This window comes from Thioalkalivibrio sp. ALJ7, from assembly GCF_000376865.1.
Taxonomy (GTDB): domain Bacteria; phylum Pseudomonadota; class Gammaproteobacteria; order Ectothiorhodospirales; family Ectothiorhodospiraceae; genus Thioalkalivibrio.
The window spans coordinates 56,113-170,010 of record NZ_AQXQ01000011.1 but is presented as its reverse complement, the minus strand read 5'-3'; the positions used below and the strand labels follow the sequence as shown (position 1 = coordinate 170,010).

Below are 113,898 nucleotides of genomic sequence, written 5' to 3'. Positions count from 1 at the left end.
ACGCGAAACGGTGGGTGCCTCGCGCTGAACCGGACGTCTCGCGAGCGACACCGCAATCAACGGCACCACGATGGCGTTGACCAGGCCTCGGGACTGCCAGGCGGGTCCCTCCATTGCCTGGAAGAGGACGAGGTCGGCAAAAAGGAACAAATCGAAGGCGAAGACTGAACCCAGCCCAAGGGTCAGGAACTTGATCTCCCAACGCTGTTGCGGGGGCGTATTGCGGTACACCTGTTCGACCAGGACCAACCCCAGCACCGCCATGGTCAGCACCGCAACCGCCGGCCATGGGCCAAGGATTGCGAACGCGGGCAGCACCAGCAACAGCAGGGCGACCAGCAGGAACATCAACAGCGCAAGAGTAATCAGACCCAGGGCACCGAACAGACGGAACGGCTGATCGGACCGCCCACCTAAGAGCGCCAGCAAGAGCGCAAACCACCCCGCGTTACGCAGCACCTCGAACGCACCACCGGCCAAGGGCGTCGCGCCGACATCCAGCGACAGCATGCCCATATGCCCCGCCCAGGCCACGGACAGGGCGGCTCCCGCTGCGACCCACAGACTACCGGGTCGCTTTCGCCAAGGACCCAGTGCGAGCGCTGCAAGCACCCCGAAGGCCACTGCGGCGGTGAAATAACTGATAGCCGCCAGATCCACGATGTCGGTCTAGCGAGCGCCGCGCCCGAACAGGACGACCTTGACCGTTTCGAGCAGGATCAATAGATCGAGAAACAGCGTGTGGTTCTTCACGTAGTACAGGTCGTACTGCAGCTTCTGCCGTGCATCCTCAACCGATGCACCGTAGGGATAGCGCACCTGGGCCCAACCGGTAATGCCCGGCCGAATCGAGTGGCGAGCGGGGAAATACGGAATCTTCTCGGTCAGCTGCTCGACGAACACAGGACGCTCAGGCCGAGGGCCAACGAACGACATATGCCCCTGGAAAACGTTGATGATCTGTGGCAACTCGTCGATCCGCAGCTTTCGGATAATCCGTCCGACACGAGTCACCCGATCGTCATCACGAACCGCCCATCGGGCCACGCCGTCGAACTCGGCATCCTCGCGCATGCTGCGGAACTTGCACACGTCGAACGGCTCGTTGCCACGCCCCACCCGTGTCTGCCAGTAGAACACCGGACCGGGACTCTCCAACTTGATGGCCGCGGCCGTAACCAGAATGATCGGGAACGTAACCAGCAGCAGCAAAGAACTGGCCGTGACATCAAAGCAGCGCTTGACCGCGAGCCGCGACCAGTGCTGGCGGAAGCCCTCGCCAAACACTAGCCAGCTAGCATTCAGCGAGTCGAGCTGAACCTTCTGTTCCTCGCGTTCGAAGAAACTCGAGATTTCCGTGACCGCCACGCCATGCAGCTTGCAATCCAGCAACTGCTGGATTGGGAGATTGCCCCGACGATCGCGAATCGCCACCACCACTTCGTGGGCACGATGTTCTCGCACCATGTCCAGCAGACTGGCATCACAACCCAGTCGCAGCCGGCGAACCGGCTCGTCCGGACAATCCTTCTCGCCGTCGGTCGCGATGTACCCCAAGACCCTGTAGGGCAGCTCGTCAGGGCCCTTATCGCTGTGGATCGACTCGATGGCGCATGCGCGCCGTCCCGTTCCCAACACCAAAATCCGGCGTTTGAACGCATCCGCTTCGGAGAAATTGCTCCAGAGACTCCGCTGCGCCACCAAGCCCGTAAGCAGCAACAGGAAGCCACCACCTATGGCAGGCGCGGAAAACAGGGAAGCGGGCACCAGAATGTTGTAGAGGAACAGCACGCCGGCCACGAATAACAGCGCCGGAATCAGGCGGAGCAAGGAATGCCGCGCACTTCGGGTCGCCAGATAGTCAGGCTCGTACAGACCCGCCAACATCAACGCAAGAAGGACTGCTGCTGTCGCCAGTACCAGCTCGGGGTCAAGGGCGTTCAGCACCTCAGGCTGGAATGGGGGCAGGGTCAACACCAAGTACAGACAGAGGTAGGCCACCGCCAGCTCGGCCAGCACCAGCATCAGCACCCGCCGCCGTACATAGTGTCCGAAGATACGCATGGTTAAAGCCCTTGGTCGGACAACCCCGCCGACCGCTTATCCATCCGCAAAGGTCGGGCGGCCCCATAATTCCCAGGGCCCCCAGGGCTGATCGACCCTTCAAAGCCAACGCCTACCGGAGACCCGCCAATCCTGTTCAATGTGGATGACGGGCTCATCAGGAGCGCTTTAGAAACGCCTTTCGGGAATAATAAGCGTGTCACCCGGCACCATGTCGATATTGGCGGAGATATCGCCGCCATTGACAAGGTCGTCGAGTCGCACCCGATACTGCTTGCGCTCACCATTTTCGTTGCGAACGATGACGGCACGGTTACCCGCGGCGAAATCAGTAATCCCGCCCACCGCAATCATCACGTCCATCACGCTCATATCTTCGCGGTATTGCAGAGCCTGCGGCTCGGCAGCCTGCCCAATGACTCGGATCTGACGATCATAGGGTCCGGCAAAACCGGTAACCATCACGGTCACAATGGGATCGCGTAGAAAGCGAGAGAGATGCTCTTCCATCTCCCGCGCCAATTGGGTCGGGGTCTGGCCGCTAGCCTGGACATCCTCGACCAGGGGCGTGGTGATCTGCCCATCAGGGCGGACCGCCACCCCGGTGGAGAGATCCGGGTTGCCACGTACCGATATTTGCAGGGAATCGCCCGGACCGATGATGTACTGCTCGATCACCGTACGCTCTACCGAGGTCGGCGCATCCGGGTGATCCGTCGTGGCACAGCCAGCGAGGAACAGAAACGGTGCAAGAATGGCAAAACCAAAACCGATCTTCGGCCCGACCTTTGGAGCGTGCATCAGGGACATCGCGATTCCCCCTTGGAGATTCTGGCGTTGAACTGGAGGCTTCACCCGACCGGACCACGACGCCCCAACCAACGCCTAGAGGTCGGCAGATGGGCTACGCTTCACCGGAAACAACCGGATTCCACAATCAAACTGATGGTAGGCCCGGCACGCGAAAGGAATCCACGCAAGTCTCACTTTCGACCTTGCAACGGACTAACGCTGGCGTTACGCACAACGGCAATGGTAACCGGCTTCCACCACGGTGAACGCATTGGAAATCTTCTCGCTTCGCGCCCTCGCCGACTGGCTTCTACCGCCGAGTGGCCCGTTACTGCTGGCCCTGCTCGGGCTGATGCTCCATCGCACCCTCGTTGGGAAAGTGCTTCTGGTGGCGGGGTTGCTGGTGCTGTATGCCCTGAGCCTGCCCCCGGTCAGCTACGCACTGATGGCGCCCCTGCAAGGCCCCTACCAGCCCCCGGATAGCGAGGCATTGGAACGCGCCGAGGCCATCGTCGTACTCGGTGCCGGCTACCGTAGCGGGGCGGTGGAATTCTCCGGCGAGACCGTCAACGATCTCGCACTGGTTCGCCTGCGCTACGCGGCGGCGTTGCATCAACAAACAGGACTCCCAGTGCTGGCCACTGGCGGTGCCGCCAAAAACCGTGAACCGGAGGCCCGATGGATGGCTGAGGTGCTGGAGCAATTCGGGGTCAACTCGATCTGGCAGGAGCCACTCGCGCGAGACACGGAGGGCAATGCCCGTCACTCGGCCGCAATGCTGCAGGAACACGGACTGCAACGCGTTCTCCTGGTCACCCATGCGCACCACCTGCCACGCGCCAGTGCAGCATTCGAACGCACGGGCCTTGAGGTGATACCCGCCCCGACGGGTGCCTTTGTGGCCCATGACGCGACACTCTCGTTAGGCGCCCTCAAACCCCAGGCTAACGCCATGCGCACCAGCTGGCTCGCCATGCACGAGTACCTCGGTATTCTGTGGTATCGCTGGCAGTATGGGGGTCACCCGTCGACACGGGACTGACGCAGTCCGCCAGCATCCACCCAAACCGCCCGGGGGCGACGGATGAAACTGCTGGTAACAGGCGGCGCCGGCTATATCGGTAGCCACGTGGTGCAACAATTACGTGGCGCAGGACATGCCGTCACGGTGTACGACAATCTCTCCACCGGGCACCGTTGGGCCATTGGCGATGCCGAATTGGTAGTCGCCGACCTGGCCGACACAACCCGCCTGCGCGAAGTCCTTGAGCGCGGATTCGACGGCGTGCTCCACTTCGCCGCGCATATCGTCGTGCCCGAGTCGGTCACCGACCCGCTCAAGTACTACGGCAACAACACCCGCAATACCTTCAACCTGTTGCAGGCTTGCGCCGACACCGGCGTGCGCTACTTTGTGTTCTCTTCCACCGCTGCGGTCTACGGCATCCCCGACACGGCTGCGGTCGCGGAAGACGCACCGCTACAGCCGATCAACCCCTACGGCGCGTCCAAAATGATGTCCGAGCGCATGCTGATGGACCTGGGCGCCGCCTCTGACCTGCGCTACGTCAGCCTGCGCTACTTCAACGTTGCCGGCGCCGATCCTGAAGGCCGCATCGGACAGTCCTTCCCCGACGCCACCCACCTGATCAAGGTCGCCTGCCAGGCCGCCACCGGCCAGCGCGACGGCATCACCGTATTCGGGACCGACTACGACACCCGCGACGGCACCTGCGAGCGCGACTATATCCACGTCGAAGATCTCGCCTCCGCTCATATCCGCGCACTCGACTACCTCGAACGCGGCGGCACTTCGGAGGTACTCAACTGCGGCTACGGCCACGCCTACAGCGTGCGCGAAGCCCTGGATGCCGTGAAGCGCGCCAGCGGCGTCGACTTCCCCGTGGACTACGGCGATCGCCGCGCGGGCGATCCCCCGGCGCTGATGGCCAACGCCGACCGCATCCGCCAGATCCTCGACTGGCACCCGCAATACGACGACCTCGACCTCATCGTCCGCCACGCCCTCGCCTGGGAACAGAAGACCGCAAGGAGCCGAGCTACAGCATCGGCTTAGACGATGTTTGCAGAGGTCCCTGCGCCGAGATTCGGCCTGTGGCGGGAGTTACGCATGAATTCTATGCCCGCTCCAAGAAGCACTCGAAGCGATACTTCAGGCGGTCCCGATCCGGTGCATCACGGGCGTCATCAGGCTGCGTCAGGCGGGCTCCTTCAAGCTGCTTGAGTGCTTCCAACGCTGGGCCATCGTTTTTCATTTTCAAGACACTAGAAATATGCACTCGAAGGTCTTGGTCGATCCCGATTAGATAGGCATCAAAGGCTGCGTGGTGAAGCTTTGTCAGGGCCAAACCATTTTCGACTTCTGGTTGGCCATGGACCTGATCCTTATCGGGCACGATGTGGGCCGCATCTAGCAGTCTCGGGACAGGCAAACCTGTCAAAGCACACTTTCCTTTGTATGCTCCGAGTACCGCCTCCCGGAAGCGAGTTTGGTGGAGTCTTACCTGTACTTCTTGAAGGCCATACCGCCTTTCGACTTCAATATCGCGCACGCCCGGTGTTCCCTGATCCTCCGGCAGAAAGGCGATCCGCACCTCTTTGTGGTATGAGTCCCAATCAACCACGTACGCTGGAAAGATCGGTTGATATCTAGCGGGTGCAACCCCAAGGAAATAAGTAATGGGAAGTTGCAACTCCATCACCTCACGGAGGCCTTGGTTTGGCTTCGCATTCGGGTCTTCACCCTTAAAGGCGTATCGGACAGTCTCGCTGCTGGTTAAGACCTCTTGGTGAGCCGATAGCTGATCTCGATACCAAACATCCCGCCCCTTCTTAGGTACCACCGTCTTCACCGACAATGGCCAGCGCATTTCTTTGGGCTTGAAGATCCCCTCCGCTTGGGATAGGAAGCGGATCACCGCTCCCTCAAAGGGAAAACCTTGTGCTAGTGCGTAGTGATCCACGACCTGGTCCGTGACGAGAAGAGTCTTCAGGTGCTGGAACGCTGCATTCCGAATTCGAGCGTCACGCTCAAGTGCATCTTCCATCACAAGCAAAGGGTCCTGTTCTTTCCGACCAGGCTAGCAAGTCCGATCGCACAGCTGCATAGACTGCGGGCATTGAGCAACGCCCTTCTAAGAGCAGGCCGGCGAACGGGCAAAAGGCAAGGTCTGACCCCATGATCCCCGCAGACCCCATGATCCCCTACGGAAACACTGGGTAGTTCAGGAGCGAAGCGGTTTCCCACGCGGGAAGTCGACACCCTCTTTTAACCACCCGCAATGCCGGCCGGAAACCATTCGTCTGGTCGAAGACCGCCGATGAGATCTTTGCCAGCATCCAGAGTTTTGTGAACGAATCTCCGACTTTCGACGCTAGACGCCCGAAACCACCACCCGAAACTGTGCCTGCGTCGTCTTGGTCAGGAACAGCTCCGTCGTGGCCAGCAGCCGCAATATGTCCGGGGTCACCGTATCGACAGTCGCCCCTGGCTGGACAAGCACGACCTCGAAATCCACCTGTGAACGACGGGCTTTTTCCTTGAAGTAGGACAGCAGCTTCATGTCGCCTTTTAGGAAGCGCGACGCACCCTGCTGCGACCATGTCTCATGGCGCCGCTTTAGATCGACATAAAGCCGGGGCAAGCCTCCGTGCTTGACCGCCATGCTCTTCTGAGCTTGGCCGCACAGCGTGTAGAAATTGCGGATGTCCGCGGAAATCCGGCCGCCATGCGCGTTCTTGCAGTGGATAAGACATAGTCTGATGCGGTCCCCAGTGTCCTTCAAGGCCACAAGGTCGGCGGCTTCTCCATGCCCGTCATCGTTAAAGATCAGATCGAACTCGTCCTCGATGTGCTGGAAGGCGCGATACTGGATCGTATCTTGGTCGCCGGTCCTGTTCATCGATTCCCTATTTAGGGGAATGCCTGCCCAGTCCCAGGCCTCCAGCGACTCTTTCGGATACGTTCCGGCTTCAAGCAGTATGGGTATGTGGTAGCAGTTATAAGAATGCGTGCCGTCGGCATAGCGGACGATGAAGGGATCAGTGACGAGATATTCTTCCAGCGGCACGGCTTCTGCATTGGCCTTCGCGAATTTCAGCCGGGGACCGGAGACCCACTCGTGGCTGTATCCGCCAGGCAGGTCCTCCGAAATACGAAGTCGGTAAGTCGACTGGAGTCCGTCTGTTGTGATGTCGATATCGATCGAGCCGTCCTCACGCACAGAACCGATGCCAAGATCGACCAGGAAAACCGGGACTTCCGTGTCCTCAAACAGCATGAACTGCCTGTCACTGAACCTCATCTGCGCCTGCTCGCCCCACTGAACCGCGACCGGATATTCCTCGTAGGACGCGGCAAGCTTTTGAGGCCGCAGGAAATCCCGGGTGATGTTTGAGTCCAGCTCAACGTCCGAAGCAACCTTCGCCCAGGTGCGCCCGCACCATTCCATCCATGTGGAGATCGTCCCTGCTTTCTGTTGCCAGATTTTCCCTTTGCGCTGCGTCCCGCCCCACAGGACGCGTTCGCCATCCTCGTAGCCAAGACAGGCGATATTGTTCAGCTGCGCTTCCCGCTTCTCGATATCCGCCAGCCCCTCGGTCACGTTTGGCCCGAAATAAGATGTGAAGCTTATTGCTCCGATGCGCGACGATCCCATGCTTTTGACGAGCGGCATCTCGACATTGTTGAGAATGCGAAATACCGCCGGGCCGCTGAGGATTTCCGTCTCATCGGAGGTGATCGCACGAGCCATCCGCTCCGTGCGCAGACCCTGATAATCGCTCGCATAGATGAAGAGCGCGCCGGCGGCCTTATCCCATCGGGCAAGAAGGAGTTCGTAAACGGAGTTCTCCAGATTCTGGTAGTTGCCCCAATCCACGGTCGAGGTGCGATGAATGACCGCGACGAGCAGGTTGTTCTCCTCGTCGAGGGCATACCAGCTCTCGGCGCCGCCTGGTAGAACCTCGGCGTAGTTGAGCGGCGACCATCCCGTGCACTTTGTGCGGAATATCTGTGTCGACAACGCCGGTCGGAGATTCCAGAGCGACAGTTGGTCATGGAGATTGCCCCGCTCCTTCAGGCCCATCACGACATCCTGAAGGCGCAGCTCCTCGTGAATGCGCTCTTCGCTGAGCCGCTTGATGAGCACGTCCCAGTCCGCACCCTCGGCATACAGAGCGGCCAGTTTGGCTTCCGCTTCGGGGTCCGCGATATTGGCCACGACGGTCGCTTCACCGATCGCGCCGGTGGCCCCCTTGCGCGTGAACCGCCCGATGAACTGGAGCGTGACCGCCAGCGACTTGTGCGTATCGTGCAGGGCGGCGATCTTTAGGTTGGGAAGATCGAACCCTTCTCCGAGCATGTCGACGCAGACAACGATGCGGGCGCCGGCCGCGCTGCGGTCCAGTACTTTCTCCAGCGCTGCCGCATTGGTCTTCCGCCGCCCGGGGCCGGAATAGACGATGACAGGGTGAAGCTCCGCGGCCAGCTCTTGGTACAAGGCCCACACGACATCAGCCCGATCCCTGTTCCGGGTGCGGGCCATAAGCAAGTGATCAAAGCCCAGCTCGTCGCGGTCTTTTCTCAGGACGGCGACGGCTTGCTCGGCGATGGCGCGATCCCGGGCCGATTCATAGCCATACTCTTCGACCGTTCGGAGGTTGATGCGCCGGTAATAGCCCGCCTTCTGGGCGTCACCGAGCTTGTAGTTGAAGACGATCTTGCCATCGACGCGCTTGCGGTCCCGGCGAAACGGTGTCGCGGTGAATTGCAGAATCCGCTTATCGATGAACCTGTCCCGCACCGCCGCCCATGTCGAGGCCGTGACGTGGTGGGCCTCGTCGACGATGATGTCGCTGCACTGGTCGAGCAGGTAGGCGAGAGCTTCGGGCTCAAAGCTGTGCAGGCTATCCGGCAGCGCCACAATCACGTTGACCTTTTCGACGAGCGAGCGGCACTCCTCGATCGATCGCAGGCCCGTAGTGATCTTTGCGACATGCGGACCGGCGAGTTCCCGGGGGACAACGCCCGCATCGGGCAGCACGCCGAGTGTCACGAACTTGTCGAATATCTGGGTCCTGAGGGCGTCTGACGGCACAAGCACAAGGGTACGACGCAATTGCCGATAGACCTGCGTGGCGAGCATGGTTTCTGTCTTGCCGGTCCCGGTCGGCAGGACGACTGTGGCGGGTTCAAACTGCTCGCCAACGGCAAAATGCGCTGAAATCGCGTGTAGCGCGCCGACCTGCGGCATGCGCAGCCCCGGTTCCTGCTCTTCCTCATTTTCGACGCGGAACGTGAATTTGTGGCGCCATAGCGCAAGAACCCGTTCAGGGGTCACGGCGTAGGCCTCAAGGTCGCCCAGACTGTCCCAGAAAAGCACCGTCCTGTCCGTCAGATTGTCGAGGCTAGACAGCTGCCCGGCATTCAGCACCGGCAGTGTCGAAGCGACCCGGCGGGCGCCTTTCTGACGCATGAGAATCTGGTCGTAAGGAGCGGGCAGGCCAGTCCTAATCAGATAGTGGCCCTTATATTGCGAAGACTCAATTTTCGCGCGACACCGGGCGCCACGAAACGGGCGTTGGCAAATCAGGTTGCCGCCGATTCTGGTCTTCCGCTCAGGTAATGGCGGCAGCACCAAGTCCCCTTGCCAGTACGGAAACAGTGTCATGCGCCCCCCTAGCGGATGGTTCACTGTAGCTGTTCTGTTCCGGGAGTGGCAACGACCGAGGGTCGGGCGTGCCCTTACGAATCACCGTATCGACGCCGCATCCGCCGGATGATGGAATTCATACCTATGTCCGGCATACGACCCTCAGGCTTGGAGTACTCACCGCTCCCGCACAAAATCCCTGCCGTCATCACCACCCTTTTGCCCGCAGGCGGAACGCGCGCGCCTGATCCGCCGTCCGCCGAAACCACCATAGCGGTACCCCGCCCCGCCCTGGAATTTGGCGTCCAGCGGCAGCTCGGTACGGTGAGGCCTCCGCCGCGCTCGCCTTGATCTCGCCACCGCGCCGCTCCTCCTCACCGCCGAACGAACCCAACTGGCAAAGGCCCCACGCAGGGCGCGCCCACCGGACAACAGGGAGCAGGTGTTGCCCATTAACCCTTCCCTGCAGGCTTATATCGTCGTATCGATCACATCCGGACATACCTGTAGTTCCCGGCCGGTTAACGCCTGCCATCAGCCGCGCGAGGTACGAGCGTCGGCTGCATGGCCTGGTTAAATCTTATGGGTGTTTCACGAAAGAACCTCTTGCTCCCACTCGGCTATGTCGTCTTTTGCCTTTGAGTAGAGATCCCTATAACTTTTGTCTTGAGGTCTATACGTTTCGATAACGAACTTCCGGAAACTACCATCCGGAAACGAATCTAGGACATATAAGATAGCCTGGCATGTCAGGTGAAGTGCCCAAATAGCCATTGCGCTAGTTGATATTCTTAGCGCCCACTCGTCGTCTTTTCTTGGCGCAACGACAGGTTTTCCCGATACTCTCTTATTTTTAAGTGCATGGAGGACGGCTGGGGGATTCTGTGCATATCGGATGACCCCGTCATTTCCTTGCGTGATCGGAACATCACACGACCGAAAATGGACCAGCGAGTCTCTGAGATCTCGCAGATGAACCAAGTTATCCATGAATCCGGGGTTATTCTCACCCAGTAGCCGGATGACTTGTTTATAACGGTCATAAAATGAACCTTTAGAGTCCTGACTCACAGCACACAGCTTGTTCAACTTCTCCTGTGTGATGCCTGCGCGCTCCTCCTCTGACAGCTTGGGTTCTCTTTCTTGGTCAAAGCAAAACGCACGAGATAAAGAAGATATCTCATTACAGAATTCTTCTATTGAAATACAACAAAGAACAATCGAGGACGGCGATTCCGAGTTCAGATCTAACTTGCCATTTGCATCGCCAGCTACCTTCGCCCTTCCAAAAGACGAGAGGAGGAAGTTCCACGACATAATGGTTGTCGTGTATGCCAATGGCTCTTTCATATCCTTTGCCCCCCCCCGGAAGCTGTCTTCGATTTAACAGTGTATTAGACAGGACCTGGAATATTGGTGGTATACAGATTCTGTATAGCACAGGACGTGTTTTGCGTCGCGTGGACTGGGTCTGGCCGTGTACGTGGCCCCGCCGGTTGTCTAAGTAAACACTGATTAATGGCCTCGCAGCCGGCTCCATGTCCCACCGAAGCGTTTTGGGAAGGACAATGGGGCCACGGCGGCCTGTGTTACTCCCTGTAACCGCCGTTTTGGGGACCGAGGACCACGGGGTCAGACCTTGCCTTTTGCCCCGCGATAGGCGTGCCTGAAGTATTCCACCATGCCGTTGATGAGCGGCCGCACAGCTCCTTCCCCAACGCCACCGGGGTAACCTTTGACCGCTGCAAGGACGGGGTCTAGCGTCCAAAGGACGGGGCAGTAAACGGCCCGGCGAAATGCGTTGCAACCTCGCGGAATCGCGAAGGAGGCACATCATGCGCAGCGTAGACAACATGCCGGTGCTCGACTGGCAGGACGGCAAGAACGCCATGCGGGCGAAGTTCCAGGTGATGCACGAGGAGCCGGTGGTGCTGAAGATGCCGGCCGACATGGACTGGTCAGTGAACGAGGGTGAATTCGGCTGCACGCTGGACGACAACGGTGTCCCGGGCGATTGTGAAGGCGGCAGCCTGCTGCATCGTCTGGCGGAGCTCAATGAGATGCCAGAGCTGGAGGACATCGCGAAGGCCTGCGCCTATTCCAGCTCCCGCGTGGATATCGACGCCGCGGGTTCCCGCATTATCGTGCACGATTGATCGGGGCTAGTCCGCCGGTCCGCCCGGCGGCGACTCTGCAACCTGGAGCGGCGGGCGATGTCGGTGATCCACCACGAGATGGAGATCGACGCCGCTCCGGAGGCGGTGTTCGAGTTGATGGCCTGGGTGGAGGCGTTCGCCGCCTACAGCGAGGCCATCGAGTCCATCACCCATGTTGGACCCGAGCGCTACCGCTGGTGTGTGCGGGTGGCGGGGGTGCCGCTGACGTTCGACGTGGAGGTGCTGGTCGCGGTCCCGCCGCGCCTGCTCGGCTGGCGCGCGCTGGCCGGGTTGTCCTGCGAGGGCTGCTACCGGCTGACGCCGAGCGCGCGCGGCACGCATCTGGAACTGGCCGTGCGCTGCGGCGAGGAGAATCCCCTGACCGATGGCCTGCTCGGTCTGGCGGCCCACCCTTTGCTGGATGCGCTGGGTGCGGAGGTAGTGCGGAACGCCTGGCCGCGCCTCCACGGGGCGTGAGCCCTATGCCTCTACGTGAAACTCGCGGTATTCGTCGAGGAAGGCGAGGCGGGTGGTGTCGGTGACGCGGTCGATGAAGAGGGTGCCGTCGAGGTGGTCGATCTCGTGCTGGAACACGGTGGCGAGGAGGCCTTCGGGTTCCAGGTGGCGGGGCGTGCCGTCGGGCTCGTGGTAATCCACGGCGATGTGGCGCGGCCGGGCGACTTCGCCGCGCAGGCCGGGTACGGAGAGGCAGCCTTCCCAGTAGCGTTGCGGGGTTGGGTCCAGCACGGTGACGACGGGGTTCACGAGGACCAGGCGGCCGGTCGGCACGGCGCCGGGGTAGCGGGTATTGCCCGGCTGGATCTCGATCACAGCCACGCGTTGCGGAACGCCAATCTGGGCAGCAGCCAGGCCGAGGCCTTCGCTGGCGTGCATGGTATCGACGAGGTCGTCCACCAGGGCATAGAGCCCGGGGCTGTCAAAGTCCGAGTCGGGTACCGGGTCGCAGACGCGACGCAGGTCGGGGTGCCCCATGCGCAAAATACGACGAACGCTCATGGGAAGGATGATGCCACGGGAAAGATAATGGTGGCCGGGGACGGAATCGAACCGCCGACACGGGGATTTTCAATCCCCTGCTCTACCGACTGAGCTACCCGGCCATGCTTCGGAGGGATTCGTCCTGCGGACGAAGGGCGGTATTAAAGCGGCCCGGCGCCGCCACGTCAAGCATGCCGGGCCGGTCGCGGCAGAAAAGCCTGGATCAGGAGGCGTTCGGGTCGACGAAGCCTTCCGGCTTCTCGGAACCGTCGCCGAACAGGAACTTTTCCATTTCCTCTTCGAGGAACTTGCGCGCCTTGGGATCGACCGGGGTCAGGCGGTATTCGTTGATCAACATGGTCTGGTGTCCCAGCCAGGCCTGCCAGGCCTCCTTGGAGACATTCAAGTAGATCTTCTTGCCCATCTCGCCGGGATAGGGCGGGAAGTCCAGGCCATCGGCCTCTTTGCCAAGCTTCACGCAGTTAACGGTTCGTGCCATTGCCGGGATCCTTGTCGTCGTGCAGATAACGCTGGATGGGGGCCGGGATACCGACCGCCCGTGATGTGCCGGGTTTATACCAAATCAACCTGTCGCCTTCCATGATCCCACACGCGCCCGCAGGGAGGTCGAAGGGGCGAATGCGCAGGTCCAGGCGGTAGTGACTGAAGCTGTGTTGCAGGCCGTCGTCATTCGCCGACGGCGTCGCGCCGGGCCACTGAGCGAACACCCAGTCCTCCAGCGCCTCGGGTGTCTCGGCCTCGGGAAGACTGTAGAGCCCACCCCAGATGCCATCCTGTTCGCGCTGCACAAGGGCGACTCCCTCCGCTGTGCGCAGGCAGGCCGCCCAGCGCGTGCGGGTGGGCAGTTCGCGGCGTGGTCGTGGCGAGGGCAGCGTATCGGTCAGACCCTGCCTGACGGCGGCGCAGTCCTCACGCACCGGGCAATCGCCGCAGGCGGGGCGGCTGCGCGTGCAGCACAAGGCGCCCAGGTCCATGATCGCCTGGGTGTAGTCTGCGCAACGCGTCGCGGGGGTGCGTGCCTCGGCCTCGGCCCACAGCGCACGCTGGACGGCGGGGCTGCCCGGCCAGCCGGAGATCGCCGCGTGGCGTGCGAGCACACGCTTGGCGTTACCGTCGAGAATGGCCTCGGGTGCATCGTGGGCCTGGGCGATGATCGCAGCGGCGGTGGAGCGGCCAATGCCGGGTAACTGCTCCAAGGCGCCGCGCTCGTCCGGAAACATGCCCGCATGTTCCGCAACAATCACTTGAGCGGCGCGGTGCAGGTTGCGAGCCCGGGCGTAATAGCCAAGCCCGGACCACTGGTGCAGCACCGCATCCTGCGGCGCGGCAGCCAGAGTGGCGACATCCGGAAACTGCTCCATAAAGCGGAGAAAATAAGGGACGACCGTCTCCACCCGGGTCTGCTGAAGCATGATCTCGGACACCCATACCCGATACGGGGTACGGGGGTGCTGCCACGGGAGATCGTTGCGGCCGTGGTCGTCAAACCAGGCCAGTAGACGCTTGGCGAACGGGCTCATGGTCGGCATGGGCCGAAGCCCCATGCGCTACACGGGACCCGCACGGATCAGCGGCTACGCAGACGATCCAGGATCCGGTCGGACTCCTGCTCGATACGGTCACGGGCCCGCTGTTCTTCCTCGTCCAGTCGCTCCCGGGCACGTTCCTGTTCTTCACGCACGCGTTCGCGCGCCTCGCCCTCATAGCGCTCGCGCAGGGCGTCCTCCAGGTCGAGGCGGAAACTCGGGTCGGCAAACGTACCGGTAATGCGGATCGGCAGTGTCACCCCCCGCAGATCATCCAACTCGCGCCCACCCTGGCCCTCCAGCGTGCCCACCACTGTGGTGTTCACGCGGTAGTCCATGGAGTCGTCGTTCAGGTCGGCCCGGCCCTCACCGCGAACCCGCAGCAATGGGGAGTTGGCCCGGAGGTCATCGTTGCGGACCACGCCATCACGAATAGTGAAGCTGCCGGTCAGTTCGCTGAAATCGGTCTGGTTGGGTTCGTCCTCTTCCAGCGACTCGCCGCGCAAGCGCGCCTCGGCTCGGCGGATGACCTGCGCGACATTAATGCCGCGCACCGCACCATCCTCGAAGCTCATATTGCCGGAGCCGTTCAGGGCACTCTTGAGGTCGCTCAAGAGCTCACCCCGGGTGGCAATATCAAGCTCCAGGTTGCCAATGCCCATCAGCCGCGCGTCATCGCCCTGAAAGTCTTCCAGCAGGGCGCCAATATCCAGGCTCTGCAGGTCGGCAGCCAGTTCGTAGCGTGGGACGTCGTGGCGGGCATCCAGGCGTATGCGGCTAGTCAGCTCGCCTTCGTAGGCCTCGGCGTTCAGGGGCTCGATGTTCCAATCGCCCGCCTCGGCCTTGATCTGCAGCTCAATATTGCGCAGGACCATGCCCATCACGTCGAGTCGGCCCAGCGCAGCGCTACCGTCCACATCAATACTGCGCAGCGCCTCCAACGGCAGTTCGATAGCGATGTCCTCGTCGGCATCGCGCTCACCATTGCCGTTGTCCGTACGCGCCTCTTCCACTTCCGGTGGCAGGTAGTGATCGAGGTTCAGGCTCTCGCCGGATACATCGAAGCGAATCAGCGGGCGTTCGCCTCGACCATCCCACCCCGCGGAACCGCCAAGCATCGCTTCGTCCACGGTAATAAGGAACGGGTCCATAGTCAGATTCTGGAAACCGCCGTTGGCGGAGAAGTCCAGCGCAACCCGCGAAAGGGCATCCGGGTTGTTGGTTTCCGGCGGCTCCATGCCCAGCTCGGCGACCAACTCCTTCAGGTTGAAGGTATTGGTGCGCATTTCACTGCGAATCTGCGGCGCTTCACTATCCAGATCCGAGAGCTCGGCAAAACCGGTCAACCGCACATTGGCGACCCCCAGCGTCAGCCGCTCGAAGCGCAGAGCCATCGCATCGGCCATCTCCAATGCCACATCGGTCTCTAGCGTCATGCCCACAGCCCGGGGCAAGCCCCCACCGTCCAGCCCCAGAGTCGCATTCAGCCGTCGCACGGAATAGCGCTCGTTGAGCAAGTCCACGTTGAGCAGCCCACCCAGGTCGAGGGCAACCTCCATGGGTTCGTCCAGATCATCGCCCTCGACCCGCAGCAGGGCCTCCAGGTCCAGGCGAGTCTCCATGCCCGGCCGGAAGCGGCCCACTTGCAGGTTGAACGGCTCCAGGGTGGCTTGCATGCCGGATTCACGATCATCCCAACGCACCCGGGTGTTGGACAGGGAGATGCCCGCCACGTCGATGCGCTGCAATGCCAGACGCGTCTCGGTTTCGGTGCGCTCGTCGTCATCCGCGCCCACGGCATCATCCCGCGCGGCACCCGCCTGATCCAACAGGTCGTCCCAGTTGTTGCGGCCCTCTTCGTCGCGCGCCAGGTTCAGACGCACGCCATCAGCCTCCACCCGCTGGACCTCCAGCTCACGGCGCAGCAACGGCATCACCGCCACAGCCACATCCACCACATCGATCTCGGCAAAAGGCTCGTCTCCAAAGCCTTCGGCGTTACCGAAACGCACCTCCTCCAGACGCAGCCCAAGACTGGGGAACAGGGTCAGACCGATCGGGCCGGAGAGGGTCAGTTCGCGGCCGGTGGCCTCCTGCACCTCGGCCTCGATCCGCTCCTTGTAGTCGTTGGCATCGAAGGTGATCAGCAGATAGGCGGCCACAATGATGACCAGCAGAATCAGTACGGCGATCAGGCCCAGCAGGCGCTTGATCCATTTCATTCGGAATCTCCTTTGGGTTCGGCCCGCCAGGCGCCGCTACGGCCCCCGCGCTTCTCCAGCAGACGGACTCCATCAATCCGCATGCCGCGATCCACGGCCTTACACATGTCATAGACCGTCAGCAGGGCGGTGGAAACGGCGGTCAGCGCCTCCATCTCCACCCCGGTTTGTGCGTGCACCTCGCAGGTGGCCTGCGCACGCACGGCCGTGTCCTCGGTCTCCAGTTCCAGCGCCACCCGCGTCAGGCCGATCGGGTGGCAAAGCGGGATCAGGTCCCCGGTCTTTTTCGCCCCCATGATGCCAGCCACACGGGCGATACCCAGTACATCCCCTTTCGCATGACGGCCTTCGCGGATCCGCTGCAGGGTGTCCGGCTGCATGTGGATGCGGCCCTCGGCGATCGCCACCCGATGGGTGACCGACTTTTCGCCGACGTCGACCATGTGTGCATGGCCTTCGGCATCGAAGTGAGTGAATTCGTTCATGGTGGCTATAATGCTTGACTCGCAGCGATGTTTACAGGGGCCGGCATGACCGTACACGTTCACTATTTCGCGCGGCTGCGCGAAGAATTGGGCCGACCGGGCGAAGAGGCAGAACTGCCCGCTGACGACCTGACGGTCGGCGGGCTATGGCAACACCTGCATCATGAGGCCCCACCGGCCCGCCTGATGGCTGCGGTCAACCAGGAGCAGGCAACACTGGAGACGCCTGTCCACGATGGCGACGAGGTCGCCTACTTCCCGCCGGTCACCGGGGGCTAGCATGACGGTGGAGCTCCATTCCGGCGACTTCGATCCCTGGGAGGTCGTCCGCCAGGCCGAACAGTCCATCCCCGCAAATGCCCGCGGCGCCGCCAGCGTGTTTGTCGGCCGCATGCGGGATTTCAACGAAGACGTGGACGTGACCGGCCTGTTCCTGGAGCACTACCCGGGGATGACCGAGCGCGAACTGGAACGCATCGTGGCCGAGGCCGAGGCCCGCTGGCCGCTGCTGGGTTGCCATGTGGCCCACCGCGTGGGCGACGTACGCCCCGGCGATGCGCTGGTCCTGGTGGCCACCTGGTCCGCCCACCGCGTGGCCGCCCGCGACGCCTGCAGCGACATCCTGGAACGCCTCAAGCACGAGGCCCCGTTCTGGAAACGCGAGACCCTCACCGACGGCACCCAGCGCTGGGTGGAGAAGAACACTCCGGGCTTCTGAACGCCCCCCTGTAGGAGCCTGCTTGCAGGCGAATGCTCCTGCCAGAGTCGGACACGGGCAGGGGCTTCGCCTGCAAGCAGGCTCCTACAAGGGTTGGATCAGGGCACCGGTATTCCCGCCCGCATACGCCCCTACACCCTCGTCATCCCGGCCGCAGCGAAGCGGAGAGCCGGGGTGACGAGACATGGGGGTTGCGCGATGGAAGCATTCTTGTGGGAGCGGGCTTGCCCGCGAAGCCCCTGCCCGCGTCCGGCTTTGCCAGGAGCATTCGCGGGCGAGCCCGCTCCCACCAAACCCCTTCCCGGTAGTGATCTCGCCTACCTAAGGGTGAGGTAGAGGGTCTGGTTGCCACGGCGTAGTTGCAGCTCCAGGGTCTGGTGCGCGCCCAGTTGCTGCGGCAGGTCCGACAGGCGTTCGATGCGCTGGCGATTGATGGCCAACAACACGTCGCCTGGGCGCAGACCGACGCGCGCGCCAGCCGATTGCGGCTCCACCGCCACCACGGTGACTCGGGCGCCACCATCGCGGTCAGTGCTCTCCGACAGGCGCACGCCCTCCAGGCGCGGATGGATCGCGGCACCCTCGGCACGGCGCTCCTCCGGCCGATCCAGGCGCGCAACAATGCGCTGCTCCTCTCCGTCACGCAGCACATCCAGACGAACCTCGGATCCAACCCGCAGCAGGCCGAGCCGGTTGCGCAGGTCGCCGGCGCTGCGCACAGGCTGGTCATCGACCTTTAGCACCACATCACCGTGTGCGAGTCCGGCGCGTTCCGCGGCCGAGCCGCGTACCACACGCGTGATCACGGCCCCCTGCGACACGTCCAGATCAAAGGCCTGTGCCAGCGCCGGAGTCAGGTCCTGCATCTCCACGCCCAGGGCGCCGCGCTCGACCCGACCCTCCGCCAACAGGTGATCGCGGATCTGGCTGGCCATGTTGGCGGGGATCGCGAAGCCGATGCCGATGTTGCCCCCGCCGCGGGCGAGAATTGCGGTGTTGATGCCGACCAGCTCGCCCCGCAGGTTGACCAGGGCCCCGCCCGAGTTGCCGGGGTTGATGGAGGCGTCGGTCTGGATGAAGTCCTCAAAGCCATCGCCGCCGAGGCCGCTGCGGCCCAGGGCGCTGACGATGCCGCTGGTCACGGTCTGGCCCAGCCCGAAGGGGTTGCCGATGGCGACCACGAAGTCGCCCACGCGGAGGGCATCGGAGTCCGCCAGTGGGATTGCCTGCAAGCCCTCCGCGTCGATGCGGATCACCGCCACATCGGTGGCCGGATCGGTGCCTACCACCTCGGCTTCGTACTGACGGCCGTCATAGAGGGTGACCAGGATGGCGTCGGCACGGGCAATCACATGGCTGTTGGTCAGGATGGTGCCGGCCTCGGCGTCCACGATTACGCCGGAGCCCAGGCCCTGGCGTTCCCGCTCGCGCGAACGTTCGGGGACATCGAAGAAACGGCGGAAGAAGGGATCGTCGAACAGCGGGCTGACCGACTCCACCACCCGCGCCCGGGTGGCAATGTTCACCACCCCGGGGATGGTGCTTTCGAGCATGGGTGCCAGCGAGGGCAGGGGCTGGCCATCCACGGCAGCCGGCAGCTGGGCCGAGGCTGGCGAGGCCAGGGCCACAACCAGGATCAGGAACGTAATCAGCCGACGCATGGGCGCTCCTTAAATGGTGTGCGGACGATCAGGGCACGAGCCCTGCGCGCGGGGCGAACGACGACTCCGCGGCCATCTTGCGGTACCAGTCACCGGCCTCGTCCTCCGACGGCACCTGCACCATCAGCTTCAGGTAGAGATCGCCCGGCGGCTTGCCCGGCAGACCCTTGCCCTTAAGCCGCATCTGTTTGCCGGACTGCGAACCGGCCGGGACCTTCAGATTCACCCAGCCATGTGGCGTGGGCACCTCGATGGTCGCACCCAACGCGGCCTCCCAAGGCGTAATCGGGATCTCGCGATAGAGGTTGCGCCCGTCCAGGGTATAGCGGCTGTCCGGCTTGACCCGGATCTCCAGCAGCAGGTCCCCGGCCCCGCCACTGCCAACCCCCGGGTCGCCCTGCCCGCGCACGCGCAGGCGCGAGCCATCACGGGCCCCCGCCGGGATGCGCACACGCTGCACGCGACCCTCGGCATCGTTGACCGAGACCTCGGTGCCCTTGAGCGCCTGATCCAGGGTGATGTCGACACGCCCCTCGCGATCGGCGCCGCGCATGTTGAAGCCACCGCCGCCCCGGCGACGCCCGCCGCCCATGCCGCCACCACCGAAGATCGAGTCGAAAAAGTCCGAGAAGCCCGCGCCGCCACCGGCAGCCCCACGGGCGCCACCGGCCTGCGCCCAGCCATCCCATCCGGGGGGTGGGCGGAAATCCTGACCCTGGCGCCAGTTGGCACCCAGCTGATCGTAGGCCTTGCGCTTTTCCGGATCGCCCAGGGCCTCGTAGGCCTCGTTGACCTCCTTGATGCGGGTCTCGGCGTTCGGATCCTTGCTGACATCCGGGTGATACTTGCGCGCCAGCTTGCGATAGGCCTTCTTGATGTCGTCCTGGCTGGCGTCGCGGCTCACACCGAGGATCTTGTAGTAATCCTTGTATTCCATTGCGTTCCTCGAACGATTGCGTCCTCGGGTGACACCCGGATCCCGCCTGCGGTCATAGCGATCATGATAGCCGGGATGCGGCTGTAACCCAGGGGGACACGAAACCGTGCCTCCTCGGGGCCTAAAAAACCGGGCGCCACCACGGGAACCCCCGGGGCAGCGCCCATGTTGCGCCCGGTCAGGGAGATCCCGCCGGGCTGGGGGAGCCGGATCAGCTCTCGATCTGGATCCGGCGCGGCTGCACGCGGGCCTGCTTCGGGATGCGGACCTCCAGCACACCATTCTCGCTGCGTGCGGAGATGTTGTCGGCATCCGCGGTATCCGGCAGCGAGAAGCGACGGAAGAAGCTGCCGCGCACGCGCTCGATACGCTTGTAGCCGTCCTTCTCTTCCTCGCTTTCGTGTCGGCGCTCGCCGCGCAGGGTTAGCACGCCGTTCTCCATGTGCAGCTCGATATCCTTCGGGTCCACCCCAGGGATGTCGGCGTGCAGCACGTAGGCGTCCGTCTCTTCGCGGATATCCACCGCAGGGGCCCAGTCGGAGGTCGCGGCGGAGTCCTCGGTACCGGGCATATCCGGCATGCGACCGAGTTCGCGCGACAACTGACCAAGCAGGCTGAACGGTTCGTAACGGGTCATAGTCATGGCTTTCCCTCCTTTTGCGGGCGTCATCTGACTCACCAAGAGAGATAGGGACATATCCCGCGTTTTCAAGGGCCTGAAGGAAACACGGATCAATGTACACGCTCGCGTTGGCACCCCAGGTTTGCCGAGACAAGGCGCGTCGTGCAGCGGGTAGTGGTTCTACCCACAGGCGACGCAACGCAGGGTCGGGGAACCTGGAGTGCCAACCCCGAAGGGGCTCGGCCTCTTTTACGTGGGAACGGCGTCGCGGTTCCCTTGTGCAGAATGACTGCACGGCAGTCACCGCGCCTTGTTCGCACGCAAAAGTGACTCGAGCGCGAGTGCGTACATTAATCCGTGTTTCCTTAAGGAAACACGGATCAGTCGAGACGACGAAACTCCTGCAGCTTGTAAGCGTCGTCGGTGATCAGCTCGAATATGCCGTGCACGCCGCGCTGGTCCAGGTGGTTACGCAGCAGCCGCGCGGGGAATTGCACACTCTCGCCGCTTTCGGCCTGCGCGAACACCACCGCCGCGCGCCCGGTGTAATAGTCCTCCATCTCCTGGTGCGTGATCGCCAGGCGCAAGCGAAACCGGCGCATCGACTATTCCAGGTTCTGCACCTGCTCGCGCAGCTGCTCGATCAAGACTTTCATTTCCACCGTCGCCCGCGTGACCTCCAGGTCGTGCGACTTGGAAGAGATGGTGTTGGCCTCGCGGTTGAACTCCTGCATCAGGAAGTCCAGCCGACGACCGCTGGGTCCGCCCTGATCCAAGATCTCGCGCACGGCCGCCACATGGCCATCGATGCGATCCAGTTCCTCGGCAATGTCCATGCGCTGCGCCAGCAACGCGACCTCCTGCTCGAGGCGCTTGGGGTCCAGGTTCAGGTCCAGCTCGCCGATGCGCGCAAGGAGGCGGCTACGTTGCTCGTCTAGCATCGGCTGCCGGCGCGCGGCAATCGACCGGGCGTGATCCGCCAGCGCATCCAGCCGTGCCCGCATCCCGTCCGCCAGTGACCGGCCCTCGGCCGCTCGCATCGCTTCCAGTGCGCCCAGGGCCTGGTCGAAGCCCGCCAACAGCGGTTCGGAAAGCTGGTCGTCGGCGGCCGAGCAGTCCTGCAGCACGCCCGGCCAGCGCAACAGGTCCAGGGGCGAAACGGGGGCCGCTCTCGGCATCATCCGCTCGATCGCCGTGCAGGCATCGACAAGGGCCTGCACCCGGTCATGGTCGAAGGCGTTGGGCGTGCTGTCGGCCTGCCCTCGATCGCGCAGGACCGCGTCCACCTTGCCTCGCGCCAGGCGCCCCTTGAGGCGGTTGCGCACCTCGGCCTCCAGCGATCGAAGATGATCGGGGAGATGGATCCGCAGCTCCAGGTAGCGGTGATTGACGCTCTTCAACTCCCAGTCAAACACGCCTGCGTCCAGCGTCACGGCGTGCCGGGAAAATCCAGTCATGCTGGCGATCATCATTGCCCCCGTTGCGATCCCTGCTGCGTAACGTGAGTGTAGTGCCTCGCCTGTGAGGGCGACGCACTACACCGATGGCCCGTATACTGCGCGCTCATTAAATCTAGCAAGGATCACAGCATGCGACCCAGTGGCCGAACAGCCGACGCGATGCGCCCCGTGCGTTTTACCCGCAATTTCACCCGGCACGCGGAGGGTTCCGTACTGGTGGAGTTCGGCGACACGCGCGTGCTGTGCAACGCGACGGTGGAGTCGCGCGTGCCGCCGTGGCTAAAGAACAAAGGGCGCGGCTGGGTAACTGCCGAGTACAGCATGCTGCCCCGCTCCACCCATGACCGCATGGTACGCGAGGCCGCCCGCGGCAAGCTGGGCGGACGCACCATGGAGATCCAGCGTCTGATCGGCCGCTCGCTGCGCGCCGTGGTGGACCTGGAGGCCATGGGCGAACGCCAGATCATTGTCGACTGCGACGTGATCCAGGCCGACGGCGGCACCCGCACCGCCTCCATCAGCGGCGCCTATGTCGCCCTGCACGATGCGATCCGCAAAGCTCGCGAACAGGGCCTGATCCGCAAGAACCCGCTGCACGGCCAGGTCGCCGCGATCTCGGTGGGCATCTCCGGCGGCGAGCCGGTGCTGGACCTGGACTACGACGAGGACTCCCAGGCCGAGACCGACCTGAACCTGGTGATGAACGAGGCCGGCGGCGTGATCGAGATCCAGGGGACAGCCGAGGGCCACGCCTTCCGCCGCGACGAGCTGGATCAGATGCTGGACCTGGGCGAGAAGGGGATCCAGGAGATCTGCGAGGCCCAGCGCGCCATCCTGGCCGAGGGCTGATCATGGGCGAGCCGCGCCGCGTCGTCCTTGCCACCGGCAACCCCGGCAAGCTGCGCGAGATCCACGCCCTGCTGGAACCGCTGGGGCTGACGGTCGAGGCGCAATCCGAGCACGCCGTGCCCGAGGCCGACGAGACCGGCCTGACGTTCGTGGAAAACGCGATCCTCAAGGCGCGCAACGCCGCCCGCCACACCGGGCTGCCGGCGATCGCCGACGACTCCGGGCTGGAGGTCGATGCGCTGCACGGCCAGCCGGGGATCTACTCCGCGCGCTATGCCGGCCCCGATGGCGACGACGCGGCCAACAACGCCAAGCTGCTGGAGGCACTGGCCGGTGTACCGCCAGAACGGCGCGCCGCGCGGTTCCGTGCGGTGGTGGTGTACCTGGAGCATGCCGAGGATCCGGCGCCGATCATCGCCCAGGGGGTGTGGCCCGGTCGCATCGCTGAGCAGGCCAGCGGCGCCGAGGGCTTTGGCTACGACCCGCTGTTCTTCGTACCACAGGAGGGCTGCACCTCGGCCGAGCTGCCCCCGGAGACCAAGAACCGCCTGAGCCATCGCGGTCAGGCCTTGCAGCAGCTCGGTGCCGCACTGCGCGAGCGCATGGGCAACCCACCGGCCTGACATCCCGCACCGTCCGGCACCGGGGCCACCCGGAGAGATCGCCACGGCGCTGCGCGCCTCGCGATGACGGGGCCTTTACGCCCGTCGTTGCGAGGCCCCGCAGGGGCCGTGGCAACCTCCCGACGACACCCCGGCGCATGTTCGGACCCGCGTGGGGACCCGGCCGCGGAGATCGCCACGCGCCTGCGGCGCTCGCGATGACTGTGCTTCCTGTCCCCGTCATCGCGAGGCGCGCAGCGCCGTGGCGATCGGCAGGGAAGCCCCCGGCGTGAGGCTGCAATAGGGGGACTGGGCCCTTTCGACGCCACCCGAAGCCTCGCCTATGCTTCGCACATGACTGCCACGCTGACCCATCCGCCACCGCTGGCGCTGTACGTGCACCTGCCCTGGTGCGTGCGCAAGTGCCCGTACTGCGACTTCAACTCGCACGAGCCGCGTGGCGAGCCCCCCTTCGATGACTACGTGGACGCGCTGCTGCGGGACCTGGAAGGCCAGCTGCCCGATGTCTGGGGTCGGCGCCTGGAGAGCGTGTTCATCGGCGGCGGGACCCCCAGCCTGTTCCCGCCGGAGGCACTGGACGAACTCCTCTCCGGCCTGCGTGCCCGGCTGCCACTGCGGCCGGACTGCGAGGTGACGCTGGAGGCCAACCCCGGCACAGCCGACCGCGCCTACTTTCGCGGCTACCGCGAGGCGGGAGTCAACCGGCTGTCACTGGGTATCCAGAGCTTCGACGACACGATGCTCACGCGTTTAGGGCGCATCCACGGCGCCGCCGAAGCCCTGAGCGCAGTGGAACACGCCCGCGCAGCCGGATTCGAAGCGATCAACCTGGACCTGATGTTTGGCCTGCCGGGGCAGTCGGTGGAGGCGGGATTAGCGGATCTGCAGGCGGCGATCGAACTGGATCCCGGTCACATCTCCTGGTACCAGCTGACCCTGGAGCCGAACACCTATTTCGCCGTGCGCCCGCCCGAACTGCCGGGAGATGCCACGATCGAGGAATTATTCAGTCAGGGGCAGTTGCATCTGGCGGCGGCTGGCTATACTCGATACGAGGTATCCGCCTATGCACGCGCGGGGCAGGAATGTCGGCACAACCGCAACTACTGGACCTTCGGCGACTATCTGGGCATTGGCGCCGGGGCCCACGGCAAACTGACGCAGGTGCACGACGGCACGATCCTGCGCCGGATCAAGCCGCGCCAGCCCGAGGCCTACCTGTCCGGGCCACAACAGCACAGAGACCAGGTGGTACCGGCGGCGGAACGGCCCTTCGAATTCATGCTGAACGCGCTGCGACTGGTGGAGGGGGTGCCGACGACCCACTTCGAGACGCACTGCGGCTTGCCGCTCGCGACACTCGAACCGGCACTGTCCGAATTACGCGCGACAGGCCTGCTGGTGGCGGACCCGGAGCGCCTGCAGGCCACGGAACAAGGCCTGGCGTTTCTCAATGACGTGCTGGAACGGTTTCTTCCGGAAGGGACTCCGCAGGACTCGGTCGCCACGCCGATAACCTGGCCCGTAGGCCAGGAGGAGAGTCGATGATGCGTCCCGTCGAGTTTATCGGTTTTGCCTGCCCCTGGTGCGGCGAGCACGGCGAGACCACGGTGGACATGATCAGCAACGACCGCGAATGGATCGAGGACTGCGCGGTGTGCTGTGCGCCCATTGTGTTCCGCCGCGAGGATGCCGGCGACGAGGAGATCCCACGCATCGCGGCCCAGCGGGAGGGCGAGTGATCGCCGCACCCCCGTATACGCCCATTGCCTGTGAGCGCTATTCCGAGCTGGAGCTCGCCATCCTGCGCGGCCAGTTTCTGCGCACGCACTGGCGTCGCGGCGAGATGGATCGCATCGCGGTCGTACGACCGCTGGACCTGCGCACCCGGCGCGGTGCCGAGTATCTGATCCTCCGCGACACCGAAGGCCGCCGCCAGTGGTGGCGCCTGGACCGCCTGATCAGCTTCGAACCCGTCCCCGGCTGATCATTCACCACAGAGAGCACAGAGAACACAGAGGACTTCAATGCGATCTGCCGTCGACGACCGCAGGGCTTGGCGGGGAGACTCTGGCATAGGACCGGCTCAGGGGATTACCCACTGAGCCCGCCCACAATTCACCACGCATGACGTCCTGGTTTGCCGCACTCTGCTATCGGTGCGCCTTCCTTTCTCCGTGTTCTCCGTGCCCTCTGTGGTGCAATCAACCAATGGGGACGACGGGTCAGCTGCGTTTCATCTGATCGAAGAACTCGGAGTTGGTCTTGGAGGACTGCATGCGGCCGAGGAGGAATTCCATGGCCTCGATATCGTCCATGCCGTGCAGGAACTTGCGCAGGATCCAGAGCTTTTGCAGCTCGTCCGGTGCAGTGAGTAGTTCCTCGCGACGAGTACCGGAGCGGTTCACGTTGATCGCCGGGTAGATACGCTTCTCGGCGATCCGACGTTCGAGGTGCAGCTCCATGTTACCGGTACCCTTGAACTCCTCGTAGATGACTTCGTCCATCTTGGAGCCCGTCTCGACCAGGGCGGTGGCGATGATCGTCAGGCTGCCACCTTCCTCCACGTTGCGCGCGGCGCCGAAGAAGCGCTTCGGGCGGTGCAGGGCGTTGGCATCCACACCGCCAGTCAGCACCTTGCCCGAGCTGGGGGCGACGGTGTTGTAGGCACGCGCCAGGCGGGTGATGGAATCCAGCAGGATCACCACGTCGCGCTTGTGCTCGACCAGGCGCTTGGCCTTCTCGATCACCATCTCGGCGACCTGCACATGGCGCTGGGCCGGCTCGTCGAAGGTGGAGGAGACCACCTCGCCCTGGACCATGCGGTCCATCTCGGTGACTTCCTCCGGACGCTCGTCGATCAGCAGGACGATCAGGTAGCACTCGGGGTAATTGCCGGCGATGCTCTGGGCGATGTTCTGCAGCATCAGCGTCTTGCCCGCCTTGGGCGGGGAGACGATCAGGCCGCGCTGGCCCTTGCCGAACGGCGAGACGATGTCGATCACGCGGGCGGTGATGTCCTCGGTGGAACCGTTGCCGCGCTCCATGCGCATGCGCTCGTTGGCATGCAGCGGCGTCAGGTTCTCGAACAGCACCTTGTGCTTGGCATTCTCCGGCGGCTCGAAGTTGATCTCCGAGACCTTCAGCAGCGCGAAGTAACGCTCATTGTCCTTGGGCGGACGGATCTTGCCGGCGATGGTGTCGCCGGTGCGTAGCCCAAAGCGACGGATCTGGCTGGGGGAGACGTATACATCGTCCGGCCCGGCCTGGTACGAGCTATCGGCGCTACGGAGGAAACCAAAGCCGTCGGAAAGGATCTCGAGAACGCCGTCGCCATAGATGGCCTCGCCGCTCTTCGCGTGGGCCTTGAGCAGGGCGAAGATAATCTCCTGCTTGCGTGCGCGGGACATGTTCTCGATGCCCTTCTCTTCGGCGAAGGCCACGAGATCGGCAGCGGACATCCGCTTCAATTCGGTCAGATTCATGCGTGGGGTGCTGTGTTCAACGTGGATGAACGGCAACCGGGGGTGGTCGCTCGGATGACTGGAAGGAGGATAGAGTGGCCTGGCGGCCTCTCGAATGCTGCTGATGGTAAGCGAGGTGGCGGCCCGGGGCAAGCCCGAAAAAGCAACTAGGGAAACACTGATTAATGTACGCGCTCGCGCTCGAGTCGCTTTTGCGTGCGAACAAGGCGCGGTGACTGCCGTGCAGTCATTCTGCACAAGGGAGCCGCAACGCCGTGCGCGCGCAAAAGCGGCCGAGCCCCTGCTTCCAATGGCTTGAGGGGTTGGCACCCCAGGTTCCCCGATCCTGCGTTGCGCCGCTTACGGGTAGAGCCACTACCCGCTACGCGACGCGCCTTGTCTCGGAAAACCTGGGGTGCCAACGCGAGTGTGTACATTAATCAGTGTTTCCCTAGGGCCTGCAAGGCCCGGCGGTCGCCCACCAGGCCCCTGCAATTTACAGGTGCTGGTCCAGGAACGCGGTCAGCTGCGATTTGGACAGGGCACCCACCTTGGTGGCCTCGACATCGCCGTTCTTGAACAGCATGAGCGTCGGGATCCCACGAATGCCGTACTTCGGCGGGGTGGATGGATTCTCGTCGATGTTCAGCTTGGCGACCTTGACCTTGCCCGCGTATTCTTCAGCGATTTCGTCCAGAATGGGCGCGATCATCTTGCAGGGGCCACACCATTCGGCCCAGTAGTCCACCAGGACCGGCTGATCGGCCTTCAGGACGTCCTCGTCGAAACCGGCGTCCGATGTATAAACAATTTTGTCGCTCACTCCGAGCCCTCATGACTTGGGTTGGGGGAACAGCCCGCAACGCCGGCTGCACGGCCTTACTATCGACGATGAACGCCGGACAGTTCAAGTAACAGGCAGCATCCGAGGAACCCGATGACCGAAACCGCGCAGGACTCGCCCCGCTTCGACCAGCTCGATCTGCCCGAACCCGTCCAGGCGGGCATCCGCGCCACCGGCTTCGAGCACTGCACCCCGATCCAGGCCCAGACGTTGCCAATCGCCCTGTCCGGGCGGGATGTGGCAGGTCAGGCGCAGACCGGAACGGGCAAGACCGCGGCCTTCCTGATCGCGACCTTCAACCGCCTGCTGCGCCAGCAACCGTCACCGAACCGCAAGCCGACCGACGTGCGCGCCCTGATCCTGGCCCCGACCCGCGAACTGGCGATCCAGATCCACCGCGATGCCGAATCGCTGGGGGCGCAAACCGGGCTGAAGCTTGCGCTCGCCTACGGCGGTACCGGCTACGACACCCAGCGTGAACAGCTGGAGGCCGGGGCGGACATCCTGATCGGCACGCCCGGACGGATCATCGACTACTTCAAGCAGAAAGTCTTTGGCCTCAAGCACACCGAGGTCGTGGTGCTGGACGAGGCCGACCGTATGTTCGATCTCGGCTTCATCAAGGACGTACGCTTCCTGATGAACCGTTGCTCGCCCGCCAGCGAGCGCCTGTCCATGCTGTTCTCGGCCACGCTGTCCCTGCGGGTGATGGAGCTGGCCTTCGAGCACATGAACAACCCGGAGAAGGTCCAGATCGAGAGCGAGACCCTGACGGCCGACCGCGTGCGCCAGGTGATCTACTACCCAGCCAATGACGAGAAGATCCCGTTGCTGCTGGGTCTGGCGCGCGACCTTCAGCCGGAACGCGCGATCGTGTTCGTCAACACCAAGCACGGAGCCGAAAAGGTCTGCGACTGGCTCAATGTCAACGAGCAGAAGGCCGAACTGCTCTCCGGCGATGTGCCGCAGAACAAGCGCTCGAAGCTGCTGGAACAGTTCGCCGCCAGTGAATTCACCTACCTGGTCGCCACCGACGTGGCGGCCCGCGGCCTGCACATCCCGGCCGTCACCCATGTCTTCAATTTCGACCTGCCGCAGTCCGGCGAGGACTACGTGCATCGCATCGGGCGCACCGCCCGCGCCGGGGCCGAGGGCGACGCGATCAGCTTCGGCTGCGAGGATTCGGCCTTCTACCTGCCGGATATCGAGACCTACCTGGGCGAGCGCATTCCCACCGCGAGCGTGGACCCGGAGCGACTGTTTCAGGGAGCGGTCAAGCCAAAGCCACGCCCCCGCAAGCCGCGGGACGATCGCCGTGGCGGCGGCCGGGGCCCCGGTCGACCCGGCGGCGGACGTCATCCACGCGGCGGGCGCAACTGAACGGGCATTGCGTCAAGGAGACGCCGACGAGCCCAGGGAAACACTGATTAATGTACACACTCGCGTTGGTACCCCAGGTTTTCCGAGACAAGGCGCGTCGCGTAGCGGGTAGTGGTTCTACCCGCCCGTTTTTGATGGATTCGGGGCGCAACGCAGGATCGGGGAACCTGGGGTGCCAACCCCACAAGCCATTAAAAGCAGGGGCTCGGCCGCTTTTGCATGCGCACGGCGTTGCGGCTCCTTTGTGCAGAATGACTGCACGGCAGTCACCGCGCCTTGTTCGCACGCAAAAGCAACTCGAGCGCGAGCGTGTACATTAATCAGTGTTTCCCTACGCAATGCTGCTGGATCCGCTCGATAAGTGCCGCGACAGAATCGCATGCCCCAATGCCTTCGGCGTCGAGGCAGATCGATAGCCCCGACGGGCCCTCCATGAACACTACGGGCAGCACTACGTCCATGTCCGGGTACTCGCGTTGAAACTCGTCGCGGTGGATGAACCTGCAGTCCACCGATAACCCGTCGACGAACTGCTTCCATTCCTTTCGCATCGAAAAGGGGTTGTGCGTGACGGCACACAGCTGGCACGAGTAAGTGCCGGGCGAGACAATCTTGTGCGCCGCATCGAACCAGGCATTGAGCCGTCCGCTGTCGGCGGCATAGACAAAGACAAGACGTTCAGTCATGCACCATCCCTCGCAGTGGGCAACCAGTCGACGGGGAGCGACTCCAGGTCTTCCGGTCGATCGATGTCATCTCTTGGTTCCAGCTCCAGCCAGCGCAGGCCGAGCGACTCCAGTCGCGCGCGTGTCTCGGCGAGGACGCTGCCCGTCCCCCAGGTGACCGCGTGAAAGAGGCTCGCATCCGCCTTGCGCAGACCCAGCAGATAGTAGCCGCCGTCGGTCGCAGGGCCGACCACCGCGTCGAACGACTCGAGGACGGCGAACGCCTTCGCGAGGTCGCTGGGTTCCAGCGACGGGCAATCCGTGCCAATCACAACCGCCGGCGCCCCCTCCGGGTCGAACGCAAAAGCGTTATACATACGTTCGCCCAGGTCCGCGCCTGCCTGCGTTCTCAGCGTGACGCCGAACGACGCCTCACAGTCCGTGAACAGGGGGTTCTCCGAATCCAGGTGGCACCACAGTTCCACATCCGCATCGATCCGCCGCGCCTTCTCACAGGTATGACGGACCATCCGCGCGTGCAACTCCGCGGCACCCGCAGGACCCAGCGCGGGGATCAGGCGGCTCTTGGCTTGACCCTCCACCGGGGCCTTGGCAAACACCAGCAAGCGGCGGCGGCTCATCGATACCACCGCGCTAGCCGTTCCGGCGCAACACCCAGGGCGTAGGCCAGCCGCAGCCACCACATCAGCAGTATGACCCGCACAGCCCCCCGCTCCTCCCATCGCCGGCTGGATGTGATCAACCGGGAGGGAAGACAAACCCGGCGCTCGGCCGCGCGTTTGAGCCGAACACTCAGGGCAACATCCTCCATGAGTGGCTGCTCCGGAAACCCGCCCACCTGCTCGAAAAGGGCACGTCGGACGAAAATGCCCTGGTCACCCGTCGCGATGCCGGTCATGCGGGACCGGGCCGTCATCATCCGCTCCACCATCCGGAACAATCGGCGCTCGCCCGAGAGGCGTACCGAAAAATAGCCCCAGTCCGCGCCATCCTCGATCGCACCTCGGATCGCCTGATCGGCCTCCGGCGAGGGCTCGGTATCGGCATGCAGGAACCAGAGGATCTCGCCCTGCGCATGGGCGGCACCCGCATTCATCTGCGAGGCCCGACCGGGCGCGGCGGTCAGCACCCGGTCGACCAGCGGATGCGCCCGCTCCGGCGTCCCATCGCGGCTTCCACCATCGACCAGCAGGACTTCGGTTCCGCGATCACGCATGGGCTGAAGGAGCCCAAGTGTCGCAAGAATCGATGGCGCCTCGTTCAACGCCGGTATGACACAGGAGACCCGACATCCACCTTGCAAGTCAGTGCCGTCGGTCACCATTGGACACAGGTCACGGCATCGTGGCCCCAGCCGCCACGGCCCGCGACTCCACAAAGCGGCGGCCATGCGATAGGCGCACTACAACGCACCGGAACAACTGGACCCGGCGCCCGCCGTGCAACCATAGCAATGCTCGCCGACCGCAATGCTGCCCTGGTCCAGCGCCTGGGCCGTAATGTTCTGGACGTGAACGCGCTGCCCTTTGGCGCCCAGCGGAAGCCCCAGCATCTGGTTGAAGTCGCAATCAAAGAGATAGCCCTCCCAATCCACGCTGACCAGATCACGGCACATCACCTTTGCGAGGTTTTCGGTGCGATGGGCGGCGCGCAAGCGATCCATGTATTCCTGGTAGCGACCTTCCCGCCGCAACTGTCCTGCAAACCGGTTGATCGGCATGTTCGTGATCGTGAGCAGGCGATTGAAGTGGATGCTCCAATCCCGCAGTAGCGATTCCCGGTAGGCGGCTTCCAGCTCACCCTGCGGAGGCGGAAGCTCGGCCCCCTGGGGGTTGTACACAAGGTCCAGGGGCAGCCCGGAGTCCGGCTGCCCGTAGCCCAGGGCATTCAGCATCCGGATGCCCTGCAAACTGCGCTGGAAAACGCCTTCGCCTCTTTGCTGGTCAACGTTGGCTTCTTCATAGCAGGGCAGTGACGCGACGATCTGGACCTGGTGATCTGCCAGAAACTCCGCAAGGCTGTCCTGCCCGGGCTCGGTCAGCACCGTCAGGTTGCAGCGGTCGATGACGGTCCAGCCCCGTTCCCGCGCCTGGGTCACCAGCCACCGGAAATGGGGGTTCAGCTCCGGGGCGCCGCCGGTCAGATCCAGCGTGGTGGCGCCGACACGATCCGCGAAGGCCAAGACCGCTTCCAGCGTGGCCGCATCCATGGACTCACGGCGATTGGGGCCGGCATTCACATGGCAGTGGAAACAGGTCTGATTGCACACATAGCCAAGATTGACCTGAACGGTGCTGACCTGGCGAGCCCGCCGGATTGAGGGGAAATCCGTAGGGTTCGACCACATCACGGGTGCTTCCATATGCCAACTCCTCAAAGCCTGCAGGGACCACGGCGGATACGCCCGATCAGTCAGGAACCCCGCCCCAGCGCCACCAATGCCGACACCATAATGGAACCCGGATTCGGTCTCCCGGATGGGAGCGTTTTCATTGGGGGCTCCTCCTGATAGGAACACGGTTCGAGACGTCCGTTCCCAACGGCCGCTCAGTGCGATGGCTCAATCCCGTGGCGAATGTTCGGCCCAGGCGGTCATGCCCTTGCGCACCACGGCCACATCCTCGAAGCCATGGGCCCGAAGCAGGCGCGCCGCGTTCTTCGAGCGCTTGTCGGTGCGGCAGACCAGGGCCAGGGGCCGATCCTTCGGGAGCTGTTCCAGGTTCGATTCCAGTTGGTCGAGCGGGATATTGGCGGCGCCTTCGATATGGCCCAGCTCGCCCGTAAACTCCTCGGGCGTGCGCACGTCAACCACCTGCGGCGGGTTTGCCCCGTGTAGCCGCTCGGCCAGTTGGGTCGTCGTGATCCACTCGGAGGGGCCGCGCAGGCGCTTGACCAGCCGCGGCAGGAAGGCGACCAGCGCCAGCAGGCCAAGGGCGATCAGAGCGGTCTGGATCGCGGCCTCGCCCCCGGTGATCGCCTGGCGCCCGGCATAGCCCACGTAAGTATAGGCCAGCGCCCCCGGGGCCATGCAGATGAACGTGGCCAGCACATAGGCCAGCAGGCGGATGCGCGTCAGGCCGAGCGCGTAGTTGAGAAGGTTGTACGGAAACAGTGGGACCAGGCGCACGAACGCGACGAAGCGCCAGCCCTCGGCTTCGACGCCGGCCACGACCTGCTTCAGGCGCCCGCCGAGCTTGCGTTCCACCCAGTCGGCGCCCAGGTAGCGTGCGATCAAGAACGCCAGGGTGGCCCCCAGGGTGGCCCCGACCAGGTTGATCAGGGTCCCCCAGATCGGGCCGAACAGGGCACCGCCGGCCAGGGTCATCACCATACCGGGGAGGAACAGCACCGAGGCGATGGCGTAGACCCCGATGAACACCAGTGAGGCGGTCACGCCAAAGTCCCCGATCCAGGCCTCCAGCGCGGCGGGGTCCAGATGATCGCGATACTGCACCGCGATCAGGATGCCGGCCATAAGGACCAGGCCCGCGCCGATCCGCAACCAGGTCGTGCGGCTCATTTGGAACCTGCCCGCCGGGCACCGGCACTGGCCTTGCGCACGACCTGCTCACTCTCGTCCTCGGTCTCCGGACGGCGGTTCAGCGGGTAGCTGTCCGCCGGGCCAATGAAGGGCTGGATCAGCATCTTGTCCAGTCGCTCCCAGCTGGGGTCGCGGAACTGGTTGAGGCCGATGGTCATGCCCTCGTGGCCGTCCTGCGGCTGAGCATGGTAGGTGCCGAGCATGCGGTCCCACAGCGAAAGGTTGAACCCGAAGTTCGAGTTGGTCTCGTGCGGGTACCAGGAGTGGTGCACGCGGTGGAAGTCCGGCGTCACGATGAACAGGCGCAGGAAACGGTCGATCGCCGTGGGGATACGGACGTTCGAGTGATTGAACAGAGCCAGCGAGCTGAGGATGATCTCGAAGAACAGGACGGCCAGCGCGGGTGCGCCGATCGCCACAATCACCATGGCCTTGATCCCGAACGACAAGAGGATCTCCAGCGGATGGAAACGCAGGCCGGTGGTCAGATCGAAGTCCAGGTCCGCGTGGTGCATGCGATGCAATCGCCACAGCGCGGGGATCGCATGGAACATCACGTGCTGGGCCCAGACCGCAAAATCCAGCACGACGATCGCGATCAGGACCGCCAGCCAGAAGGGCATGTCCAGCACCTGCAACAGCCCCCAGCCCTGGCTTTCGACAAAGAAGGCCAACCCGACGGCGCCGGCCGGGAAGACCACTCGGGTCAGCAGAGTGCCCGTGATCACGATGCCCCAGTTGTTGACCCACCGGTAGGCCTTGCCCACGGTCAGTGCCCGCCGCGGGGCGAAGGCCTCCCAGAGCGCCATGATGGCCACCATACTCAGCAGGAACCCGATCCGGATGATCGGCTGCTGCTCCATGAACCAGTCCACCATGATGTGTTGCCTCTTGTTCGTGCCGTTCAACCGGGCACTTCGTTTAGGGAAACACTGATTAATGCACGCGCTCGCGCTCGAGTCGCTTTTGCGTGCGAACAAGGCGCGGCGACTGCCGTGCAGTCATTCTGCACAAGGGAACCGCAACGCCGTGCGCGCGCCCGTTTCTGATAACAACGGGCGGCCGAGCCCCGTCTTTCAATAGCTTGTGGGGGTTGGCACCCCAGGTTCCCCGATCCTGCGTTGCGCCCCGAATCCATCAGAAACGGGCGGGTAGAACCACTACCCGCTGCACGACGCGCCTTGTCTCGGAAAACCTGGGGTGCCAACGCGAGCGCGTGCATTAATCAGTGTTTCCCTAGGTTAGATGTTCAGACCGGCAATCCCATGAATCATCGCGCCGGGTGCATGCGGAAGGCCCATATTTCAGGCCCATCTAATATTCAACCGATTAATTGAATATCGACATTAGTCGGGACGGATGGGGCTGTCAAGCCAGGCGACAAGAGGCCATACCATTAAGGAAACACTGATTGACTTGAGAGGCTCATCGTCTTCGTGACTGCATGTATGCTGAGGGCCTGTTTCCTGACACTTTTACCGGAATCACATGGGTTTCAAACAGGACCTGTTCAGCCAGTTCGCCCGCATCGGAAAGGCATTCGCCAGTGGCCGGCGCCTGGAGTTGATCGAACTGCTTGCCCAGGGCGAGCGCAGTGTCGAGCTGCTGGCCGAGTCCAGTGGTCTCTCGGTCGCCAATACCTCCCAGCACCTGCAGATTCTGAAGCAGGCGGGCCTGGTCAAGACGCGGCGCGAGGGGCAGCGGATTTTCTATCGCCTGTCGGACGCTGACGCCGTAGTCCAGCTCTTCGACGCGATCCAGGTACTCGCGGTGGATCAGGTCGCGGAGGCCCAGCAACTGGTCAACGAAAACCTGCAAAGCAAGGATCCGCTGGAGGCCGTATCGGCGATGGACCTGGTTGAACGTATCCGCAATGGGGATACGCTCCTGCTGGACGTACGCCCACCGGAAGAGTTCTCGGCAGGACATCTGGCGGGGGCGGTCAATGTGCCGCTTCCCGAACTGAACGCCTTCCTCGAAGACCTTCCGACCGACCGCGAGGTCGTCACCTACTGTCGCGGCCCATACTGCGTACTGGCCTATGACGCCGTCGCCCGGATGCGCGACGCGGGTTATCAGGCGCGCCGCCTTGAAGGTGGATATCCGGAATGGGCGGCCGCCGGCTTGCCGGTGGAGCCCTGATCCGCAGGGTTGCGCATTTACGCGACGAACGTTTGTCGGTGCCGCGAAACCTTCTCCCTCCCGCGCCAGGCCGAGAGGGGCTTTCTTCGGCAGCCGGCCAACGGCTTTTTGAGGAACCTGGGCGAGGGACCGGACCACTCCCCGACTCGGGACAGTCAGCGCTGCCTGGAGCCGAGGAGGTCGGAAGATTGGTGCCGGCGAGAGGAGTCGAACCTCCGACCTATCGATTACGAATCGATTGCTCTACCAACTGAGCTACACCGGCGAAGCGCGACATGATAGCGGGGGCCGGGAGCGACCACAATCCGGGCAGCCCCGGGCGAGGGTCGTCCCTCTCAGGAACGGCGGCGACCAACCCGGATGACGACATCCACGCCTTCCAGCACCTTGCCCTCGGGTAAGGCCGGCAGGTCGGAGATATCGATCCGTGCCGGATCCACGTCCTCCAACTCACCGGTATCGGTGTGGAACAGGTGGTGGTGGGGATTCATGTTCGAGTCGTAGAACAGTTTGGCGGGATCGATCAGGACCTCACGCACCAGCCCCTTCTCGGCAAACAGGTTCAGGGTGTTGTACACCGTGGCCTTGGAGACGCGCGAGTCGTGGCGCACCAGCTGCGCAAGAATTTGCTCGGCGCTAAGGTGCTGATGACGGGCAAACATCACGCGCGCGATCTCGACCCGCTGCTCGGTCGGGGAGATCGCGTGGTCACGCAGGAGCCCGCGGGCGGCAGCGACCGGCAGCAGTTCCGTATGGTTGGGCGTGGTGTTCATGTTTCTGACGATATAACAAGGCTCTGGAGCAAGTCCATAACCCGCTCGCAAGACAGGTTGGCGGGAACCGAAAGGGCCAGGAAGCCTGATAGAATGGAGCGGGTGATGGGAATCGAACCCACATTAAGAGCTTGGGAAGCTCCCGTTCTACCATTGAACTACACCCGCTTGAGCCAGCGATTGTAGGCCTTGTCGGCCCCCGGCTCAACGGTAAACTGAAGAGTTGAAGAACCATGCAGATTCAGCTGAACGGCGAACCCTTTGAACTCCCCGACGATCGCGAGGCCACCCTGGCCGCGCTGATCGAGGCACGCGGCCTTGGCGGCCGGCGCCTGGCCGTGGAGATCAACGAGGAGCTGGTGCCGCGCAGCGAACATGCCGTGCATCCGCTGCACCCAGGCGATCGCGTGGAAATCGTACAGGCGATCGGGGGCGGCTAGTCGAAGGGCTGCCGCACTGCATCGACAAGAATCGCGCCGCCCGCGACCGCCTCGTCCCACAACCACTTTCAACGAAGGAAGCACCATGACCGAATCGGCCGCCGCAACCGCCGACGATCTCTTCCGCGTGGGCTCACGCGAGTTCACCTCCCGTCTCCTGGTGGGCACCGGCAAGTATCGCGACCTGGATCAGACCCGCGATGCCATCGAGACCAGCGGCGCAGAGATCGTCACCGTCGCGATCCGCCGCACCAACATTGGCCAGAACCCGGACGAACCCAACCTGCTGGACGTGATCTCGCCGGAGCGCTATACCCTGTTGCCGAACACCGCAGGCTGCTTCAACGCTGAGGACGCCATCCGCACCTGCCGCCTGGCGCGCGAGCTTCTGGACGGCCACAACCTGGTGAAGCTGGAAGTCCTGGGCGACGAGAAGACCCTCTACCCGGACGTCTTCGAAACGGTAAAGGCCGCCGAGACGCTGGTGGCCGAAGGCTTCGACGTGATGGTCTACACCACCGACGACCCGCTGCTGGCCAAGCGCCTGGAGGACATCGGTTGCCTGGCGATCATGCCGCTGGCCGCGCCGATCGGTTCGGGACTGGGCATCCAGAACCGCTACAACATCCGCGAGATCGTGGAGAACGCCACGGTTCCGGTGCTGGTGGATGCCGGCGTCGGCACCGCCTCGGATGCCGCGATCGCCATGGAACTGGGCTGTGACGGCGTACTCATGAACACGGCCATCGCCGCCGCCAATGACCCGGTGATGATGGCCTCGGCCATGCGCCACGCGATCATCGGCGGTCGCCAGGCCTTCCTCGCCGGGCGCATGGCGCCGCGGCGCTACGCCTCGGCTTCCTCGCCACAGACCGGCCTGTTCTTCAGCTAGCATGAAGGAGCCTGCCAACGCTGGGGCGGAAGACAAACCGTTCTACCGCCGCATCCGCAGCTTCGTCCGGCGCGAGGGCCGGCTGACCCCCGGTCAGCAACGGGCCCTGGACGACCTGTTCCCACGCTTCGGCCTGCGGCTGCCGGAACCCGCCGCCCCCCTCGACCTGGCGGCGATCTTCGGGCGCACGGCACCCGTGACCCTCGAGATTGGCTTTGGCGATGGCGAGAGCCTTGCCGAACAGGCGGCCAACCACCCGGAGCGTGACTTCATCGGGACCGAGGTGCATCGCCCCGGGGTGGGGCACCTGCTGCGCGAAGTGGAACAACGCGGCCTGGCCAATGTGCGGGTGAGTGACGTCGATGCGGTGGAGCTGCTGGAACACTACCTGACCCCCGGCAGCCTGGACTGCGTGCAGGTGTTCTTCCCGGACCCCTGGCACAAGAAGCGCCACCACAAACGCCGGCTGATCCAGCCCACGTTCGTGCGCCACCTGGCGACACGCCTCCGGCCGGGCGGGCGCCTGCACCTGGCGACCGACTGGTCCGACTATGCGGAACACATGATCGCGGTGATGCAGGAATGCGCCGTCTGGTTCGAGCCCGATGGTCCAGTCCCGGCCCCTGGACGCCCCCCGGATCGCCCGGTCACCAAGTTCGAGCGCCGCGGGGAACGGCTTGGCCACCAGGTGGCCGATCTCCTCTATCGGCGCACTGACACACCGGCCTGACGCGGGACCGCGTCAGACGTTCTTGACCACCAGCACCGGGCACTCAGCACCGCCGACCACGCGCTCGGAGACGCTGCCCATCAGCAGGCGCTTGATCCCGGTACGGCCGTGGCTTCCGACCACGATCAGGTCGCGCTGATCGCGCCGGGCGATGTCCACCAGTGCGATCTCGGGCCGCCCCTCCTCGGTGGTGGCATCGGCCTGACGCCCCTGCTCCCGGGCTTCGCCCTGCAGACGCTGCACCGCCTCCACGCCCTCCTGACGCCGCTCGTCGCTCTGGCCGGGAACCGCCACCGAGGCAATGGTCAGCGGCAAGTCACAGTATCCCGCCAGTTCGATGGCCGCGCGCACGGCCTTGTCACCCAACTCGGAACCATCGGTGCCCACCAGCAGCCCGCGATGCGGCGCCTGGGCCCCGCGCGGCACCACCATCACGTTACAGGGGGCCAGTCCGATTACCTTGCGTGTGGCGTCACCAACCATCAGGCGTGCGATGTCGCCACGGTCACGCCGGCCAATCACGATCAGACCCGCCTTGAACTCCTCGGCAATCGCAACGATCTCCTGGTGCCGATCCACCCCGTGGCGCAGGATCATGGAGGCATCGATCCCCGCCTCACGGGCCCGCTTTTCCAGCACGTCCAGATCGGCCTGGCCGGCCACACTCGCCTCGTGGCTGCGCGGCGGGGACAGGGCATCGTGCTGGGTATCCGTCAGGATGATGCGGGCGACGATCAGGCGCGCACCACAGCGCTGCGCCAGATCCAGCGCTACGCTCTCGGCGGATTCGCTGAATTCGGAACCATCCGTCGCCAGGATGATGGTCTCGAAACGGCACAGCGGGGCTTCGGAATCGGACATGCGGGAGGTCTCCACCTGGACATTTTTTCCAGCATAACCGACACGTTCACAAACGCCAGCACCGACGAGCCCAGGTGTCGCATGCCGGGACCGGGACACACCCCATCCGGCGACCCACGACGGGATGCCCGGCATCCAAGGCCGGGGCTGGCGGCGGCCACGCTTTTTGCGTCCGGGCGCGCGGAATGAAATAATCCCGCGCTTTCAAGGGAAAGGCGGAGCCCGATTCCTCCGACCCGCCCCCGGCGTTTGCGCTTGGCGCACGCCTCCTTCGGCTTCCGGCCACGCGCCGTCCGGCGCGGGTCTTCAGGACACGACTGGAACATGGAAAACCTTACGCTGACCACCGAGATGATCGTGGTGCTCGCGCTGCTCGCGTTCACGATCTTCCTGTTTGTATCCGAGATCATCCGCGTGGACCTCGCGGCCATCTCGGTGATGGTGTTGCTGGGCTTGCTGACGCTGGTCCCCGGCCTGGGCATGCTGGTGGGCCAGGAAGAGCTGTTCAGCGGCTTCGCATCGAATGCGGTGATCTCCATCATCGCGGTCATGATCATCGGTGCGGGGCTGGACAAGACCGGGGTGATGCACAAGGTGGCCGCCTTCATCATGCGCGTGGGCGGGACCACCGAGAAGAGCATCATCCCCACCGTGTCCGGCACGGTGGGCGTGATCTCGAGCTTCATGCAGAACATCGGCGCGGCCGCCCTGTTCCTGCCGGTGATGAGCCGGATCTCCAACCGCCTGAACATCCCGCTTTCGCGCCTGCTGATGCCGATGGGCTTCGCCGCCATCGTCGGCGGCACCATCACCCTGGTGGGCTCCAGCCCGCTGATCCTGCTGAACGACCTGCTGCCCTCTGACATGGAGCCGTTCCAGCTGTTCGACGTGACGCCGATCGGCCTCGCCCTGCTGGCCACCGCCATCGTCTACTTTGTCGTCCTGGGGCGCTTCGTGCTGCCTTCGGTCAAGAGCAAGTCAGCCCAGCGCGAGAGCGCCCAGGACTACTTCCAGCGCGTGTACGGGCTGTCGTACGAAGTGCACGAACTGTTCGTGCCGGAGAACGACCCCCTGGTCGGGCGCACGGTGGCCGAGATCGAACGCGACACTGGCATTGCAATCGTCGGGACCTACGTACGCGACGAGTTGCGCATGGCGCCCTGGACCGGCTACGAGATCCAGGCGAACTCGCACCTCGCGGTGCTCGCCAGCCCCAAGCGCATGGAAAAGCTGTGCGAGGGCACGCGCAAACGCCCGACCACGAACCTCGACGTGTTCGCCAACGCCCTGGACAGCGGGCGTTCCGGTGTCGCCGAGGTCGCGATCGCGCCGGGGTCCAACCTGGCGGGCAAGACCGTCACCGAACTGGCGATGCGCCAGACCTACGGCCTCTCGGTGATGCGTATCCAGCGCGGTAGCGAGACCTACGGCGAAGGCCTGCGCGACATCCCGCTGGAGACCGGCGACATCCTGGTGGTGCACTGCACCTGGGAATCGCTGGCGCGTCTGGAGCAGGACCGCGACTTCGTGGTGATCACCTCGGACTATCCGCACGAGGAACTGAGCCCGTCCAAGGTCCCGCACGCCCTGTTCTTCCTGGCGCTGACCGTGGGCCTGATCGTGTTCACGGATTTGATGCTCTCGGTGGCGCTGCTGACCGGTGCCCTGGGCATGATCCTGACCGGCGTGATCAGCCTCGACAATGCCTATCGCTCGGTCAGCTGGAAGACCGTCTTCCTGCTCGCCTCGTTGATCCCGCTGGGTATGGCGGTGGAGAACACTGGCACTGCCGCCTGGATCGCACAAAACACCCTCGACATGCTGGGTACCGTACCGCCCTGGGTGCTGCAGGCGACGATCTTCGCCCTGGCCACGTTCTTCACCCTGGTGATGTCCAACGTCGGCGCGACCGTGCTGCTGGTACCCTTGGCGATCAATTTCGCGATCGCCGCGCAGGCCGCGGGGATGGACGCCGACCCGCGCGTATTCGCGCTGACCGTGGCCATTGCCACCTCGAATTCCTTCCTGATCCCGACCCACCAGGTGAACGCCCTGATCATGGGCCCCGGCGGCTACCGGGTGAAGGACTTCATGAAGGCCGGCGGCATCATGACCATCCTGTTCGGCGTGGTCGCGATGTTCATGCTCAATCTGATTTTCTAGTCTTTTAAACGCAACCTTCCGCAACCCGTTTGCAAGGAGAACTCCCATGTCCCAGAAGCATCCCGTGATTGCAGTGACCGGTTCCTCGGGTGCCGGCACCTCCACCGTCAAGCGCTCCTTCGAGTCCATCTTCCGCCGCGAGCAGATCAACCCGGTGGTGATCGAGGGCGACAGCTTCCACCGCTATGACCGCAAGGCGATGAAGGAAGCCATGCAAAAGGCGGCCACCGACGGCAACCACCACTTCTCGCACTTCGGCCCCGACGCCAACCTGTTCGACCGAGTCGAGGGTCTGTTCAAGACCTACGGCGAGACTGGCCAGGGCGAGAAGCGCTACTACCTGCACTCCGACGAAGAGGCCGCCGAGCACAACGCGCGCCTGGGCACCAACCTCGGCCCGGGCGAGTTCACTCCCTGGGAAGAGATCCAGCCGGGCAGCGACCTGATGTTCTACGAGGGCCTGCACGGCTTGGTCGTGGACGGCGAGGTGAACGCCGCACAGCACGTGGACCTCGGCATCGGCGTGGTGCCGATCGTGAACCTCGAGTGGATCCAGAAGATCTTCCGCGACAACGCCGAGCGTGGTTATTCCGCCGAGGCCATCGTCGACACCATCCTGCGGCGCATGCCGGACTACGTGAACTACATCACCCCGCAGTTCGGCTACACGGACATCAACTTCCAGCGCGTGCCGACGGTGGACACCTCCAACCCGTTCATTGCCCGTGCGGTGCCAACCCCGGACGAATCGATGGTTGTGATCAGCTTCAAGGATCCGGCGAAGTTCGGCATCGACTTCCCCTACCTGCTGAACATGATCCCGGATTCCTTCATGTCCGATCCCAAGACCCTGGTGGTGCCGGGCGGCAAGATGAGCTTCGCGATGGAGGTCATCCTCGCGCCGATCATCCACGAGATGCTGTCGCGCCGCGGCTAATCCGGCCCATCCGGAGAAGTTCCTAGCCCCGCTCCGGCGGGGCTTTTTTCGTTTGGGTCCGGGCATTCCGTTACGATCCAGACTTTCACCAACAGGACGGAGTTGGCGTGTTCGGACTCTTCGGGCCACGACCGGCCCAGCAGATGGAACGCTTTCGCAGCCGCTACACCGCGCGCTCGCTGATCGTGCACCAGGGCTTTGCCGGAGACTGGCTGGAGGAACTCCTGAAGCAGCCCGGGGGCGGGGGCCATTTCCGGATCGACAGCCGGCCCCTGCCACGGCGGCGCCCGACCCCGGTGGAATGGATGGTGCAGACCCACATCCTGCCGCTGGAACTGCCGCAACCGCTGTTTCTGGACGTGCGCGAGGACGCGATCCTCGCGCGTCACCTGACCCGGGGGGGACACCCGGTGCACCCGTCCGAAATCGCCTGGTTCCTGGAGGAGCTGGACCGCCGTCACCATGCCCGCCTCGCGTTCACCGGAGACGGCGAGCTGCAGGTGCAGCGGGGCCTGCCCGAACAAGATAACGAGGCACTCAGCATGCTGGAGCAGCTCGGTCTATGAACGCAGCCTTTCGCAGCGCATCCGCCACCGGCGAAGATCCCAAGGCCCTAGCCGACGCCCTGATCGCCCAACTCGGCGAACAGCCGCCACGCGCCGAGGACCAGGTACGGGTGGGCTTCATCTACCTCTCCGACCCGCTGACCCGACATGCCCGCGCCCTGCTAAAGCACCTGCGCGAGGGCCTGGGCGTCGATCACTTCGTGGGCGGCATGGCCATGGCGATCATCGGGCCCCAGGAGGAGTTCTACGAGCAGACGGGCGCCGCGCTGATGGTGGGTGAATTCCCCGCGGCCAGTGTCCGCGTGATCCACCGCCCCGTGCGCCGTCTGGACGACCTGATCCAGGATCTGGACGGGTTCCTGGACCCGCAGACCCCGGGGCGTCTGATCCTGAACGCGGACCCGCGCATGGAGGGCCTGGAAGACCTGCTGACCGAGATCGGCGAACAAACCGCCTGGTTCGCCACGGGCGGAGTCAATTCGGGCGAGGATGGCGTAGTCCAGATTGCCGATGGCGTGGCCGCCTCGGGCCTCACCGGGCTGGCGCTGCGTGAGGACGTCGCGATCGCTGCGCGCCACACCCAGGGCTGTACCCCACTGCCAGGCCAGCACGAGCTGACCGAGACCTGGCGCAACATCATCGTGCGCCTGGATGGCCAGCAGGCGTTGCCGGCCTTCAAGGGCATCATCGGCGATGTGCTGGCGCGCGACCTGGAGCGCGCACTGGGCTACATCCTGGTCGGCTTCCCCATTGCCGGATCCGATACCGGCGACTACCGCGTGCGCAACATCATCGGCGTGGACCTCGACCAGGAAGTTCTGGCCGTAGGCGAAATGCTGGAACCGGGTACCAAGATCCTGTTCGTGCGCCGCGACGGCCAGGCCGCGACGGAGGACCTGGAGCGCATGCTGGAACAGATCCGCGCCCAGACCCCTAACGGCATCCGGGGGGCGATCTACGTCTCCTGTGTTGGCCGCGGTCGCCACCAGTTCGGCCAGGCCGGCACGGAACTGGCGATGGTGCAAAAGGGTCTTGGAGGGGTGCCGCTGGTCGGTTTCTTCGCCAACGGCGAGATCTTCTCCAACCGCCTGTATGGCTACACCGGGGTCCTGACCCTGTTCACCTGAACTGCCCAAGCGGCAAGGGATTGGCATGCAATACCGCAGACTGGGACGTACCGAGATCGAGGTCAGCCTGATCGGCCTGGGCACCATGACCTGGGGCGAGCAGAACACCGAGGCCGAGGCGCACGAACAGCTCGACTACGCCCTGGCTCAGGGCGTGAACCTGATCGATGCCGCCGAGATGTACCCGGTGCCGCCGCGCGAGGAGACCCAGGGGCTGACCGAGACCTATATCGGCAACTGGCTGACCAAGCGGGGCAATCGCGACCAGGTGGTACTGGCCAGCAAGGTGGCCGGCCCCGGCATGATCGACTACCTGCGCGGCGGCCCACAGCTGAACCGCGAGCATATTGAACAGGCCCTGACGGACAGCCTCGCGCGCCTGCAGACCGACTACCTGGATCTCTACCAGGTACACTGGCCCGCGCGCGCCACCAACTTCTTCGGCCAGCTCGGCTACACCCACCAGCCGGAAGACGACGCGACCCCGATCGAGGAGACGGCAGCGGCGCTGAAGGCCGTGGTGGAGAGCGGCCGCGTGCGCACCATCGGCATCTCCAACGAGACCCCGTGGGGATTCATGGAGTGGATCCGCGCCCATGACCGCGGCCTGGCGGAGCGCATCGTCTCCATCCAGAATCCCTACAACCTGCTCAACCGCAGCTTCGAGGCCGGCCTGGCCGAGATGGCCATCCGCGAGGACGCGGGCCTGCTGGCCTACTCCCCGCTGGCCTTTGGGATGCTTTCCGGCAAGTATCTGGATGGGGCCAAACCCGAAGGGGCCCGACTGACCCTGTTCGAGCGCTTCCAGCGCTACAGCAACGAATCCGGTCTGGCCGCCACCGCCGAATACGCGAAGCTGGCGGCCGAGCACGGGCTGACCCCGACCCAGCTGGCACTGGCCTTCGTCAATCAGCAGCCGTTCGTGACCAGCAACCTGGTCGGCGCGACGACCATGGAACAGCTGCGCGAGAATATCGCCACCGTGGACGTCACCCTGTCCGCTGCCGTGCTGGAGGCCATCGAGGCGATCCACGCCCGCTATACCTACCCCTGCCCGTAGATCCAGTACGCCAGTGCATCTGATCGACACGCATGTCCATCTGGACCTCGACGCGTTCGATCCCGACCGCCCGGCGGTGCTGGACCGCGCCCGTGCCGCCGGCGTACACGAGCTGGTCCTGCCGGGGGTCACCCGCGCCCGCTGGCCCGACATCGACGTCCTGCACCGAGAGCACGAAGGCCTGCACGTGGCCTACGGCCTGCATCCGATCTTCCTCTGCGACCATGCGGATGAGGACCTCGACGCGCTGGAGACCTGGCTGGACACGCACCCGGAGACCGTTGCCGTCGGCGAGATCGGGCTCGATGGATTCCGGAAGGATCTCGACTGGGAGCGCCAGTGGCGCTACTACACGCGGCAACTGGCCATCGCCCGGGAACGCGACCTTCCGGTGATCATCCACAGCCGGCGCGCACTCGACGAGGTGCTCAAGGGACTGCGTCAGCACCCGGGCCTCACCGGCATCCTGCATGCCTTTATCGGGAGCCCGCAGCAGGCCCGACAGGCCGCGGATATGGGTCTTTGCCTCGGGATCGGCGGCCCCGTGACCTACGAACGCGCCAAGAAACTGCACAGGGTGGTCCGCGAGGCACCGCTAGAGGCACTGGTGGTGGAGACCGACGCGCCGGACCAGCCGCTGGCCGGGCACCAGGGCGAGCGCAACGAGCCGGCCATGACCGCCGAGGTCAATCGCCAGTTGGCAAACCTGCGGGACATGGACCCGGCGGACATGGCTATAATCACGTCACAAAACGCACGCCGGGCTCTCCGGCTTCCGACCGGTCCCGACGCATGAGCACGCCCGCCGACGCCCCGCAAAACCCCTACACCGAACGCACCGATCTATTGCTGGGCCACGACGTCACCGCCCGTCTGCGCGACCGGCATGTGTTCATCGCCGGGCTGGGCGGCGTGGGCAGCTATGCGGCCGAGGCGATCGCGCGCGCGGGCATCGGCCGCATGACACTGGCCGACCACGACGTGGTGGGCGCCTCCAATCTGAACCGCCAGCTGGTCGCCTTGCGCTCGACCGTGGACCGGCCCAAGACCGAGATCATGGCGAACCGCATCCACGACATCGATCCCGACATCGAACTCACCATCCGCCACGACTTCCTGCAGCCCGACACCATCGGTGACCTGGTCCCGGAGGATGCCGATTTCGTGCTGGACGCGATCGATTCCATCGTCTGCAAGGCCGCACTGGTCGCGACCGCTCAAGGGCGCGGGCAGGGAGTGATCTCCAGCATGGGTGCGGGCGGGCGCATCGATCCAACAGCCGTACGCGTGGGCCCGCTGGGCGACACCCGCGTATGCCCTCTTGCACGCCAGATGCGCAAGCGACTGCGCCGCCTGGGAGCACATCTGAACTATCCGGTCGTGTTCTCGATTGAACAGCCGCGCAAGGGAACGGAGCACCGTCCGGTCGGCGATGGTGGCCGCCCGCGCTCGGTCAACGGCACGATCTCCTACCTGCCCGCGATCTTCGGCCTGACCGCCGCCGGGCACGTGATCCAGCAGCTAATCGCCCGCACCTGACGCACCGAGCCCCGTCATTGCGAGGCGCAAAGCGCCGCGGCAATCGCCGGGGGTTCCCCAGCGGTACTGCTATTCGTCGAACACGGCCTCGATGCGGGCCTGGATATGCTGATCGGCATCCGGGCCGAACTGCGTACTGACCGGGTCGAAGCGGTCGCAGAAGGCATAGGCGAACTTCAGATCCTTCACCCCCAGCGCCCCGAACAGGCGCGCCTCGAAGGAGTGATCCTCCGGCGTCTGGATCAGCGTGGGCCAGCCATCCGCGCCCGGGGCCAGGGCCGGACCGAAGAACACCACACCGGGCAGGTTCTTGAGGCGCAGTGCACAGGAACCCTCGGTCACGCCGGCCATCGGCAGGAAGTCGATGGTGCGCGACAGCCGCTGCTTGCGGTTGAAGGCGATGTCGATCTCGCCACCGGCCGCGCGGATCGCCGGGGCCTCGGCCTCGAAGGCCAGGGTCTCGATGCCCGCTGCACGCCAGGCATCCAGGTCCTGCGCCCCATACCGGCTGGGCAGGAACAGGTAGGCCGGCTTGGTGATGGCCCGAATGGCCTCCAGTAGCGGCCCGGAGTAGGCCGGCGCATTCACGAGGATGCCGCCCAGCTCAAGATCGTCGATCAGCCAGACGGCCGGTTCCGAATCGCCGACCCGATAGATCGTCCGGTCGCGCAGCTCGACCAGCGGGGCGCTAATAACGGGTTCATTGGCCATGCGCATTCTCCGATAACGTCTTCGCCGGGCGCGGCTCGATCCCAGCCATGGTGGTCTCGATCCAGTCTTCGGCCTCGCCCAGCACCTCGACCGGCTTGCGCCCAGCGGTCTCGATCGGGGGACCGACCACCACCTCGATGGTGCCCGGATAGCGCCGAAGCCCCTTCTTCGGCCAGAAGCTCCCGCTGTTCAGCGCCACCGGCAGGACCGGATAGCCGGTGCGTGCCGCGAGCATCGCACCGCCCTGGCGATAGCGGCCGTGCTCGCCCGGTGCCACGCGCGTGCCCTCGGGGAACACGATCACCCAGCGGCCCTCGTCCAGGCGCTTCTGGCCTTCGGTCACCAGGTTCTCCAGCGCCTGACGACCGGCATCGCGGTCAATGGGTACCGGGTCGATCATCGCCAGCGTCCAGCCAAAGACCGGAATGCGCATCAGCTCGCGCTTGAGCACCCAGGTCTGCATCGGAAAGATCGCCACGAAAGCGACCGTCTCCCAGGCCGACTGGTGTTTGGACAACACCACGTGCGGGCGCGACGGGTCGATGTGCTCGGCCCCCTGCACCCGAAACTCCGTGCCGCAGGTGATGCGCAGCCACCAGATGTTGAAGCGCCCCCATTGCGTCAGTACGCGGTAACGGGCGCGGCGGGATAATGGCCAGATCAGCGGCGGCACCAGCACGCCGAACACCAGCATCGAGCCGATGAACCCGACCTGGAACAGCAGACCGCGGATCAGGGGCAGCATCGGAAGGACCTACCCTGTGGCCAGCCGACCGATATCGGCCACGGTCTCGAAGGCGCGGCGCAGTTCACGCAGCAGGGCCAGGCGATTGCGCCGCTCGGCCGGGTCCTCGGCCATGACCATCACCTGGTCGAAGAAGGTATCCACCCGGTCACGCAGACCCGCCAGCTCGCCCAGGGCGTGCAGATAGTCACCGTCGGCCACCGCCTGCTCCACCCCTGGACGCACCGCCTGCAGGCCCTGGTAGAGGCTCCGCTCCTCGTCCAGCACCAGCGCCTCGGGGTCCAGTTCGGCCTCGGCCTCCTCGCCCGCCTTGCGCAGCAGGTTATGGATGCGCTTGTTCGCGGCGGCCAGGGCCTCGGCCTCCGGGCGCTCGCGGAACAGGCTAACCGCACGCACGCGGCGGACGAAATCCAGCGGGGCGTCGGGGGCGATCGCGGCCACCGCCTCGATGGTCTCGTGGGCCTGCCCCTGCTCCAGCAGGTAGCCGCGCAGGCGCTCCAGAATGTATTGGCGCACCGGCTCCACGGCCTGGTCGGCCTCCGGCACCCGTTCGCGGATCGGCTCGGCCGCCGCCTGTAGCAGCGGGGTCAGGGCCAGCGGCAGTTCGCGCTCGACCAGGATGCGCACCAGCCCGAGGGCCGCGCGGCGCAGGGCAAACGGGTCCTTGGTGCCGGTGGGCTGCTTGCCAATGGCGAAGATACCGACCAGGGTATCCAGGCGATCCGCCAGCGCCAGCGCCTGGGCCAGCGCGGCGTCCGGCAGCTCGGAACCGGACTGGCGCGGCCAGTAGTGCTGTTCGATCGCGGCGGCGACGGTCTCGTCTTCGCGGTCGTGCAGAGCGTAGTAGCGGCCCATCGTGCCCTGCAATTCGGTGAACTCGAACACCATCTGGGTCACTAGGTCACACTTGGCCAAACGCGCGGCGCGTGCGGCCAGGTTCGCGTCCAGGCCCATCAAACCGGCCAGCCGCTGCATCAGGGCCTCCAGCCGAGCGGACTTGTCGCGTAGCGTGCCCAGGCGCTTCTCGAACACAACCGAATCCAGCGCCTCCAGGCGTTCCTCCAGGCGCTTCTTGCGGTCCTGCTGCCAGAAGAATTCGGCATCGGCGAAACGCGGGCGCAGCACCCGTTCGTTACCATCGCGTACCGCATGGGGGTCGCGCGACTCGATATTGCTGATGACGATGAAATGCGGCTGCATGCGGCCGGCCTCGTCGACCACCGGGAAGTATTTCTGGTTGTCCTGCATGGTGGAGATCAGCGCCTCCTGCGGGACCTCCAGAAAACGCGGGTCGAAGCCGCCGGTCAGGGCCACCGGCCACTCGACCAGGGCGGTGACCTCGTCCAGCAAATCCGCGTCCACCAGGGCGCGGCCGCCTAAGGCCCTGGCCTGCTCGTGGACCTGTTCAAGGATGCTCTCGCGACGCGCCTCGAAGGACGGCTCGACAAAGCCCGGAGTGCGCAGGCGTTCCGCGTAGTCGCTGGCGCGCGTGAGCTTCAAAGCCTCGGGCTGGTGGAAGCGGTGGCCGTGGGTCGCCCGACCCGCGCTCTGTTCCAGCACCGTCATCTCCAGCACCTCGGTGCCGTGCAGGACGACCAGCCAGTGGGCTGGGCGCACAAACTCGGTGCGGCTGCTGCCCCAACGCATGCGTTTCGGGGTCGGCAGGGCGTCCAGCGCAGCCTCCAGCATCTCCGGCAGCAATTCTCCCAGCGCGCGTCCCGGCTGTAACTGGCGAAACACCAGGTACTCGCCCTTGTCGGTGGTCTCGCGCTCCAGGCGCTCGACCTCCACGCCGCAGGAACGGGCAAAGCCCATAACCGCCTTGGTCGGTTCGCCCGCCTCATCGAAGGCGGCGGCCACGGCCGGGCCGCGACGCTCCTGCAACTGGTCCGGCTGCTGCCCCGGGACGTCCGGGAACAGCACCGCCAGCCGGCGCGGGGTGGCGAAGGTCTCGGGCGCGCCCGGCTCCAGCCCGGCCTCGCTCAGCCGGTTGGCCAGACCCTCGGCCAGGGCATCACGCAGGCGCGGCAGGGCGGCGGGGGGCAACTCCTCGGTGCCCAGTTCGATCAGCAGTTCACGGGCTTCAGCCATGTCGGGTCCAGTTCGGGTCCATCACGACCGCGCGCAAGGGCACGCGGTCCGGAAAATAGGTTCAGGCGGCGTTGGGCTTGTTCGTGTCGTCGTCCGCGCACAGCGGAAAGCCCAGTGCCTCGCGCGATTCGTAGTACTTCTGCGCGACGTTTCTTGAGAGCTCGCGCACGCGCAGGATGTAGCGCTGGCGCTCGGTGACGGAGATCGCCCCGCGCGCATCCAGCAGGTTGAAACTGTGTGAGGCGCGCAACATCTGCTCGTAGGCCGGCAGCGGCAGACCCAGTTCGATCATGCGGTCACTCTCGGTAGCGTGCTGGTCAAACGCGGCGAACAGGGCATCGCGGTCGGCATGCTCGAAGTTGTAGGTGGACTGCTCCACCTCGTTCTGGTGGTAGACATCGCCGTAGGTGATCGCACGGCCATCGGGACCGATGGTCCAGACCAGATCAAAGACACTCTCGACGCCCTGCAGGTACATCGCCAGGCGTTCGAGGCCGTAGGTGATCTCGCCGGAGACCGGGTGGCAGTCCAGCCCGCCGACCTGCTGGAAGTAGGTGAACTGGGTGACCTCCATGCCGTTGAGCCAGACCTCCCAGCCCAGCCCCCAGGCGCCGAGGGTCGGGGATTCCCAGTTGTCCTCGACGAACCGCACATCGTGGGTGAGCGTGTCGAAGCCCAGCGCCTCCAGGGAGCCGAGGTAGAGGTCCTGGATGTCCGGCGGCGACGGCTTCAGCAGCACCTGGAACTGGTAGTAGTGCTGCAGGCGGTTGGGGTTGTCGCCATAGCGCCCATCGGTCGGACGCCGGCTCGGCTGCACGTAGGCCGCGCGCCACGGCTCGGGACCGATGGAGCGCAGGAAGGTCGCCGGGTGGAAGGTCCCCGCGCCCATCTCCATGTCGTATGGCTGCAGGACCACGCAGCCATGATCGTTCCAGTAATCCTGTAGGCGGCGGATCAGATCCTGGAAGGTCGGGCTGCTGGACGGCGTGCGTTCTTGCGACATGCGGGATCCCGGGTCAGGGCAAAGCCGACAGTATATCGGCCCGGCTTCGGCCGCGGCCACCGCCAACGCGGGGGCAACCGGTTTTGCTCACGCCAAGGACACGCTCATACTGGGGAATGCCCGCCCTCATGGGAGAGCCGAACTGAGCGAGCCGACGCCCCAACCCCATCCGCAGACGACCGCCGAGAACGGCGCGCGTTACCGCGACACGCGCCGGGTCACGCTGGTGGGTGCGGTCGTGAACGCGTTCCTGGCACTCGCACAGCTGCTAAGCGGCTGGCTGCTGAACTCCCAAGCCCTGGTCGCGGACGGGGTCCATACGCTCTCGGACCTGATCACCGACGGGGTCGTACTGTTCGCCGCGCGGAAGGCCGCCGCCTCCCCCGATCAGGACCATCCCTATGGGCACGCCCGCATCGAGACCCTGGCGACCGTGATCGTCGGCGTCTTTCTGGCGTTCGCCGGCCTGGCGATTGCCTGGGCCGCCGGTAGCCGCCTGGTAACCCCCGAGGCAATGACCGGGCCGGCGACCGCCGCGATCGGCTTCGCGGCACTCACCCTTGTAGCCAAGGAAGGGCTCTACCAGTACACCCACCGGGTCGCCAAGCGCCTGAACTCGCGGATGCTGGAAGCCAACGCCTGGCACCACCGCACGGACGCGATCTCGTCGCTATTCGTGCTGGTCGGGGTGGGCGCGGCCGTGGCCGGCTTCCCGTGGGCAGATGCCCTGGCCGCGCTGATCGTGGCGTTGTTCATCCTGCACATCGCCGGGCGGCTGATCGTGCGCAGCGCGGCGGAGTTGATTGACACCGCGCTGGAACCGGAGAAGGTCGAACGCATCCACCGAACCATCATGGAGGTGCCGGGGGTCAAGGACGCACACATGCTGCGCACCCGCCGCCATGGGAGCGATGTGGTCGCGGATGTGCACATCCAGGTCGCCCCGATGATCTCGGTCTCCGAGGGCCATCGAATTGCCGATGCCGTCTTCCAGGCGGTCACCGCTCAACACACCCGGATCAACGACATCACCGTGCATGTGGACCCGGAGAACGATGCCGAACAAGCGCGCAGCTCGGAACTTCCGCTACGCCCCACCCTGGTCGAGGCACTGCGCGAGGCATGGGGGGAGGCCCCCGAGCTGGAGGCGGTCGAGCACGTATCTCTGCATTACCTGGGCGGGCGGGTGCACGTCGCTGTTACGCTGCGCCTTGACGGGGCAACCGCCTCCGGGGACCTGGAGGGGCGCGCCCAGGCATTGGCGGAGCGCCTCCAGCAGCATCCACGGGTAGGCGACATGCTGGGCGAGGTCACGCTACTCTATCGCCCATGCACCCATTGAGTGCGCCACGACGGCATATGCCCAAATACAGTGCAAATAAGGCACTACATTGGTGCACTGGAGGGGTGCCGGGCCCACTTGAATGCGCCTCAAACGGGCATACCAGCCCAATCCGGAAGACTGGCATGATGCCTGCATAATGATTCGCGAAGCCGTGCAGGCCCTTGTCGCGCCGCCCGGCCACCTTTGAAGACTCAATACTGAAGACCAAGGAGATCCCCATGTCCGCAGCCGACGTGCTGAACCAGATCAAGGAAAAGGAAGTTCGTTTCGTCGACTTCCGCTTTACCGACTCCAAGGGCAAGGAACAGCATGTGACCGTGCCGGCCCACGAAATCGAAGAAGAAACCTTCGAAGAGGGCAAGATGTTCGACGGCTCCTCGATCTCCGGCTGGAAGGGGATCAACGAGTCCGACATGATCCTGATGCCGGATGCCGAATCGGCCGTCCTCGATCCGTTCTTCGAAGACATGACCATGAACATCCGCTGTGACGTGGTCGAGCCGGCCACCATGCAGGGCTACGACCGCTGCCCGCGTTCCCTGGCGCGCCGCGCCGAGGCCTATCTGCAGAGCACCGGCATCGCCGATACCGCGCTGTTCGGTCCGGAGAACGAGTTCTTCATCTTTGACGACGTGAAGTGGGGCTCCAGCCTCTCGGGTTCCTACTGCCGCGTGGATTCTCAGGAGGCCTCCTGGAACTCCGAACGCGTCTACGAAGACGGCAATATCGGCCACCGCCCGGGCGTGAAAGGCGGCTACTTCCCGGTCCCGCCGGTCGACAGCCTGCACGATATCCGCTCCACCATGTGTGAAGTGATGACCGAGATGGGTCTGGAGACCGAGGTGCACCACCACGAGGTGGCGACCGCCGGCCAGTGCGAGATTGGCGTGGGTGCAGCCACCCTGACCCAGAAGGCCGACGAAGTGCAGATCCTGAAGTACGTGATTCAGAACGTGGCCCACATCCACGGCAAGACCGCGACCTTCATGCCCAAGCCGATCGTCGGCGACAACGGCTCCGGCATGCACGTGCACCAGTCGCTGTCCAAGGACGGTAAGAACCTGTTCTCCGGCGATCTCTACGGTGGCCTGTCGGAAACCGCGCTGTTCTACATCGGCGGCATCATCAAGCACGCCCGTGCGCTGAACGCCTTCACCAACCCGTCCACCAACAGCTACAAGCGTCTGGTGCCGGGCTTCGAAGCGCCGGTCATGCTCGCCTACTCCGCGCGCAACCGCTCCGCGTCGCTGCGTATCCCGTTCGTGATGAATCCAAAGGGCCGCCGCATCGAGCTGCGCTTCCCGGACTCCACCGCCAACCCCTACCTCGCCTTCGCGGCGATGCTGATGGCTGGCCTGGACGGCATCCAGAACAAGATCCACCCGGGCGAGGCGATGGACAAGAACCTCTACGACCTGCCGCCGGAAGAAGAGAAGGGCATTCCGCAGGTCTGCCATTCGCTGGATCAGGCGCTGGAAGCCCTGAATCAGGACCGCGAGTTCCTGACCCAGGGTGGCGTGTTCACCGACGACATGATCGATGCCTACATCGACCTGAAGATGGAAGACGTCACGCAGATGCGCATGACCACCCATCCGATCGAGTTCGACATGTACTACAGCCTCTAAGGCAACCGCTTCCGGCCCCACGGGGCCGCGTGGCACTCGAGCCGCCCCGGCCCCTGGCCGCGGCGGCTTTTTTTGTGCCCGCCCCCCAACGTGTTCAGGGGAGATCCCGCGACAAGCGCAACAGGCTGGTATCCTCGCGGACCATATGCTGGCACCTCTGGGGACACACTAGAAATCCGTGTGCCCCGGGGCGCTGACTGATTCGGTTCGGGCGTCGCCCGCGCCGTCGACTCTGGAGGCCTCATGAGCAGTACGCACCGACCCACCGATATCCAGCTGCATCAGAAGTCGCGCATCCTGGAGATCGCCTATTCGGATGGCTCGCATTTCGAGTTGCCCTGCGAATTCCTGCGCGTGTACTCACCCTCGGCCGAGGTTCGAGGCCACGGGCCAGGCCAGGAGGTGCTACAGGTGGGCAAGGAAGACGTGAACATCGCGGAGATCGAGCCGGTCGGCAACTATGCGGTGAAACTGGTCTTCTCGGACGGCCACGACACCGGCATCTACGACTGGGACTACCTGTACAAGCTCGGCACGGAGCAAGAGCGTATGTGGCAGGATTACCTGGATCGGCTGAAGGAAGCCGGCCACGAGCGCAAGACGCACTGACAACGGCACGTTGATGAAAGAAGAACCTGGCAAGACCCACTTCGGCTACCAGACCGTCCCCGAGTCCGAAAAGGCCTCGCGGGTCGGCGAGGTGTTCCACTCGGTCGCCTCGCGCTATGACGTGATGAACGACCTGATGTCCATGGGCGTCCATCGCATCTGGAAGCGCTATACGCTGGAACGCACCGGCGTACGCCCGGGTATGAAGATCCTGGACCTGGCGGGCGGCACCGGCGACCTGGCCGGGGCCTTTGCCCCGCGCGTCGGGCCCAAGGGGCAGATCGTAGTCTGCGACATCAACGCCTCGATGCTGGAAGCCGGGCGCGACCGCATGCTGGACGAGGGCCATGTGGGCAACCTCGACTTCGTGCAGGCGGACGCCGAGCAGCTCCCCTATCCGGATGACTACTTCGACCGCGTGACCATCGCCTTTGGCCTGCGCAACGTGACCCGCAAGGAACGCGCCCTGGCCGAGATGCGCCGGATCATCAAGCCGGGCGGACGCGTTCTGGTGCTGGAATTCTCGCAGCCAGTGGCGCTCCTGCGCCCGATCTACGATGTCTATTCGTTCAAGATGCTGCCGATGATGGGCAAGCTGGTCGCGAACGATGCCGACAGCTACCGCTACCTGGCCGAATCCATCCGCATGCACCCGGACCAGGAGACCCTGGCCGGCATGATGCGAGATGCAGGCCTGGAGCGCGTGGAGTACGACAACCTCACCGGCGGCATCGTCGCCCTGCATCGCGGCACAAAACTCCAGTAGCCCATGGCCGAACCCTTCGCCCTGCCCAGTCCATTCACGGCCCTGATCGAGGCTGCGCTGAACGAGCACCTGGCGAGCGCGCCGGAGAAGGACCGCGCCCGCCTGGCCGGGCGCGCAATCGCCATCGTGATCGAGCCTCCGGGGCTGGCCTTTTCACTGGTCGGGGCCGCAGATCGCCTGCAGGTCATCGGCGGTGTCGAGGAACCGGTGGATGTGCAACTGGCAGGCTCGCCGCTGTCGCTGGCCGCGGCGCTGGGCCGCGACGACCGTTCCGGGTTGACTATCGCGGGCGACGCCACCGTACTCTCCGATCTGCAGCACGCGATGCGCGACTCCGGGATCGACTGGGAGGGCCTGTTCGAGCGCTTTGCCGGCGCCGGGGCCGCCGGACCACTGCGCCACCTGCTGGATCAGGCGCGCGACAGCCTGCGCCACCTGGGCAGGCGCACTACCGAAGACACGGCCGACTACCTGCGCGACGAACTTGAGTGGCTCCCGGCGGGCGGGGCCTTCGAGGCCTTTGCCGAGGATGTCGCCGACCTGCGCGATGGAGTCGCCCGGCTGGATGCACGCCTGCGCCAGCTGGGGAAGCACTGATCCATGAACACGCGCGCGTTGGTACCCCAGGTTTTCCGAGGCAAGGCGCGTCGTGTAGCGGGTAGTGGTTCTACCCGCAAGCGGCGCAACGCAGGATCGGGGAACCTGGGGCACCAACCCCGAAGGGGCTCGGCCGCTTTTGTGCGCGCACGGCGTTGCGGCTCCCTTGTGCAGAATGACTGCACGGCAGTCGCCGCGCCTTGTTCGCACGCAAAAGCGACTCGAGCGCGAGCGTGTACATGGATCAGTGTTTCCCTGGAGGCCAGCACCGCCTCCGATACCGACGACCGGCAGGCCTGATGCGCCGCGCGCTGTACCGGGGGCTGCGGCTGTGGACCATCGCGCGGGTCCTGGTGCGCTATCGCCTCGATGTCATCCTGTTCACGCTGAAGCCGCTGCGCCCGCTTAGCTTCCTGCTCTATCTCGCCCCCTGGAACTGGTTCCGCCGCACCGAGGGCACGCGCGGGGAGCGCATCCGTCGGGCATTGGAGGACCTGGGGCCGATCTTCATCAAGTTCGGGCAGATGCTCTCCACTCGCCGTGACCTGCTCCCGGACGACATCGCGATCGAACTGGCGCGCCTGCAGGACCGCGTCCCGCCCTTCCCCAGCGACCAGGCCCGGGCACTGATCGAAGCCGAGCTCGAACGCCCCATCAGCATCGCCTTTGCCGCGTTCGAGGACACGCCGATCGCCTCCGCCTCCATCGCCCAGGTGCACGCGGCCACGCTGCAGGATGGACGCGAGGTCGTGGTCAAGGTGGTGCGCCCCGGCATCCTCAAGACCATCCGTGCGGATCTCGAGGTCATGCACCTGATCGCGGACCTCGCCGATCGCTACTGGTCCGAGGCCAAGCGCCTGCGTCCGCGCGAGGTGGTGGACGAATACGAAAAGACCGTCACCGACGAACTGGACCTGATCCGCGAGGGTGCCAACGCCGCCGCGATCCACCGCAACTTCGAGGACAGCCACCTGCTGTACATCCCGGAGATCATCTGGGACTACACCCGCCGCAGCGTGCTGGTGATGGAGCGAATCGGCGGTATACCCGTCGCCGATATCGCCGCGCTGCGCGAGCGCAACGTAGACCTGAAGCTGCTGGCTGAGCGCGGGGTGGAGATCTTCTTCACCCAGGTGTTCCAGCACAACTTCTTCCACGCCGACATGCACCCGGGCAACATCTTTGTGGATGCCACCCATCCGGACGACCCGACCTACCTGGCAGTGGACTTCGGCATCGTCGGTTCGCTGCTGGACTCCGACCAGCGCTATCTGGCGGAGAACTTCCACGCCTTCTTTAACCGCGACTACCGCCGCGTGGCCGAGCTGCACGTGGAGTCCGGCTGGGTGCCGAAGGACACCCGCGTGGACGAGTTCGAGGCGGCCATCCGCACCGTCTGCGAGCCGATCTTCCAGCGCCCACTGGACGAGATCTCCTTCGGCCAGGTCCTGCTGCGCCTGTTCCAGACCGCGCGGCGCTTCAACATGGAGGTCCAGCCGCAGCTGGTGTTGTTGCAGAAGACCCTGCTGAACATCGAGGGCCTGGGCCGCCAGCTCTACCCGCAGCTGGATCTGTGGACCACCGCCAAGCCGTTCATCGAGGACTGGATGCACGAGCGCATGGGCGTGCGCGCCTTCATCCGCAATGCGCAACAGCACCTGCCACGCCTGCTAGCGCAGTTGCCGGAACTACCCATGCATCTGGAAAAGGCCCTGACGGTCGAGGAACAGCGCGCCGAGCGCGACGCCGCCCTGCGCCACCAGATCCTCGAGCTGGAGAACGGGCTGCGGCGCCAGTCCCGACGCCGCAACGAAGGCTGGGCCGGCGTCGCCCTGCTGGCCCTGGCAGGGCTAGCCACGCAACTCGAGGTCGCCGCCTGGCAGGGCCTCGCCTGGCCAGTCTGGCCGCTCGCCCTGATTGGCGCCGGCGTGCTCCTGTTCAGCCTGCGCCCCGGCCCGCGCCGTCGCCCGGCAACGGATGACTGATTGACTCGTCATCGGCGACCGGCTTCAGTCGTAGCCAGCGGCCGGGTCTGAGCCGAATTCAGACGTCGAGGAGCAGACGGGCGGGGTCTTCGATGGCGTCCTTGATGGCGACCAGGAACTGCACCGCATCGGCGCCGTCGACCAGCCGGTGATCATAGGACAGGGCCACGTACATCATCGGCCGGATTACCACTTCGCCATCCACCGCGACCGGGCGCTCCTTGATCGCGTGCATGCCCAGGATCGCGCTTTGCGGCGGGTTCAGGATGGGCGTCGAGAACAGCGAGCCGAACACACCGCCGTTGGTGATGGTGAAGGTGCCGCCGCGCAGCTCGTCGATATCCAGCTTGCCGTCACGTGCGCGCTCGGCGAAGTCGCGTATGCGCCGCTCGATCTCCGCGATCGAGGCGTTGCCGGTATCACGCAGCACCGGCACCACCAGCCCGCGCGAGGACGACACCGCAATCCCAATATCGCTGTAGTGGTGATAGACGATCTCCTCGCCATCCAGGGCGGCGTTCACCACCGGGAAGCGCTCCAGCGCCCGGCTGGCCGCGGCCACAAAGAGGCCCATGAAACCGAGCTTGATGGAGTGGCGCTTCTCGAAGCTCTCCTTGTAACGACCGCGCAGGGCCATCGCCGCGGACATGTCGATCTCGTTGAAGGTGGTCAGCATCGCGGTGGACTGCTTGGCCTCCAGCAGGCGCTCGGCGATGCGGGCGCGCAGCCGTGTCATCGGCACGCGTTCGATGCCCCCGGCATGCTCACCCGACACGGCTGGACGCGGCTCGGGCCGCGGGCCCTCCCTCGAAGCAGGCGCCCTCGGCTCCCCGCCGTCACCTGAACGCTGACTTCGGGCGCGCTCCACGTCCTCGCGCTGGATGCGCCCATCCTCGCCCGTGCCCTCGACCTCCTCGGCCCGCAGCCCGGCCTCCTGTAGCAGACGGCGGATGGACGGCGATGGCGGGGGCGGACTGCCAGCTGATTCCGGCTCACCCCCATCCGTCGCGGTCTCGGACTTCGAGGTCGCGGCGGGCGTCGATGCCTTCACAGGCGAGGTCTCGTCGGTGGTCTCCTCGTCGTCGGCGTCCGCTGGGGTTGCTTCGGCCGGCCCCAGGTAGCCGAGGATCGCATCGGCCTTCACGACGTCACCCTCGCTGGCGGAAAGTTCGACCAGGGTGCCCGCGCTGGGCGCCGAGACCTCGAGAACCACCTTGTCGGTCTCGAGCTCCGCGATGAGCTCATCGCGCTTGACGGAATCACCGGCCTTCTTGTGCAGGGCAATCACGGTCGCGTCGGCGACCGATTCGGGGAGTTCCGGGACCTGGATCGGGGTGCGATCGGATGCCATCTCGCTTCCTTGTGCTGTGCTTCAGTGTCGAATGTTCAGGGTGTGGGGTGCGGGGTGTCACGCGAACTGATCGGGCCAAACGCGCGCTCGAGCAAATCCTTCAGCTGCGCCTTGTGCACCTCGGGATAACCAACGGCCGGTGCGGCGGCCGGGGGCCGAGCGACCGCGTGCAGGGTCTGGCCACGCACCGCCAGCAACGGGTTAATGCGCGGGGCGACAAACTCCAGATAGCCCTGGTTCTCCGGCTCGTCCTGGACCCAGACGAATTCGTCCGCCTCCGGGTAGCGACCGAGCAGCGTGGTCATACGCTCTTCGGGGAAGGGGTAGCACTGCTCCAGGCGCAGGATCGCGGTATCGGTGTGTTCACCCTCGGACTGGCGGGCGGCCAGATCATAAAAGATCCGGCCACTGGTCATCAGCACGCGTTTGATCTTGCCGGGGTCCTCGACACCGGCGTCGTCGATCACCGTCTGGTACTGCCCGCTGGCCAGCGCATCGAGACCAGACACCGCATCCTTGTGCCTGAGCAGGCTCTTGGGGGTCATCACGATCAGTGGCTTGCGGTAGGGGCGCAACATCTGCCGGCGCAGCAGGTGGAACATCTGCGCCGGTGTGGTGGGCACGCAGACTTGCATGTTCTCCTGCGCAGCCAGTTGCAGGAAGCGCTCCGGGCGCGCCGAAGAGTGTTCCGGTCCCTGGCCCTCGTAGCCATGGGGCAGCAACAGGGTCAGCCCGGACAGACGCCCCCATTTCTGCTCGCCGGAGGAGATGAACTGGTCGATTACCACCTGGGCGCCGTTCACGAAGTCGCCGAATTGCGCCTCCCAGATCACCAGGGCCTCGGGCGCCGCCGTCGCGTAGCCGTATTCGAAGGCCAGCACACCCTCCTCGGAGAGCAGCGAATCGATCACCAGGAAACGCGGATGATCCGGGTCCAGGCGGCGCAGCGGGACGATCGCCTTGCCGGTCTCCTGATCATGCAGCACGGCATGGCGATGGAAGAAGGTGCCACGGCTGGAGTCCTGCCCGGACAGGCGAATGCGGTAGCCATCCTGGATCAGCGCGCCATAGGCGAGGGTCTCGGCGGCGCCCCAGTCCAGCGGCTGCTCGCCGCGCGCCATGGCCACGCGCGCCTCCAGGATCTTCTGCACCCGGTCATTCGGACGAAAACCCTCCGGGGACGTCGAAAGCTGTTCCAGGGTGCGCGCCAGGCGGTCGGCGGGGGCACCGGTATCCACGTCCTGGTCCCAGGTTTGATTCACGTAGGGGCCCCAATTGGTCGAGGAGCTGGCATGGCCGTTGCGCTCGCGCAGCAGGGACAGTGCCACCGGCTGACCCGCGTCCAGGCGACCGCGATAGTCCTCCACGGCCTGTTCCTGCGCATCCTCGGTGGTCAGGCCATCACGGATCAGGCGCTTGGCATAGCGCTCACGGGTCGTCGGCAGTTCGCGGATACGGTGGTACATGCGCGGCTGGGTCGCCGCTGGTTCATCCGCCTCGTTATGGCCCTGGCGGCGATAGCAGACGAGATCGATCACCACATCCTTGCCGAAGCGCATGCGGTAATCGAGCGCGATCTGGGTCACGAACACCACCGCCTCGGGGTCGTCGCCATTCACGTGCAGAATGGGTGCATTCACCATTTTGGCGACATCGGTCGAATAATGCGTCGAACGCGCATCCTTCAGCGTCGATGTTGTAAAGCCAATCTGATTGTTTACCACCACGTGCACGGTGCCCTTGGTGGAGAAGCCCCGGGTCTGGGACATGTTCAGGGTTTCCATGACCACGCCCTGCCCGGCAAAGGCGGCGTCGCCATGGATCACCACGGGCATCACCCGATTGCCCTTGCGGTCGCCCACGCGCACCTGGCGGGCGCGCACCGAGCCCTCGACCACCGGGGTCACGATCTCCAGGTGCGAGGGATTGAACGCCAGGGCCAGATGGACCGCCCCACCGGGGGTCTCGAGGTCCGAGGAAAAGCCCATGTGGTATTTCACATCCCCGGTGCCGCGGTCGTCGCGCGGCCGGCCCTCGAACTCGTTGGCCAACTCCTCCGGAGACTTGCCGAACAGGTTGACCAGCACGTTCAGGCGCCCGCGGTGCGCCATGCCCACCACCAGCTCCTGCAACCCGCGCGCGCCACCGCGCTGGACCAGGGCATTCAACAGCGGGATCAGGCTCTCCGCACCCTCCAGGGAAAAACGCTTCTGCCCGACGTAGCGCCGGTGCAGATAGCGCTCCAGACCCTCGGCGGCCGTCAGGCGCTCAAGGATGGCCAGGCGGGTATCACCGTCAAAACCGAACTGGCCGTGCGCCGACTCCAGACGCTCCTGCAGCCAGCGCTTCTCGTCGGTGGCCATGATGTGCATATATTCCGCGCCGATGCTGGCGCAGTAGGTCTCCTTCAAGACCCGCTCGATGGTATCCAGAGACACCCGGCCATCGATAAACAGCGAACCGGGATCGAACGTGACATCCGGCCCCACCTGATCCAGCCCGTGGTGCTCGCGGCTTAGTTCCCGCGGCGGCTCCGGGGACTCGCGCTCCAGCGGATCCAGGCGGGCACCAAAGTGGCCGAGATAACGGTACGCATTAATGAACTGCAGGACGCGGATCTGCAGTTGCTCGTGGGCGAGATCCGGCCGATCGGTGGAGCGGCGGCGACGCTCCGGACGTGCCGCACCCTCCAGGGACCGAAAGTAATCGGCCCAGGCCGGCGGAACCGAATCGGGGTCTTCGCGGTAGCTTTCCAGCAGCCCCTCGGCGAAGGCGAGGTTGTCCGGGTGCAGTTCCTGGCCGGAAACGGGGCTGTCCAGCCGGTGCCGGGATGGCATCTCGTTCATTCGCGGTCTTCCCATTCCTGATGCGCCTACCCTTGGGACCTGATCGACACGTGAGGTTCCTGCGTGTCGAAAGAAGTCTGTCTCCGAGAGTAGCGCGTTTGCCCTGCCGAAGGCACACGGCCCGCGTGCCGAACGTGCGATTCCGGCCGGGTTTCCCTACCATTCGCGCATGGATGTCTCCCCCCTGCTCGATTCCCTGAACCCGGCCCAGCGCGAGGCCGTGGCCGCCCCACCGCAACCGGTACTGGTCCTGGCCGGAGCCGGCTCCGGCAAGACCCGCGTACTGGTGCACCGCATTGCCTGGCTGATCGGCGTGGAAGGCGTGGCCCCGCACAGCCTGCTGGCGGTTACCTTTACCAACAAGGCGGCGGCCGAGATGCGCGGGCGGATCGAGACCCTGCTGGGACATCCGGCCACAGGCCTGTGGGTTGGCACCTTCCATGGGCTGGCGCACCGGCTGCTGCGCCAGCACTGGCAGGAGGCGAAACTGCCGCAGAGTTTCCAGATCCTCGACTCCGACGATCAGCTGCGCATGGTCAAGCGCGTGCTGCGCGGCCTGGAGCTGGACGAGGCGCGCTGGCCGCCGAAGCAGGCGCAGTGGTACATCAACGCGCGCAAGGACGAGGGTTCGCGCCCGGAACACCTGCCGGATACCGGCGATCCGGTGGCGCGCCAGTGGGTGCGCATCTACACCACCTACCAGCAGGCCTGCGAGCGCGCCGGGGTAGTGGACTTCGCCGAGCTGATGCTGCGCTCGCTGGAGTTGTTGCGCGACAACAAGGCCCTGCTGGAGCACTACCGCACGCGCTTTCGCCATGTGCTGGTCGACGAGTTCCAGGACACCAACGACATCCAGTACGCCTGGCTGCGATTGCTGGCCGGCGACAGCCCGGTGTTCGCAGTCGGCGACGACGACCAGTCGATCTATGGCTGGCGCGGCGCGAAGATCGAGAACATCCAGCACTTCCAGAAGGACTACCCCGGCACCCAGGTGGTGCGTCTGGAACAGAACTATCGCTCCAGTGCCAATATCCTGAACGCCGCCAATGCCCTGATCCGGCACAACTCCGGACGCCTGGGCAAGGAGCTGTGGACCGAGGACAAGGAAGGCGAACCGGTACGGCTGTACACCGCGCTGAACGAGCAGGAAGAGGCACGCTTCATCGCCGAGACCATCGCCCGCCACGTGGACCAGGGCGGGCTGTACCGCGAGTGCGCGGTCCTCTACCGCTCCAACGCCCAGTCGCGCGTGCTGGAAGAGACCTTCATCGCCCGCCGCATGCCCTATCGCGTCTATGGCGGCCTGCGCTTCTTCGAACGCCAGGAGATCCGTGACGCCCTGGCCTACCTGCGCCTGGCCGGCAACGGCGATGACGACGCCGCCTTCCTGCGTGTGGTCAACCAACCGCCGCGCGGGATTGGCGAGAAGACCCTGGAGGGCTTGCGTCAGGCCGCACAGGCCGCCGATACCAGCCTGCTGCAGGCTGCGACGCAGGCTGTGGATGCCGACGCCCTGCCGGGCCGCGCCCGCAACGCGGTCGCCGGGTTCGTGCAGCTGGTGCGCACCCTGCAGCAGGAGCTCCCGCGCCAGCCACTGGCCGACCAGGTGGAACAGGCGATCGCCCGCGCTGAGCTGCGCGAGCACTACAAGAAAGAGAAGGGCGAGCGCGGCGAGGCACGTCTGGAGAACCTGGACGAACTGGTGGGCGCCGCGCGCGCCTTCGACATGGAGTCCACCGCCGAGAGCGAGGAAGGCGAGGGCAATCGGCTGACCGAGTTCCTCGCCCACGCCGCGCTGGAAGCCGGCGAGGGCGCGGCCGACCCGCATGAGGACGCGGTGCAAATGATGACCCTGCATTCGGCCAAGGGCCTGGAGTTCCCGTTGGTATTCCTCACCGGGATGGAAGAAGGCCTGTTCCCCAACGCCCGCTCACTGGAAGAGCCCGGGCGCCTGGAAGAGGAACGCCGCCTGGCCTACGTCGGCATGACCCGCGCGGAGAAGGAGCTGTACCTGATCCACGCCGAGACCCGGCGCCTGTACGGCCGCGAGTCCTACAACGTCGCCTCGCGCTTTATCAACGAGATCCCGGAAGGCGCCCTGGAGGTGCTACGCCCGCAGGCCTCCCCGTATGGCGCCGGGCGCTTCGCCGCCAGCCGGCGCAAAGCCGCCGAGGGTTTCGGCACTATGGATGCGCAGGCCCACGAAGCAAGCGCTGCCGGGCTCGCCATCGGGGCCCGCGTCCACCACGCGAAATTCGGCGAGGGCCTGATCACCCAGTTCGAGGGCTCCGGCAACTCAGCCCGCGTCCAGGTGAACTTTGCCCACGCCGGCTCCAAGTGGCTGGTCCTCGGCTTCGCCAAGCTGGAAGTCCTGGGCTAGGCTTTTTTGACCACGGAGAACACAGAGGGCACGGAGAAGGCCAGGGCGATTTACAGGAAGGTGGGGAGGTAAGAAGAGAAGGGCTGGATTGATAGGGCTGGCATTGTGAGCGCAGCGCGGCAATCTTTTGGGTAGCACTGGAGGGGATCCCAACCCGATCACCACGTCGCCTCGCTCCTCGCGATGACGTCCTCAATAGCGACAAGATGTGATGCGCTGCGCTCGTCACATCCTGCCCCTCTTCGCGGAGTTTCTCCGTGTCCTCTATTCCCTCTGTGATGCAAACGCCCTTGACCCCCTTCGTGTCTTCGTGTGCTTCGTGGTGACACAAAAAAGCCCCGCCGAAGCGGGGCTTGTGTTCACGAGCACGCGTAACGATCACTCGATCTTGATGTAGGCGAAGCCTTCCTCGTTCTGCAGCTCCGCGACGCGCACCACACCGGAGGGCACGAAGTTCACGTGATCATAGATCAGGTCTTCGTCAAGCCCGATCTGTGAGCGAGTGATCTCGCACAATTCCAGCTGCACACCATGCGTGGAGGCCAGACTCATCAGCCGACCGCGCAGGGTCTCGCGCTCTTCCTTCAGCTCCTCATCGGCCTCGAACGGGGTATCGGCCAGGTTGTCGTCGGTCAGGAAGCGGATGCCGTGGGCCACGAACACGATGCGCACGTCCACATCCATGAACTCATCCTGGTAGTACGTCATCATGTTGTTGATGCTGGTCAGCATCGCGGAGAACCGACGTGGATCAGCAAAGTCCGCGTGGTAGACGACCTTGGCTTCTGGCTCGAACGCCTTGGCCTGCGGCATGAACGCCAGACTGGCAATCAGCAATGCGGTCAACAGCATGCCAACTCCAATCCCGGTGGCGTGAGTGCGGGGCTGTTGCAGGGAGACAGAAAACATGGCGCGCTCCTTTTCGTGGCCTTTTTCTTACACAGTAGACGCTTCTGCGGGCCGACACCATCCTCAACAGCACGATCGTTCTGGTTGACCCGGCATCTGCATTTTCGGTATGCTCGCCGCCTTTTCCGGAACCTAGCGATTCAACGCGAGGGAAGTACTTTGGCAAATATTGCTTCTGCCCGTAAGCGGGCCCGTCAGGCGGTCAAGAACCGCGCCCACAACATGGCGCTGCGCTCCCGTTTCCGTTCGGCCATGAAGGCCGTGCTCAAGCCGCTGCACAAGGGCGATGCCCAGGCCGCGGCCGAGGCCTACAAGCAGGCGGTGCCGGTGATCGACAAGACCGTCAGCAAGGGCCTGGTGCACAAGAACAAGGCGGCTCGCCACAAGAGCCGCCTGAACGCCCGCATCCGCGACCTGGCCCAGGGCTAAGCCCCAGGCTTGCGGGCTGGCCCAGCCGGCCCGGTTGGCAGTGAATCGCAAAGCCGCGCCCCGGTACCGGGGCGCGGCTTTTTGCGTGGATGACTTTCAGACAAATCCCACCACTGGCGAACGTCCGATTCTTCGTTCAGTGCCCAGATCCAGCCCGTCATCGCGAGTCGCGCAACGACATGGCGACCTGCTCGAGACTGGCTCAACGATTGCCGCTCTGCGCTCGCAATGACGGGTACCCGAAGGGCTTCGATTACTGCAGCTGGAAGACGCGCGCCTCGCCCTCGCCCCGCGGATCGGAGGCGGCCTCCAGACGGTCGGCGGAACGCTCCCACAGGATGGCGTGCATATCGCCGAACGGGCGCACCTGGGGTAACAGCTGATGGCCACGCGAGACGAGCTGGCCGCGGAGTTCGGCATCGAAGGCCCCGGTCTCGTGTTCCACCCGGTCCGGCAGGTACTGGTGGTGATAACGCGGGGCCGCGACCACGTCACTGACGGAATCCCCCTCGATGATGCCGAGCACACCGTGCAGCACCATGGTGATGATGCGACTGCCACCCGGGGTGCCGAGGATCGCGACGCGATCCCCAGTCTCGACGAAGGTTGGGCTCATGCTCGACAGCGGGCGCCGCTGCGGGGCGATGGCATTCGCCTCGAACCCGACCAGGCCATAGGCATTCGGCTCGCCCGGCTTGGCCGAGAAGTCGTCCATTTCGTTGTTCAGGAGTACGCCGGTGCCGGGGACCATGTAGCCAGACCCGAACGGGTAGTTCAGCGTCAGGGTCGCCGCCACCCGGTTGCCATCGGCATCCATCACCGAGAAGTGGGTGGTCTGGCGGCTCTCGGTATCCATGACGTCCGGGAGGTCGGCCTGCGGCTCCACCGACAAGGGCAGAAAGCGGCTCGGCGTGGCGGTGTCGGGATGGATCGTTGCGCGCAGGCCGGCCGCATAGTCCTCCGACAGCAAACGGTCCAGCGGCATGTCGACGTGATCCGGGTCGCCCAGGTACTCGGCGCGATCACGATACGCCCGACGCATCGCCTCGATGATCAGGTGCGCACGCATGTCCGGCGCCAGGGCTTCAAGGTCATAGAACGCGAGGATGTTCAGGATCTGGCCAATCGCGACCCCACCGGAAGACGGCGGGGAGGCCGTGGTGATCTCGGCATCGCGATAGGCGAGACGCACGGGTTCGCGCTCGACCACCTCGTAGCCCGCCAGGTCGTCCAGCGTCCATATGCCGCCGGCCTTGCGCACGCCCTCTACCAGGGTCTGTGCCAGGTCTCCCTGGTAAAAACCATCCCGCCCCCGGTCGGCCAGGAGCCGCAACGTGGCGGCCAGATCGGGCTGGCGCAGCGTGGCGCCTTCGTCCGGGAGGCTGCCATCCACCAGAAACACATCCCGGGCGGCCGCGCCGTCCCGCAGGGCCTGGTGGCGAAAGCCCGCCATCTGCAGATAGCGCCCGCTGACCACCACTCCGTCTTCGGCGAGCTCAATCGCCGGTGCCAGACTGTCCGCCAGTGACAGCCGCCCGTAGGCCCCAGCGATGTGATCCAGCCCCGCCGGCATACCGGGGATCCCGGCCGCCAGCACGCCATCCAGCGACAGCCCGTCGATCACGTCGCCGTCCGCGTCCAGGTACATGTCGCGGTCCGCCTCGGCAGGGGCCGTTTCGCGGGCATCGACCATGATGCTGCGGCCGGAGTCCGCCTCATGCAGCAGGAAGAAACCGCCGCCACCCAGACCGGAGCCGTAGGGCTCGGCCACGCCCAGCGCGGCGGTAATGGCGACGGCGGCATCAAAGGCATTCCCGCCGTCCCGCAGCACGCGCTCCCCCGCCGCCGTTGCAGCCGGGTGAGCCGTCGCCACCGCATGCTGCCCAGGCCCCGCCAGCGCCAGCGGGGCCGCCAGGAAAAACGCGACCAGAGTAGCCGCAACCAGCAGGGGACGATGCCAACGCATAGCGCGGCTTACTTGGCCGCCATCAAGGCTTCGTATTTGGCCTGCAGCTGTTCGCGGGTCTCCTTGCGATCCGGATCCAGCGGGATGCAGTCCACTGGGCAGACGTCCTGGCATTGCGGCTCGTCGAAGTGCCCTACGCACTCGGTGCACAGGTTCGGATCGATCTCGTAAATCTCGTCCCCCGGGTAGATGGCCTCGTTCGGGCACTCGGGCTCGCAGACATCGCAGTTGATGCATTCATCGGTGATCATCAGGGCCATGGGGCATTCCTCGTCGAGTCAGTGGCGAAAGCCCGGCAGGGTCAGGCTTCGTCACCGTTGTGACCAGCCAGCATCCGCGCCACGCCGGGGCTTACGAATTTTGAGACGTCCCCGCCCAAGCGGGCGATTTCCCGTACCAGACTGGAGGAGACAAAGCTGTATTCCTCCGCCGGGGTCAAGAACAAGGTTTCGACCTCTGGGGCCAGCTGCCGGTTCATCGCCGCCAGCTGGAATTCGTGCTCGAAGTCCGACACCGCACGCAGCCCACGTAGAATGACATTGGCCTGCTGCTGATGCACGAAGTGGGCGAGCAGCACGTCGAAGCCCTGCACCTCCACGCCGGGGATGTCACCCACCGCCTCCTTGACCAGGGCGACGCGGGTCTCCAGCGGAAAGGCCGGCCCCTTGTTGGGATTGGCCGCCACCGCGACTACCACCCGATCAAACAACCGCGCGGCCCGCCGCACGATATCGGTGTGGCCGTGGGTGATCGGATCGAAGGTACCGGGGTAAATGGCAGTTACGGACATGGACGAAAGGCCGGCCGGGGAAACCCCCATTAGACCCCAAGCACCGCGAGCAGACAAAATACGTCCCACGCCCGCTGCCCGAACCAAGGATTGCCCGATGACTGACGACTACCGCCCCCCGCTTGCCGACTACTGGGATCAACTGGAGACCCGCTACGGCGGCGGCTTCAATTTTCACCAGATCTCGCGCGACGAGCTGGCGCAGCTGGTCGAACACCTGCGGCAGGCCGTCAAGAACGACCCACAGGTCACCGACGTCGAAAAACAGAACCTGGGGCTGGTGCTGAAACACGCCGAACAGACCCTGGAAAAACGCAAGGCCTGACCATCACCCTGGCGGCGTTTTGTGGGAACGGTCAAGACGAGCGCAGCGCGGCAATCTCGGGAGATTCCAGCGAGATGCCGGGCGGATCGCCGCGCCGCCGCGTGACTCGCGAGGACTAAGGATTCCATCGCCGCGCCGGCAGATCCTGATTAATCTGCACGTGCCCCGAGGGGTGCGGCACAAGGGGGCAGGGCGCGGCACTCGCTCCCGCCATCCGGCGCCTCTGCCGCAAGCCCAAGGGTGCGGGCGTAGGCATCCGGCTCCGCCAGCGCCGCCGCACAACTCGCGGCCTCCCGCGCCTGCTCGCCACACTCGCGGGCGACCAGTACATGCGCCAGGTTGTTCCAGCCTTCGTGCCGGGCGGGATCGCGCTCGACGAGCGCACGCAGGGCATCCTCCGCCGTGGACAGATCGCCCTGAGCAAACGCGACATTGGCGCGGCCCACATAGGGGATCGGTTCGTCCGGCCAGCGCTCCATCGCGGTTTCGTAGCCCGTGGCGGCGGCCCCGAGACGGCCTGTCTGCTCCAGCTCGTTGACCGCCCGCAGCCAGCGCAAAGGGGTCGCAGTGGCCGGCAGGGTATCCGGCGCCATCACCAGAAAGGCCCAGCGTTCACCCCGCGCCCAGGTGCGCTCGAAGCGCGCGAAGGAATTCACGTGGCGCTGGATGGGCCCGCTGCGGAGGAAGAGCTCCTGGTCCTCCAGGTCATAGCCGATCACCACCGCGAAGTGCCATTCCGGGATCAGGGCGACCCCGAGATTCTGGAACACCACCACCGGATTACCGGCCGCGACCTCGCGCAGGATGGTCTCCATCTGGGGCTCGATCCGGTAGGCGACCTGGTCACGTGCGCGCACCGCCGCGCGCATTTCCGCCTGCAGGCTGCCCTGGCGGGCGGGGATATAGACCTCGTCGATCAAGTCCTCCAGCTCGGCGTCGATACCGCGGGCATTCAGGGCCGTGGCCAGGGCGGCGGGGCCACACTGATAGTCGTCCTGGGGAAAGAAGGGCGTGTCCGTCAGCTCGACACGCGTCGGCAGATCCGCCGGGCGTTCGCTCGCCAGGCCCGCGCTTTGCGGTGCCGTGGCGCACCCGCTTACCACGAGAGTGACCAGGACCAAGCCCATAACAAGAACGGCGAGCCCGGGGGCTCGCCGTGGTTGGATCGAGGTCATCGTCGGGCTAGCGATTCGCGCGGGCCGGGCCCACGAACGAGAAGATGTCGGTCACGCCCACCGCGTCCAGGATCACGAACACCACAAACACGATGGCGACCACACCGAGAACGCTGCCAGCAGCACCGGCCGGATCAGTCTCCATGTGGGCCTCGAGTCGGGCGAGCTCGTCAGGGGTCAGCCGTGCAATGCGCTGCTCCGCGCGCTCGGGATCCACGCCCATCTCGACCAGCTTGGCGCGGACCTCGGCGTCATTGAGCTGCTCCAATAGCTGGGCGCGGGTATCGTCCGCGCTGGCCTGCTGGATCATGCTCCCGGTGTCCAGCATGCCGACTTCGGCGAATGCGGGCGTCGCGGGCAGCAGGGTCAGGGCCAACGCGACCAGGAAGGCCGCAGGTGCAGAGAGGACTCGACGGGACAAAACAATGCGCATTAGAAGGCTCCTGGAACGCGGTGAATGACAGCTCAAAGTGTAGCGCGCCAGGGCGACAAAAAAACCGGCCGCGACAACAAAATCGCGGCCGGCGTCACGCTAGGGAGACGCTGATTGAATCGCACGTCCGCGCTCGAGTCGCTTTTGCGTGCGAACAAGGCGCGGTGACTGCCGTGCAGTCATTCTGCACAAGGGAACCGCAACGCTGTGCGCGCGCCCGTTTTTGATCAACAACGGGCGGCCGAGCCCGCTCTTTCAATCACTTGTCGGGTTGGTGCCCCCTGTTCCCCGATCCTGCGTTGCGCCCCGAATCCATCAGAAACGGGCGGGTAGAACCACTACCCGCTACACGACGCGCCTTGTCTCGGAAAACAGGGGGCACCAACGCGGACGTGCGATTCAATCAGCGTCTCCCTAGGAGGGGCGGAACCCCGCCCCGTTTGCGCTTGGTCACAAGACTAGCTTTCGTCCGGCGGGTCGATCACATTCACTTCGTACTCCTGGACCTCGACTCCACGTGCCCAGGCCCCACCACAGACCGAGTCGTCGCGGGTCCGTTCTTGCGTTTCACCAGGGCCGAGGGTGCGCCAAACTCGAGTGGAGGTACGGACGTCGTCCTCCAGATCGCCGGGACAGTTGTAGGCGATCTTGGTCACCCTCACTTCCAGCCAGTCGTCGGTATTGTTGGTCGCCCGCCACTGGCCGCGCACGTTGGCACAGCCGTACTCGCGCATGCGGTATTCAAAGGTCACCTCGTCCGGCGAGCCATCCGCAGGGGCAAAATAGGCTCCCTGGGCAGCGACCTGACCGGGGGCCACGAAAGCCGCGGCCAGGACGCTGGCAGCGGTCAAGGCGAGGGTGCGATTCAGGATTCGCGATTGCATGATGTCCTCCATCCAGTAGTGGATTCTGGGCCCGTCTTGCGCGGGCTCGTCATTTGTTGGACGCAAACTGGTGGAATTCGTGCCGTTTCCGGGTATCTGACGCGGTTTTTTTGGCCACGCCACCAGGCGGTTATAGGCCCATTCTCCCAAACCGAACTGAAACGGAAATGAACGAAACCCAGCTGAATTCAATCCTGACCTGCCCGGAATGCGGGCACCAGAAGTCGGAATCGATGCCCACCGACGCCTGCCAGTGGTTTTACGAGTGCTCGGGCTGCGGGTCGCTGCTGAAACCGCTGCCCGGGGACTGCTGCGTGTTCTGTTCCTACGGCACCGTCCCCTGCCCGCCCATTCAAAAGGACGGTGGCGGCTGCTGCAGCACCTAACGCTTTCGCTCGACGATCATTCTGTCTTAACCTCGAACGGCGGGCATTTCTTCGGCAGGAGCTCGCCCCGAATGCGCGGGTAGCAGGGGAGTCCGCGCTCGAACGGCGGCGCATCCTCGCCTTGGATCAGCGGACGCAGATAACCACGCGCGACCTGGGTAATGCCGTAGCCATCCGGGGTGATGAACCTGCGCGGCATGCCCTGCTCGATATCCGCCACGGTTTCCAGCGGCGTAAAGCCGATACTCCAACGATAGGGGTCATCCGAGTCGCGCCGAATAATCGGCATGAAGGCATCCTCGCCGGCGACGACGCCCTCCACGGCCGCACGACCGCACCCGTAGGCCTGCTCGACGTCCACCTTCGAGGCGATGTGCCGCGAGGCACGCTGGATGTAGTCCACTACCGCCCAATGCAGCTTGTGCCCAGTCTTTTCGCGGATCAGCTCGGCCAGACGCGGCGCCGCTCCGCCAAGCTGAGTGTAGGCATAGACGTCATGGTCCTGGGCCACCGAGAACAGACCGCCATCCGGGTTCTTGAGCCCTTCCGAGACCACCACCACACAGTAGCCATGGCGCTCGATGGTGCGGTTCAGGTGCTCGAGGAAGTCATCCTGGTCGAACGGAATCTCGGCAAACAGGATCAGCATCGGCGGCTGGCCGTCGAACTCCTGGGCCAGAGCCGCGGCGGCTGCAAGCCATCCGGCATGCCGACCCATCACCTCCATCACGAAGACCTTCGTGGAGCTGGTGTGCATGGACTCCACGTCAAGGCTGGCCTCACGCACGGCCGTGGCGATGAACTTGGCGGCGGAGCCGAATCCGGGGCTGGAATCGGTCACCGCCAAGTCGTTATCGATGGTCTTGGGAACACCGATCGCCTTGATCGGGAAGCCCATGCGATCACCCATCTTGGCGATCTTCAGCGCGGTATCCATGGAACCACCGCCGCCGTTGTAGAAAAACGTACCGATGTCGTGGGCACGGAAGACCTCCACCAGGCGCTCGTATTGCTCCGGATCCTTGTCCGGGTCGCCCAGATCGAAGCGGCAGGAGCCGAAGGCCCCGCCCGGCGTATGGCGCAGCGCGGCCAGGGTTAGCGGGTCTTCCTGGTCGAGATCGATAATCTCTTCGCGCAGTACGCCGAGGATCCCATCACGCGCCGCATAGATTTTGCCAAAGTGGGCCGGGTGGCCCCGCACCGCCTCAATCACGCCCCAGGCGCTGGCGTTGATGACGGCGGTTACTCCACCGGACTGGGCATATAACGCGTTCTGCGGCATGCGAACCCTCCTTTTTCAGTTTCATCCCGGATGCCCTGCAGGTTCAATGCCAGGCGGACGAATGCGGCGGATCGGCCTCTCCGGGTGCTTTTGCTACACTATGCCGCCTTTGACACCCGACGCGCCGGGGCTGCTCGCCCCGTCAAGGTGCCTGTGCACCCCAAGCGCGCGGCGTCGCCCTCATTCACAACAGCATCAGGATTGCATCATGCATATCGGTACCACTCTGACCAACTGCATCATCGAAACCCAGCGCGGCATCCAGGGCGCGACCGGCGAATTTACCGGTCTGCTGAACGATATCTCCGTGGCCTGCAAGAAGATCTCCAACCTCGTCGACAAGGGTGATCTGGTCGGCGTGCTCGGCTCCGCCGGCTCCGAGAACGTGCAGGGCGAGACGCAGAAGAAGCTCGACATCATCACCAACGAGGTGTTCATCGAGAGCCTGAGCCACAACGGCCATGCCGCCGGCCTCGCCTCCGAAGAGATGGACGAGATCTGCGAGATGCCGGCCAACGAGCCGCGCGGCCACTACCTGGTCCTGTTCGACCCGCTGGACGGTTCCTCCAACATCGACGTGAATGTCTCCGTCGGCACCATCTTTTCCATCCTGAAGGCCCCGGAAGGCGTCACCGATCCCAAGACCGAGGACTTCCTGCAGCCGGGCACCAAGCAGGTTGCCGCCGGCTACTGCCTGTACGGCCCGTCCACCATGATGGTGATGACCACCGGCCAGGGCGTGAAGATGTTCACCCTGGACAAGGACTTCGGTGAGTTCCTGCTGACCAAGGACAGCGTGCAAATCCCGGAAGACACCCAGGAATTCGCGATCAACATGTCCAACAGCCGCTTCTGGGAGGCCCCGGTCAAGCGCTACATCGACGAATGTCTGGCCGGCAAGGAAGGGGAACGCGGCAAGGACTTCAACATGCGCTGGGTCGCCTCCATGGTGGCCGAAGTGCACCGCATCCTGTCGCGCGGCGGCGTGTTCCTGTATCCGATGGACACCAAGATGCAGGCCAAGGGCACGGCCGGCAAGCTGCGTCTGATGTACGAGGCCAACCCGATGAGCTTCATCATTGAGCAGGCCGGCGGCGCCGCCACCACCGGCCGCCAGCGCATCATAGACATCAGCCCCGAGGGCATCCACCAGCGCGTGCCGGTGATCCTGGGCGCGAAGAATGAAGTGGAGCGCATTACCGGCTACCACAACGAGGGCTGATCCAGCGCCCTCTGCAGTCTCCGGCCCGGCCCCGCAAGGCGCCGGGCCTTTTTAATGGTGACGGGCTCGCACCGCTCACCCTCAGCGAAAGAATCCAATGACCGAGCCCCATGAGCCACAACCAAGCTCCGCCGAACGGCCCCCGGCGCCGACACGCGGCGAAGCCTTTCGCTACTGGCTGAAACTCGGGTTTATCAGCTTCGGGGGCGCGGCCGGACAGATCGGCATGATGCACGACGAGTTCGTGGAGCGCCGCCGCTGGGTCTCGGAGAAGCGTTTCCTGCACGCGCTCAACTACGCAATGGTGCTGCCCGGACCGGAGGCCCAACAACTCGCCACCTATCTCGGCTGGCTGCTGCACGGCACCTTTGGCGGGCTGATGGCAGGCTTACTGTTCATCCTGCCGTCGCTGCTCCTGATCACCGGGCTGTCCTGGGTCTATCTGGCCTTTGGCGATGTACCGGCGGTGGAGGCCGTGTTCTATGGCATCAAGCCGGCGGTGGTCGCGATCATCGTGTACGCCGGCTGGCGCATCGGCGGACGGGTACTCAACAATGGCCTGCTGTGGTTGATGGCGATCGCGGCCTTCCTGGCCATCTTCGCGCTCAATATCCCGTTCCCGTACATCATCATCGCGGCCGGCATCCTCGGCTGGCTGGGCAGCCGTGTGTGGCCGGAGCGCTTTCGTGGCGGCGAATCCCACGGTGACGGCGCCCACGAGACCCGCGGCCCGGCGGTGGTGGACGACGACACGCCGCCCGCCCCCTGGATGCAGTTTCGCTGGCTGCGAGTCGTACGATTTCTGGTGGTGGGCCTGGGCCTGTGGGCCGCCGTATTCGGCGCGTTGCTCGCGGTGTTCGGCTGGGACGCCACGCTGACCCGCATGGGCCAGTTTTTTACCCAGACCGCGCTGGTCACCTTTGGCGGCGCGTACGCGGTGCTGCCCTATGTGTATCAGGGTGGGGTGGAGACCTATGGCTGGCTGAGCCCGACCCAGATGATCGACGGCCTGGCCCTGGGCGAGGCCACGCCGGGGCCCCTGATCATGGTCGTCACGTTCGTCGGCTTCATCGGCGGCTGGACACAGGCCTTTCTCGGCCCAGATCAGGTATTTCTGGCCGCGCTGCTCGGGGCGCTGGTCGCGACTTTCTTCACCTTCCTGCCGTCGTTCCTGTTCATCCTGATCGGCGCGCCGCTGGTCGAACGGACCCGGGGCGATCTGCACTTCACCGGCCCATTGACCGGGATTACCGCGGCTGTCGTCGGCGTGATTGTGAACCTGGCCGTGTTCTTCACCTGGCACGTCCTCTGGCCCGCCGGCTTTGACGGCGCCTTCGAGTGGTTCTCCGCCCTGCTGGGGATTGCCGCATTTGTTGCCCTGGCCCGTTTCCGGGTCGGCATCATCCCTCTAATTCTTGTATGCGCCGCCCTCGGCGCCGGGTATCAGCTCTTGCTGTAGGGCTTGGTACAGGGCGGGGAGGCACGAGAGCGGCTCGTCATCGAAGACACGTTGTGGCAACCCACGGGCCGGGACCCGCGGCTTGGAGATCACCACGTCGCTGCGCTTCTCGTGATGACGAGTTGCTACACGATCCGGCCGTCGAGCATCGCGCCCGCCGTCGGGTCTTCAAGCATGGCACGCAGATTGTCGGTGGTCTGTTGCGCGATGCTGCTCAGGGCCTCGCGAGTCAAAAAGGCCTGGTGGCCGGTGACCAGCACATCGTCGCGCTGCATTAGGCGCGCCAGACGTTCATCAGGCAGCCCATCCGCCGACCAGTCGTAGAAGAACAGACCCGCCTCGTCCTCGTAAACATCGAGCCCCAACCCGCCTAACTGGCCCGAGATCAGCGCCGCCTCGGCAGCGTCGGTATCCAACAACTTCCCGCGACCGGCATTGATCAGGATGGCCCCCCGTGGCAGGCGGGCGATGCGTTCCGCGTCCATCAGGTAGCGGGTCTCGGGCGTCAACGGGCAGTGCAGACTCACCACCTGAGAGACTGCCAGCAGATCCTCCAGCTCGCGGTATTCGACCCCCGCCGCCTGCAATTCGGCATTGGGATACGGGTCGTACGCGAGCACACGCGACCCGATCCCCTGCATAGCCCGGGCGAAGGCGGCGCCGATGTTGCCGGTCCCAATCACCCCGACCGTGCACTGCGCCAGATCAAAGCCCACCAGTCCCGTCAGGCCGAAATTGCCCTGCCGGACGCGCGCCCAGGCCTGCGGGATATGGCGGTTGAGCGCCAGCAGCAACGCCAGCGCATGTTCGGCAACCGCATTCGGGGAGTAGGCAGGCACCCGCGCGCACTGCATGCCCAGGCTTCGGGCATGCTCACGATCCAGGTTGTCGCAACCGGCGCAACGCAGGGCGATCGCACGGATTCCGTACTCCGAAAGGCGATCCAGCACCGGCGCACCGAGATCATCATTGACGAACGCACATACCGCCCCCGCGCCCTCGGCCTGGGCCACACTTTCCATATCGAGCTTGTCCTCGATGAACCGGGCCTCGAAACCCGCCTCCTGAAAGGCCGGAGCCAAAAATTCTCGGTCATGGGCCTGCGTACTGAATACGGCAACTTGCATCAACGTGGACTCCAAAGATCGGCGGGCATCACCATCTTGGCTTGAGACATCCCTTGGGCCAAGCCTGCGGAGGGAACAAACATTGATTGCGGTCGCCCTCGCCTAACGTTTCGAGAAGACGAACCCTGATGCCCAAGGGGGTGACGCAATCCGCCCAAACGTTACGAGATATTGACCGTCTTCACGATCTCATCCCACAGGGCGCGGTACGCCTGCGTAGCGGGATCGTTCCCGGCAAACACGGGTAATGGGAGTCCCTTTTCACCCATTCGCGCTGGGCGGCGGATCCGGACGCAACGGAGATGCAGGAGCGCTATTACCCGAACGTGCCCAAGGACGAGCTGTTCGAGCGCGGCTATATCGCGGAGCAGTCCACCCATTCGCGCGGCTCCACGGTCGATGTCACCCTCGTTGGTCGCGAAACCGGCAGCGAGCTGGACATGGGGACCGGGTTCGACCGCTTCAGCCCCCGCTCCTGGCCAGACGCGGCCGACGCCACACCACAGCAGCGCGCGAACCGCGTCCTGCTGCAGCGCCTGATGGTGGAAGCGGGCTTCGAGCCCTACGCCCAGGAGTGGAGGCACTTCACGCTGGCCAACGAACCCTTCCCCGAGACCAGGTTCGACTTCCCCGTGGATCACCCGCCCCGCGACTGAGCGGGCCCTTGCCGGATTGTGTACCTGGGGTCGGGCGACTTCTGGTAGGGCCCGGTGCTAGCCATGGATCAGCATGTACCCGGCGATGACCACCAGCAAGACGCCCACGATGCGCTGGAACAGCTCCCGAGGCAGGCGTTCGATGACCCGTTTGGACACCCAGGTACCCAGGATCATCGCGACACTCAGCAATGCGGCAAGAAGCCAGAATGCCCGGTCCAGCGTGATGTACTGCTGATAAACTACGGTCTTCACACCATGCATCACCAGCGCGGTCATCGCCTCGCTGGCGATATAGGCCACCGGGGGCAGACCGAGGGAGAGGAAGATGGCCGCGCCGAGCGGCCCGGCACTGCCCACCAGCCCCGACAGGAACCCGACGACCCCGCCGCCGACCACCAGAAGCACCGGGCCGCCCCTGAACTTCACGATGCCGAAAACCTTCAGTGCGACGAACAGCAGGATGGCGGCGCCAATCGCCCGGGTGACCAGCTCCCGCGGCAATTGAACGAATGACAGGGCGCCCAGGATACTGAGCGGTACCGCCCCCAACAGGAAAAGCCCGACGGGTTTCCAGTGGATCTGGCTGAAGCCGAAGCCCACCCGGGAGAGGTTGCCCACCAATTGTGCGATGGTCAGCAGGGGGACAGCCTGTGTCACGCCAACGGTTGCGACCAGCAGGGGCAGGAGCAGTAGCGCACCCCCGAACCCGGCGGCACCGGAAAGGGCCGCAGCCGCAAACGCAGCGGCGAACAACACGATGTACTCAAGCATCGGGTATGTACCTTGCGGTCATCGGGGGACGCGTCGTCCACAACGATAGCGCGATGGGTCCGAAACCGCAGCCAAGCGCCGCCCCCGGTCGCAGCCCCTGCTAGGCCCTGCCGTGGCCACCGTCTTTCGATACCATGCGTGGTGGCTGCGTATGATCGTCGCGAGCCTGTAATCTATGGCTCGTCATGGGTCCGCCCGTGATCCGCGGCCGCGCGCCGACGCTGCTGGCCAGCAGCGAACCATCCACTCAGCCCACAGGGCGCGGTACGCCTGCGATGTCAGTCAGGAGGGCGATCACCATGGCTCGTATCCGAGCGGCTTATGGCCACCGGTCGGCGCATTTGCAGCCAGCGCCCACTACGCCTCCGAGTCCCGTTCTGAATCCTTGACCAACGCCGGCGGCGTGGCGCGAGAGAAGACGCTAAGCGCGGTGACCGTGACAAGAATCAGGGCCATGCCGAGGACCTGCACGAGAGCCAGGCTTTCATGCAGCACGACGACGCCGAACAGCGTGGCCGTGACCGGCTCAATCATCGCGACGATGGAGGCCACAGCGGGTGCGGTGTACTTGAGGCCGTTGATGTAGAGCGCAAACGACAGGCCCGCCCCGAACACACCAAGCGCTGCAAATAACGGCCAGTCCGTGGTGGTGAGTACCGCCACCATCTGGGTGTTGTCGCCCGGCAGCATCAGCAGAATGACAAGCACTCCGAATGCGATCGAGAGGATCGCCTGCGGACTGCCATGCGAACCAGCGTATTTGAAGCCGAATATGAACAGCGCGTAAGACACTCCGGCCAGGATGCCCGCACCAGCACCAATGAGTGTGACGCCGCCCGCGCCCGTGTCGTAGATCTGGGTAAGCATCACGATGCCGACCATGACCACCGCGATCGCGACCAACTTGAGTGTGGTGGGGGTTTCCAGTTTCAGGGCGAAGGAGACGATGTAGACAAATACGGGCGCGGTGTACATCAGCGTGGCCGCAACCGCTACGCTTCCATTCGCGATACTTACGAAATAGAACGCAAAGTTACCCGCCACGCCAAGGCCGGCGACGGCCGACCAGAACCACAGCCTTGGATTCCCGAACCCGCTACCACCCGGCCGCCAGGCGAGCCACGCGAGCACAAACAAAAGGCCAATCGCACCCCGATAGAACGAGACCACAAAGGCATCCCAGCCTTCGGCCATCAAGATACCGCCGATCCCACCCGACAAGCCCCAGAAGAGCGCGGCGAGCACCACGAATCCTACACCCAACCCCATCAGTGGCTCCCTTTGTTGTCGTATTCAGCGTGGTGCGATTGAGGTCGGTACGGGCATGCTGAGTAGCGCGCCGCACCGCGGTTTATGCGGCGTCCATCATACAGAGCGATCATCGGCCGTTAAAAAAGGGCGCGAACCCAAGGGGCAACGGGATGAATCTTTCCCAATGTTGCGCATTTTTTGGCACGGCGGCGGTCGGAGCTTGTATGAGTGGATGAGCCTCTATGCTCATCCCGTCCGCCAACAGGGTTCCCTATGTACGAACACTCCCCTCCCATTGTCTGGTCGACCGCCATATTCTTTGTACTGACCAACCTGGCCGCGATCACGCTGGTACCCTGGTGGGGTCTCACCCAGGGCTTCAGCAGTGCTGCCTGGCTGTTCTTCGGGCTCTTCATGGTGCTGAGTGGACTGGGTATCACGGTCGGGTATCACCGGCTCTGGGCGCATCGCAGCTTCAAGGCTCGGGGACCCTTGCGCGTGATCCTGGCGCTTTGCGGAGCCATGGCGCTCCAGAACAGCATCTACAACTGGAGCGCCCGTCACCGCGTCCATCATCGCTATGTAGATGATGTAGAGCGCGACCCGCACTCCATCAAGCGAAGCTTCTGGCACGCCCACATAGGCTGGATGCTGCGCAACTGGCCCACCAGCGAGGCCGACTATTCACGGGTGAAGGACCTGACAAAGGACCCGGTGGTGATGTGGCAACACCGCCACTACTGGACCCTGGTGTGGTCACTGAACCTGGGCCTGCCGCTCCTTCTCGGGCTGATACTCGGGGATGTGGTCGGCATGCTGTTGCTGGCAGGTGTTCTTCGCCTCGCCCTCAGCCACCACTTCACCTTCTTTATCAACTCCCTGGCGCACTGGTGGGGCCTGCGTCCCTACAGTGACGAAAACACCGCGGTAGACAACGGCCTGGTCGCATTGCTCACCTGGGGCGAGGGGTACCACAACTTTCACCACGCTTTTCAGGCGGACTACCGCAACGGGGCCCGCTGGTGGCAGTACGACCCGTCGAAGTGGCTGATCAACCTGTGCGCCTGGCTGGGGCTGGTACATGACCGGCGCTGGACGCCGCGCTTCAAAATCCTGCGCGCGCGACTGCACACCGAGTTCCGCCGCCTGCTAAGCGCGGGCGAGGCCGAGCAGATGCACGAGACCTGGCGCTCGACCGTCGAAAGGGAATATCAGCGCTTTCGCGACACCGTGACCCAATGGCAGGAGGTGCAGGCGCGCAAGATGCGGGCCGGGCGCGAGGCCGTGAACGATCGCTGGGTGCGCACCGAACTGCGTACCCAATTCAAAGAACTGGAATACCGCCTCAAGATGCAACGCCGCCGCCTGCGCGCGCTGGCGGCGGCCTGCCACACGGCCGTGTAATGAAAGCCTGGGGCACTAGCGCTCGTTCAGGCTTTCGCGTGCGGCGCGCAGCAGCGGTGCCAGGAAATACTCGATGATCCGGCGGTAGCCGGTCTTGATCTCGACGGTCGCCATCATCCCCGGGGCGATGCGCACGCCCTCGCCATGAACGTCCACGGTGTCCTTTTCCAGACGCACACGCACCACGAACACGAGGCCCTGGTGTTCATCCTGTACCGCGTCCTGCGATACGTCCGTGACCACGCCATCGATCGTGCCGTAGCGGGTGTAGGGGAAGGTCTGCAGTTTCACCTCGGCCTCCTGGCCGGCCCGCACGAACCCGATATCCTTGTTGGGCAGGGTAGCCTCGACTTCCACTGCGCCATCCTCGGGGACCACGACCATGAGCGGACTGGCGGGCTCGACGACACCACCCACCGTATGCACGGCCAGTTGTTCCACGGTTCCATCCACGGGGGCGCGCAAGCGTGTCAGGTCATCCAGACGGCGGGCCTTGATCAGTTCCTGGCGCAGGGATTCGGCATCCGAGCGCGCCCGGTGCAGGGTATCCAGCGCCTTGCGGCGGCTCTCCGCCTGCTGGGCCTTTCGCTGCTCCCGGACCTCATGCATTGCCGCTTCGGCCTCGGCGAGACGGGCCCGCTGGGCGGCAAGCTGGTGCGTCGTCTCAATGTAGTTCTGTTCCAGCTCCAGCTGCTCGTGCGCGGCGGCCATGCCCTGATCGGACAACTGCCGCAGATCTTCGCTGCGGCGTCGGATAATCGGGATGGTGTTTTCCAGGCTGATTACCATCGCCCGCGTGGCGGCCATCTCCTGTTCGCGGCGTGCGGTTTCCGCATTCAGTTGCTGGATGCGTGCCCGGTAGTGATGGACATGCCCGACCAGCACGCGCTCCTCGATCTGCCGGGCGTCTTCCGGGACAGGGTAGTCGGTGTTCAGGAGCGGGATGCCCGCGTCGTTCTCGAGGGCCTCCAGAAAGGCTTCCGACCGGGCGGCCGCCAGACGCGCGGACCGATATTCCACGCCCAGGCGTTCCAGATCGGCGCCGGGCAGGGTCGGGTCCAATTCGACGAGAATTTCTCCCGCCTGCACGCGCTGCCCGTCACGAACGTGGATGGCATGCACGCTGGCGGTTTCGGTCGCCTGAATGGTCTGGGTGCGACCATCGGGCACCACGCGGCCCTCCGCGACCGCAACGATGTCCATCTGCCCGAGCGTGGCCCAGATCACCGTGAGTACGGCCAGCAGCACGATCACACCCATGATCACCCGCGGTAGCGGGTGGATCGGCGTTTCCTGCAGCGACATCGCCGCGGGCAGGAACTCCTGCTCGTGGGGCTGTCGCCGGGGCGGATCCATTTCCCGGCGACGCGCCCACGCACGCGCGAACACCCGCCGATAGCGGCCGCCAATGTCACCCCAGGCCTGGCGCAGCATCCCCATCGATCGCCTCACTCGCGCTGCAGACTCAGCAGGCCGGCATAGATCCCGCCCGGCCGCTGGGCCAGTTCGTCGTGCGAGCCCGATTCGACAATCTGCCCATGATCCATCGCGATGATGCGGTCGGCCCTGCGCACGGCGCTCAGCCGGTGGGCAATGATGATGACCGTCCGCCCGCGAGCGATCCGCTCCATGTTCTGCTGGATGACCCGTTCCGACTCGTAGTCCAGTGCGCTGGTGGCCTCGTCGAAGATCAGGATGCGCGGGTCATTCATCAGCGCGCGGGCAATCGCGATCCGCTGGCGCTGTCCGCCGGAGAGGCTCGAGCCGTGCTCGCCAACCGTTGTGTCGTATCCCTCCGGTGTTTCCAGAATGAAGTCATGTGCCCCTGCCAGCCGGGCAGCGGTCATCACCTGCTCCAGAGGGGCGCCGGGGCTGGCCAGGGCGATGTTCTCGCGAATACTGCGATTGAACAGCATGTTTTCCTGCTGCACGACGCCGATCTGCCGGCGCAGCGAACTGATCTCGGCGACCGCGAGATCGGTGCCATCGACCAGAACACGCCCGCGCTCTGGGACATACATACGGGCAATCAGCTTCGCCAGCGTGCTCTTGCCGGAACCCGATCGGCCGACCACGCCAATCACCTGGCCAGGGGGAATCTCCAGGCTAACGCCACGCAGGACCTCGGGCCCGTCGGGGCGATAGCGGAAATGCACCTGGTCGAACTCGATCCTTCCTTCCAGTCGCGGCAGGCTGCTGCGATTGGCAAAGGAGGACTCCGTGGGCGCATTGAGGATGTCACCCAGACGCTGCATGGAAATCCCGATCTGCTGGAAGTCCGTCCACATATTGGCCAGGCGCATGATCGGCTGGGCCACCCGAGCGGCCAGCATGTTGAAGGCAATCAGCTGACCAACGGTCAGATCCCCCTCGATCACCAGACGCGCACCCAGCCACAGCGTGCCCACGGTCACCAGTTTGCCCACCAGCGAGATCAGCTCGCGCGCGATGGTCGACAGACGGGTCGTGCGGAGGCCGGCGGATACATAGCCGGACAGCTGTTCATCCCACTTCTTGGTGGTCTGCGGCTCCACCGCCATCGACTTGAGCGTGTCGATGCCGTTGATGCTCTCGACCAGAAAGGCCTGGTTCTCCGCCCCGCGGTTGAACTTCTCGTGCAGGCGCGCCCGCAGCGGCGGCGTGATCAGCACGGAGATCAGCACGTACAGGGGCAGCGAGGCGAGGACGATCAGTGTCAGCCAGCCGCTGTAAAACAGCATGACCGCGATGAAGACCACGGAGAAGAACAGATCGAGCAATAGAGTGAGCGCGTTGCCCGTCAGGAACTCGCGGATGTTCTCGAGCTCCCGCACGCGCGCCACCGAATCGCCCACACGCCGCGATTCGAAATACCCCATGGGGAGGTTGATCAGGTGCCGGAACAGACTGGCCCCAAGCTCGACGTCGATACGGCTGGCCGTGTGCGCCAGCACATAGCTACGCAGGCCGGACAGCACCACCTCGAACACTATGACCGCCAGCAGCCCGATGGCCAAGACGTCCAGCGTGGTCAGGCTGCGGTGCACCAGCACCTTGTCCATCACCACCTGAAAGAACAGTGGTGTGACCAGCGCGAAGATCTGCAGGAAGAACGAGGCCAGCAGCACCTCGCCCAGAAGCTTTCGGTGCTTGACCAGCGCGGGCACAAACCAGGTGAAGTCGAACTTGCCAAGCTCGGCCGTCAGCGAGGCCCGCGAGGTGAACAGGATCAGATCCCCCGTCCACAGTTCTTCCAGCGCCTCGCGCGTGATGCGTTCGGCGCGCCCACGACCGGGGTGCTGGACCAACACGTCCTGTTCCCCGGCGCGCGCCAGCACAAAGAAGCGCCCGTCCACGGCGTGCGCGATCGCGGGCAGCGGCGTGCGATCGAGGCGCGAAAGCGTTGTCCGCACCCGCTTGGCCTTCAGGGCGAGGTGTCGGGCACCGCGCAGTATGTGGTCGCCATCGAACGGCTGGCCATCCGGCGCGAATTCGTGGCGCAGCTGTGCCGGGTTGGCGGCCACGCCGTGATACTGCGCCAGCATCGCGAGCGCGGTCAGTCCCGTGTCGATGGCCCCGTTCTCGCTGTGCGAGTCCGGGGCCGCCTTCCCTGGCGAATCCATGCTGCCTCACTGTTATGCCAACGGCATCCTGCCGCTGGCATGCAAAAAATGGCGGCCCCGAGTCGCGGGCCGCCGGATGTCCTGTGTAGTAAGTGGGGGCTGGCGCGTGAGCGCCCCCCACGAAGGGCTACTCGATCACTGCCATGCGGATGCGACGACGGGCTGTAGCTGCTCCCGGTACGCCTCGGGAATACGGCTCTCGTCGGCCCCCGGCGGGTCGAATGCCGCCATGGCCTGCACCAGGTTATTCACCTCTGATGCCGTCAGGACCTCGCCACTCGAAAGCTCGACCTGATCCAGGGTCTCGCCCTGCGGCCCGAACCAGGAGTCGACCGTGATGCGATCCTCCGTGCCGATAACCTCCACCGACAGATCGCGACCATCCTGCCGGAACCAGAGCTGGTCCGCCGCGATATCCTCGCCCAGGAGCAGCGTGTCCTCGCCCGGGTCGCGGGCGCGCTCCACAATGCGGTCGTGGCCATCGCCGCGTTCGAAGAAGTAGGTATCGCTCCCGGCGCCCCCGTACAGGACATTGTTGCCGCGACCGCCGTGGATGAAGTTGTCGCCGCCTTCACCACGCAGCACGTTATCGCCGTCATTGCCGATCAGCACGTTGTCGAGCTCGTTGCCCCAACCGCGATAATCGCCATCCCCGATCAGCGTGAGGTTGTCGACATGATCGGGCAGGCGGAAGTTGGTCTCCGCCTTTACGGTATCGGTGCCGCCATTCTCCTGGGCGATTACCTTGGTGCCCGGATTGCTGACCACATAGGTATTGTCTCCGTCACCGCCATACAGAAAGTTGGCGGAGCGCCCGCCCCCGATCAGCACGTTGTTGCCGCTCACGCCATAGAGGTGACTGGGGCGCTCGGTGCCGATGATGATGTTGTCTTCGTCGTTGCCACGCCCCACCCGGGCCTCTCCGACCAGCGTCAGGTTCTCCACGTTATCCGGCAGGGTGTAGTCGAACGGGCTGATCACCGTGTCCGTGCCCTGGTTCGGCTTCTCGATGACCACGTCCTCCTCGCTGTTGAGGATGTAAGTGTTGTCACCGCGCCCGCCAGCCATCACGTTCGCGCCGGCCACGCCGTTGAGCACGTTGTCACCATTGTTGCCCTGGATGTAGTTGTCCAGCTCGTTGCCGGTGCCGTCGATGTCGGCCGACCCGGTGAGGATCAGGTCCTCGACGTTGTCGGGCAGGGTATAAGTGACCGAGGAGCGGATGGTGTCGTGGCCCTCGCCGGGCTGCTCGATCACGACGTCATCGTCGCTGCGTACCACATAGGTATCATCGCCCGCGCCACCGATCATGATGTTGGCGCCGCCACGGCCGTCGATGTAGTTGTTGCCCTCGACCCCGTTCAGGACGTTGTCGCCGGTGTTGCCGATGAGTTCGTTGTTCAGCTCGTTGCCGGTCCCGTGAAGATCCTCGCTGCCCTGCAGGTGCAGGTTCTCCACGTTATCCGGCAGGACGTAGTCGATATGCGACTCGACCGTGTCGTTGCCTTCGCCGGGCTTCTCGATCACCACGTCATCGGCGCTGTGCACCACGTAGGTGTTGTTGCCGCGGCCGCCGATCATGGTATTGGCACCCGCCACCCCGTCGAGCCGGTTGTTGCCGGAGTTGCCAATCAGGACATTGTCCAGCTCGTTGCCGGTGGCACTGATACCGCTGCGGCCCAGCAGGGTCAGGTTGTGCAGGTTGTCGGACAGGGCGAACGACACATGCGACTGCACCGTGTTCGTGCCATCCCCCGATTCCGCGATCACCTGATCATCCCGGTGCCGCACCACGAACAGGTTGTCGCCCTCGCCACCCACCAGGACGTCGGCATCCCGGCCGCCGTGCAGCCAGTTGTCGCCGGTCCCGCCGGTCAGGATGTTCTCGCCCTCGTTGCCGACCAGGATGGCGTTCTCCTCCCCGCCGGTCAGCTCGTCACCCTCGGTCGAGCCGAGCTGCAACGCGGACAGATCGAAGCTATGACCATCGGCGAAACGAAGGGTGTTGATCCGGTGGCGCTCGGAATCGGCGCTACCAAACCAGTTTTCGATGGTGACACTGTCGCGGCCGTTGCTGTGCGCCAGCACCAGCGAACTGCCCTCCGCACGGATGTCCAGATCGCCGGCGCGGATCTCCGGGCCGAACTCCAGCACGCTATGACCCTCGGCGCCATGCATTTCGATGATGGTGTTATGACCCTGGCCCACATCGAAGCGGTAGGTGTTGTTACCAGAGCCGCCGTAGAGGATGTCGTCGCCCGAGCCCGCCTGCAGCACGTCGTCGCCATCACCGCCCAGCACCCAGTCGCCACCGGAGCCGGCGGTAAGCTCCGCCCCGTCGTTGCTCGCGAACACAATTTCGGACGCGGCCGTGCCTTCGCCGTCGGTGCGCACCCCGTCCCAGCCGAAGTCGGCCAGGGCCTCCAGCACGGCCGGGTCATCACCGGCCTGTGCGAGCCAGTCGCGCAGCAGGCCATGGCTGTCGAAGCCCATGGGTGAGAGCTGTTCGCCGGTGGCACGCTGCAGTTCCAGAAGATCCGCCACGCCACGGGCCGGGTCGGCATCGAACTGCTGGTTCAGGGCCTCCGTGGTGCCCGCGAAGTCGATACGGATGCCGTCTTCATCGAAGACCAGGTCCATCCCTTCCAGATAGGGCGCCAGGTGGGTCTGGCGCATCATCTGTGCATACATGGTGGTCTGCAGGATGTCGAAGGCCGCACGCAGCTCCCCCGAGGCCATGACCCTCGGGTTTGGACTCCCGTGCTGACGGAACTCCCGCCCCAGGAAGGCCTCCAGTGTGGCGACCTTGCGCCCGTCGATATGGGATCCCCGGCCCTCCGGGTCCACGTCACTGGCGCCCGCCCACTCGTACAGCAGGCTCTCCATGCGGGCTTCGCGCGCCTTCACGTCGGTTTCGGCCATAAAGGCCTCAACCTCCCCGCGCAACTGTCCGCTCTCGTCCCGCACCAGCGCCTGATGCAGGTCATGCACCTCGCCATAGCCCATCAGGTCGGGCAGGATGGCGATGGCCTCCGGAATGTCCAGGCGCTCGCGCGCCTCGGTGATGGCCGTATCCTGGATGAACCACACGTCCGTCGCCTCGCCTTCGCGGCCGTCGGCCCACTCGAACCGCCCGATCTGGCGGTGCTCGTTGCCGTGCTCGTCCACGTAGGTGGAATCCGAGTAGCCCAGATCGATGGAGCCGATGCCGACTTCATCCAGGGTCAGCAGTTCACCCTCGTCCACCACGCCGTTGCCGTTGGCGTCCTGCCACAGCCGCAAGTCGCCCCAGGCCTTGTCGCCCGGGTCGATGCGGCCATTGTCGTTGGTGTCGTGGATCGCCAGCGCTTCGAAGCCGTTCATGGCCGTCACGCCTTCCTCGATCTCGCTGGCGTTGCCGAACAGCTCGCTGCCGGTCTCGATCTCCTCGTTCCCGGTCAGATCCATCGCCAGCAGTGCATCCCCCGGCCCCACCCAGCCGGTGGCCTGCGCAAATCCGTCCCCGTTATGGTCGAACTGCACACCGGCATCCAGACCCACCGTAGAGATGCCGTTGCCGTCGAGGTCCAGGATGATCGGAGAGGCATGGGACTGGCCACGGTTAAAGAAGTCCCGGATATCACCAATGAAGTCGCCGCCGGTCCAATAATCCCAGGCGGATTCCAAAATCCCGGCCGGTCCACCCATCTCCTCTAGAACATCCGTCGCCGAGGTTCGCAGCTGTTCATACACTGAACCACCATATTTATTTCCCAGCCACGCTCCCGCCGCTGCAAGCCCAGCAACCATCATTGCTTTTGGCAAAACGGGGAGGCTCACAGCCGTCCCAGCAAACGCCGCAAATTTGGCACCTGTCACGCCCAGAAGCACAGAACTTGTATTCTTTGATGCTTCTTCCCAATCCGACTGCGCAACCGCACTCATTACTTGTCCAGCGCTGATTAAGTTACCAACCGGACCCAGTACACCATTCACTCGCCCACTAATTTCAAGATGCGTGCTTCTCATCCAAGCTTCGTCGGCTTTATAAGCCCGCTGATCTGCCCACTCCTGCGCCTGATCGCTAGCGGTACGCAAGACAGCAGCTCGCTGCGTGTCGCCCGCTGCTTCAGCCCTTTGAGCCAATTCACGCGACTGATCCGATATCCGGCGATATTCTCCTTCATAATAATCTGCTAGTTTCGACAGGCGCTCCGCTTCACTTAGCGCCGGGTCCGAAGCTTCGGTTAAGAATACCGAGAATCCCGTTACGGAGGCCGAGTCCACTGACTTCATGTAATCATTAACATCTCCAACAAACCCCTGACCATTTTTTTCCTCTTCCATGAGGCTTTCCTCCTTAATAAATCAATCGGTGGGCCGAACGATTCGATCAATGCCAAAAAAGATCACGAAACACGGCCACGCCACAGCCGCTTACAATACCCCTAAGGAGATTTCGACGAGCGGTAGACCCCCCAAAAAAGCAGAAGGTCTCGAAACGCCACATATACCAAAGAAATAAAGACTGCAGAAGCATAGGTAATCACGACACTCCAGACGGAAAACCAGAACTCCGATGTGTAAGACAATTTGGAAAGGCGGCCAAACAATCCTGAAAGCTCGGGTCCCGAGGGATAGACTCCGGAGAGAAGTAGGAAAGCCGCCGATCCAAAGACCGGGATAATCGCTAGGCCTATCCAGACAACCCCCGGGCCTTTCCGCAGGTGCGCCCTCAAAGACACCACTGTCCATAGCACAAGCGCAGGAACAAGGAGCAATTGGACTGAATAGACTAACTGTGCGACCTCCGAAAACTCGGACCAAAGACCGAACCTCTGAACCCCAGAAAAGTGCAGCTCCATAAAACCCACGAATTCACGAAGAGGTGCCAGCGAGCTCAGTATGTCTTGGGGCAAAAAATAGGAAGCACCTATGACCAACCCGAAATAACCACCTAGGACCACCGTGCTCTCAAAGTTCTTGCCGCAATTAGATTCATCACGCGCGACCTTCGGGGGTCTTCCCACCGAAACGCGGAAGCTCTTCATTTCTCGCTTACCGGTAGGGGTATGAGGGTGCCAGTATACAAAGTTCCAGACGACCACCAACGGCACAATGACGTAAACAAGGAGCATCAGGACGGGACTCGATAAGTTGGTGCCATCCAGCCCATTGGCCGTCATCCCGACCCCTATCAGCGCCGGGGGCGCTGCTAGCACCGCTACCGCGTAGGTCACCCGAGTGCGAAACGATGCCCGGCGGCGTTCGGAGAGGATCCCGACGGCCATCAGGAACACGATCACATAGGGAATCAGCCACGCCATGGCAACCTTCCAAAGCTTTGGGAGGCCATATCCAATCCGGGCAAATCTACGGCTAGGTTAAAACGCGACGAAAGCCGATCCAGCGGCGCACCGGTACGCATAGCGGGGCAACGCGCCGACGATATCGGAGCGCGATGTGGCACAAACCGAAGCGGTACTGCGGAGAGTACGCCGATCCGTGGCGAGGTCATGGCTTTTCCCTGTCCATGCGTGATGATTTTAAAGGCTGCCGGCTTCAGGCGGCCCTGTTAAAGTTGCTGCTGAACGCCCTCGCGTGGCGTTCATTCAGGAAGCTCCAGGGTCTGCCCATCGGCGAGGCGCACGGCGTGCAGACGGTGGCGCTTGGGGTGGATGGAGCCAAACCAGTTCTGGATGCGGACGCTGTCTTCGCCGTTGCGGTGGGCGAGGACCAGTTCGTGAGCTTCCATCTCGATATCGAGGTCTTCGGCGCGGATGCCCGGAGCCACTTCGATGACGCTACCGCCGCGGTCTCCGTACATCTCGATCAGGGTGTTGTGGCCGCTGCCGACGCCGAACCGGTAGGTATTGTTGCCGGCTCCGCCGTACAGGAGGTCATCACCGGGTCCGGGATACAGGGTGTCGTCGCCCTGCCCGCCGAGCAGCCAGTCCCCACCGGGTCCGGCCTTGAGCTTTGCGCCACCCTCATGCGCGACCACGATCTCGCGCCCGTCCGTGCCCTGTCCGTCCATGCGCACCGGGTCCGGCCTTGAGCTTTGCGCCACCCTCATGCGCGACCACGATCTCGCGCCCGTCCGTGCCCTGTCCGTCCATGCGCACCGCGTCCCAACCCAAGGCCAACAGGGGCGCCTGGACACTCGAGTCGTCCCCAGCCTCGAGCAACCAGTCACGCATCAGGCGGTAGGGATCGAAGCCCATTGCGCGCAGGCGCTCACCACCCGCCCGCTCGAATTCGAACAAGTCGGTCAGGCCCCGCGCCCGGTCACGCTCGAAGCTGGCCTGCAGGGCGCTTGTGGTGTCGGAGGAATCGAAGCCGGGCCCGGATTCGTTCAGCGCAAAGGCAATCGCATCGAAGTAGGGCGCCAGGTGCGTCTGCCGCATGAGCTCGCCGTACATTGTCGTTTTCAGGATCGCGAAGGCCTTGTGCAACTCCGATGCTCCTCCCGGGCGAGGGTCGGGGCTGCCCTGCTGACGGAAATCCCTGTCCAGGAAGGCCTCCAGGGTGACGAGCTTGCGGCCATCGATGTTCGGCCCACGATCTTCCGGATCGGCGTCGGCGGCTCCCGCCCATTCAAACAGCAACGCGTTCATGCGGGCGGCACGCGCCTGCACGTCGGTCTCGTCTCGAAAGGCCTGGACATGCTCGCGCAAACGGCCGCTGTCATCGCGCTCCAGGGCCTCACGCAGGTTCGGTACGTTGCCGTAGCCCTTCAGGTCAACGTCAGCGCCAGAACCAGCCGGAATACTCGAGTCCCGGACATCGCCCAGGGGTTGCGGCTCCGAACCACTTCGCCCGGTCGAAACCTCGGATGAAAGCGCTGACGAGTGATCCTGGGACCGCCCCGGCAAAAGGGAGCGACCTGTGGCCGAGGTGAACCCTTGCTCGAACCCCCGAGCGAACTCTGTCGCGAAGATATTCACGCCATGCCGGACCTCCGGCAACAACACATACACCGCCCCGAGGGTGGCCAGCACGAAGCCTGCGTTGACGATAGCGGGCCTCATGAAACCGCCCCCCACAGCGGCCGGAAGGGGGCAGCCCCCTCATTGCACGCGGGAGACCGCCGCAGTAACCAACGGCCGAGCCAGGGGGACTGCGAGGCGTCGGGGCAATCGTACGCAAGACGCCGGGAGCCACGACGGCTTGCCCAAGGACCTGCCGAGGGAGCTTTGTCGTTCAACGTTTGCCGATATGGGGGTACGCCAATCCGTGGCGAGGTCATGGACATTCCCTTGCCATGAATATGGTCGCGGATCCTGCCCATCGCATGGGCGAGTGTCAAGGTTGGCTATTCCGTACTCTGATGGGACGGGATCGGGACTTGCGTGGCCCACACGCGCTGCAGATCCAGTCTGAATCCAACAGAGGCTCAGAAGCGATCACTTTCCAGCTTGGCGGCGACGCGGTCGGCGACCTGGCCGCGGACGACGACCTCGTCCGCGCCAGCTTGTCGCGCAGCCTTGAGCATCTCACCCTCCACGTGTGGGCCGAAGGCAAGGATCCTGGCTTCCGGATAACGCTGGCGCCAGTCAGCGACAGCCTCAACACCTCGGGTGCCCAGGTCGACGACGACCAGGTCTGGATGGCCGGGCATCTGGCTATTGGTGACGTTGGCGCCGGCCGAACGCCAGCGGGATTCGAGCCGAACACGGGTCATCAGGTCGGGTGTGTCCAGGTGGATTTGCATGACTTTCTCCGGCGCAGGCTGATGTGGGTGAGGTGGGCAGCATGGCGGGCCTGGTTAGCAGCCTGGGGTTCACCCGTCCCGCAAACGATGCCGTTCATTACCGGTACCAACCCCGAGCACGACTCGGCTTGGGGAAACGGGGCGGAAAACACTCACATGTAATTGACAAAACAACGAAATTTGATCGCTTTTCACCATTGATCGCTGCAGAATGCTGAAATGGATTTTGCCTCGAGCAGCACGATCGGCGATCTGGCCTACAGCGGCAGTCATTCCGCACCGCTGGTCGTGTTATCCCTAACCATCGCGATACTCGCAGCCTTTGCCAGCATTAGCCATGTAGACCTGATCCGAACCACCCGCTCCCGGCTCGCGCGAATTGGCTGGCAGGTCAACGGCGCCGTCGCTTTGGGGGTTGGGGTCTGGACCATGCACTTCACCGGCATGGTGGCCTTTGAGTTGCCGATCACAATCGACTACCACATGGGTATTACCCTGTTGTCGGTTCTGCCGGCGATTGCGGCGGGTTACGTGGCGCTCCAGGTCATCCGCGAGCCGCGCCCCACAGCCCGTGAAATCCTAACGGGCGGCACTTTGGTGGGGCTGGGGATTGGGGCCATGCACTACACCGGGATGACGGGCATGGTCGTGGAAGCGGACATGGTCTATCGGCCGGGTTTGTTCTTGTTGTCGATTGTGGCCGCCGTAGCAATGGCCAGCCTGGCCCTGGCCGTCCCTCGGCTGATGGGCGCCTTCATGGAGCAGCGAGGGCTATACCAACCCACGCTGTTCAAACTGGCCAGCGCGGTGCTGATGGGGTTGGCCATCTCCAGCCTGCACTACGTGGCGATGGGTGCAACAGAGTTTGTGCCAGGGGACGGACATACCGCGAACCTTCCGGGCGCGGTGATCGAGCCCGGCCTCATCGCCGGCCTGGCCGTTGCAGCTGCCCTCTTTATCCTGATCACCTCAACCGTCACCGTCACCCTGCGCCACGGGATCGAGGCGTCGCTGCTGGAGGCCGAGCTGGCGGCCACACGTGCTCGACAACTGGATGACCGTTTCCAGAAGATCGCCTCCCGACTTCCGGGTGTTGTGTACCAGTTCCGCATGACTCCTGATGGGCACCAGAGCTTTCCTTATGCGAGCGAGGCAATCGAAGACGTCTATGGCGTTCAAGCCAACGAGGTCCGGGAGGATGCGTCCGGACTCGCCGAAATCATCCACCCATCCGATCTCCAAGCGGTACAGGATTCGATCCGGACTTCCGCCAGTGACCTTTCGGTGTGGCGACACGAGTATCGCGTCATCCACCGCAAACGTGGCGAGCGCTGGTTGCAGGGGAATGCAACGCCTGAACGCGAGCCGGATGGTTCCATCCTCTGGAATGGCTTCATTACGGACATCACTGAACAAAGGGACTCGCAAAAGCGTATTCACCAACTAGCTTTTTTTGACGACCTTACGGGGCTACCCAACCGGCGTCTGCTCGAAGACCGAATGAATCGCGCCCTGGCACACTCCGCTCGCCACGGCACGCTCGGCGCGGTGTTGTTCCTCGACCTGGATGATTTCAAACGCCTGAACGACACCCTGGGGCATTCGGCTGGCGATACGTTGCTGAAGGCCCTTGCACAGAAATTAGGGCGACGAATTCGGGGTGCTGACACCATCGCCCGCCTGGGAGGCGACGAGTTTGTGATCGTCCTGGAAGAGATCGCCACCGTGGAAGATCTTGCAGCCCAGCGTGCCGGCCATATCGCGGAGGAGATCCAGGCCCTCGTGACGGAGCCGGTGAGGCTCTCGAATCATGATCACCGTTGTGCTGCCAGCATTGGGATCACCCTGTTCTTTGGCGAGCAGGAAACGCGCGAAGAATTACTACGCCGCGCCGATGCCGCGATGTATCAGGCCAAGGCCGCAGGCCCCAATTCGATCCGGTTCTTCAACCCCGAGCTGCAGGCCGGCATGGAGGCACGCTTTCAGCTCGAGGCAGACTTGCGCGCATCGGTCGGCCACGACCATTTCCTCCTCCAGTACCAACGCCAAGTCAATCAAGCGGGTGAGCTGGCCGGGGCCGAGGCCTTGCTGCGCTGGCGTCATCCGACACGAGGGCTCGTCGGACCGGCACAGTTCATCCCCGTGGCAGAAGAAACCGGCCTGATATTGCCCCTTGGACGATGGGTGTTGGAGGAGGGCTGCCGCCAAATCCTGCAATGGCAACACGACGAGCGGACAGCCGGACTCACGCTATCCGTCAACGTAAGTGCCCGTCAGTTCTATCAAGAAGACTTCGTCGAACACGTAAAAACCATACTTCGGGACAATCCCATCCCTCCCGGTCGGCTCAAGATGGAGCTGACAGAGTCCCTGGTATTAACCGACATCGATGACAGTACGTACAAGATGGAACAACTCCGAAGCATGGGCATACAATTTTCCATGGATGACTTCGGAACCGGGTATTCATCAATGGCCTACCTGTCCCGCTTGCCTTTCGCGGAGGTCAAGATCGACAAGACCTTCGTGCAGGCAGCGGCACATCCCGACCATCAGCGGGACCAGATCATTATCGAATCCATCGTCGCGCTGGGACGTAACCTGGATATGCGCGTCGTGGCGGAGGGGGTCGAGACTTCCGAGCAACTCGCCCTCCTCAAGGGTCTCGGCTGCGAGTACTTCCAGGGTTACTACTTTGGGCGACCCGAAACCGCCGACCAGATAGTGACGTAGGCCTCGGCGAACATGGCCGCCGAGGCCACACTCGCCATCCAGTCCTGTCCGGGTACGGCCTACTCCCCAATATCGGTAGGTTGGACCGCCAGCACCTTGTTACGGCCCAGGTCCTTGGCACGGTAGAGCGCCTCGTCGGCACGGCCGAAAACGCTCGCCTCCGTATCATCCGCGCACACCGTCGTAACACCTGCGCTCAGGGTAACGGGCTTGGAACCCAACGGCGCGAACCCCCGGCCCGCAACAAGCAGGCGCAAGCGCTCAGCCACTTCGACAGCGGCCTCCGATTCGGTATCCGGCAAGAGCAGCGCGAACTCTTCCCCACCAATGCGCGCCAGCAGATCCACCTCGCGCACCGTCGGCCGAAGCCGATCGGCCAGCTCGCGCAGGACCTGGTCCCCGGTATCGTGGCCGAACCGGTCATTGATCAGCTTGAAATCGTCCAGGTCCAGCAGAATCAGGGAGAAGGCGACACCGGTGCGCTGGAAGCGGCTTAGCTCCTGGGCAATGGACCCCTCGAACACGCGGCGATTGCTCAACCCGGTCAACGGATCGGTGGTAGCGAGCCGAGTGAGGTCTTCGTTGAGCGAGAGGAGCTCCCGCTGACGGCCCTGGAGTTCCTCGCGCAGCTTTTCGTTACGTTCCAGGGCTTCCCGCAGGCTCCGCGTGGTGCGATGTAGTTCGAGCTTCGCAATCACCTGGCGGGCCAGGATCAGCAGGGCGTCCTCCTGTTCCGGTGTAAGCGTTCGGGGCTTGTAGTCCAGCACGCACAGGGTGCCCAGGGGCAGGCCGTCCTCGGTCTCCAGCAACGCGCCAGCATAGAAACGCAGGTAGGGATCACCGGCGACCAGGGGGTTATTCACAAATTGCGGATCGCGCGTGGTGTCGGGGACCACGAATAGGCCCTTTTGCAGCAGCGCATGTTTGCAGATGGAGATATCCAGCGGTGTCTCGCGCACACCGAGTCCGATCTCCGATTTGAACCACTGCCGATCCTGGTCAACCAGATTGATGGCCGCGATCGGCGCCTCGCAGATGTTGGCGATTAGACGCGTGAAATCATCAAACTCCGGTTCCGGCGGCGTATCCAGGATCTGGTAATCGTGGAGAGCCGCGAGCCGGGCTTGCTCATCAAACATCGGGGGGTCTCATGCGCTCGGCCAATCGCCGATCACGTGAGTTAGGTTCGCGTTCCATCTAATAAGCATGCGCAGGACTCGTTTACAGGGTCAAAGAACCCGCCTTCTCGCGCGGACTGTATTACCGCACGCCATCGTTGTCCGTGGGATGGTCGGGGATCCAATAGCGTTGTTCGTAATCGCGATCACGGTCCCGGACGGGCACGGGGATGAAGCCCATGGCCTCGAAGAAGCCGGCGGCCGAGCCCTGGGCCTTCACCAGCACGCCGGCTACACCCACCTCGCGCGCGGCGGCCCGACAGGTATCGACAAGCTGGCTGCCGATACCCATTCGGCGTGCCGCGCGGGCCACGTACAACCCGTGCAAGAGGAGACCGTCCGATACGCCGTCGGGCAGTTCGCGGGGCCCCGCATGCTCCCAGGCGGCAACGCCCAACACCTGACCGGCCGACTCCACGACGCGCACCTCAAGGAACATGAAATCCGCCTCGGTATAGCGGTAGGCCGGCAGCGCCAGCCGCCGGACGCGTTCGGGCAGCGGCCAGTCCTCGATGGCCTCCGCTACCAGGGTATTGATCGGGTCAAGATCGTCGGGTCGGGCGGATCGTAGGGCAACAGTCTCGGGCATGGCGTAGCTCGTGGTCGGCACGGTTCCTGCTCGGACCCGGGTACCGGTGCAAAGTGCCCCGAGACATGCGGTTCGACCGCGTCACGACAGCGACATCCCCAATCGGGGATAATCGCGCCGCACCGAAAGGAGACGACACCGCACCATGACGGAACTGAAAAAAGCGATCGAACACCAGCGCGCCTACCTGGAAGACAAGCTACACGACACCCTTACGGTGATCGCCAACCGCCTGAGTTCAGCCTGGCCGCGCCGCGAAGACCTCGACTCGATCCTTGAGGAGGCGATTGGCCAGATCCCGGAGGCCACATTCGTCTATGCGTTGAATACCAAGGGCATCCAGCTCTCCGACAATATCTCGCGCAGCGGGGTGCTGCCGGAGCATTTCGGTCGCGACCGGTCGCAACGCCCCTATATGAAGGAAGTGGTGCCCGCCGACGGCTTTTTGCTGTCGGACGCCTACATCAGCCTGCTCGGACGGCGACCCTCGCTGACCGCGCTGCAACTGGTGCGCGACGACGAGGGTAATGCCCTGGGTTTTCTGGGCGCCGACTTCGACCTGCGCAACCTGCCGGATTTCTCCGAAAACCTGTACGAGGAACCCAACGAGTGGCGCCAGATCAAGGGCGATCCGTCCATCCGCGGCACGCTGTTCCTGCAAAGCCGTACGGAAAGCCTGATGGACCAGAACATGGATACCGCCCTGGCCATCATCGAGGAGCTATTCACCGAGCGCGGCGTATTTCAGGGCGTGTTCCACTTCTCCAGTTCGCGCGCCACGCTGTGGACGACCGAGGACCCGTACCGCTACCGCATCCTTACCCACGAGTCTCTGGGAGACCCGGACGTCTGCCTGGCCTTCCCGCATGAGCCCTATCCCGAAGAGGCCCTGATCCCGAAGGACAAGGTTGGTCCCGTGCTGGAGGGACTGAAGACGCTGCGCTACGCGGATGAGACCGTTTACCTACGCTCCGCCTCCATCAACCTGTTCAACGGCATGGTCAGCCTGACCTTCTCCTGTGACGGCTCGCACTACATGACCTGGGACGAGTTCCTCGGCCGCTCCATCGAGTTCTGGATCGGCGCCACGGGCTGACCCGCAAAGATGAACTGACAGCGCAGGCCCGTCTGCGCGATGATGGGGCAACGCCAACCGGGAATGGCCATGGACACCGCATACGCCAGGGATGTCGGCGGACGCGCCGAACAGCAGGACCAGGCCAGCGTGCTCGTGGCCCGTAAAGGTGGGGCGCACCTGCTGCTGGTTGCCGACGGCATGGGCGGGCACCAGGGTGGCGCGACCGCCTCGCAAACCGCACTGAAAACGGCCGAACGCCTGTGGGATGAGTGCGCCGGTCGGCCTGCGGATCCAGCCGACCTGCTAGAACGAATCTTCCACGAGACCCACGCGGCGCTGGCTTCTGCCGGCAGCAGCCTCACCAGCCGTCCTGGCACCACTTTGGTGCTACTGTTCTGCGACGGCCAGCAGGCCTATTGGGCCCACTGCGGCGACAGCCGCCTGTATCACTTCGAAGGAACGACGCTGCTACGGCGCACCCGGGATCATACGCGCGTCCAACATCTTGTCGACGCTGGCATGATTGGCGAGGACGAGATGGCAACCCATCCGCAGCAGAACCAGCTGCTGCAGGCTCTGGGCGTGATCGACCCGATTCACGTGGACCACGGTAATGCCACGCTCACCAAGGAGAGCCGTTTTTTGCTGTGCTCCGATGGCTTCTGGGAACAGATCCGACCGGACGAGATGGCCGCGTTGCTGGACGTCGACGACCTGAGCGAACGACTGCCACGCATGGTGGCCGAGGCCGCCCGGCGCGGCGGGCCCTCCGGGGACAACGTGGCTGCCGCGGCACTGCGGCCGGACACCACGCCCGCCAGAGGCGATCACCGGCGACGCACGATCCTGCTCGGGCTGTTATTGCTGGCCGCCCTGAGCATCCTCTTCTGGCCGCTGGATTGAGTCCGGCCGTATACTCCTTTCCTGATTCGCAAAGACCCTTCCGATGCTACCGACTGTTCTTTTCCCGCGTGCTGCTGTCCTGTTGGTGGTGGCCGGACTCCTTGGCGGCTGCGCCCAGTTCAAGGCCCTGATGGACCCGGACAAAGACCGCGAGGCCGAGGCGGAGACCGAGCCCACCGAGACGGCCGAGGCCACGCCCCAGCCGGAGGACGCACCAACCCCGGCGATCGAAGACATCATTCAACTCCTGCAGGCGGGTGAATACGTCGAGGCGGAGGCCGCCCTGGATCGACTCATGGCCGTGGACCCGGGGCACCCGGCGGGACGCAATCTGATGTCCCAATTGCAAGCGGACCCACAAGAGGCCCTGGGCTCCGCGTACCAGATCCACACGGTAGCCGCCGGCGAAAGCCTGGCTCAGATTGCGCGGGAGCACCTGGGCGACGCCTCGCAGTTCGTGATCCTGGCCCGCTACAACGAGCTGGAACAGCCATCCCGTTTGTTGGTGGGCCAGCGCCTGCGCATCCCCGAAGGGTCGATGGCCACCATGGATGCCCCGGAAGCCCCGGACACCGGGGATGCGCCCGCAGCCGCCTATCGCGAAGCGATCGAGACCGAGCTTGAGGCAGGGCACTACGAACAAGCCCTGGCACTTGCCAGCCAGGCGCAGGCCGAGCTGGCTGTGAGCGGAAGCGGGGCCGACTGGCTGCAGCCGCTGCAACGCGAAGCGGAGGCCGGTTACTGGGAGCAGTCCGGCCATGCGGCACGGGACGCGGGGGATCGGTCCGAGGCACTGGCGGCCTACAACCAGGCACTGGAACACGATCCGGAACGCCGCTCCGTGGTTGAAGCCCGCGACGCGGTTCGCAAGGCGCACAAGGAGGCCCTGCACGAAGAGGCGATTGTGCGCTATCGCAATCAGGATCTGGATACTGCGATTGCGCTGTGGGACCAGGCCCTGGAACTGGATCCTGAATTCGAGGCCGCCCGCGGCTATCGGCTGCGGGCACAGGAACTGCTACGCCGACTGGACGCACTGGACAACAGTTAGGGAAGCGGCGCTGACCGGTCCGTGATTGCGAGCGCGGTCAGGGACCGTCACGATCCTCGCGTGAACGATCCCCGGTTTGCGGGGCATCGAGCTCCAGGGTTTGATCCGCGGGATGATCGGAGGAGGCCGGCGTCGGGCGCTTCATCCGGGCCTCCAGGGAATCGGCCATCACGTTGTAGGCGGCATAGACCCGTTCGAAGTCATCGCGTCGCAGGGTCCGGATGCGGGTATCCAACCGGCCCTGGCCAATCTGATCGAGTGCCCCACGCAGGGTATTCAGCGGGGCCTGCAACCGCCGCGCCAGCACATACGCGCCGATCAGCACGGCTAGCAGCGTCACCAGCGCCAGTAGCAGCAACGCCATGAAGGTGGCCCGGTTGGCCTGACCCAGGGATTGGGTGGACAAGCCGACCTGAAGACGGCCGATGGTCCGGTCCTGATAGCTCACCGGTGATTCGAACAGGAACAGCTCGCGGCCGTCGGGCCCCTCCACCGACCACACCGCCTGATCCCCTCGCCGGGTACGCAGACGTTCGTCCGGGGGCGGCTCCCAGGGCTGGCCCAGTGTCTCCGAGTCACTGCTGGCCACGATACGGTCATGGCGGTCGGCGACACTGAGCAGCGCGATCTCCCGATTTTGCTGCATGTCGTTGAGTCGGCCCTGAACGGCAATCGAGTCCTCCAGCAACAGATCTTCGGCACTCTCCACCGCGATGATCTGCGCCAGCGCGGCACCGTAGTCGAATGCCAGATCCGTCATCACAGCGTTCTGTTTCTGGTAGACCAGGGTCGACGCTATCACCAGGGTGAGCGCCACCAGCCCCCCCATGATCCCGGCCCAGCGCAGGCGCAGCGGAATAATGCGCCGCCCGCTGCCCAGACGCTCGCGTTCCAGGCGCTCTTCCTCCAGGCGCTGCAGGTCCACCAGGAGCTCGCCGGCGCTCTGGTAGCGCGCGTCCGGATCCTTGGCCAACAGCCGGATGACCCCATCGATCAGTTCCGGCGGGCAATCGGGCACGACCGGGCGCGGGCGTTCAGCGTCCTCGCGCACCACCCGCGTGAGTAGCGCTTCGACGTCGTGGCCCCGAAACGGGGTCGTACCCGTCAGCAGTTCGTACAGAACCACGCCCACCGAGTACAGGTCCGCACGCGCATCCGTGGGCTGCCCTCGAATCTGCTCCGGAGCCATGTAATGCGGGGAGCCGGCCACGTAGCCATCATCGTCGGCCCGCCAGTCGGGGTCGCTCAGGGTGCGCGCGATCCCGAAATCCATCACCTTGATGTTCACCGTGGCACTGGTGACGATGATGTTCTCGGGCTTGATGTCGCGATGCACGACCCCATGGCGGTGCGCGTAGTCCAGAGCCTCGGCCAACTGGATGCCAATCTTGAGGACATTGCGCAGACGCAAGGGTCGGAACTGCTCGGCGAACGCGGCCAGCGTGATCCCTTCGAGCAGTTCCATTGCGATGAATGGTCGCCGGTCGCTCTCGCCCACATCGAAGATGGTGACGATGCCGGGATGCGTCAGGGTCCCGGCGGCGCGTGCCTCGGCCACAAAGCGGCGGCGATACTCCGGGCGGCTGGCATAGTCATCCTGCAGGCACTTGATCGCCAGCGGGCGACCAATCTCCGGGTCGTAGCCACGATAGATCACCGCCATCGCGCCGCGTCCAATCTCCTCCCCGATTCCGTAGCGTCCTATTCGCTCCATGCTGAGAGGCCGCTCCGCCGACGCAGCGTTCAGGCGGTCTCGAGGAGAATGCGTGCGATGACCGCCAGCACCAGTACGATCACCGCGAAGCCGACCCAGCGCCATGGAATGCCGCGACCCCGACGTTCAGGCAGCACATCGGAGCCGTCGTCCTTCTGGTGGTAGACGAACTCGGCGCTCCCAAAGCGGACATGGTCGCCCTCCTTCAGCACCGCATCATGGACCTTTTCATCGTTGACCCAGGTACCATTGGTAGACAGCAGGTTGACCACACGGCACTCGCCACGCTCGTTGACCAGCCAGGCGTGCTGGGCCGAAACGCTACGATCCTGGAGGACGATGTCGTTGTCGGTCTGGCGACCGACCGAGCGCTTGCCCGGCTTGAAGGTGAGGCGTTGCTGGCGGAAGTTGGCACTGACCCCGACGAGGACCGGGTAGCCCTCGAGTGGCGCCTGGTCGGCTGCCAGCTGGCCCCGGCCTGTGGACTCGGGCAGACCTTGCCCTTGAAAGAGCATGGTGCCTTGCGGACCACTGCGGGCCTTCTCGTTGCGCCGTCCCTGATCGCTCATACGTCCCCCTGTTCTCACACCCGGTACATCCTGAAGGTCCGGTTTGCACCCCGTCGAGTATGCACGGGCCGCGCGCGCCAAAACAACGAACGCGTCACAGCATTAAACCGCCTGCTATGCTGCGGTCATCCGCCCATCACGACAAGGAGTCTGAACATGGAACAGGACGCAACGAGTACGGCCGACCTCCGAGGCCTGATCGAGCCGCTTGTACGAGGCAAGTTCTGGATGCAGTTGATCGGGGTGATGCTGATCATCTCCGGCGTGCTGACCGCCTTGTCGATCATCGGCATTATCATCGCCTGGATCCCGATCTGGGCCGGCGTGGTGCTGATGCAGGCGGCAGGCGGCGCCCAGCGCGCCTACGAAAGCGGCGACCCCGAGGCGATCAAATACGCACTCGGGCGCCTGCGGATCTACTTCACGATCTTCGGCGTGCTGCTGCTGATCTACCTGATCCTGATGGTGCTGGGCATGATCTTCGGGATCGGTGCCGGACTGATGGGGATGGGCGGCATGAGCGGCGCCATGTAAGCACCCTCGCCTGGACCCGCCGCGAGGCGGGGTCAGGCCAGCACAGGAGTCAGGGTTTGAACAACACCAGGCGCCGGTGGGCCCTCTGGAGCCCGCTGCACCGGGAAGACACCGCAGTTCAACAGGCGTTCGACGCCTGGCATCGCCAGGCGCGCATCCCGCAGGTTCGCTACGTCGCGCTGCTGACGGCCCTGATGTACCTCCTGTTCAGCGCCGTCGAACAGTCGGTGGCGGCGGACCTGCACAGCGAACGGCTGATCGCTCACGCGGTGCTGGTGCCCGGCCTGCTGCTGGCCGTGGCCGCGATGAGCCTGCGGGCCTTCCTGCAGCGGCCGATGTGGGCCCTGCTGATGGTGGCGCCGGTGATCGCGAATGGCGCCAATCTCTACCTGAATACCGGGTCGCCGCAGTTCCTGGTATTTGCCCCCGAGATTTATCTCAGCATCATGTGGACCTTCGCGATATCGGGCCTGCCGCTGCGCCAGGCCTCGATGGCCGCCATCGCCATCGTCGCGCTGGTAATTGCCGCCTCCTTTCGTAATCCCATGCAGGGCGAACTGATTCAGCTGCATCTCCTGTGGGTGCTGGCCGCCTTCAGCTTCGGCGCACTGAGTGCCTTCATGCTGGAACATGCGCGCAAGCACAGCTTCCTGCAGCAGCGCCAGCTGGAGCGCGCAGCGCGGATCGACGAGCTGACCTCGCTGTGGAACCGCGCCCATATCGAGCGCCTGTTCGAGGCGGAACGGGCTCGCACCGAGCGCTACGGCGAGCCGTTTTCGGTGATCCTGCTGGACATCGACCACTTCAAGGCGGTGAACGATACCTGGGGGCACAGTGCCGGTGACCGCGTGCTGCGACAGTTCGCGGACCTGCTGCGCCAGAACCTGCGCGAGGTCGATGCGATCGGCCGGATCGGGGGTGAGGAGTTCTTCGTGCTGCTACCGCAGACGTCCGTCGCGCAGGCACAGGGGGTCGCCCGTGACCTGCAGGCCTGCATCAATGCCTTCGACTTCGAAACGGGCGGGCGCCGCACCGCGAGCTTCGGCGTGACCGAATACCGGCCGGGCGAAAGCCGGGTCGACACCTTCGATCGAGCCGACCAGGCCCTGTATGCCGCGAAGGAGAACGGCCGCAACCGCATCGAGGTGCGGTAGACCGGCCTCACCCGGGCCAGCCTCGCTGGCTTACACCTCGCGGTAGATCTTCGCGCCCTTCTCGACGAACTCGACCGCCTTTTCCTGAAGGCCCTTCTTCAGGGCCTCGTCCTCCGAGATGCCCTGGGCCGCGGCGTAGTCGCGCACGTCCTGAGTGATCTTCATCGAGCAGAAGTTCGGCCCGCACATGGAGCAGAAATGGGCGACCTTGTGCGCATCCTTGGGCAGGGTCTCGTCATGGAATTCGCGCGCGCGCTCCGGGTCCAGCGCGAGGTTGAACTGGTCCTCCCAGCGGAACTCGAAGCGTGCCTTACTGAGTGCGTTGTCCTGCAGCTGCGCGCCGGGGAAGCCCTTGGCCAGGTCGGCGGCGTGAGCGGCGATCTTGTAGGTGATGATGCCGTCGCGTACGTCCTGCTTGTTGGGCAGGCCCAGATGTTCCTTCGGTGTCACGTAGCAGAGCATCGCGGTGCCGTACCAGCCGATGTTGGCCGCGCCGATGCCGGAGGTGATGTGGTCGTAGGCCGGGGCGATGTCGGTCACCAGCGGGCCGAGGGTGTAGAACGGCGCCTCGAAGCAGTCCTCCAGCTCCTTGTCGACGTTTTCCTTCACCTTCTGCAGCGGGACGTGGCCGGGGCCCTCGATCATCACCTGCACGTCGTGTTCCCAGGCCTTCTGCGTCAGCTCGCCCAGGGTCTCCAGCTCGCCGAACTGGGCGGCGTCGTTGGCGTCGGCCAGGCAACCGGGGCGCAGGCCGTCGCCCAGCGAGAAGGAGACGTCGAACGCCTTCATGATCTCGCAGATCTCGTCGAAGTGCGTATAGAGGAAGTTCTCCTGGTGATGCGCCAGGCACCACTTGGCCATGATCGAGCCACCGCGGGAGACGATGCCGGTCACCCGGTCGGCGGTCAGCGGCACGTACTGCAGGCGCACGCCGGCGTGGATGGTGAAGTAGTCCACGCCCTGTTCGGCCTGTTCGATCAGGGTGTCGCGGAACAGCTCCCAGGTCAGGTCCTCGGGTTTGCCGTCGACCTTCTCCAGCGCCTGGTAGATCGGCACGGTGCCGATCGGCACCGGCGAGTTGCGCAGGATCCACTCGCGGGTCTCGTGGATGTTCTTGCCGGTGGACAGGTCCATCAGGGTGTCGCCGCCCCAGCGCGCGGACCAGACGAGCTTCTCTACCTCCTCCTCGATCGAGGAGGTGACCGCGGAGTTTCCGATGTTGGTGTTCACCTTCACCCGGAAGTTGCGGCCGATGATCATCGGCTCGAGCTCGGGGTGGTTGATGTTGGCGGGGATGATCGCGCGACCGCGGGCAATCTCGTCACGCACGAACTCGGGGGTGATCGCGTCCGGGATGGAGGCGCCGAAGGACTCGCCCGCGTGTTGCCGCAGCAGCTTCTTGTAGCGCGGGTCGGCGCGCAGCTCTTGCAGGCGGTTGTTCTCGCGGATCGCGACGTACTCCATCTCCGGGGTGATGATGCCCTTCCGGGCGTAGTGCATCTGCGAAACGTTCGCGCCGGCCTTTGCCCGGCGCGGCGGGCGGATGTGCTCGAAGCGCAGGGATGCCAGCTCCGGGTCCACCGCACGGGCCTGGCCGTATTCCGAACTCGGGCCGTCCAGCCATTCGGTGTCGCCGCGTTCGTCGATCCAGGCGCCGCGCAGATCCGCCAGCCCCTGGCGCAGATCGATGGTCGCATCCGGGTCGGTGTACGGGCCGGAGGTGTCGTACACCGGGATCGGCGGGTTCTCCTCCGGGGTGCCGGAGGTCAGCGTCGGGCTCTGTGCGACCTGGCGAAACGGCACGCGGATGTCCGGACGTGAACCCTGGACGAACACCTTTTCGGAGCTCGGGAACGGGCGCGTGACGTCGGCGGAGACCTCGGCGGTCTTGCGGGCGAAGGATTCGGGGATGGCGCTCATGACAGGACCTCTGCGACTCGGACGTGACGGCAGAGGGAGCAGAACGGGCAGGACAGACTGCGAACGGGTCGCGCGCGGACTGAATCGAGCACCGAGCTTCCCTCCGCCAGTGTGAACTGGTTCAGGTTCAAGGGGACTCTCTCAGCCCGGCACGTGGCACGGGCACCCCCAGCTCTGAGGGCCCGAGTGTAGCGCACCCGTGCAACCACGGCACGAACAAGGCCGCGCGCATAGCGGTGTTTTGCGTTAGATTACTGCTTTGTGACAACCTTCGCGCCGCTATGTCCCCCAAGAACTTCGTCTTCGAGCTGTTTGGCCGTTCCCCGGTGCGCCCGTTACAGGCGCACATGGAGAAGGTGCGCGCCTGCATCGCCGAACTGCCCCCGTTCATCGAGGCCATGGCCCAGGACGACTGGGAGACCGCGCGAGCTCAACAGAAGAAGATTTCCACACTGGAGCGCGAGGCCGACCGCCTGAAAAAGGATCTTCGCCTGCACCTGCCCAAGGGCATGATGCTGGCAATGTCGCGCCGCGACGTGCTCGACACCCTGCTGATCCAGGACCGCATCGCCAATATGGCAAAGGATATCGCGGGGTTGATGCTGGGGCGCCAGATGCAGTTCCCCGACAACATGCACGAGCCCATCCAGCGCTTCCTGAACCGCAGCGTGGACGCCGTGGATCAAGCTGGCCGCGCGATCAACGAGCTGGATGAATTGGTCGAGGCCGGCTTCCGCGGGCACGAAGTAGAAGTCGTCAACGGCATCCTCACCGAGCTGGACCATATCGAACACGAATCCGACGAGGCCCAGCGCGAGGTCCGCGAAATCCTGTTTGCGCAGGAGGTCGACCTGCCGCCGGTCAACGTGGTCTTCATGTACCGCGTGATCGACTCCATTGGCGAACTGGCCGACCTGGCCCAGCGTGTGGGCAGCCGCCTGCAACTGATGCTGGCCAAGTAACCACTGGCACCATAGGGACTTAGGACTGCATGGAATACAGCACCCTGTTGCTCGGCCTTGCAGTAATCTTCGGGCTATTCATGGCCTGGGGCATCGGCGCCAATGACGTCGCCAATGCGATGGGCACCTCGGTCGGCTCGCGCGCGCTGACCATCCGCCAGGCGGTATTCGTCGCCGCGATCTTCGTATTCTCCGGGGCCTGGCTGGCCGGCGGCGAGGTCACCCAGACCATCCGCAGCGGGATGGTCGATTCCAGCCTGATGGCCGACAACCCCGAGTTGCTTGTGTACGGGATGCTGGCGGCCCTGGCGGCCGCCGGAACATGGCTGATGATCGCCTCCTACTTCGGCTGGCCGGTCTCCACCACCCACTCCATTATCGGCGCGATCGTCGGCTTTGCCGTGGTCGGGCTGGGTTTCGAGGTGGTGCGCTGGGAACGCGTGGGCACCATCGCGATGTCCTGGGTGGTGTCGCCGATGGTCGGCGGCATGATCGCCTTCGCCCTGTTCCGCAGCGTACAGATCCTCATCCTCGACACCGTGGATCCGCTGAAGAACGCCAAACGCTGGGCCCCGCTGTATATCTTCCTGACTGCCTTCGTGACGGCGCTGGTCACGATGTTCAAGGGCCTGACCCATGTCGGCCTGGATCTGACACCTGTGCAAGCCTATGGCTTTGCCATTCTGATTAGCGCGATCGTCGTCGTGCTCGGCATGCTGGCGATTCGTCGCCTGCGCTTTGATCAGACCCACGGAGACGATGGCTCCCATTTTGCCAACGTCGAAAAGGTGTTCGCGGTGCAGATGGTGGTCACCGGCTGCGCGATGGCCTTTGCCCTGGGTTCTAACGACGTGGCCAATGCCGTCGGCCCGCTGGCCGCGGTCGTGGACGTGATCCAGACCGGCGACGTCAGCGCCGAAACACTGGTGCCGGTCTGGGTGTTGCTGCTGGGCGGCGTCGGGATCGTGTTCGGCCTGTTCACCTACGGCCACAAGGTGATCGCGACGGTGGGCACCGGCATTACCCAGCTCACCCCTAGCCGCGGCTACGCCGCTACCGCGGCGGCGGCCGCCACCGTGGTGCTCGCCTCCGGTACCGGACTGCCAATCTCCACGACCCACACGCTGGTCGGCGCGATCCTCGGAGTCGGCCTGGCTCGCGGGATCGCCGCCATCAACCTCGGCCTGGTGCGTATGATCTTCCTGTCCTGGATCGTGACCCTGCCGGCCGGTGCCATCCTCGCCGTGGTCTACTTCTATATCCTGCGCAGCATTTTCGGCTAGGGAAACATCCGGACTCCGGCCCCTTCAAAGCAGAACTCACGCGGCCACCGCGCCTTGTTCGCACGCAATAGCGACTCGAGCGCGGACGTGCGATTCAATCAGCGTATCCCCAGGGGGGCGGACGGTTGCTACCGATCCCTCAAGAAGAACAGCTTAGCTGTATGCCACTCGCCCAGGCCGGTGGCAGGTCCGCGTAGGCTTCAAACTCGGGCTGCTCGTCGAACGGTCGTGCCAGGATCTGCTGCAGGCGCAGCACCTCGGACGGGTCCCCGGCCTCGGCCTGCTCAATGGCAGCCTGGGCCAGATGGTTGCGCAGGATGTACTTCGGATTGACCGCGTTCATCGCAGCCTTGCGTTCACCCGCCGCTTGCCCTTCGAGCGCCAGGCGCGCCTGGTAGCGCGACCACCAGGCCTGCCAGGCGCCCACGTCCTCCAGCTCCGATTCCAGTTGGGAGCGGGTTTCCGCCTGCTCCAGATCGGGCAATTGGCGGAAGAACCGGGTGTAGTCCACGCCCTCGGCCGCCATCCGCGCGAGCAGCTCCTGGATCAGTGCCTCATCGTCCCCCTGGGGCGTCTGCAGCCCCAGCTTCTTGCGCATACGCAAGAGCCAGGCATGGCGGTACTGCGGCTGGAAGTCCTGCAGCAGGGCCTTGGCGCGCTCGATCGCCGCCTCGCGGGTGGCGTCGGCGAAATAGATGACCAGGGTCTCGGCCAGGCGGATCAGGTTCCACTGCGCGATCTGCGGCTGCTGATCGAAAGCATAGCGACCGCCCTGGTCGGTATGGTTGCAGATGTAGCCAGGATCGAAGGCATCCATAAAAGCGAACGGGCCGTAGTCGATGGTCAGCCCGATCAGGCTCATGTTGTCGGTGTTCATCACCCCGTGGCAGAAGCCCACGGCCTGCCAGTCGGCAATCATTTCCGCGGTGCGGGCAATCACCTCCTCCAGCATGGCCGCGACCGGATCAGGCGCATCCTGTAAATGGGGATAATCATGCGCCAGGGCGTACGCAATCAGTTCCTGCAGGCGTTCGCTGTAGCCGTTGTAATGGAAGTACTCGAAATGTCCGAAGCGCAGGAACGAAGGGGCGGCGCGCAGCACGATGGCCCCCGGTTCGATCCGTTCGCGATAGACCCGCAGGCTGGACCCGAACAACGCGACGGCGCGGGTCGTCGGGACACCCAGCGCGGCCATCGCCTCGGAGACCAGGTACTCGCGTACCGAGGAACGCATCACCGCGCGGCCGTCCGCCCCGCGCGAGAAGCGGGTCGGGCCCGCACCCTTGACCTGCAGCTCCCAGGTCTCGCCCTGCGAAGTCCGCACCTCGCCGAGCAGCTTGGCGCGGCCGTCTCCCAACTGCGGCACGAAAACCCCGAACTGGTGGCCGGCATACACCGAGGCCAGCGGCTCGGCGCCGGGCAGCTCACTCCCGTGGGTACAGGCCCCGAGCCACGGGTCTTCGGCCAGCTCAGCCGGGTCCAGGCCCAGGCGCCCGCAGAGGTCGGGGCTAGTCGCCAGGCAGGCCGCGCCCGGAAACGGTGCGGGCAGAGGCCGATCGTAAAAGGCCTCCGGCAGGCGGGCGAAGCGGTTGACCCACTCCAGTTCGGAGTCGGTTCGAGCGGCGTTTACGGGGTCGGGGACCGACATGGGGCATCTCGGCAGATTGCGGTGTGAGGGGTTATCATGCGCGTCGCAACGACCCCGGTTCAGGAACCCACGGCGGTCGCACGTTCATTTTTCCGCTGGCGGCCGCAGCGCGGCCGCGCATCTCGCATCCCGGAGGCTAGCCCCGTGTCCGAACAAGAAAGCCCCAAGCAGCAAAACCTCAAGACCAGCGAACGCCTGGTCTGGGTCGGTTTCATGCTGTTTTTCGTCGTCATCCTGGCGATCTACATCGCCCGCGGCAATGGTCTCGAGCAGGATCTGTCGGAGGCCAACCGCGACCTGCTACAGGCGCAGATGCAGCTGCAGCAATACACCCGCCACGAGGTGCCGCGTCCCGTGGTGCTCGGCCTCACCAATGCCCACCTCCAGGACCTGCAGCGCCGGGGGATGGTCCGGCCCGACGAACGCCTGGCCAACGACCTTATGCAGCAGACCGACCTGATCCCACACCAGGCGTCCGAAGGCGAGTCGTATGAATTTCGCGAGGACGGCATTCACGTGCTGAACCACCAGTGGGTCCTGGCGAACTTCGAGGGCGACGCTGCCCATGGCCAGCTCCTGCTGGCCTACGAGGTCGTGCACGGCAACGTCCTCTGGGAAGTGCTGGAGTCGACGCTGGACCGCTTCTGAGGCCCCTCTTGGCCGCACACGCCCAGACGGGCCATGGCCAGGGGACGCGCAGCTCCAAGGAACAGGATCAGGTGTCGGCGCGGGCTAACGCCGCCAGATGGTCGCGGGCCGCCGCGGCCTGGCGGCGCACCTGCTCCGGGGCGGTTCCCCCGGTCAGGTTGCGCGCCGCCGCCGAACCTTCGGGTGTGAGCACCGTATAGACATCCTCGCCAACCGCCTCGCTGATCGCCTGCAGATCGGCTAACGGCAGCTCCGCCAGGTCCACCCCGCGTTCCTGCGCAATGCGCACCGCCCGTCCGACCACTTCGTGGGCATCCCGGAAGGCCACGCCCCGACCCACCAGGTAGTCGGCCAGATCGGTCGCGGTGGCAAAGCCCTTGCGCGTTGCGGCCAGGGTGTTCTCCCGCCGCACCTCCAGGTTCGGGACCATGTCACCAAAGGCCCGGAGCGACCCCTGCAAGGTGTCGACGGTGTCGAACAGCGGTTCCTTGTCTTCCTGATTGTCCTTGTTATAGGCGAGCGGCTGGCTCTTCATCAGGGTCAATAGCGACATCAGATGGCCGTAGACTCGGCCCGTCTTGCCGCGCACCAGCTCCGGCACGTCGGGGTTCTTCTTCTGCGGCATGATCGAGGAACCGGTGCAGTAGCGATCCGGCAGCTCGATAAATGCGAACTGCGCGCTGGTCCACAGCACCAACTCCTCGGCTTGGCGTGACAGGTGCATCATCAGGGTCGCCGCGGCCGCGGTGAATTCGATTGCGAAGTCGCGATCCGACACCGCGTCCAGCGAATTGCGGGTAACGCCATCGAAGCCCAGCAACTCGGCCGTGTACTCGCGGTCCAGCGGATAGGGCGTGCCGGCCAGCGCGGCGGAACCGAGCGGGAGCACGTTTACCCGGACACGGCAGTCCCGCAGGCGTTCGGCGTCGCGCTCCAGCATCTCGTACCAGGCCAGCATGTGATGACCGAAGGTCACCGGCTGCGCGGTCTGCAGATGGGTGAAGCCCGGCATCACGGTATCGGCCTCGCGCTCGGCCAGCGTGACCAGGCCTTCCTGGTAGACGCGGATCAGGCGCAGGATGTCGTCGATGTTTGCGCGCAGCCACAGCCGAATGTCGGTGGCGATCTGGTCGTTGCGCGAGCGGCCGGTGTGCAGCTTCTTGCCAACATCGCCGATGCGCTCGATCAGGCGCGCCTCGATGTTCATGTGCACGTCTTCGCGTCCGACCTGCCAGTCGAAGTCACCGGCGGCGATCTCGTCGCGGATCGCGTCCAGGCCCTCCAGGATCTGCGCGGCCTCGTCCTCGGTGAGCACACCAACCTTGGCCAGCATGCGCGCATGCGCCTGCGAGCCCTGGATGTCTTCGCGGTAGAGACGGCGATCAAAATCCACCGACGCGGTAAAGCGTTCCACGAAGGCGTCGGTCGGTTCGGAGAAACGCCCGCCCCACAGCTTGGCCTCGGCGTTCGGCTTGTCGTGCGCGGAATCCTGCGTCATGGTGCACCCTGGACCGGGTTGGAAAGACACGGAAGTATACGGGCACAGCCGGGGATTGAACATGGCGCGGTCCCGCCCCGGCGAACCCGCCGGGAATCCGAGGAGATCCACGCGCATGGCCGAGGCGCCGACCGCCAGGGATAGCACCGAGGAACTTTCGCCGCTGCCGGATTTCTGCAGCGCGGAAACGCTGCTGCGCGTGTTGATGGTGGCGGTATTACTGGCACTGGCCGTAGCCCTGCTACGTGGGGGCGGCCAGGACTGGATATCGGGCCTGGCGCTGCACGCCCTGTTCATCTTCTGGGTCGCGCTGACCAGCCTGCTGATCCTCTGCGCATTCAAGAGCCCCCTGCGCCGGCTACCGCTGACCGCTCAGATCGTGGTACCGCCGCTGATCCCCATCGCCAACACCGCGATTGTCTATCGCCTGGCGGAGGAACTGGTGCTGGCCGACCCGGCACTGCGCTGGCCGGTGATTGGTGTCGCCACCATCCTCAGCCTCGTCGCGATGCACTACCTTTATCTGCAGGCCGCCTGGCAACGCGAGACGCAGGCCGTGGCCGCGGCGCGGGAACAGGCGATGCGCGCCCGCCTGCGTCCTCACTTTCTCTACAACAGCATGAACACCATCGCCGGGCTTTGCCGCAGCGATCCGACCCGCGCGGAACAAATCACGCTGGACCTGGCCGATCTGTTCCGCGCGACCTTCGCCACCGGCGACCGTCATACACTGCGCGAGGAACTGTCGCTGGTACAGGCCTTCCTCGGGATCGAGCAGACCCGGTTCGGGGAACGCCTGACACTGGACTGGGACTGCCCGGACCACCCGGGGATGGACCTCGAGGTACCAACCCTGGTCCTGCAACCACTGGCCGAGAATGCAATCCAGCATGGCATTGCACCGGCCCGTAGTGCCGGTCGCGTCTGGATACGCTGCCGCATGGACTCCGGACGCATCACCCTCGAGATCGGCAATACCGTGGATCCGCAGGCGCGCGCCGACGGGACCGGGACCGCGACGGAAGCCGTGCGCCTGCGCCTGCAACACGCCTTCGGAGGACAGGTACACTTCGAGTCACGCAGCCAGCCGGATCGCTTCGAGGTCCACATCCGGCTACCGCTCGTGACCGGGGAGGGATCCAAATGAATGCCACGCCGCTGGATCTGCTGATCGCCGACGACGAGCCGATCGCCCGCCAGCGCCTTGCCGCGCTGGCGGAAGAGCTCGGACACCGGGTGGTGGCCGAGGCCGGCCACGCCGGCGAGGCCGAACAGGCCCTGGGACGCTGCCAGCCGGACGCCCTGCTTCTGGATATCGACATGCCGGGCGAGAGCGGGCTGGAACTGGCCGCCCGCCTGCACAAGCCATACCCCGAACTGACCGTCATCCTGGTCACGGCCCATGACCGGTTTCCACTGGAGGCCTTCGAAGCCGGGGTGCGCGACTACGTGCTGAAGCCGGTGCGCCGCGAACGCCTGGAACAGGCGCTGCAACGCGCGGTACAGCAAAAACAGGGGCGGCCCCAGACCGTACCGAACGAGGTCCACATCACCGTGGGCCGGCGTGAGGAGCGCGTCCCGCTGGAGCGCGTGGACATCTTCATCGCCGAGGGCGGCTACGTGATGGCGCGTTCAGCGCGCCTCGCCGGGTTCGTGGA

101 protein-coding genes, 3 tRNA genes, 2 pseudogenes and 1 riboswitch (2 of these 107 cut by a window edge) are annotated in these 113,898 nt (G+C 64.6%); of the genes and pseudogenes, 48 read left to right on the top strand and 58 right to left on the bottom strand.

The genetic code is table 11. From position 1 onward, the window contains the following. From prsK to D002_RS0107165, 3 genes are all read right to left on the bottom strand, one after another. A protein-coding gene (gene prsK, locus D002_RS0107175; RefSeq protein WP_026181583.1) for an XrtA/PEP-CTERM system histidine kinase PrsK crosses the window boundary here: on the bottom strand, positions 1 to 660 show its beginning. The gene continues 1,422 nt to the left of window position 1, outside the view; 660 of the gene's 2,082 nt are visible here — the first part of the coding sequence; its start codon is at positions 658 to 660; the stop codon falls past the left edge of the window. A gap of 9 nt (positions 661 to 669) precedes the next feature. Then, positions 670 to 2,064: a TIGR03013 family XrtA/PEP-CTERM system glycosyltransferase gene (locus D002_RS0107170; RefSeq protein WP_018141233.1), complete on the bottom strand. Its 1,395-nt coding sequence runs from the start codon at positions 2,062 to 2,064 to the stop codon at positions 670 to 672. A gap of 168 nt (positions 2,065 to 2,232) precedes the next feature. Next, positions 2,233 to 2,874: an XrtA/PEP-CTERM system exopolysaccharide export protein gene (locus D002_RS0107165; protein ID WP_018141232.1), complete on the bottom strand. Its 642-nt coding sequence runs from the start codon at positions 2,872 to 2,874 to the stop codon at positions 2,233 to 2,235. Positions 2,875 to 3,127: 253 nt separating this feature from the next. On the opposite strand from D002_RS0107165, the gene D002_RS0107160 reads away from it, so the two are divergent. Both D002_RS0107160 and galE read left to right on the top strand, forming a co-directional pair. Further along, entirely contained in the window at positions 3,128 to 3,898 is a 771-nt protein-coding gene (locus tag D002_RS0107160; RefSeq protein ID WP_026181582.1) for a YdcF family protein, read from the top strand. 42 nt (positions 3,899 to 3,940) lie between these two features. Continuing rightward, positions 3,941 to 4,933 carry a UDP-glucose 4-epimerase GalE gene (galE, locus tag D002_RS0107155; protein WP_018141230.1) on the top strand — a complete coding sequence of 331 codons (993 nt, stop codon included), beginning with the start codon at positions 3,941 to 3,943 and terminating at the stop codon, positions 4,931 to 4,933. Between the two features lie 61 nt (positions 4,934 to 4,994). Here the strand turns inward: galE and D002_RS0107150 are convergent, their stop codons facing one another. Both D002_RS0107150 and D002_RS0107145 read right to left on the bottom strand, forming a co-directional pair. Continuing rightward, positions 4,995 to 5,924 (bottom strand): HNH endonuclease, encoded by a 930-nt coding sequence (locus tag D002_RS0107150; RefSeq protein WP_018141229.1) that lies wholly within the window; start codon positions 5,922 to 5,924, stop codon positions 4,995 to 4,997. Between the two features lie 327 nt (positions 5,925 to 6,251). Continuing rightward, on the bottom strand, positions 6,252 to 9,548 hold the full coding sequence (locus D002_RS0107145) for a DEAD/DEAH box helicase (RefSeq protein WP_018141228.1): 3,297 nt from the start codon (positions 9,546 to 9,548) through the stop codon (positions 6,252 to 6,254). A gap of 1,817 nt (positions 9,549 to 11,365) precedes the next feature. On the opposite strand from D002_RS0107145, the gene D002_RS0107135 reads away from it, so the two are divergent. Beyond that, positions 11,366 to 11,686, top strand: a complete 321-nt coding sequence (locus tag D002_RS0107135) for a hypothetical protein (protein WP_018141226.1) — start codon at positions 11,366 to 11,368, stop codon at positions 11,684 to 11,686. A gap of 57 nt (positions 11,687 to 11,743) precedes the next feature. Continuing rightward, on the top strand, positions 11,744 to 12,163 hold the full coding sequence (locus D002_RS0107130; protein WP_018141225.1) for an SRPBCC family protein: 420 nt from the start codon (positions 11,744 to 11,746) through the stop codon (positions 12,161 to 12,163). A gap of 3 nt (positions 12,164 to 12,166) precedes the next feature. Here D002_RS0107130 and def read toward each other — a convergent pair whose 3' ends face one another. The 6 genes from def to moaC form a co-directional block, all read right to left on the bottom strand. Beyond that, the gene (gene def / locus D002_RS0107125; RefSeq protein WP_026181581.1) at positions 12,167 to 12,703 is read right to left on the bottom strand and encodes a peptide deformylase; all 537 of its coding nucleotides are present in this window, start codon (positions 12,701 to 12,703) and stop codon (positions 12,167 to 12,169) included. A 28-nt stretch (positions 12,704 to 12,731) separates the two neighbouring features. Beyond that, positions 12,732 to 12,807, bottom strand: a tRNA-Phe gene (locus D002_RS0107120). A 101-nt stretch (positions 12,808 to 12,908) separates the two neighbouring features. Beyond that, entirely contained in the window at positions 12,909 to 13,184 is a 276-nt protein-coding gene (locus D002_RS0107115) for an oxidative damage protection protein (RefSeq protein ID WP_018141223.1), read from the bottom strand. Continuing rightward, positions 13,168 to 14,226: an A/G-specific adenine glycosylase gene (mutY, locus tag D002_RS0107110; protein WP_026181580.1), complete on the bottom strand. Its 1,059-nt coding sequence runs from the start codon at positions 14,224 to 14,226 to the stop codon at positions 13,168 to 13,170. The genes D002_RS0107115 and mutY overlap by 17 nt, the downstream gene beginning before the upstream one ends. Before the next feature lie 47 nt (positions 14,227 to 14,273). Beyond that, positions 14,274 to 16,454, bottom strand: a complete 2,181-nt coding sequence (locus D002_RS0107105; protein ID WP_018141221.1) for an AsmA family protein — start codon at positions 16,452 to 16,454, stop codon at positions 14,274 to 14,276. After that, positions 16,451 to 16,939 carry a cyclic pyranopterin monophosphate synthase MoaC gene (gene moaC, locus D002_RS0107100; RefSeq protein WP_018141220.1) on the bottom strand — a complete coding sequence of 163 codons (489 nt, stop codon included), beginning with the start codon at positions 16,937 to 16,939 and terminating at the stop codon, positions 16,451 to 16,453. Before moaC ends, D002_RS0107105 begins: the two co-directional genes overlap by 4 nt. Before the next feature lie 45 nt (positions 16,940 to 16,984). Here moaC and moaD point away from each other — a divergent pair, with 45 nt between their 5' ends. Continuing rightward, positions 16,985 to 17,218 carry a molybdopterin converting factor subunit 1 gene (moaD, locus tag D002_RS0107095; protein ID WP_018141219.1) on the top strand — a complete coding sequence of 78 codons (234 nt, stop codon included), beginning with the start codon at positions 16,985 to 16,987 and terminating at the stop codon, positions 17,216 to 17,218. Between the two features lies 1 nt (position 17,219). Continuing rightward, positions 17,220 to 17,657: a molybdenum cofactor biosynthesis protein MoaE gene (locus D002_RS0107090; protein WP_018141218.1), complete on the top strand. Its 438-nt coding sequence runs from the start codon at positions 17,220 to 17,222 to the stop codon at positions 17,655 to 17,657. A gap of 317 nt (positions 17,658 to 17,974) precedes the next feature. On the opposite strand, the gene D002_RS0107085 is transcribed toward D002_RS0107090, so the two are convergent. The 5 genes from D002_RS0107085 to D002_RS0107065 all read right to left on the bottom strand — a co-directional run bounded on the left by D002_RS0107085 (position 17,975) and on the right by D002_RS0107065 (position 22,346). Continuing rightward, positions 17,975 to 19,318, bottom strand: a complete 1,344-nt coding sequence (locus D002_RS0107085) for a DegQ family serine endoprotease (protein WP_018141217.1) — start codon at positions 19,316 to 19,318, stop codon at positions 17,975 to 17,977. A gap of 28 nt (positions 19,319 to 19,346) precedes the next feature. Then, positions 19,347 to 20,255: a DnaJ C-terminal domain-containing protein gene (locus D002_RS0107080; RefSeq protein WP_018141216.1), complete on the bottom strand. Its 909-nt coding sequence runs from the start codon at positions 20,253 to 20,255 to the stop codon at positions 19,347 to 19,349. Positions 20,256 to 20,466: 211 nt separating this feature from the next. Further along, complete coding sequence (locus D002_RS0107075) at positions 20,467 to 20,898, bottom strand: Hsp20/alpha crystallin family protein (protein WP_018141215.1); 432 nt, start codon at positions 20,896 to 20,898, stop codon at positions 20,467 to 20,469. A gap of 359 nt (positions 20,899 to 21,257) precedes the next feature. Then, positions 21,258 to 21,479 carry a DUF2835 family protein gene (locus D002_RS0107070; protein WP_018141214.1) on the bottom strand — a complete coding sequence of 74 codons (222 nt, stop codon included), beginning with the start codon at positions 21,477 to 21,479 and terminating at the stop codon, positions 21,258 to 21,260. Between the two features lie 3 nt (positions 21,480 to 21,482). Further along, on the bottom strand, positions 21,483 to 22,346 hold the full coding sequence (locus D002_RS0107065) for a YicC/YloC family endoribonuclease (protein WP_026181579.1): 864 nt from the start codon (positions 22,344 to 22,346) through the stop codon (positions 21,483 to 21,485). A gap of 120 nt (positions 22,347 to 22,466) precedes the next feature. Here D002_RS0107065 and rph point away from each other — a divergent pair, with 120 nt between their 5' ends. The 5 genes from rph to D002_RS0107040 all read left to right on the top strand — a co-directional run bounded on the left by rph (position 22,467) and on the right by D002_RS0107040 (position 25,796). Beyond that, positions 22,467 to 23,186 carry a ribonuclease PH gene (gene rph / locus D002_RS0107060; protein WP_018141212.1) on the top strand — a complete coding sequence of 240 codons (720 nt, stop codon included), beginning with the start codon at positions 22,467 to 22,469 and terminating at the stop codon, positions 23,184 to 23,186. 2 nt (positions 23,187 to 23,188) lie between these two features. Beyond that, positions 23,189 to 23,809: an RdgB/HAM1 family non-canonical purine NTP pyrophosphatase gene (gene rdgB / locus D002_RS0107055; RefSeq protein ID WP_018141211.1), complete on the top strand. Its 621-nt coding sequence runs from the start codon at positions 23,189 to 23,191 to the stop codon at positions 23,807 to 23,809. A 279-nt stretch (positions 23,810 to 24,088) separates the two neighbouring features. Continuing rightward, complete coding sequence (gene hemW / locus D002_RS0107050; protein WP_026181578.1) at positions 24,089 to 25,357, top strand: radical SAM family heme chaperone HemW; 1,269 nt, start codon at positions 24,089 to 24,091, stop codon at positions 25,355 to 25,357. Beyond that, complete coding sequence (locus D002_RS0107045) at positions 25,357 to 25,551, top strand: CPXCG motif-containing cysteine-rich protein (protein ID WP_026181577.1); 195 nt, start codon at positions 25,357 to 25,359, stop codon at positions 25,549 to 25,551. The genes hemW and D002_RS0107045 overlap by 1 nt, the downstream gene beginning before the upstream one ends. After that, a complete protein-coding gene (locus tag D002_RS0107040) occupies positions 25,548 to 25,796 on the top strand; it encodes a transcriptional antiterminator, Rof (protein WP_018141208.1) in 249 nt (82 codons plus the stop codon). The genes D002_RS0107045 and D002_RS0107040 overlap by 4 nt, the downstream gene beginning before the upstream one ends. A 238-nt stretch (positions 25,797 to 26,034) precedes the next feature. Here the strand turns inward: D002_RS0107040 and rho are convergent, their stop codons facing one another. Then, complete coding sequence (gene rho / locus D002_RS0107035; RefSeq protein WP_018141207.1) at positions 26,035 to 27,294, bottom strand: transcription termination factor Rho; 1,260 nt, start codon at positions 27,292 to 27,294, stop codon at positions 26,035 to 26,037. Positions 27,295 to 27,769: 475 nt separating this feature from the next. After that, on the bottom strand, positions 27,770 to 28,096 hold the full coding sequence (gene trxA, locus D002_RS0107030) for a thioredoxin TrxA (RefSeq protein ID WP_012983830.1): 327 nt from the start codon (positions 28,094 to 28,096) through the stop codon (positions 27,770 to 27,772). Between the two features lie 114 nt (positions 28,097 to 28,210). Between trxA and D002_RS0107025 the strand changes: the two genes are divergently transcribed. Next, positions 28,211 to 29,497, top strand: coding sequence for a DEAD/DEAH box helicase (locus D002_RS0107025; protein WP_018141206.1), 1,287 nt, complete (start codon positions 28,211 to 28,213; stop codon positions 29,495 to 29,497). A 320-nt stretch (positions 29,498 to 29,817) separates the two neighbouring features. On the opposite strand, the gene D002_RS0107020 is transcribed toward D002_RS0107025, so the two are convergent. The 6 genes from D002_RS0107020 to D002_RS0106995 form a co-directional block, all read right to left on the bottom strand. Continuing rightward, a complete protein-coding gene (locus tag D002_RS0107020) occupies positions 29,818 to 30,183 on the bottom strand; it encodes a hypothetical protein (RefSeq protein ID WP_018141205.1) in 366 nt (121 codons plus the stop codon). Further along, positions 30,180 to 30,803 carry a TIGR04282 family arsenosugar biosynthesis glycosyltransferase gene (locus D002_RS0107015; RefSeq protein ID WP_018141204.1) on the bottom strand — a complete coding sequence of 208 codons (624 nt, stop codon included), beginning with the start codon at positions 30,801 to 30,803 and terminating at the stop codon, positions 30,180 to 30,182. The genes D002_RS0107020 and D002_RS0107015 overlap by 4 nt, the downstream gene beginning before the upstream one ends. Beyond that, a complete protein-coding gene (locus D002_RS0107010) occupies positions 30,800 to 31,507 on the bottom strand; it encodes a TIGR04283 family arsenosugar biosynthesis glycosyltransferase (RefSeq protein WP_081610833.1) in 708 nt (235 codons plus the stop codon). The genes D002_RS0107015 and D002_RS0107010 overlap by 4 nt, the downstream gene beginning before the upstream one ends. A 78-nt stretch (positions 31,508 to 31,585) precedes the next feature. Then, complete coding sequence (arsS, locus tag D002_RS0107005; RefSeq protein WP_018141202.1) at positions 31,586 to 32,545, bottom strand: arsenosugar biosynthesis radical SAM (seleno)protein ArsS; 960 nt, start codon at positions 32,543 to 32,545, stop codon at positions 31,586 to 31,588. A 198-nt stretch (positions 32,546 to 32,743) separates the two neighbouring features. After that, positions 32,744 to 33,703 (bottom strand): VTT domain-containing protein, encoded by a 960-nt coding sequence (locus tag D002_RS0107000; protein ID WP_018141201.1) that lies wholly within the window; start codon positions 33,701 to 33,703, stop codon positions 32,744 to 32,746. Next, on the bottom strand, positions 33,700 to 34,602 hold the full coding sequence (locus D002_RS0106995; RefSeq protein WP_018141200.1) for a sterol desaturase family protein: 903 nt from the start codon (positions 34,600 to 34,602) through the stop codon (positions 33,700 to 33,702). Before D002_RS0106995 ends, D002_RS0107000 begins: the two co-directional genes overlap by 4 nt. Before the next feature lie 610 nt (positions 34,603 to 35,212). Between D002_RS0106995 and D002_RS0106990 the strand changes: the two genes are divergently transcribed. Next, on the top strand, positions 35,213 to 35,866 hold the full coding sequence (locus tag D002_RS0106990) for a metalloregulator ArsR/SmtB family transcription factor (protein WP_018141199.1): 654 nt from the start codon (positions 35,213 to 35,215) through the stop codon (positions 35,864 to 35,866). A 189-nt stretch (positions 35,867 to 36,055) separates the two neighbouring features. On the opposite strand, the gene D002_RS0106985 is transcribed toward D002_RS0106990, so the two are convergent. From D002_RS0106985 to D002_RS0106975, 3 genes are all read right to left on the bottom strand, one after another. Further along, positions 36,056 to 36,131: transfer RNA gene (locus D002_RS0106985), tRNA-Thr, on the bottom strand. 70 nt (positions 36,132 to 36,201) lie between these two features. Beyond that, the gene (locus tag D002_RS0106980; RefSeq protein WP_018141198.1) at positions 36,202 to 36,639 is read right to left on the bottom strand and encodes a Fur family transcriptional regulator; all 438 of its coding nucleotides are present in this window, start codon (positions 36,637 to 36,639) and stop codon (positions 36,202 to 36,204) included. 94 nt (positions 36,640 to 36,733) lie between these two features. Next, positions 36,734 to 36,807, bottom strand: a tRNA-Gly gene (locus D002_RS0106975). 65 nt (positions 36,808 to 36,872) lie between these two features. Here D002_RS0106975 and thiS point away from each other — a divergent pair. The 3 genes from thiS to trmB all read left to right on the top strand — a co-directional run bounded on the left by thiS (position 36,873) and on the right by trmB (position 38,701). After that, complete coding sequence (gene thiS / locus D002_RS0106970; protein ID WP_018141197.1) at positions 36,873 to 37,079, top strand: sulfur carrier protein ThiS; 207 nt, start codon at positions 36,873 to 36,875, stop codon at positions 37,077 to 37,079. Positions 37,080 to 37,164: 85 nt separating this feature from the next. Then, complete coding sequence (locus D002_RS0106965) at positions 37,165 to 37,971, top strand: thiazole synthase (protein ID WP_018141196.1); 807 nt, start codon at positions 37,165 to 37,167, stop codon at positions 37,969 to 37,971. A gap of 1 nt (position 37,972) precedes the next feature. Then, a complete protein-coding gene (trmB, locus tag D002_RS0106960) occupies positions 37,973 to 38,701 on the top strand; it encodes a tRNA (guanosine(46)-N7)-methyltransferase TrmB (RefSeq protein ID WP_018141195.1) in 729 nt (242 codons plus the stop codon). Positions 38,702 to 38,713: 12 nt separating this feature from the next. On the opposite strand, the gene D002_RS0106955 is transcribed toward trmB, so the two are convergent. Then, complete coding sequence (locus tag D002_RS0106955; RefSeq protein WP_018141194.1) at positions 38,714 to 39,562, bottom strand: universal stress protein; 849 nt, start codon at positions 39,560 to 39,562, stop codon at positions 38,714 to 38,716. Positions 39,563 to 39,886: 324 nt separating this feature from the next. Here D002_RS0106955 and D002_RS0106950 point away from each other — a divergent pair, with 324 nt between their 5' ends. The 7 genes from D002_RS0106950 to D002_RS0106920 all read left to right on the top strand — a co-directional run bounded on the left by D002_RS0106950 (position 39,887) and on the right by D002_RS0106920 (position 46,954). Then, a complete protein-coding gene (locus D002_RS0106950) occupies positions 39,887 to 41,725 on the top strand; it encodes an SLC13 family permease (protein ID WP_018141193.1) in 1,839 nt (612 codons plus the stop codon). A 46-nt stretch (positions 41,726 to 41,771) separates the two neighbouring features. Then, positions 41,772 to 42,662 (top strand): phosphoribulokinase, encoded by an 891-nt coding sequence (locus D002_RS0106945; protein WP_018141192.1) that lies wholly within the window; start codon positions 41,772 to 41,774, stop codon positions 42,660 to 42,662. A gap of 107 nt (positions 42,663 to 42,769) precedes the next feature. Continuing rightward, positions 42,770 to 43,228, top strand: a complete 459-nt coding sequence (locus tag D002_RS0106940; RefSeq protein WP_018141191.1) for a hypothetical protein — start codon at positions 42,770 to 42,772, stop codon at positions 43,226 to 43,228. Then, a complete protein-coding gene (locus D002_RS0106935) occupies positions 43,225 to 44,355 on the top strand; it encodes an FIST C-terminal domain-containing protein (protein ID WP_018141190.1) in 1,131 nt (376 codons plus the stop codon). The genes D002_RS0106940 and D002_RS0106935 overlap by 4 nt, the downstream gene beginning before the upstream one ends. 25 nt (positions 44,356 to 44,380) lie before the next feature. Next, positions 44,381 to 45,415, top strand: a complete 1,035-nt coding sequence (locus D002_RS0106930) for an NADP(H)-dependent aldo-keto reductase (RefSeq protein ID WP_018141189.1) — start codon at positions 44,381 to 44,383, stop codon at positions 45,413 to 45,415. Between the two features lie 13 nt (positions 45,416 to 45,428). Then, a complete protein-coding gene (locus tag D002_RS0106925) occupies positions 45,429 to 46,211 on the top strand; it encodes a TatD family hydrolase (protein WP_018141188.1) in 783 nt (260 codons plus the stop codon). Next, positions 46,208 to 46,954 carry a ThiF family adenylyltransferase gene (locus D002_RS0106920; protein ID WP_018141187.1) on the top strand — a complete coding sequence of 249 codons (747 nt, stop codon included), beginning with the start codon at positions 46,208 to 46,210 and terminating at the stop codon, positions 46,952 to 46,954. The genes D002_RS0106925 and D002_RS0106920 overlap by 4 nt, the downstream gene beginning before the upstream one ends. A 69-nt stretch (positions 46,955 to 47,023) precedes the next feature. Here D002_RS0106920 and D002_RS0106915 read toward each other — a convergent pair whose 3' ends face one another. From D002_RS0106915 to glyQ, 4 genes are all read right to left on the bottom strand, one after another. Further along, entirely contained in the window at positions 47,024 to 47,665 is a 642-nt protein-coding gene (locus tag D002_RS0106915; protein ID WP_018141186.1) for a hypothetical protein, read from the bottom strand. Beyond that, the gene (locus D002_RS0106910) at positions 47,655 to 48,410 is read right to left on the bottom strand and encodes a 1-acyl-sn-glycerol-3-phosphate acyltransferase (RefSeq protein ID WP_018141185.1); all 756 of its coding nucleotides are present in this window, start codon (positions 48,408 to 48,410) and stop codon (positions 47,655 to 47,657) included. Before D002_RS0106910 ends, D002_RS0106915 begins: the two co-directional genes overlap by 11 nt. A 9-nt stretch (positions 48,411 to 48,419) precedes the next feature. Then, positions 48,420 to 50,501, bottom strand: coding sequence for a glycine--tRNA ligase subunit beta (gene glyS / locus D002_RS0106905; protein ID WP_018141184.1), 2,082 nt, complete (start codon positions 50,499 to 50,501; stop codon positions 48,420 to 48,422). Between the two features lie 61 nt (positions 50,502 to 50,562). Continuing rightward, positions 50,563 to 51,504 (bottom strand): glycine--tRNA ligase subunit alpha, encoded by a 942-nt coding sequence (glyQ, locus tag D002_RS0106900; protein ID WP_018141183.1) that lies wholly within the window; start codon positions 51,502 to 51,504, stop codon positions 50,563 to 50,565. On the opposite strand from glyQ, the gene D002_RS0106895 reads away from it, so the two are divergent. From D002_RS0106895 to ubiB, 6 genes are all read left to right on the top strand, one after another. Then, the gene (locus tag D002_RS0106895) at positions 51,503 to 52,846 is read left to right on the top strand and encodes a cation diffusion facilitator family transporter (RefSeq protein WP_018141182.1); all 1,344 of its coding nucleotides are present in this window, start codon (positions 51,503 to 51,505) and stop codon (positions 52,844 to 52,846) included. The genes glyQ and D002_RS0106895 overlap by 2 nt on opposite strands. 221 nt (positions 52,847 to 53,067) lie before the next feature. After that, positions 53,068 to 54,477, top strand: coding sequence for a glutamate--ammonia ligase (glnA, locus tag D002_RS0106890; protein ID WP_018141181.1), 1,410 nt, complete (start codon positions 53,068 to 53,070; stop codon positions 54,475 to 54,477). A gap of 243 nt (positions 54,478 to 54,720) precedes the next feature. Next, positions 54,721 to 55,086: a gamma-butyrobetaine hydroxylase-like domain-containing protein gene (locus tag D002_RS0106885; protein WP_018141180.1), complete on the top strand. Its 366-nt coding sequence runs from the start codon at positions 54,721 to 54,723 to the stop codon at positions 55,084 to 55,086. A gap of 13 nt (positions 55,087 to 55,099) precedes the next feature. After that, on the top strand, positions 55,100 to 55,852 hold the full coding sequence (ubiE, locus tag D002_RS0106880) for a bifunctional demethylmenaquinone methyltransferase/2-methoxy-6-polyprenyl-1,4-benzoquinol methylase UbiE (protein ID WP_018141179.1): 753 nt from the start codon (positions 55,100 to 55,102) through the stop codon (positions 55,850 to 55,852). Positions 55,853 to 55,855: 3 nt separating this feature from the next. Further along, positions 55,856 to 56,449, top strand: a complete 594-nt coding sequence (locus D002_RS0106875; protein WP_018141178.1) for an SCP2 domain-containing protein — start codon at positions 55,856 to 55,858, stop codon at positions 56,447 to 56,449. Positions 56,450 to 56,748: 299 nt separating this feature from the next. Then, positions 56,749 to 58,434, top strand: a complete 1,686-nt coding sequence (gene ubiB, locus D002_RS0106870) for a ubiquinone biosynthesis regulatory protein kinase UbiB (protein WP_018141177.1) — start codon at positions 56,749 to 56,751, stop codon at positions 58,432 to 58,434. 58 nt (positions 58,435 to 58,492) lie between these two features. Here ubiB and odhB read toward each other — a convergent pair whose 3' ends face one another. Both odhB and D002_RS0106860 read right to left on the bottom strand, forming a co-directional pair. After that, a complete protein-coding gene (gene odhB, locus D002_RS0106865; protein ID WP_018141176.1) occupies positions 58,493 to 59,785 on the bottom strand; it encodes a 2-oxoglutarate dehydrogenase complex dihydrolipoyllysine-residue succinyltransferase in 1,293 nt (430 codons plus the stop codon). Positions 59,786 to 59,820: 35 nt separating this feature from the next. Next, positions 59,821 to 62,631, bottom strand: a complete 2,811-nt coding sequence (locus D002_RS0106860) for a 2-oxoglutarate dehydrogenase E1 component (protein WP_018141175.1) — start codon at positions 62,629 to 62,631, stop codon at positions 59,821 to 59,823. Between the two features lie 169 nt (positions 62,632 to 62,800). Here D002_RS0106860 and uvrD point away from each other — a divergent pair, with 169 nt between their 5' ends. Continuing rightward, complete coding sequence (uvrD, locus tag D002_RS0106855) at positions 62,801 to 65,011, top strand: DNA helicase II (protein WP_018141174.1); 2,211 nt, start codon at positions 62,801 to 62,803, stop codon at positions 65,009 to 65,011. Between the two features lie 378 nt (positions 65,012 to 65,389). On the opposite strand, the gene D002_RS0106850 is transcribed toward uvrD, so the two are convergent. Next, a complete protein-coding gene (locus D002_RS0106850) occupies positions 65,390 to 65,863 on the bottom strand; it encodes a DsrE family protein (RefSeq protein ID WP_369772031.1) in 474 nt (157 codons plus the stop codon). 216 nt (positions 65,864 to 66,079) lie between these two features. Between D002_RS0106850 and rpsT the strand changes: the two genes are divergently transcribed. Next, complete coding sequence (rpsT, locus tag D002_RS0106845; RefSeq protein ID WP_018141172.1) at positions 66,080 to 66,349, top strand: 30S ribosomal protein S20; 270 nt, start codon at positions 66,080 to 66,082, stop codon at positions 66,347 to 66,349. A gap of 253 nt (positions 66,350 to 66,602) precedes the next feature. On the opposite strand, the gene ggt is transcribed toward rpsT, so the two are convergent. Genes ggt through coaD form a run of 3 tightly spaced genes read right to left on the bottom strand, consistent with a single transcriptional unit; the run spans position 66,603 to position 69,105 of the window. Further along, positions 66,603 to 68,315, bottom strand: coding sequence for a gamma-glutamyltransferase (ggt, locus tag D002_RS0106840; RefSeq protein WP_018141171.1), 1,713 nt, complete (start codon positions 68,313 to 68,315; stop codon positions 66,603 to 66,605). An 8-nt stretch (positions 68,316 to 68,323) separates the two neighbouring features. Then, a complete protein-coding gene (locus tag D002_RS0106835) occupies positions 68,324 to 68,575 on the bottom strand; it encodes a YfhL family 4Fe-4S dicluster ferredoxin (RefSeq protein WP_018141170.1) in 252 nt (83 codons plus the stop codon). A gap of 41 nt (positions 68,576 to 68,616) precedes the next feature. Next, the gene (coaD, locus tag D002_RS0106830; RefSeq protein WP_018141169.1) at positions 68,617 to 69,105 is read right to left on the bottom strand and encodes a pantetheine-phosphate adenylyltransferase; all 489 of its coding nucleotides are present in this window, start codon (positions 69,103 to 69,105) and stop codon (positions 68,617 to 68,619) included. A gap of 97 nt (positions 69,106 to 69,202) precedes the next feature. Here coaD and D002_RS0106825 point away from each other — a divergent pair, with 97 nt between their 5' ends. Then, positions 69,203 to 69,430 (top strand): hypothetical protein, encoded by a 228-nt coding sequence (locus tag D002_RS0106825; RefSeq protein ID WP_018141168.1) that lies wholly within the window; start codon positions 69,203 to 69,205, stop codon positions 69,428 to 69,430. A gap of 149 nt (positions 69,431 to 69,579) precedes the next feature. On the opposite strand, the gene D002_RS0106820 is transcribed toward D002_RS0106825, so the two are convergent. The 3 genes from D002_RS0106820 to D002_RS0106810 form a co-directional block, all read right to left on the bottom strand. After that, positions 69,580 to 70,605, bottom strand: coding sequence for a PA2778 family cysteine peptidase (locus D002_RS0106820; protein ID WP_369772009.1), 1,026 nt, complete (start codon positions 70,603 to 70,605; stop codon positions 69,580 to 69,582). 7 nt (positions 70,606 to 70,612) lie between these two features. Continuing rightward, the gene (locus D002_RS0106815; RefSeq protein ID WP_018141166.1) at positions 70,613 to 71,038 is read right to left on the bottom strand and encodes a PA2779 family protein; all 426 of its coding nucleotides are present in this window, start codon (positions 71,036 to 71,038) and stop codon (positions 70,613 to 70,615) included. Between the two features lie 458 nt (positions 71,039 to 71,496). Further along, positions 71,497 to 71,934, bottom strand: coding sequence for a hypothetical protein (locus D002_RS0106810; RefSeq protein WP_018141165.1), 438 nt, complete (start codon positions 71,932 to 71,934; stop codon positions 71,497 to 71,499). A gap of 155 nt (positions 71,935 to 72,089) precedes the next feature. Between D002_RS0106810 and D002_RS0106805 the strand changes: the two genes are divergently transcribed. After that, positions 72,090 to 72,308, top strand: a complete 219-nt coding sequence (locus D002_RS0106805; RefSeq protein ID WP_018141164.1) for a GDCCVxC domain-containing (seleno)protein — start codon at positions 72,090 to 72,092, stop codon at positions 72,306 to 72,308. Between the two features lie 16 nt (positions 72,309 to 72,324). Here the strand turns inward: D002_RS0106805 and D002_RS0106800 are convergent, their stop codons facing one another. Next, the gene (locus tag D002_RS0106800) at positions 72,325 to 73,590 is read right to left on the bottom strand and encodes a 6-phosphofructokinase (RefSeq protein ID WP_018141163.1); all 1,266 of its coding nucleotides are present in this window, start codon (positions 73,588 to 73,590) and stop codon (positions 72,325 to 72,327) included. 208 nt (positions 73,591 to 73,798) lie between these two features. Between D002_RS0106800 and D002_RS0106795 the strand changes: the two genes are divergently transcribed. Together D002_RS0106795 and chrA are read left to right on the top strand one after the other, a co-directional pair. Next, entirely contained in the window at positions 73,799 to 74,812 is a 1,014-nt protein-coding gene (locus tag D002_RS0106795) for a class 1 fructose-bisphosphatase (protein WP_018141162.1), read from the top strand. 97 nt (positions 74,813 to 74,909) lie between these two features. Further along, positions 74,910 to 76,271: a chromate efflux transporter gene (gene chrA / locus D002_RS0106790; protein ID WP_018141161.1), complete on the top strand. Its 1,362-nt coding sequence runs from the start codon at positions 74,910 to 74,912 to the stop codon at positions 76,269 to 76,271. A gap of 125 nt (positions 76,272 to 76,396) precedes the next feature. On the opposite strand, the gene D002_RS0106785 is transcribed toward chrA, so the two are convergent. Continuing rightward, positions 76,397 to 77,398 carry a 2-hydroxyacid dehydrogenase gene (locus tag D002_RS0106785; RefSeq protein WP_018141160.1) on the bottom strand — a complete coding sequence of 334 codons (1,002 nt, stop codon included), beginning with the start codon at positions 77,396 to 77,398 and terminating at the stop codon, positions 76,397 to 76,399. A gap of 272 nt (positions 77,399 to 77,670) precedes the next feature. Between D002_RS0106785 and D002_RS13105 the strand changes: the two are divergent. After that, a pseudogene (locus D002_RS13105) lies at positions 77,671 to 78,054 on the top strand (M15 family metallopeptidase); the annotation flags it as partial. Positions 78,055 to 78,111: 57 nt separating this feature from the next. Here the strand turns inward: D002_RS13105 and D002_RS0106770 are convergent. Both D002_RS0106770 and D002_RS0106765 read right to left on the bottom strand, forming a co-directional pair. Continuing rightward, positions 78,112 to 78,828, bottom strand: coding sequence for a sulfite exporter TauE/SafE family protein (locus tag D002_RS0106770; RefSeq protein WP_018141157.1), 717 nt, complete (start codon positions 78,826 to 78,828; stop codon positions 78,112 to 78,114). Positions 78,829 to 79,185: 357 nt separating this feature from the next. Next, positions 79,186 to 80,097 carry a DMT family transporter gene (locus D002_RS0106765; protein WP_018141156.1) on the bottom strand — a complete coding sequence of 304 codons (912 nt, stop codon included), beginning with the start codon at positions 80,095 to 80,097 and terminating at the stop codon, positions 79,186 to 79,188. A gap of 255 nt (positions 80,098 to 80,352) precedes the next feature. Between D002_RS0106765 and D002_RS0106760 the strand changes: the two genes are divergently transcribed. After that, positions 80,353 to 81,483, top strand: coding sequence for an acyl-CoA desaturase (locus D002_RS0106760; RefSeq protein ID WP_018141155.1), 1,131 nt, complete (start codon positions 80,353 to 80,355; stop codon positions 81,481 to 81,483). A 15-nt stretch (positions 81,484 to 81,498) separates the two neighbouring features. Here D002_RS0106760 and D002_RS0106755 read toward each other — a convergent pair whose 3' ends face one another. The 6 genes and pseudogenes from D002_RS0106755 to D002_RS0106730 form a co-directional block, all read right to left on the bottom strand. Beyond that, the gene (locus D002_RS0106755) at positions 81,499 to 82,923 is read right to left on the bottom strand and encodes an HlyD family type I secretion periplasmic adaptor subunit (RefSeq protein ID WP_018141154.1); all 1,425 of its coding nucleotides are present in this window, start codon (positions 82,921 to 82,923) and stop codon (positions 81,499 to 81,501) included. Between the two features lie 8 nt (positions 82,924 to 82,931). Further along, entirely contained in the window at positions 82,932 to 85,085 is a 2,154-nt protein-coding gene (locus D002_RS0106750) for a type I secretion system permease/ATPase (protein ID WP_018141153.1), read from the bottom strand. Between the two features lie 135 nt (positions 85,086 to 85,220). Further along, a complete protein-coding gene (locus D002_RS0106745; RefSeq protein ID WP_018141152.1) occupies positions 85,221 to 88,772 on the bottom strand; it encodes a calcium-binding protein in 3,552 nt (1,183 codons plus the stop codon). A 740-nt stretch (positions 88,773 to 89,512) separates the two neighbouring features. Further along, the gene (locus tag D002_RS0106740) at positions 89,513 to 90,391 is read right to left on the bottom strand and encodes a hypothetical protein (protein ID WP_018141151.1); all 879 of its coding nucleotides are present in this window, start codon (positions 90,389 to 90,391) and stop codon (positions 89,513 to 89,515) included. A 281-nt stretch (positions 90,392 to 90,672) separates the two neighbouring features. Next, a pseudogene (locus D002_RS13100) lies at positions 90,673 to 92,095 on the bottom strand (calcium-binding protein). A gap of 365 nt (positions 92,096 to 92,460) precedes the next feature. Next, complete coding sequence (locus D002_RS0106730) at positions 92,461 to 92,778, bottom strand: hypothetical protein (protein WP_018141148.1); 318 nt, start codon at positions 92,776 to 92,778, stop codon at positions 92,461 to 92,463. Between the two features lie 219 nt (positions 92,779 to 92,997). Here D002_RS0106730 and D002_RS0106725 point away from each other — a divergent pair, with 219 nt between their 5' ends. Beyond that, complete coding sequence (locus D002_RS0106725) at positions 92,998 to 95,511, top strand: EAL domain-containing protein (RefSeq protein WP_018141147.1); 2,514 nt, start codon at positions 92,998 to 93,000, stop codon at positions 95,509 to 95,511. Positions 95,512 to 95,570: 59 nt separating this feature from the next. Here the strand turns inward: D002_RS0106725 and D002_RS0106720 are convergent, their stop codons facing one another. Together D002_RS0106720 and D002_RS0106715 are read right to left on the bottom strand one after the other, a co-directional pair. Then, the gene (locus tag D002_RS0106720; RefSeq protein WP_018141146.1) at positions 95,571 to 96,650 is read right to left on the bottom strand and encodes a sensor domain-containing diguanylate cyclase; all 1,080 of its coding nucleotides are present in this window, start codon (positions 96,648 to 96,650) and stop codon (positions 95,571 to 95,573) included. Positions 96,651 to 96,771: 121 nt separating this feature from the next. Continuing rightward, positions 96,772 to 97,278, bottom strand: a complete 507-nt coding sequence (locus tag D002_RS0106715) for a GNAT family N-acetyltransferase (RefSeq protein WP_018141145.1) — start codon at positions 97,276 to 97,278, stop codon at positions 96,772 to 96,774. Positions 97,279 to 97,423: 145 nt separating this feature from the next. On the opposite strand from D002_RS0106715, the gene D002_RS0106710 reads away from it, so the two are divergent. The 3 genes from D002_RS0106710 (at position 97,424) to D002_RS0106700 (ending at position 100,310) form a co-directional block, all read left to right on the top strand. Continuing rightward, positions 97,424 to 98,374, top strand: coding sequence for a PDC sensor domain-containing protein (locus D002_RS0106710; protein ID WP_018141144.1), 951 nt, complete (start codon positions 97,424 to 97,426; stop codon positions 98,372 to 98,374). A 69-nt stretch (positions 98,375 to 98,443) separates the two neighbouring features. Continuing rightward, complete coding sequence (locus tag D002_RS0106705) at positions 98,444 to 99,259, top strand: PP2C family serine/threonine-protein phosphatase (RefSeq protein WP_018141143.1); 816 nt, start codon at positions 98,444 to 98,446, stop codon at positions 99,257 to 99,259. Positions 99,260 to 99,302: 43 nt separating this feature from the next. Beyond that, the gene (locus D002_RS0106700; protein ID WP_018141142.1) at positions 99,303 to 100,310 is read left to right on the top strand and encodes a LysM peptidoglycan-binding domain-containing protein; all 1,008 of its coding nucleotides are present in this window, start codon (positions 99,303 to 99,305) and stop codon (positions 100,308 to 100,310) included. 37 nt (positions 100,311 to 100,347) lie between these two features. Here the strand turns inward: D002_RS0106700 and D002_RS0106695 are convergent, their stop codons facing one another. Next, positions 100,348 to 102,024, bottom strand: coding sequence for a serine/threonine-protein kinase (locus tag D002_RS0106695; RefSeq protein WP_026181572.1), 1,677 nt, complete (start codon positions 102,022 to 102,024; stop codon positions 100,348 to 100,350). A gap of 29 nt (positions 102,025 to 102,053) precedes the next feature. Continuing rightward, positions 102,054 to 102,593 carry an FHA domain-containing protein gene (locus tag D002_RS0106690; protein WP_018141140.1) on the bottom strand — a complete coding sequence of 180 codons (540 nt, stop codon included), beginning with the start codon at positions 102,591 to 102,593 and terminating at the stop codon, positions 102,054 to 102,056. 156 nt (positions 102,594 to 102,749) lie between these two features. Here D002_RS0106690 and D002_RS0106685 point away from each other — a divergent pair, with 156 nt between their 5' ends. Together D002_RS0106685 and D002_RS0106680 are read left to right on the top strand one after the other, a co-directional pair. After that, positions 102,750 to 103,127: a DUF5362 family protein gene (locus D002_RS0106685; RefSeq protein WP_018141139.1), complete on the top strand. Its 378-nt coding sequence runs from the start codon at positions 102,750 to 102,752 to the stop codon at positions 103,125 to 103,127. A 56-nt stretch (positions 103,128 to 103,183) separates the two neighbouring features. Further along, positions 103,184 to 104,281, top strand: coding sequence for a diguanylate cyclase (locus tag D002_RS0106680; RefSeq protein ID WP_018141138.1), 1,098 nt, complete (start codon positions 103,184 to 103,186; stop codon positions 104,279 to 104,281). A gap of 30 nt (positions 104,282 to 104,311) precedes the next feature. On the opposite strand, the gene thiC is transcribed toward D002_RS0106680, so the two are convergent. Continuing rightward, positions 104,312 to 106,201 carry a phosphomethylpyrimidine synthase ThiC gene (gene thiC / locus D002_RS0106675; protein ID WP_018141137.1) on the bottom strand — a complete coding sequence of 630 codons (1,890 nt, stop codon included), beginning with the start codon at positions 106,199 to 106,201 and terminating at the stop codon, positions 104,312 to 104,314. Positions 106,202 to 106,282: 81 nt separating this feature from the next. Continuing rightward, a riboswitch (TPP riboswitch) is annotated at positions 106,283 to 106,381 on the bottom strand. A 101-nt stretch (positions 106,382 to 106,482) separates the two neighbouring features. On the opposite strand from thiC, the gene D002_RS0106670 reads away from it, so the two are divergent. Together D002_RS0106670 and D002_RS0106665 are read left to right on the top strand one after the other, a co-directional pair. Continuing rightward, the gene (locus tag D002_RS0106670; protein WP_018141136.1) at positions 106,483 to 107,163 is read left to right on the top strand and encodes a TIGR00153 family protein; all 681 of its coding nucleotides are present in this window, start codon (positions 106,483 to 106,485) and stop codon (positions 107,161 to 107,163) included. Between the two features lie 29 nt (positions 107,164 to 107,192). Further along, positions 107,193 to 108,446: an inorganic phosphate transporter gene (locus D002_RS0106665; RefSeq protein ID WP_018141135.1), complete on the top strand. Its 1,254-nt coding sequence runs from the start codon at positions 107,193 to 107,195 to the stop codon at positions 108,444 to 108,446. A gap of 139 nt (positions 108,447 to 108,585) precedes the next feature. Here D002_RS0106665 and D002_RS0106660 read toward each other — a convergent pair whose 3' ends face one another. Next, positions 108,586 to 110,094: a YdiU family protein gene (locus D002_RS0106660; protein ID WP_018141134.1), complete on the bottom strand. Its 1,509-nt coding sequence runs from the start codon at positions 110,092 to 110,094 to the stop codon at positions 108,586 to 108,588. Between the two features lie 144 nt (positions 110,095 to 110,238). On the opposite strand from D002_RS0106660, the gene D002_RS0106655 reads away from it, so the two are divergent. After that, positions 110,239 to 110,742 carry a hypothetical protein gene (locus tag D002_RS0106655; protein WP_018141133.1) on the top strand — a complete coding sequence of 168 codons (504 nt, stop codon included), beginning with the start codon at positions 110,239 to 110,241 and terminating at the stop codon, positions 110,740 to 110,742. Between the two features lie 67 nt (positions 110,743 to 110,809). On the opposite strand, the gene argH is transcribed toward D002_RS0106655, so the two are convergent. After that, on the bottom strand, positions 110,810 to 112,240 hold the full coding sequence (gene argH / locus D002_RS0106650) for an argininosuccinate lyase (protein WP_018141132.1): 1,431 nt from the start codon (positions 112,238 to 112,240) through the stop codon (positions 110,810 to 110,812). A gap of 115 nt (positions 112,241 to 112,355) precedes the next feature. Between argH and D002_RS0106645 the strand changes: the two genes are divergently transcribed. Together D002_RS0106645 and D002_RS0106640 are read left to right on the top strand one after the other, a co-directional pair. Further along, positions 112,356 to 113,387, top strand: a complete 1,032-nt coding sequence (locus tag D002_RS0106645) for a sensor histidine kinase (RefSeq protein WP_018141131.1) — start codon at positions 112,356 to 112,358, stop codon at positions 113,385 to 113,387. Then, a protein-coding gene (locus D002_RS0106640; RefSeq protein WP_018141130.1) for a LytTR family DNA-binding domain-containing protein crosses the window boundary here: on the top strand, positions 113,384 to 113,898 show its 5' portion. Its footprint extends 208 nt past the window's final position; the window shows 515 of its 723 coding nt (coding positions 1–515); it begins with the start codon at positions 113,384 to 113,386; its stop codon lies beyond the right edge, outside the window. Before D002_RS0106645 ends, D002_RS0106640 begins: the two co-directional genes overlap by 4 nt.

Bases quoted from the DNA above. Each gene is read 5' to 3' on its own strand.
- ubiB (WP_018141177.1), top strand. From the start codon at position 56,749: ATGCGCCGCGCGCTGTACCGGGGGCTGCGGCTGTGGACCATCGCGCGG.
- argH (WP_018141132.1), bottom strand. From the start codon at position 112,240: ATGACGCAGGATTCCGCGCACGACAAGCCGAACGCCGAGGCCAAGCTG.
- D002_RS0107135 (WP_018141226.1), top strand. From the start codon at position 11,366: ATGCGCAGCGTAGACAACATGCCGGTGCTCGACTGGCAGGACGGCAAG.
- D002_RS0107045 (WP_026181577.1), top strand. From the start codon at position 25,357: ATGCGTCCCGTCGAGTTTATCGGTTTTGCCTGCCCCTGGTGCGGCGAG.
- D002_RS0107090 (WP_018141218.1), top strand. From the start codon at position 17,220: ATGACGGTGGAGCTCCATTCCGGCGACTTCGATCCCTGGGAGGTCGTC.
- D002_RS0106910 (WP_018141185.1), bottom strand. From the start codon at position 48,410: ATGCTGCCCCTGATCCGCGGTCTGCTGTTCCAGGTCGGGTTCATCGGC.
- D002_RS0106955 (WP_018141194.1), bottom strand. From the start codon at position 39,562: ATGTCCGATTCCGAAGCCCCGCTGTGCCGTTTCGAGACCATCATCCTG.
- D002_RS0106850 (WP_369772031.1), bottom strand. From the start codon at position 65,863: ATGCTGTTGACCGCATTGCTGATTGCCAGTCTGGCGTTCATGCCGCAG.
- D002_RS0107165 (WP_018141232.1), bottom strand. From the start codon at position 2,874: ATGTCCCTGATGCACGCTCCAAAGGTCGGGCCGAAGATCGGTTTTGGT.
- glnA (WP_018141181.1), top strand. From the start codon at position 53,068: ATGTCCGCAGCCGACGTGCTGAACCAGATCAAGGAAAAGGAAGTTCGT.
- D002_RS0106705 (WP_018141143.1), top strand. From the start codon at position 98,444: ATGGACACCGCATACGCCAGGGATGTCGGCGGACGCGCCGAACAGCAG.
- D002_RS0107170 (WP_018141233.1), bottom strand. From the start codon at position 2,064: ATGCGTATCTTCGGACACTATGTACGGCGGCGGGTGCTGATGCTGGTG.
- D002_RS0106950 (WP_018141193.1), top strand. From the start codon at position 39,887: ATGGAAAACCTTACGCTGACCACCGAGATGATCGTGGTGCTCGCGCTG.
- D002_RS0106895 (WP_018141182.1), top strand. From the start codon at position 51,503: ATGCGGGATCCCGGGTCAGGGCAAAGCCGACAGTATATCGGCCCGGCT.
- D002_RS0107000 (WP_018141201.1), bottom strand. From the start codon at position 33,703: ATGAGCCGCACGACCTGGTTGCGGATCGGCGCGGGCCTGGTCCTTATG.
- D002_RS0106990 (WP_018141199.1), top strand. From the start codon at position 35,213: ATGGGTTTCAAACAGGACCTGTTCAGCCAGTTCGCCCGCATCGGAAAG.
- D002_RS0106935 (WP_018141190.1), top strand. From the start codon at position 43,225: ATGAACGCAGCCTTTCGCAGCGCATCCGCCACCGGCGAAGATCCCAAG.
- D002_RS0106805 (WP_018141164.1), top strand. From the start codon at position 72,090: ATGAACGAAACCCAGCTGAATTCAATCCTGACCTGCCCGGAATGCGGG.
- D002_RS0106770 (WP_018141157.1), bottom strand. From the start codon at position 78,828: ATGCTTGAGTACATCGTGTTGTTCGCCGCTGCGTTTGCGGCTGCGGCC.
- D002_RS0107070 (WP_018141214.1), bottom strand. From the start codon at position 21,479: ATGCGCCGGTTTCGCTTGCGCCTGGCGATCACGCACCAGGAGATGGAG.
- D002_RS0107010 (WP_081610833.1), bottom strand. From the start codon at position 31,507: ATGGTGACCGACGGCACTGACTTGCAAGGTGGATGTCGGGTCTCCTGT.
- D002_RS0107065 (WP_026181579.1), bottom strand. From the start codon at position 22,346: ATGATCGCCAGCATGACTGGATTTTCCCGGCACGCCGTGACGCTGGAC.
- D002_RS0106685 (WP_018141139.1), top strand. From the start codon at position 102,750: ATGGAACAGGACGCAACGAGTACGGCCGACCTCCGAGGCCTGATCGAG.
- D002_RS0106885 (WP_018141180.1), top strand. From the start codon at position 54,721: ATGAGCAGTACGCACCGACCCACCGATATCCAGCTGCATCAGAAGTCG.
- D002_RS0106720 (WP_018141146.1), bottom strand. From the start codon at position 96,650: ATGTTTGATGAGCAAGCCCGGCTCGCGGCTCTCCACGATTACCAGATC.
- D002_RS0106785 (WP_018141160.1), bottom strand. From the start codon at position 77,398: ATGCAAGTTGCCGTATTCAGTACGCAGGCCCATGACCGAGAATTTTTG.
- D002_RS0106750 (WP_018141153.1), bottom strand. From the start codon at position 85,085: ATGGATTCGCCAGGGAAGGCGGCCCCGGACTCGCACAGCGAGAACGGG.
- D002_RS0107105 (WP_018141221.1), bottom strand. From the start codon at position 16,454: ATGAAATGGATCAAGCGCCTGCTGGGCCTGATCGCCGTACTGATTCTG.
- mutY (WP_026181580.1), bottom strand. From the start codon at position 14,226: ATGAGCCCGTTCGCCAAGCGTCTACTGGCCTGGTTTGACGACCACGGC.
- D002_RS0106665 (WP_018141135.1), top strand. From the start codon at position 107,193: ATGGAATACAGCACCCTGTTGCTCGGCCTTGCAGTAATCTTCGGGCTA.
- D002_RS0107025 (WP_018141206.1), top strand. From the start codon at position 28,211: ATGACCGAAACCGCGCAGGACTCGCCCCGCTTCGACCAGCTCGATCTG.
- moaC (WP_018141220.1), bottom strand. From the start codon at position 16,939: ATGAACGAATTCACTCACTTCGATGCCGAAGGCCATGCACACATGGTC.
- D002_RS0107015 (WP_018141204.1), bottom strand. From the start codon at position 30,803: ATGAGCCGCCGCCGCTTGCTGGTGTTTGCCAAGGCCCCGGTGGAGGGT.
- D002_RS0106710 (WP_018141144.1), top strand. From the start codon at position 97,424: ATGACGGAACTGAAAAAAGCGATCGAACACCAGCGCGCCTACCTGGAA.
- D002_RS0106820 (WP_369772009.1), bottom strand. From the start codon at position 70,605: ATGACCTCGATCCAACCACGGCGAGCCCCCGGGCTCGCCGTTCTTGTT.
- D002_RS0106700 (WP_018141142.1), top strand. From the start codon at position 99,303: ATGCTACCGACTGTTCTTTTCCCGCGTGCTGCTGTCCTGTTGGTGGTG.
- glyS (WP_018141184.1), bottom strand. From the start codon at position 50,501: ATGGCTGAAGCCCGTGAACTGCTGATCGAACTGGGCACCGAGGAGTTG.
- galE (WP_018141230.1), top strand. From the start codon at position 3,941: ATGAAACTGCTGGTAACAGGCGGCGCCGGCTATATCGGTAGCCACGTG.
- ggt (WP_018141171.1), bottom strand. From the start codon at position 68,315: ATGCGTTGGCATCGTCCCCTGCTGGTTGCGGCTACTCTGGTCGCGTTT.
- D002_RS0106945 (WP_018141192.1), top strand. From the start codon at position 41,772: ATGTCCCAGAAGCATCCCGTGATTGCAGTGACCGGTTCCTCGGGTGCC.
- D002_RS0107085 (WP_018141217.1), bottom strand. From the start codon at position 19,318: ATGCGTCGGCTGATTACGTTCCTGATCCTGGTTGTGGCCCTGGCCTCG.
- trmB (WP_018141195.1), top strand. From the start codon at position 37,973: ATGAAGGAGCCTGCCAACGCTGGGGCGGAAGACAAACCGTTCTACCGC.
- D002_RS0106995 (WP_018141200.1), bottom strand. From the start codon at position 34,602: ATGGTGGACTGGTTCATGGAGCAGCAGCCGATCATCCGGATCGGGTTC.
- thiC (WP_018141137.1), bottom strand. From the start codon at position 106,201: ATGAGCGCCATCCCCGAATCCTTCGCCCGCAAGACCGCCGAGGTCTCC.
- rph (WP_018141212.1), top strand. From the start codon at position 22,467: ATGCGACCCAGTGGCCGAACAGCCGACGCGATGCGCCCCGTGCGTTTT.
- glyQ (WP_018141183.1), bottom strand. From the start codon at position 51,504: ATGTCGCAAGAACGCACGCCGTCCAGCAGCCCGACCTTCCAGGATCTG.
- D002_RS0107145 (WP_018141228.1), bottom strand. From the start codon at position 9,548: ATGACACTGTTTCCGTACTGGCAAGGGGACTTGGTGCTGCCGCCATTA.
- D002_RS0107130 (WP_018141225.1), top strand. From the start codon at position 11,744: ATGTCGGTGATCCACCACGAGATGGAGATCGACGCCGCTCCGGAGGCG.
- D002_RS0106645 (WP_018141131.1), top strand. From the start codon at position 112,356: ATGGCCGAGGCGCCGACCGCCAGGGATAGCACCGAGGAACTTTCGCCG.
- arsS (WP_018141202.1), bottom strand. From the start codon at position 32,545: ATGGAAGCACCCGTGATGTGGTCGAACCCTACGGATTTCCCCTCAATC.
- D002_RS0106860 (WP_018141175.1), bottom strand. From the start codon at position 62,631: ATGAACGAGATGCCATCCCGGCACCGGCTGGACAGCCCCGTTTCCGGC.
- D002_RS0106980 (WP_018141198.1), bottom strand. From the start codon at position 36,639: ATGAACACCACGCCCAACCATACGGAACTGCTGCCGGTCGCTGCCGCC.
- D002_RS0106965 (WP_018141196.1), top strand. From the start codon at position 37,165: ATGACCGAATCGGCCGCCGCAACCGCCGACGATCTCTTCCGCGTGGGC.
- thiS (WP_018141197.1), top strand. From the start codon at position 36,873: ATGCAGATTCAGCTGAACGGCGAACCCTTTGAACTCCCCGACGATCGC.
- coaD (WP_018141169.1), bottom strand. From the start codon at position 69,105: ATGTCCGTAACTGCCATTTACCCCGGTACCTTCGATCCGATCACCCAC.
- D002_RS0106795 (WP_018141162.1), top strand. From the start codon at position 73,799: ATGCATATCGGTACCACTCTGACCAACTGCATCATCGAAACCCAGCGC.
- D002_RS0106745 (WP_018141152.1), bottom strand. From the start codon at position 88,772: ATGGGTGGACCGGCCGGGATTTTGGAATCCGCCTGGGATTATTGGACC.
- D002_RS0107115 (WP_018141223.1), bottom strand. From the start codon at position 13,184: ATGGCACGAACCGTTAACTGCGTGAAGCTTGGCAAAGAGGCCGATGGC.
- D002_RS0106810 (WP_018141165.1), bottom strand. From the start codon at position 71,934: ATGGAGGACATCATGCAATCGCGAATCCTGAATCGCACCCTCGCCTTG.
- odhB (WP_018141176.1), bottom strand. From the start codon at position 59,785: ATGGCATCCGATCGCACCCCGATCCAGGTCCCGGAACTCCCCGAATCG.
- D002_RS0106740 (WP_018141151.1), bottom strand. From the start codon at position 90,391: ATGGCGTGGCTGATTCCCTATGTGATCGTGTTCCTGATGGCCGTCGGG.
- D002_RS0106815 (WP_018141166.1), bottom strand. From the start codon at position 71,038: ATGCGCATTGTTTTGTCCCGTCGAGTCCTCTCTGCACCTGCGGCCTTC.
- D002_RS0107020 (WP_018141205.1), bottom strand. From the start codon at position 30,183: ATGACTGAACGTCTTGTCTTTGTCTATGCCGCCGACAGCGGACGGCTC.
- chrA (WP_018141161.1), top strand. From the start codon at position 74,910: ATGACCGAGCCCCATGAGCCACAACCAAGCTCCGCCGAACGGCCCCCG.
- rdgB (WP_018141211.1), top strand. From the start codon at position 23,189: ATGGGCGAGCCGCGCCGCGTCGTCCTTGCCACCGGCAACCCCGGCAAG.
- D002_RS0106800 (WP_018141163.1), bottom strand. From the start codon at position 73,590: ATGCCGCAGAACGCGTTATATGCCCAGTCCGGTGGAGTAACCGCCGTC.
- def (WP_026181581.1), bottom strand. From the start codon at position 12,703: ATGAGCGTTCGTCGTATTTTGCGCATGGGGCACCCCGACCTGCGTCGC.
- D002_RS0107080 (WP_018141216.1), bottom strand. From the start codon at position 20,255: ATGGAATACAAGGATTACTACAAGATCCTCGGTGTGAGCCGCGACGCC.
- D002_RS0106695 (WP_026181572.1), bottom strand. From the start codon at position 102,024: ATGGAGCGAATAGGACGCTACGGAATCGGGGAGGAGATTGGACGCGGC.
- D002_RS0106835 (WP_018141170.1), bottom strand. From the start codon at position 68,575: ATGGCCCTGATGATCACCGATGAATGCATCAACTGCGATGTCTGCGAG.
- D002_RS0106930 (WP_018141189.1), top strand. From the start codon at position 44,381: ATGCAATACCGCAGACTGGGACGTACCGAGATCGAGGTCAGCCTGATC.
- D002_RS0106725 (WP_018141147.1), top strand. From the start codon at position 92,998: ATGGATTTTGCCTCGAGCAGCACGATCGGCGATCTGGCCTACAGCGGC.
- D002_RS0106670 (WP_018141136.1), top strand. From the start codon at position 106,483: ATGTCCCCCAAGAACTTCGTCTTCGAGCTGTTTGGCCGTTCCCCGGTG.
- D002_RS0106915 (WP_018141186.1), bottom strand. From the start codon at position 47,665: ATGGCCAATGAACCCGTTATTAGCGCCCCGCTGGTCGAGCTGCGCGAC.
- D002_RS0106660 (WP_018141134.1), bottom strand. From the start codon at position 110,094: ATGTCGGTCCCCGACCCCGTAAACGCCGCTCGAACCGACTCCGAACTG.
- D002_RS0107075 (WP_018141215.1), bottom strand. From the start codon at position 20,898: ATGACTATGACCCGTTACGAACCGTTCAGCCTGCTTGGTCAGTTGTCG.
- uvrD (WP_018141174.1), top strand. From the start codon at position 62,801: ATGGATGTCTCCCCCCTGCTCGATTCCCTGAACCCGGCCCAGCGCGAG.
- D002_RS0106760 (WP_018141155.1), top strand. From the start codon at position 80,353: ATGTACGAACACTCCCCTCCCATTGTCTGGTCGACCGCCATATTCTTT.
- rho (WP_018141207.1), bottom strand. From the start codon at position 27,294: ATGAATCTGACCGAATTGAAGCGGATGTCCGCTGCCGATCTCGTGGCC.
- D002_RS0106920 (WP_018141187.1), top strand. From the start codon at position 46,208: ATGAGCACGCCCGCCGACGCCCCGCAAAACCCCTACACCGAACGCACC.
- D002_RS0106765 (WP_018141156.1), bottom strand. From the start codon at position 80,097: ATGGGGTTGGGTGTAGGATTCGTGGTGCTCGCCGCGCTCTTCTGGGGC.
- D002_RS0107150 (WP_018141229.1), bottom strand. From the start codon at position 5,924: ATGGAAGATGCACTTGAGCGTGACGCTCGAATTCGGAATGCAGCGTTC.
- ubiE (WP_018141179.1), top strand. From the start codon at position 55,100: ATGAAAGAAGAACCTGGCAAGACCCACTTCGGCTACCAGACCGTCCCC.
- D002_RS0106715 (WP_018141145.1), bottom strand. From the start codon at position 97,278: ATGCCCGAGACTGTTGCCCTACGATCCGCCCGACCCGACGATCTTGAC.
- D002_RS0106825 (WP_018141168.1), top strand. From the start codon at position 69,203: ATGACTGACGACTACCGCCCCCCGCTTGCCGACTACTGGGATCAACTG.
- D002_RS0106755 (WP_018141154.1), bottom strand. From the start codon at position 82,923: ATGGGGATGCTGCGCCAGGCCTGGGGTGACATTGGCGGCCGCTATCGG.
- moaD (WP_018141219.1), top strand. From the start codon at position 16,985: ATGACCGTACACGTTCACTATTTCGCGCGGCTGCGCGAAGAATTGGGC.
- D002_RS0106875 (WP_018141178.1), top strand. From the start codon at position 55,856: ATGGCCGAACCCTTCGCCCTGCCCAGTCCATTCACGGCCCTGATCGAG.
- D002_RS0106730 (WP_018141148.1), bottom strand. From the start codon at position 92,778: ATGCAAATCCACCTGGACACACCCGACCTGATGACCCGTGTTCGGCTC.
- D002_RS0106690 (WP_018141140.1), bottom strand. From the start codon at position 102,593: ATGAGCGATCAGGGACGGCGCAACGAGAAGGCCCGCAGTGGTCCGCAA.